This is a genomic window from Streptomyces sp. NPDC006544, from assembly GCF_040611715.1.
Taxonomy (GTDB): Bacteria; Actinomycetota; Actinomycetes; order Streptomycetales; family Streptomycetaceae; genus Streptomyces.
Window position 1 is genome coordinate 1 of the sequence record NZ_JBEXOV010000016.1, and the last position, 101476, is coordinate 101476.

The window sequence follows — 101476 nt, forward strand, 5'->3', positions numbered from 1 at the left end:
CCGCGGCCACCGCCCCGTGCAGGGCCGCGGCCGCGACGGCGCGGCCGGCGACGGGGCCGGGCTCGTCCAGGGCGTGCGCGGCGGCCCCGGCGACCGGGCCGGCGACGAACGCGCCGGTCGCGGTGAGCACGTCCAGGGTGCGGGCCCGCAGCCAGGTGCCGCGCGGGGTGCCGGGGAAGCGGACGACGGCGGCGGGCCAGCCGGCGGGCAGCAGTGCGCCGGAGAGGTCGAGCAGGACGGCGACCTCCTCGGGCAGCATCTCGGCGGGGCTGAGGACGAGCGTGTCCGTGTCCTGCGGCCGGCCGCCCGGCCCGTCGCCGGGTCCGCGTCCCTGTCCGTCGCCGGGCGGACGGCCCTTCGAGGGCCGGACGGCAGGTGGCGGGTCGGCGGGCCCGCGCACCGGCCGGTGGACGGTGTCGCGCCAGGTCTCGTCGCTGACCACGAAGAGCCCGGCGGACGCGGCGGCCTCGCAGGCCTCCCGCAGCAGCTCGGGCGGCGGCACGGTGGCGGTCGGGTCGTCGGCGACGGAGAGCAGCAGCACACGCGGGTCGCCCCCCTCGGCGCGCACCCGGCGCACGGTCTCCAGGAGGGCGTACGGGTCCGGTACGCCGCCGCACTCGGCGGGGGTGGGCACGTGATAGGCCCGCCGTCCCAGCAGTCGGACCTGTGGAGTCCACCAGGCGGGACAGGGCCGGGGCAGCATCACGTCGCCGCCGTAGGCGCCGAGCAGTGCGAGCAGCAGGGCGGGCGCGCCGGGTCCGGCGGCCACCTGGTCGGGATCGGTCAACAGCCCCCGGCGGCCCCAGTGCCGCGCGGCGGCGGAGCGTACGGGTACGCCCCCGCCCGGGGGCTCGGGCGCGGAACGCCAGGCGGCGGCCGCGAGGACGGCGGTGAGCTCGGGCAGTACGGGCAGGCCGGGCTGCGGGGCGGGCGGACCGTAGCGGACCGGACCGCGGCCCTCGGCCGTCGTGCGCTGGATCCCCGACACCGCGCGCCACCTCTTCCTGCCGTCCCGCGCTCGCCACCCCTGTCTTTATACGATTATTTGTCGCCAGTCGCCCGTTATCGGGATCGGGCGCCCGGACGACGGGCCGGCCCCGGCGACGGCTCAGCCCTTCCTTCCCACCAGGGCGAGCAGCCGCGTCTGCGCGTCCGCCCCGGCCGGCACCTCCAGCGGCGCGTCGTACATGCCGCTCGCGGCCAGCCCCCCGGCGTAGGGCATGACCTCCTTGAGGGAGAACTCGACGAGTCCGTCCGGCAGCCGGTCGTCGGCGCCGATGGCCCGCGCGAGGTCCCAGGCGTGGACGACGCAGTCGGCGGTCAGCTCCGAGCAGTACGCCGATCCGAGCGCGGGCCCGTAGGAGAGCCGGACGGTGCGGTCCAGCGCGCCGGGTATCTCGAAGGCGACGTGCGCGGCGGCCGAGGCCCGGTCCCAGGCCTCGGCCGGGTCCGTGCCGAGGACGTCTCCGGAGAAGGTGCTTCCGATGTCCTCGACGGTGCGGCCGTCCGTGACCATGGGCGGTATCCACAACTGCTCGGCGGTGACGTGGTTGACGAGGTCGCGCACGCTCCATTCGCTACAGGGCGTCGGCGCGTCCCACTGGGCGTCCGAGATGGCGTGCACGTGCTCGCCGAAGAGCTCCAGTGCTTCGGCATGCCGCTCGAGCAGCGGATCCGGCATCGATCTCACCGTCCTTCACCGGGGTCGTCCCTCCCCGGGACTCACTCTCCTCGCACCTGATCCGCTCTGCCACCGACCCTGCCACCCCGCCGCTCAACTCCCTTGGGAGGTGGCGGCCGTGTCCACATGCCAAAACGCATATCTCATATTTCGAACTGATCCCTTACGGTGAGACAAACGCCTCGACAGCACTTCGACGACGAAGGAGCCACGGCCATGAACGCCTCCCACGAGACGGCCGTCTACACCCACGGGCACCACGAGTCCGTCCTGCGCTCGCACCGCTGGCGCACGGCCCGCAACTCCGCCGCCTACCTGATCGCCGCGCTGCGTCCGGGCATGGACGTCCTGGACGTGGGCTGCGGGCCGGGCACGATCACGGCGGACCTGGCGGAGCTGGTGGGGCCGGACGGCCGGGTCACGGCGGTGGACGCGGCGGGCGACGTGCTCGGGCAGGCCGCCGCGCACGCGAAGGAGCGGGGCGTGGCGAACATCGGGTTCGCCACGGCCGACGTCCACGCGCTGGACTTCCCGGACGACTCCTTCGACGTGGTCCACGCCCACCAGGTGCTGCAGCACGTGGGCGACCCGGTCCAGGCGCTGCGCGAGATGCGCCGCGTGTGCCGGCCGGGCGGGATCGTGGCCGCTCGGGACGCCGACTACGCGGCGATGACCTGGTACCCGCGGACGCCGGGTCTGGAGGAATGGCTGGACCTGTACCGGCGGGTGGCCCGCGCCAACGGCGGCGAGCCCGACGCCGGGCGCCGGCTGCGCGCGTGGGCCCGCGAGGCGGGCTTCACGGAGGTGACCTGCACCGCGACCTCGTGGTGTTACGCGACCGAGGACGAGGCCGCGTGGTGGTCCGCGCTGTGGGCGGACCGCACGACGGACTCGGCGTACGCCGGCATCGCCACCGGCGGCGGACACGCGACGGAGCCCGAGCTGAGGGCGATCGCGGACGCGTGGCACGCCTGGGGGGTGTCCCCGGACGCCTGGTTCTCGGTCCTGCACGGCGAGATCATCGCCCGCGCCTGAACCACCGCGCCGAAGCCCTGGCCCCGGATCCGGCACCGGCCGCCCCTGGACCCGTACGGCCGCGACCTGCCGGCCCGCAGGCCGCGGCCGTACGGGGCTACCCGCCCACGGGCCCGCGTACGGGAAGCAGTTCGGGCCGCTTCGCGGTGCGCCCGTCGCCCGAGGAGCGCCCGCGCAGCCGCCGGCCGATCCAGGGCCCGGCGAACCCGACGGCCCACCGCAGTTCCGCGGCGGCCCCCCGCAGGCCCGCCGGAGCCAGGGGCGGCGGCCCCGGCAGCGGGCGGGTCCACGCGTCGTCACTGCCGGGCAGTTCCAGGGCGTGCGCGACGCCGGCGGCGATCATCGCGTGGCCGAGCGGCCCCGCGTGGAGCCGGTCCGCGCTCCACATCCGGGGGTCGGTGCACGCCTCGTACCGGGCGAAGTCGGCGACGGCCACCCCGTGCCGTCCGGCCGCCTGCCGTATCCGCTCGTTGAGCGCGTGGACGCGTGGGGCCGCGCCCCTGGCGAGCGGGACGAGCTTCGCGATGTCGGGGAAGGTGACGGTGGCGACGCGCGCGCCCTGAGCGGTGAGCGCGGCGAACATCGCCTCCAGGTGCCCGGCGACCTCGTCGGCGTCGAACGCGGGCCGCAGCACGTCGTTGACCCCGGCGACGACGGTGGCCAGGTCGGGACGGAGCGCGAGGGCGGGCTCGAGCTGCCCCTCGCGCACCCCCGCCGCGAGCCGGCCCCGCACGGCGAGATTGGCGTAGCGGACGTCGGGCTCGTGCACCGCGATCAGCTCGGCGAGCCGGTCGGCGCACCCGCGCAGCCCGGTGCGGTCGTCCCCGTCGCCGACGCCCTCGCTCTGGCTGTCGCCGAGGGCGACGTAACGCAAGGGGTGACGCCCCGGACCCAGGGGGTCACGCCGTTCATCGCTCGGCACGGTCGGCCCGCCTCTCGCTCAGGATCTTCGTGGTGCGCTCGTACCAGGCCCCGTTGGCCCGCTCGAATTCCAGGCCGCGCAGACAGGTGAGGTAGGGGCCGATCCGTGCGCCGTGGCGCAGGAACTCCTCCTCGGTGCGCTCGCCTCGCATCTTGCGCAGCAGCGCTTCGAACAGCTCGGCCTTGGCCCGCGCGAAGGTGATCCGCTGCGCGAGCTGCGCGATCAGCGCCTGCGTGTCGACGATCTCGGCGGCCTGGACCTTCACGAGCAGGTCGTCGCGGATCGCCGAGGGCTTGGTGGCGGTGGCCGTGAAGCGTTCCAGCTCGGCCAGCCCGGCGGCGGTGACCTGGAAGAGGCGCTTGTTGGGCCGGGTGTCCTGAACCACCTCCCGGCCGGCGATCAGCCCGCCCGCCTCCAGCTTGGCCAGCTCGGCGTAGACCTGCTGCGGCAGGGCGTGCCAGAAGTTGGCCACCCCCGTGTCGAAGGACTTGGCCAGCTGGTAGCCGCTCAGCTCCTCGTCGAGCAGCGCCGCCAGTACGGCATGGCGCAAAGCCATCGGTCCGCCTCCTCGGGGGTCTGTTCACGAACGCCCGGCCCATGATAGTCAAGAAAATGACTAATCACATCGGTGACTATCGAGGAGACGCCATGAGCACGGACACGGGCAGGGACACGGGCAGGGACACGAGCGCAGGCACGACCACCCACCCGACGGCCGCCGACCGGTTCCGCGCCGCCGTAGCCGCCCAGGACCTGGCCGCCCTCGAGGCCCTGTTCACCGAGGACGTCCGGCTCAACAGCCCGGTGAAGTCGAAGCCCTTCGAGGGCAAGCCGGCGGTCATGGCCCTCTTCCGCGTACTCCTGCGCACGTTCGAGGGCTTCCACTACGTCGGCCACTTCGACGGCAGCGCCGAATCCGGCCCCGAGGGCACGGAGGGCCCGGCCACCGTCCTGCCCTTCCGCACGGTCGTGAACGGCCGCCAGGTGCACGGCATCGACATGCTGCACCTCGCCCCCGGCGGCCTGATCAACGAGATCACGGTGATGATCCGCCCCCAGACGGCGGTCATGGCCGTGGGCGAAGCGGTCCTCGCCGGCCTGATCGCGGACGGCATCCTCCCGGCCCCGCCGACCGAGGCCGCCGCCCCTTAGTCCCCCGGCGGCCGCATCCGGAAGTTGTACTGCGCCGGCAGTGGGCGGTTCGTCAGGGCTGACCAGACCTCCGAGAGGATCTCCTCGCCCTCCCGGAGGTCGGCCAGCTCGAAGCCCTCCTCGAAGACCCGTCGGGCCGCCACGACATGGCCCTCCGCCGCCAGCAGCCGGGCCGCCGCCAGGCGGAAGCGGCCCTCGTCGCGCAGGGCGGGCCGGAGCCGGTCCCAGACCGAGCGGGCCCGCGCCGGGTGGCCGGCCGCCAGGAGGGCCTCCATCGCCTCGCGGCCCAGCGCCGACTCGGCGGCCAGCCAGCCCGCCCCGCCCCGGCTCTCCTGGACCAGGTCCTCGAAGGCCTCGGCGTACCGGCGGGCCGCCCGCTCGGGATCCCCGGCCATGCCGTCCGCCACCGCCATGCACCTCAGCAGCGGCCACTGCGAGGGCGCCAGCGCCAGCCCGCGCTCCCAGCTGCGCACCGCCTGGGCGATGTCCCCCGCGTGCCACTGCGCGACCCCGAGGTGGTACTCGGTCAGCGGGTCCGCCCGCGCCGTCTCCAGCATGTCCCGCCAGTGCGGGGCGACCAGGCTCGGGCCGGGCGGCGCCACCCGGCGCGGAGGGGGGAAGACCCCGGTGCGCCACAGCTCCAGCCAGGGTTCCTGCTCCTCGCCGAGCGTGTCCTCGGCGAACGGGGTACCGGGCAGCTCGTGGCCCCCGCACACCACCTCCAGCGCGCCCCAGCCGGAGCCGGCCGCCAGCCGCTCCCCCGGCTCGGTGTCGGCGCACGCGCGCCACGCCTCGTAGGCCGCGTCCACGGCCGCCCCGGGCAGCGCCGACTCCAGCGCCGTCCCTGCCGCGCCGCGCGCCGCCGCCCAGTCCTCGCCGTGCACGGCCGCCGGATCCGCGGACAGCGCCCCGTAGGCCTCCAGCCAGCTGCACTCCGACCCGGCCTCCAGCCGTACGTGCTCCAGCTGGGTCCGGGCCAGCCCGGCCTGGATCTCCGCGTACCCGCCCGTGCCCGGCTCGGTCAGCCACTCCTGCCAGCGCCTGCCGCCCTCGCCCGCACCCCAGACGAAGAGCTTGCGGCCGCGCAGCCTGGCCGTCGACGTCTGTACGAGGCCCTGCCCGTCCGCGTCGAGGGAGGCGATCCAGGGCCTGTGCCCCTCCTGGACCTCGTAGAAGAAGTCGGCCGGGTAGGTGCTGTTCAGCGGGTACGTGCGGTCCGCGCCCTCCCAGGCGGGCACGGGGACGGTCCGCAGGGACCGCTCGTACCCGAAGTGCCAGGCCTCGTCGGCCGGAGCCAGGACGCGCGTGCGCGGGCCTTCGGGTACGGCGATGTTGGACCACCAGTACACGGGCGCGGGGCGCTCGTGCGGATTGCGCACGCGGACGCCGACGTAGAGGAACTCCGAGTCCTCGGGCAGCCAGAGGTCCACCTGGAACGGCAGGTCGCGCAGCCGCTCCCACTCCCACAGCCGCACCATCGCTCCCCCGTCGGGCGCCGGTACGAGGGCCGCGTGCAGCGGGGCGCAGGACAGGGTGGTGTGGCCGGTGGCGCCGAGGTTCCACTCGATGCCACCCGAGAACCAGGCGCCGTTGAGGGCGAAGTTCGCGGGCTGGAACACCGGGTTGCGGTAGAGCAGTTCGCGTCCGGTGGGGACGTGGACGAGCGAGTGGATCCGGCCGCCGAGTCCGGGCAGGACGGTGACGCGCAGGTGCTCGTTCTCGATGACGACGGTCTCGAAGTCCCGCTCCGACCGCTCCCGCCGGTACCCGTCCCGGATCCGGACGGGCAGCAGCGAGCGCAGGGGCTCGTACCCGATCTGACGGGCCATGTCGCGCGGCAGGCCCGCGCGCGAACGCGCGTCGAGCACGTGCACGCCGTCCGGCGCGCGGAGGGCGGGCAGCGGGTTCTCGGGTCCCAACGGGGCTGCGGGCAGGGTCAGTACGGAGCGGCTGACGGTGGTGGCCATGGAGAAAGGGAACACGCCACGGCGGCCGGTGCACAGGGATTCGGCGGATCACCACCGGTCAGGATTACGCAAAGCCCGTCGTGGCGCGGGCCGGTGGCCGACCATGGAGGGCATGGAGGCCATGAACAGCGTGAGCAGAAGAGGCGAGTTCTTCGAAGGGGACGGGTCCGCGAGCCGGTTCACCGGACCTGCGACGGGCGACGAGCGGCACATGCTCACCGGCATGCTGGACGCCCAGCGCGCGACGCTGAGGCTCAAGTGCGCGGGTGTGGAGCGGGAGTTGGCCGAGCGGTCGGTGCCGCCGTCCACGCTGTCGCTGCTGGGGCTGGTCCGGCACCTCGCGGACGTGGAGCGCCGCTGGTTCCGGCAGGTGCTGGCAGGGCAGGAGGCGCCGGCCCTGTTCTCGTCCGCCGCCGACCCCGACGGAGACTTCGACGGTGCGGTGTCCGCGCCCGAGGTGGTCGCCCGGTCGTGGGAGGCCTGGCGGACGGAGGTGGAGTTCGCGCAGTCGTTCACGGCGCGGGCGCCCGACCTGGAGGTGTCCGGCAAGGACGCGTGGCGGGGCGAGGTCTCGCTGCGCTGGGTGCTGATCCACATGATCGAGGAGTACGCCCGGCACAACGGCCACGCGGACCTCCTGCGCGAGCGCATCGACGGCGCGATCGGCCTCTGAGGCGGGGCGCTGCCGGGGGTGGGAGGAGAAGCCCGGTCCGGGCGACCACCCGGGGGGCGCCGGGTCGGGCGCGATCCCGCTCCCGGTCCACCCCGCGCGCCACCCCGCCCGCGCATCACCCGCCCCGCGTACCAGCCCCGGCAGAGCGCTCCTACGCGAACGCCCCGGCCACCAGATCCGCGAGCAGGGCTCCCGCCCGCCCCTCCGGGTCCAGATCCGGGTCGTAGGTGGTGATGTCGAGGCCCACGCAGCGCGGCGAGCTCAGCAAGACGCCCAGCAGTTCGGCGAGTTCGTCCGGGATCAGCCCACCGGGGTCCGGACTGTCGACGGCCGGCATCACCGACGGGTCCAGGGCGTCGGCGTCCAGGTGGACCCAGAATCCGGCGGTGGCCGGTGGCTGCAGCCCGGTCAGGGCGGTGCGGGCCACCGGCCCGGCGCCCCGGTCGCGGATCGCGCCGACGGTCGCGGCGAAGATCCCGGCGGCGCGCAGCTCGACGAGGTCCCGGTCCCCGTCGCGCAGGCCGAAGAGCCGTACGTCCTCGTCGCGCACGTACGGTGCGAGCCCCTCCATATTCGCCAGAGCGGCCTGGCCGCGCCCCGTGGCGAGGGCCAGTCCCTCGCCGCCGACCGCCCCTGCGGGCCCGTTGACGGCTTCGTTGCCGGGGTGGCGGAAGGCGGCGGAGCCGTCGATCGCGGCGATCCCGTAGCGCCCGAGGCGGCGCATGGCGAGCGCGGCGCCCAGCTGGACGGAGCAGTCGCCTCCGAGTACGACGGGGAACTCCCCGTCCCTCAGGTGGCGTTCGATGCGGTCGGCGAGGGCGGCGGTGTACGCGGCGAGGGGTCCGGCGTGGAACGCGCCCGCCCCCTCCTTCCAGTGGCCCGGGTCGTAGCGCGGCGGGACGACGACTCCGCCCTCGCGCGCACCGAGCCGGGCGAGGAGGCCCTGTTCCCGCAGGGCGCCGGCCAGTTTGTAGACGCCCGGTACGGAGCCCGGTGCGGGCGGCCGGAGCCCGAGGTTGGACGGCGCGTCGAGGAGCACGAGGGTTCGCATGGTCTCATCCTGTGCGATGCCGGGCCCCGGGACGAGGCATTTCGGCCGTGATCGCCCAGCGTTCGTGGTCCCGCCAGGCCCCGTCGACGTGGAGGAAGTCGGGCGAGAGCCCCTCGAGGCGGAAACCGCGCCCGCGTACGAGGGCGCTCGAGGAGGTGTTCGCGGGCTGGATGTTGGCCTCGAGCCGGTGCAGGTCCAGCCCGTCCGCGGCGAAGGCGTGGCCGATGACCAGATCGAGTCCCTCGCCGAGCAGCCCGCGCCCCGCCGCGTGCGCGAAGGCCCCGTACCCGAGGGTTCCGCACCGGAAGGCGCCGCGCACGATGTCGTTGACGTTGACGAACCCGGCGATGGCCCCGCTGTTGCGCTCGCAGACCAGGAACCCGGCCCGGCGGCCGTCGGCCTCCTGTGCGAGCCGGGCCGCGTAGGGCTCGTACTCCTGGATCGTGGCGGGCGGGAACAGCCACGGCCGGTGCAGGGCGCGGCTCTCGTGGACCCGGGCGGTGAACTCGGGTCCGTCGGCGGTCCGGAAGGGGCGCAGTCCGACCCTCTCCCCTTCCGCGAGGTACGTGGGATAAGACATCGCCCCAGGCTAGGACCTGTGGCAGGATCCCCGGGTGATCATCACCCCGAACATCGAAGAACTCCTCCTCGCGGCCGCGCACAACAACGCCGCGTGGTGCGCCGCGGTCAGCCGCGACGGCGAGTTCACCGCAGAGGCGTGGGTCAGCGCGCGCCGGACCCCGCTCTACTACCCGGACGCCGTGACCCTCACCAGGGACACCGACGCGGCCGCGCTCGTCGGCGGGATGGACACCGCCTCGCCGGGCGCCTCGGTCAAGGACAGCTTCGCCGCGCTCGATCTGGCTCCGGCCGGCTTCGAGGTGCTCTTCGGCGCCCAGTGGATCCACCGCCCGGCGGGCGCTCCCTCCGCGGCCCCGGTCCTGGAGTGGGCGCCCGTGGCCGGTCCCGCCGAGCTGGACGCGTGGGAGAGGGCCTGGGACGGCGAGAAGAGCACCGGCCTGTTCCACCCGGGCCTCCTGACCGACCACGACGGGGACATCGTCTTCCTCGCGGGCCGTGACGCCGAGGGACGGATCCTCGCCGGGGCCGCCGTCAACCGCACCGGGGAGGTCGTCGGCGTCTCCAACGTGTTCTCCGTCGACGGGACCCCGGACGAGGAGGCGTGGGCGGGCGCGCTGGCCCTGGTCTCCTCGCTCTGGCCCGGCCTCACGGTCGTCGGCTACGAGTCCGGCGACGACCTCGACACGGCGCTGCGCCAGGGCTTCGCCGCCATCGGCCCGCTCCGCGTCTGGGTCCACACCGGCTGAGCGGTCACGGCTCCAGGGGGAGCAGCGGCACGTCGGTACGCTCGAACCCGAACACCTGGGCGTACAGCGACAGCTCCGCTTCCAGCGCCCGGACCATGGTGTCCGCGCGCCGGAAGCCGTGCCCCTCTCCCTCGAAGGCCACGTAGGCGTGCGGTACCGACCGGCCGCGCATCGCGGCGAGCAGCCGCTGCGCCTGCGCCGGCGGGCAGACCGGGTCGTCCAGGCCCTGGAGCAGGACGAACGGGGCGGTGATGCGGTCGGCGCGGGCCACCGGGGAGCGCTCACGGCTGCGCAGCGCCAGGGTCTGCGGCGGTCCGGCGAGGCCGTCGACGTAGCGGGACTCCAGGTCGTGGGTCTCCTCGGCGAAGCCGAGCAGTTCCAGCACCGGGTAGATGACCGCGGCGCAGGCGTAGAGGTCGGTGGCGGCCAGTGAGGCCGCCGCCGTCCAGCCGCCGGCGCTGGCGCCGCGGATCGCGAGCCGGTCCCGGTCGGCGGTGCCCTCGGCGGCCAGTCCGCGCGCCACGGCCGCGCAGTCCTCGACGTCGACGACGCCCCACTGTTCGCGGAGCCGCTCCCGGTAGGCGCGTCCGTAGCCGGTGGAGCCGCCGTAGTTGACCTCCACGACGCCGATGCCGCGCGAGGTGAAGTAGGCGATGTTCAGGTCGAGTACGGGGGGCACGTGGTCGGTGGGACCGCCGTGCGCCCACACCACGTACGGGGGGAGCTCGTCGGCCCGTGCCCGCAGGACGGGGTGGTGCGGCGGGTAGACGTGGGCGTGGATCAGGCGGCCGCCCTGACCCTGGAAGGTCCTGCTCTGCGGCTCGGGGTAGTAGGCCGGGTCGGCCCGCTCGACGCGGTCCGTCCGGCTCGCGCCGTCCGCACGATCCGTCCCGTCCGCACGATCCGTCCCGGCCTCCCCCGAGGGGCCGCGGCCGCCCACCGGCCGGGCGTGTCCGGTGACCGTGTCGAGTTCCACCACCTCGTAGGCGCTGCGGGGGCTGGCCGCGACCCCGTAGACCCGGCTGCCGATGACGGCGAGCGTGGGCTGCCAGGCCGTCCACGGCCCGGCGGCGTCCACCAGGTCCCCGCTCTCCGGGTCGAGCACGCCGAGCACCGAGGAGCCCTGGCCGTGCAGGACGGCGACGAGCCCTCCCCCGGACCCCCCGGACCCGCCGGACCCGCCGGCCCGCGAGGCGTCCCCGGGGAGCGCGGCGATCCACCGCAGTCCGGGCTTCCAGAGCGGCCCGCCGAACTCCTCTTCCCGGGGGCACAGGTTGACGGCCCAGCCGGTCCGCGGGTCCACCTGGTACGGGTTCCACCAGCCACCCCGGTCGCTCACGGCGAGGAGGTTCCCCTCGGAGGTCCACTCGACCTGCGCGACGGCCTCGTCGGGTCCACCGAGTACGGTCCGCGGCCGCACGAGCAGGCCGTCCTCGGTGACGTCGGCGAGCCTGAGCTCCGTTCCGTCCCACGGCATCCGCGGGTGGTCCCACACCAGCCAGGCCGCCTGCCGTCCGTCCGGGGAGAGCCGGGGGCCGGTGGTGAAGCGGTACCGGTCGTCGGTCAGCTCCCGCACCCGCGACCGGTCCTCGGCGGCGGACCCGTCCAGGGGTACGGCGGCCAGGACGCGGCGCACATCGGTCGGTGCGGGGCCGGTGAACTCCTCTAGCACGCACCAGACTTCGTCGCCGCGCAGCACCGGGTCGGCCCAGCGCAGCCCGCCGCCGACCGCCGAGACGGGCGTCAGCGGCCGGGGGACCGGGCGGCCCGGTCCGCCGTGGCCCTCCGGTCCGCCCTGCCGGGCCGCCCCCTCAGGCGCGTCCGGCTCGTAGGCGTACAGCCGCTGGTCCGCGAAGTGGACGAACACCACCAGCGGTCCCCCGGCCGGCCGGCCGCTGCCCGCCCAGGGCAGGCCGCCGTACTCGGTGACCCGGCTGCGGACGTTCCAGGGCGCGGGCAGCACGGAGGTGACGGGTCCGCCGTCCGCCGGCCGGCGGACCAGGGTGCGGCGGCCGCCTTCGGCGGGCCGGGGCTCGGTCCACCACACCTCGGGGCCGACCGCGCCCACGTACTCGGGCCGCCCGTCGAGGGAAGCGGCGAGCGCGGCGTCGATGGGCGAGGGCCAGCTGCCGTAGGGGGCCGTCCGGACCTCCATCACAGGGTGCGCAGCGCGTGGTCGAGGACGCGGACGCCGAAGTGCAGGGCGTCGACGGGGACCCGCTCGTCCACGCCGTGGAAGAGGGACCAGTAGTCGAAGCCGGGCGGCAGTCTGAGCGGGGAGAACCCGTATCCGGTGATGCCGAGGCGGGAGAACTGCTTGGCGTCGGTGCCGCCCGCCATGCAGAAGGGGACCACGTGCCCGTCCGGGTCGAACCTCTCGACGGACTCGCGCAGGATCGCGTACGTCCGCCCGTCCACGGGGGCTTCGAGGGCCACCTCGCGGTGGCGGAACTCCCACCGCACGTCGGGGCCGGTGAGCGCGTCGAGGGTGGCGGTGAACTCCTCCTCGCCGCCGGGCAGGATGCGACCGTCCACATGTGCGGTGGCGGTTCCGGGGACGACGTTGAGCTTGTAACCGGCGCTGAGCATGGTCGGGTTGGCGCTGTTGCGGACGGTCGCCTCGACGAGGGCGGCCGCCGGGCCGAGCGAGCGCAGGACCGCGTCGAGGTCGAAGCCGGGAGCGCGGGGGTCCACCGACATCCCCTGGAGGGCGGCCAGTTCGGTGATGCAGGCGGCGACGGTGTCGGTGAGGCGGACCGGCCACCGGTGCTCGCCGATCCGGGCCACGGCGGCCGCGAGCCGGCTGACGGCGTTGGCCCGGTTGGGCTTGGAGCCGTGTCCGGCGGTGCCGGTCGCCGTCAACTTCAGCCAGGCGGTGCCGCGTTCACCGGCGGCGATGGGGTAGAGGGACCGGTCCGGCCCCGTGTGCACGGTGAAGGCTCCGGACTCGCCGATGCCTTCGGTACAGCCTTCGAAGAGGTGCGGATGGTGGTCGGCGAGGAAGCCGGCCCCGTCGACCGCGCTGTCCTCCTCGTCGGCGGTGTAGGCGATGACGATGTCCCGGCGCGGTCGCACGCCGGCCCGCGCCCAGGCCCGTACGACGGCCAGCACCATCGCGTCCGTGTTCTTCATGTCGACGGCGCCGCGGCCCCAGACCACGCCGTCCCGGATCTCGCCCGAGAAGGGGTGCACGGTCCAGTCGGCCGCCTCGGCGGGGACCACGTCGAGGTGGCCGTGGACCAGGAGGGCGGGTGCGGCGGGGTCGGTGCCCGCGATCCGGGCCACCACGTTGGTGCGGCCCGGCGTCCGCTCCAGCAGCTCCGGTTCCAGGCCGGCGGCCGCCAGCCGTTCGGCGACGTACTCGGCGGCGGGCCGCTCCCGGCAGTCGCCGCCGCCCCGGTTGGTGGTGTCGATCCGGATCAGCCCGGAGGTGAACTCGACGACCTCCTCGAGCGCCGTCGGGTCGACCGGGGACTCCAGGACCGCGCCGGGACTGGGGTCGGACATGTCATCCATACTGTTCCTCCACCGCTGCCGAGACGATCGTCGTGACCGCCTTGAAGGTCCGGATCCCCTCGTACATCGTCGCGCTGGTGTACGCGACCTTGCGCTCGCCCGACGGGGTGACGCCGGGAACCACCGTGGCGGCCATCGCCAGGTGTGCGGCGTCGAACTCCACCTCCAGCGTGAACGGCCCGGCGCGCAACGGCTCGTGGCGGACCGCGAGCCGCGTGGCGGCCGTGGCGGCGGCCCGGATGTCCGCGGCCGTCCGGGCGGGGGTGCGGCACACGGCGGCGTAGCGCGAGACGTGGTCCTTGACGGCGACGGTCATCGCGTGCGGGGCGTAGCCTGTGGCGTCGACGCAGGTCAGGTCGTCTCCGGTGACGAGGACGACCGGGACCCCGTACTCGGCGACCACGTGGGCGTTGAGGACTCCCTCGCTCGCCCGGGTCCCGTTCAGCCAGACCCCGGTGATGGAGTTGGCGAGGTAGGTGTGGGCGAGGACCCCTTCCGCGCCGGCGCCCGTGTGGTAGCCGACGAAGGCGATGCCGTCGACGTCTCCGTGCTGGACGCCTTCGACCATGGAGAGGGACTTGTGCCGGCCGGTGAGCATCTCGACGCGCTCGTCGAGATGCTCCAGCAGCAGGTTGCGCATGGTCCAGTGGGCCTCGTTGACGAGGACCTGGTCGGCGCCGCCGTCGTAGAAGCCGAGTACGGCGGCGTTCACGTCGGAGGTGAACATCGTCCGGCAGCGTTCCCACTGCGGCGTCCCGGGCAGCACGTCGGCGGGCCAGGTGACGCCGGTGGCGCCTTCCATGTCGGCGGAGATGAGGATCTTCATCGGGCCCCCGGGCGGTAGGTAGCGCTCAGGCCTCCACACTAACCGCCCGGACCCCACGGGTCCCGGGGCCACGCCAGAGCGCGCCGCCGCCGCGCCCGGCCGAGTCCACGACCCGCCCCGTCCCGGTTCGACCCCGCCGCGGGTCTCCGGCACGGCCTCGGCGGCGCGGGTCGCCCAGTTCACCCGATCCGGTGAGGCCGCGTCCCGGCCCCACCGGCAACGCCCTTGCTCAGCGCTTGACTTCGGCGGCCAGGTTGGCGAGCAGGGTGTCGTAGATGCGCGCCAGGCCCTTGGGCGCGAAGGTGCGCTCGAAGAAGCCGCCGATGCCGCCCGCGCCGTTCCACACGGTGGTGACGACGGCCTTGGACCTGCCCTCACCGGCCGGGGTGACCGTCCAGGTGGTGACCATGGAGGAGTTGCGGTCCTTCTCCACGAGCTGGCCGTCGGTCGGCTCGCTGACCTCGAGCAGGCAGTCGCGGACCCGCTTGCTGGTGGCCTGGAGCTTCCAGTGGACGAGGGTGCCCTCGCCGTCGCCGCCCTCGCGCACCTCGTACTCGCTGAAGTGCTCGGGCAGCAGCTTTCCCCGGGTGCCGGCGTAGTCGGCCAGCGCGTCGAACACGGTCTCCGCGTCGGCCTCGATGATCCGCTCCGTGGTGGCCTCGACCTGCGCCATGGCTGTTCCTCCAGCAGTTGTGTCCGTCGTCGCGGCAAGCCAACCACCTCCGGGGCGGGGGCCCAAATCCGGGCCGGACGCGGCAGCGGACGCCGACGCCGACGAGGAGGGGTGCGGTCCGTCAGTGCCGCGCCGTAGGCCGCCGCGCTCGCGGGCCTCGCCGTCGCCGACGGGGTGTGCGGACCGGCGCCGGGGCCGTCGCGGGCTCCGCACGGGGGCGGCCCCTCTCCTCGCGCCACCGGCCCTCGAGGTCCCGTAGCCCGCGCCGCCTGACCGGCACGTTCCGCGCGGCGCACGATCATGGGAACGTTTGTTCTATTCTCGGGGAGAGCGAGCGAGGGAGGCGCACCATGCGCTGGGACCATCTGAGCGACGGAGCAGACGGAGCAGACGGAACGGACGGAACGGACGGAACGGACGGAGCCGGCACGGCGAAGGGCGACGGACGCGGGCGCGGGCGCGGCGGCAGCGGACCCACGGGTCCGGCCGCGCTCTTCGGGACCGGCGCCGTCGTGACCCGCACGTTCGACACCCCCGAATTCCGGGGGATCACCTTCCACGAGGTCCGCGCCCGCTCGATCCTCAACCGGGTCCCCGGCGCCTCGCGGATGCCGTTCGAGTGGACCGTGAACCCCTACCGGGGCTGCAGCCACGCCTGCGTCTACTGCTTCGCGCGCAAGACGCACAGCTACCTCGATCTCGACACCGGCATCGGCTTCGACTCGCAGATCGTCGTCAAGACCAACGCCCCCGAGCTGCTGCGCCACGAGCTCGGCTCACCCCGCTGGGCCGGCGCGCACGTCGCCATGGGCACCAACGTCGACTGCTACCAGCGCGCCGAGGGCCGCTACCGCCTCATGCCCGGGATCATCGGGGCGCTGCGTGAACGCGCCAACCCCTTCTCCATCCTCACCAAGGGCACCCTGATCCTGCGCGACCTCCCCCTCCTCCAGGAGGCCGCCGCCGTCGCCGACGTCGGGATCTCGGTCTCCGTCGGCTTCACCGACACCGCCCTGTGGCGCACCGTCGAACCCGGCACCCCCTCCCCCGCCGCCCGGCTGCACGCCGTGCGCACCCTCACCGACGCCGGCATCGAGTGCGGGGTGCTGATGGCTCCGGTGATCCCCTTCCTCGGCGACTCCCCGGAGCAGCTGCGGGACACCGTCCGGGCCGTCGCCGCCTCGGGCGCGACCTCCGTGACGCCCCTGGTGCTCCATCTGCGGCCCGGCGCCCGCGAGTGGTTCACGGCCTGGCTGGGCGAGCACCACCCCCACCTGGTCGAGCGGTACGAGCGGATGTACGCGGGCGGCTCGTACGCGCCCACCTGGTACCAGCGCGCGATCACCCGCCAAGTCCACGAACTCGCCGCCGAATTCGGCATCGGCCCCGGGGGACGCGGACCCGCGCGCCGGGTCGTCGCCCCGGAGCGGCCGGCCGGACCCGCGTCCGCCGGGCCGACCCAGCTGAGCCTGCTCTGAGTCCGCTCTGAGCCCGCTCTGAGTCCGGTCCGGGGCTGCTCAGAGCCCGCTCCGGGCCAGCTCCGGGCCTCCCGGAGCCCTCCGTTCGACCGTACGACCGACTGAAAGGTCATCACATCGGGCCAATCGGCCGCCCAATCCCCCCTTCCGAGCGCAGGTTCCGGGACGATTCCGCCCAGAACCCTCGGCTGGGAGGCCCCATGAGCGCCACGATCCGTCCACCCCTGAAGAAGCGCGCCGCCGTCCTGCTGGCGGTCACCACCGTGGCCGCCGCGCTCGCGAGCCCGGTCACGGCCGCCGCGCCGTCCGCCGCCGCCCCCGCACCCCCGCGGTGGTCGAACTGCGCGACCTCCCGCTACCCGACGCTCCAGTGCGCCTCGCTCAAGGTCCCCCTCGACCACGACCGCCCCGACGGCCGGCAGATCGCACTCGCCCTGACCCGGGTCCCCCACACGGCCGCCCGCTCCCAGGGCCCGCTGCTCGTCAACCCGGGCGGCCCCGGCGGCAGCGGCCGCACCCTGGCCGGGTACATCGCCGCCGCGCTGCCCAAGGACGTGGCCGCCCAGTACGACGTGATCGGCTTCGACCCCCGGGGCGTCGGCAAGAGCGAGCCCGTCCTGGACTGCGGCGCCGGGCACTTCACGCCCGTGCGGCCCGATTCCGTACCGCTGGACGCGCAGACCGAGCGGGCCAACCTGGAGCGGGTGAAGTCCTTCGCCGAGTCCTGCCAGACCAAGCACGCGGACGTGCTGCCGTACATCGGCACGGTCTCGGCCGCCCGCGACCTCGAGGTGCTGCGCGCCGCCCTGCGCGCGGACAAGCTCAGCTACCTCGGCTATTCCTACGGCACCTACCTGGGTGCCGTGTACGCCAAGCTGCACCCCGAACGGATCCACCGCCTGGTCCTCGACTCGGTCGTCGACCCGGCCGGGGTCTGGTACGAGGACAACCTCGCGCAGGACCAGGCCTTCGACGCCCGCCACAAGTCCTTCCTCGCCTGGGTGGCCCAGTACGACTCCACGTACCACCTCGGCACCGATCCCTCCGCGGTCGAGACCCGCTGGTACGCGATGCGCTCCGCGCTGCGCGCGACCCCCGCCGGCGCCAAGGTCGGTCCCGCCGAGCTGGAGGACACCTTCATGCCGGGCGGCTATTTCAACGGCTACTGGCCCCACCTCGCCGCGGCCTTCTCCGCGTACGCCGTGAAGGGCGATGCGAAGCCGCTGGTCGCCGCGTACGAGAAGTTCGGCGCGGTGGAGCCGTCGGCCGGCAACAGCTACAGCGTGTACACGGCGGTGCAGTGCCGGGACTCGGCGTGGCCGAAGGACTGGAACCGGTGGCGCGCGGACATGTGGCGCACGCACGCCAAGGCGCCTTTCATGACCTGGAACAACGCCTGGTACAACGCTCCGTGCGCGTTCTGGCCGGCCGAGTCGCTCGAGGCCCCGGACGTCACGAACACCGCCCTCCCGCAGGCGCTCCTCTTCCAGGCGACGGAGGACGCGGCGACCCCGTACGAGGGCGCGGTGAGCATGCGGCGCAAGCTCGCGGGATCGGCGCTGGTGGTCGAGGAGGGCGGCGGCAACCACGGCATCGCGCTCAGCGGCAACAAGTGCCTGGACGAGAAGCTCGCTTCGTACCTGCTGACGGGCAAGGCCGCGGACGCCGCCTGCCCCGCCCAGCCGGCCCCCAAGCCCCTTCCGGCGACGCGCGCGGTCCCGGCGTCCGCGGGCGGCGCGGCGCTGCACGGCCTGCTGGGCTTCCGCGGATAGGTGCTCCGGGAAGCGGTTCCCCGGGGAGCAGTTCCATGGGAGCGGTTCCCGGGGGCCGTTCCCAGGGTCGGTTCCCAGGGGGCGGGCGGTGGCCGCCGCTCCGGGCCGGGCACAATCGCGGCCATGACAGCCAACAGCCACCTCACCCGGATCCCCGCTCCCGAGGGCGTCGCCGCCGGTACCGGATACAGCCACGTCGTCTGGGGCACCGGCCGGTTCGTCGCCGTGTCCGGGCAGTGCGCCTTCGACGAGAAGGGCGAGGTGGTCGGCGCGGGCGACGCCGCCGCCCAGGCCCGGCAGGTCTTCGAGAACCTGCGGCGGTGCCTGGCGGCGGCCGGGGCGACCTTCGACGACGTGGTCAAGCTGACCTACTTCGTCACGGACGTGGCCGATCTGCCGGCGGTACGCGAGGCCCGCGACGCGGTGATCGCCCCCGACCGGCTGCCGGCCTCCTCGGCCGTCCAGGTGGCGGCGCTGTTCCGGCCCGAACTGCTCGTGGAGATCGAGGCGTTCGCCGTGGTTCCGACGTAGCCCGGCGCCTGGTCGCGGGGAGCGGTCCGGCCGGGCCCGGTTGCCCCGTGGACGGCCGCGGCCCTAGCCGGGTTCCAGCCCCCGCAGGGCCGCCGTCGCCGCCACCGCGAGCCGGGGGTGGGACTGCGCCCGGGTCAGGACCTCCCGGGCGCGCCGGTCCCCCAGCGCGCCCAGCCCCTCCACGCACGCCAGTGCCACCCGCCAGTACGGGTCGTTCGGCGCGAGCAGCCTCGCCAGGGTGCGGATCAGGGCCGGCGCCGACTCCGGGGCGCGCAGCGCCGTCAGCAGCCGGACGGGGTGCAGCGCGTAGGCCGTGCGCAGTTCGTTGGTCGCGAGCGCCGCCGCCGCGCGGGCGGTACGCGGGTCCCCGAGGACGGCCAGCGCCTGCGCGGCGGCCTCGCAGCGCGGCGGGTCCCGGTGGTTGAGGAGCAGGACGAGCGATTCGAAGGCCCGCCGGTCGCCGGCCAGGCCGAGCCGGTAGGCGGCCAGCTCGCGGGCCCACAGGGGCCGTCCGGACTCGGTCAGGGAGGCCGCCAGGCCGTCCGGGCCGGCCGCGAGCAGCGCCTCGTACTCCGGCGCCCGCGAGGCCTCCGCCCGCAGGCGCTCCAACACGTCGTTCACGCGGCCACCCTAGGGTGCGGCGGCGGCCGCCGCGCCGGGTTCCGGCACAGCGGTTGATCGATGATCGATGATCGGTACATTTGGGCGGTACAGGTCACATCTCCGCGCTCTGGCGGACCAGTTACCGACGGGTTACTGTCGCTACAACACGTACGAGGGCGGCCTGGTGACGCAGCCCCCTCGTGCCAGTCGGTTCTGCACGACCCGCACCGTCTTCACGGCGTGACCCCGGGACAGGGCTCCGCCGTTCTCGCCCTCCGGGCCTTCCCACGGGCTGCTGCCCGCGGGCATCGGCCGTCGGGCTTCTTCCCCGCGGGCTCTTTTCCCACGGGCTCCGGGTTCCCTCCCTCAGGGGTCCCGGGCATCTCCGCACGGCTTTCCGTACGGCATCCGCGCGCGCCGTGCGCCGCGCGCTCCCCCAGTCGTCACCCTCTTCCACTGGAGTCCCGCGATGGACCTTCCGTCCACGTCCAGTCAGTCCTCCCCCTCCCGGCCCGCCCTGCAGACCATCGCCGTCGTCGGCCTCGGCACCATGGGCACCGGCATCGCCGAGGTGCTCGCCCGCGCCGGCCGCGAGGTCGTCGGCATCGACATCAGTGACGCCGCCGCCCGCCGCGCCACCGCGGCCCTGGCCGCCTCCACCGCCCGCTCCGTGGTCAAGGGGCAGCTCACCGAGCAGGAGCGCGAGGGCGTGCTCGCCCGGTTCCGGACCTTCTCCGAGCTGGGCGCCGCCGCCGAGGCCGATCTCGTCATCGAGGTCGTTCCCGAGTCCTACGAGCTCAAGCAGCGCGTCTTCCGCGAGCTGGACGCGATCGTGCGGCCCGGCACGATCCTGGCCACCGGCACCAACGCCCTGTCGGTCACGCGGATGGCCGCCGAGTCGCGGCGCCCGGAGCGCGTGGTCGGCCTGCACTTCTTCAACCCGGTCCCGGCGATGAAGCTGGTCGAGGTCGTCTCCAGCGTGCTGACGGCCCCGCCGGCCGTCGAGGCGGTCACCGAGCTCGCCCGCCAGCTCGGCAAGGAGCCCGTCGCGGTCGGCGACCGGCCCGGCTTCGTCGCCGACGGCCTGCTGTTCGGCTACCTCAACCAGGCCGCCGCCATGTACGAGGCGAAGTACGCCTCCCGCGAGGACATCGACGCGGCCATGCGGCTGGGCTGCGGTCTGCCGATGGGCCCGCTCGCGCTGCTCGACCTGATCGGCGTGGACACCGCCCGCACCGTCCTGGAGGCCATGTACACGGCTTCCGGTGACCGGCTGCACGCTCCGGCCCCGATCCTCGGCCACCTCGCCGAGGCGGGCCTGACCGGTCAGAAGTCCGGGCGCGGCTTCTACACGTACGAGGCCCCGGGCAGCCAGGTCATCGTCCGCGACCTGCAGACCCCGCCGGACGGCGACCTGGTCCGCGCGAGCCGTCCGGTGAACTCGGTCGGCGTGGCCGGTTCGGGCACCATGGCGAGCGGCATCGCCCAGGTCTTCGCCCAGGCCGGCTTCCCCGTGGTGCTCGCGGCCCGGAGCCAGCAGAAGGCGGACGCGGCGAAGGCCGCGATCGGCAAGTCCCTGTCCCGTGCGGTGGACCGGGGCCGGCTGACGGAGCAGGCCGCCGCGGCCACGCTGGGCCGGATCACGGCGGCGGGTTCGCTGGAGGCGTTCTCCGAGGTGGACCTGGCCGTCGAGGCCGTCGCCGAGGACCTGGCGGTGAAGCAGGAGCTCTTCCAGGCCCTGGACAAGGTCTGCAAGCCCGGCGCGGTGCTGGCCACCACGACCTCCTCGCTGCCGGTGATCGCGATCGCCCGCGCGACCTCGCGTCCGCAGGACGTGATCGGCATGCACTTCTTCAACCCCGCTCCGGCGATGAAGCTGGTCGAGGTGGTCCGCACGGTCCTGACCTCCGACGACGTGCACGCCACGGTCCGCGGGATCTGCGCCAAGGTGCGCAAGCACGCGGTGGACTGCGGGGACCGCGCGGGCTTCATCGTGAACGCGCTGCTGTTCCCGTACCTCAACAACGCGATCAAGATGGTCGAGCAGCACTACGCCGGCATCGACGACATCGACGCGGCGATGAAGCTGGGCGGCGGTTACCCGATGGGGCCCTTCGAGCTCCTCGACGTGGTCGGCCTGGACGTGTCGCTGGCCATCGAGCAGGTCCTGCACAAGGAGTTCCGCGACCCGGGTCTGGCCCCGTCCCCGCTGCTGGAGCACCTCGTGGCGGCGGGCTGCCTGGGCCGGAAGACCGGCCGCGGATTCCGTGAGTACGCCCCCCGCCGGTAACCGACGGCGGGCCACCGAGCCGGATGCGTGGGGAGGGCTGCTCGGGTCTGCCGGACCCTCACGGCAGGCCGTACCTTCCGAGCCCAGTGCGGGCTCTCCCCCGCATCCACCCCGGCCCCACCACCCTCGGGAACGCTCTCCCGCACAAATGAAGTACTTTCGCTCTATGTCCCAGCCCGCCAAGTCCTCGACCCGCGCCTCCTCGGCCTCCGACGCCACGGAGAGCCCGGCCGGCACCAAGGCGGCCGCGCAGCGGCTCAAGATGCGCCGCGAGCTGGCGGCGGCCGCTATGGAGCTGTTCGCGACCAAGGGGTACGAGGCGACGACGGTCGACGAGATCGCCGCGACGGCCGGGGTGGCGCGCCGGACCTTCTTCCGGCACTTCCGGTCCAAGGAAGAGGCGATCTTCCCGGACCACGACGACACCCTGACCCGCGCCGAGGCCGTCCTCGAGGTGGCCCCGGCCCACGAGCACCCGCTCGACACGGTGTGCCGGGGGATCAAGGAAGTCATGAAGATGTACGCCGCCTCGCCGGCGGTGTCGGTGGAGCGTTACCGGCTCACCCGCGAGGTGCCCGCGCTGCGGGAGCGGGAGATCGCTTCGGTCGCGCGCTACGAGCGGCTGTTCACCCGCTATCTGCTCGCGCACTTCGACGAGCAGGACCACCACGACGGCAACGACGACCCGCTGCTGGCCGAAGTGGCCGCCTCGGCGGTGGTCACGGCCCACAACCACGTGCTGCGGCGCTGGCTCCGGGCGGGCGGCCAGGGGGACGTCGAGGCGCAGCTGGACCACGCCTTCTCGATCGTGCGCAAGACCTTCGGCTCCGGGATCGGCGCCGGGCGCACGCTGGGCTCGGGCACGGCGGGACACGCCGCCGCTCCGGTCCAGGGATCCACCGGGGCCTCGACGCCGGCGCCGGCCGCGGTGCGCACCCAGGGCGAGGTACTGGTGGCGGTGGCCCGCACCGACGCCCCGCTGGACGAGGTCATGCGGACCATCGAGGAAGCACTCCGGCACACGTCGTAGCGACCTGCCCTTCCCGCGCGTACGACTCGCGCATCACTCGCGCACCACTCGCGCACAGCTCTTGTGTAGCTCGCGTCACAGCGGCCGCTCCCGTAACGGGGGCGGCCGCTTTCGTTTGTCCGGGTTGCCCCTACTCGCCGGTAACTCTGATCGATCATCGCTCATCCGTGCAGGTCAATCGGCAAATGAGAGAAAGTTTTGGCACGCGGTGCCTTGCTGAGTGACACGGGGTGCCATACGTTAAATCTTGTCCGGATGTCCCCGCGGCCCAGCCCACTCGGCACGGAACGCGCCCCGGATGCCTGCGTCACCAGGCCCCCGCAACGCCCCACCACAGGCAACGCGCAGCAGTACCCCAGCCGAATCGACGGCGCCCCGAAAACCCCACCGCTCCACCGCTCCACGCAACCCGTTTCCCTCAGCGCACCCTCATCAGCGCACGGCCGGAGGCAACACCGTGAAGGACATCCTGGACGCGATCCAGTCGCAGAGCGCTTCGTCCGCCGACTTCGCAGCCCTGCCGCTCCCCGACTCGTACCGCGCGGTCACCGTGCACAAGGACGAGGCGGAGATGTTCGCCGGGCTCACCACCCGCGAGAAGGACCCGCGCAAGTCCCTGCACCTGGACCAGGTCCCGGTGCCGGAGCTCGGCCCGGGCGAGGCCCTGGTGGCCGTCATGGCCTCCTCGGTCAACTACAACTCGGTGTGGACCTCGATCTTCGAGCCGGTGTCCACCTTCAGCTTCCTGGAGCGCTACGGACGCCTCTCGGAGCTCACCAAGCGCCACGACCTCCCGTACCACGTCATCGGTTCCGACCTCGCGGGCGTCGTCCTGCGCACCGGTCCCGGCGTGAACGCCTGGAAGCCCGGCGACGAGGTCGTCGCGCACTGCCTCTCGGTCGAGCTGGAATCCTCCGACGGCCACAACGACACGATGCTCGACCCCGAGCAGCGCATCTGGGGCTTCGAGACCAACTTCGGCGGCCTGGCGGAGATCGCACTCGTCAAGTCCAACCAGCTGATGCCCAAGCCCGACCACCTCAGCTGGGAGGAGGCCGCCTCCCCCGGCCTGGTCAACTCCACCGCCTACCGCCAGCTGGTCTCCCGCAACGGCGCCGGCATGAAGCAGGGCGACAACGTCCTGATCTGGGGCGCCAGCGGCGGGCTCGGCTCCTACGCCACCCAGTTCGCGCTGGCCGGCGGCGCCAACCCGATCTGCGTCGTCTCCAGCGCGCAGAAGGCGGACATCTGCCGGGCGATGGGCGCGACCGCGATCATCGACCGCAGCGCCGAGGGCTACAAGTTCTGGAAGGACGAGCACACCCAGGACCCCAAGGAGTGGAAGCGCTTCGGCAAGCGCATCCGCGAGCTGACCGGCGGCGAGGACATCGACATCGTCTTCGAGCACCCCGGCCGCGAGACCTTCGGCGCGAGCGTCTACGTCACCCGCAAGGGCGGCACCATCACCACCTGCGCCTCGACCTCGGGCTACATGCACGAGTACGACAACCGCTACCTGTGGATGTCGCTCAAGCGCATCATCGGCTCGCACTTCGCGAACTACCGCGAGGCGTGGGAGGCCAACCGCCTGATCTCGAAGGGCAAGATCCACCCCACCCTCTCGAAGGTCTACTCCCTGGAGGAGACCGGCCAGGCCGCCTACGACGTCCACCGCAACCTCCACCAGGGCAAGGTCGGCGTCCTCGCGCTGGCCCCCGAGGAGGGCCTGGGCGTCCGGGACCACGAGATGCGCGCGACGCACCTCGAGGCGATCAACCGTTTCCGGAACGTCTGAGACCGTTCAAGGGCCAAAGGGACAGCCTGAGATGACAGAGCGCCAGAAAGACCGTCCGTGGCTCATGCGGACGTACGCCGGCCACTCCACGGCCGAGGCGTCCAACGAGCTGTACCGCCGCAACCTCGCCAAGGGCCAGACCGGTCTGTCGGTCGCCTTCGACCTGCCGACGCAGACCGGCTACGACCCGGACCACATCCTCGCCCGCGGCGAGGTCGGCCGGGTCGGGGTTCCGGTCTCCCACCTGGGCGACATGCGGCGGCTGTTCCAGGACATCCCCCTGGAACAGATGAACACCTCGATGACGATCAACGCCACCGCCATGTGGCTGCTGGCGCTCTACCAGGTGGCCGCCGAGGAGCAGGGCGCGGACATCGCCCAGCTCCAGGGCACCACGCAGAACGACATCGTCAAGGAGTACCTCTCGCGCGGGACGCACGTCTTCCCGCCCGGGCCCTCGCTCCGCCTGACGACGGACATGATCGCGTACACGGTCAACCACATCCCGAAGTGGAACCCGATCAACATCTGCAGCTACCACCTGCAGGAGGCCGGGGCCACGCCCGTCCAGGAGATCTCGTACGCGATGTCCACGGCCATCGCCGTACTGGACTCCGTGCGCGACTCGGGCCAGGTCCCCCCGGAGCGGTTCGGCGAGGTCGTCGCCCGCATCTCCTTCTTCGTGAACGCGGGCGTCCGCTTCATCGAGGAGATGTGCAAGATGCGCGCGTTCGGCCGCATCTGGGACCAGATCACCCGCGAGCGCTACGGCATCGAGAACGACAAGCAGCGCCGCTTCCGCTACGGCGTCCAGGTCAACTCCCTGGGCCTGACCGAGGCGCAGCCGGAGAACAACGTCCAGCGCATCGTGCTGGAGATGCTCGCGGTCACCCTCTCCAAGGACGCCCGCGCCCGCGCCGTTCAGCTGCCGGCCTGGAACGAGGCGCTGGGTCTGCCCCGGCCCTGGGACCAGCAGTGGTCGCTGCGCATCCAGCAGGTCCTGGCCCACGAGAGCGATCTGCTGGAGTACGAGGACATCTTCGCCGGCTCCCACGTCATCGAGGCCAAGGTCGAGTCCCTGGTGGCCGAGTGCCTGGCGGAGATCGACCGGATCCAGGAGATGGGCGGCGCGATGGCGGCCGTCGAGTCCGGATACCTCAAGGGCGAGCTCGTCTCCTCGCACGCCGAGCGGCGGGCCCGGATCGAGGAGGGCAAGGACAAGATCGTCGGCGTCAACTGCTTCCAGCAGACCGAGGAGAACCCGCTCACCGCGGACCTCGACGGCGCCATCATGACGGTGGACGGAGCCCTGGAGGCGCAGACCGTCGAGCGCATCGGCCGCTGGCGGTCCGAGCGCCAGGAGTCCTCGGACCGGCAGGGCGAGGGCGACCCGTTCGTCTTCCCGACGGTCATGCAGGCCCTGGACCGGCTGAAGGAGGCCGCCGCCGGGACCGAGAACCTGATGGAAGCCACCCTGGAGTGCGCCCGCGCCGGTGTCACCACCGGCGAGTGGTCGAGCGCGCTGCGCGAGGTGTTCGGGGAGTTCCGGGCGCCGACGGGGGTCTCCTCGGCCCCGGTGGCCGTGACCGCCGAGGAGGGGACCCCCATGGCCCTCGTCCGCGCGAAGGTCTCCCGCACCGCCGAGGATCTGGGCTCCGGCCGGCTGCGCCTGCTGGTCGGCAAGCCCGGCCTGGACGGGCACTCCAACGGGGCCGAGCAGATCGCCGTACGCGCCCGCGACGCCGGTTTCGAGGTGGTCTACCAGGGCATCCGGCTGACCCCCGAGGAGATCTCCTCGGCGGCGCTGGCCGAGGACGTGCACTGCGTGGGACTGTCCATCCTGTCCGGCTCGCACAGCGCGCTCGTGCCGGACGTGCTGGAACGGCTGCGTGCGGCGGGGGCGGGTGACATCCCCGTCGTCCTCGGAGGCATCATTCCGAATGCCGACGCCGTGGCCCTCAAGGCCGCCGGGGTGGCCGCCGTCTTCACCCCGAAGGACTTCGGCATCACGGAGATCATCGGCCGTATCGTCGACGAGATCCGCAAGGCGAACAAGCTCGACCCGCTCGGCGACGCCGACGACAGCCCCACCAACGACGCCATCGACACAGCTGCAAGCACGGAGGTCCCCGCATGACCACGCCCTCTTCCCCGGTCAACCGGCTGCGGCCGCGCCGCTCCTGCCTCGCGGTGCCGGGTTCCAACCCCCGGTTCCTGGAGAAGGCTCAGGGCCTGCCGGCCGACCAGGTCTTCCTCGACCTGGAGGACGCCTGCGCCCCGCTCGCCAAGGAAGGTGCCCGCCACACGATCGTGGAGGCGCTGAACCAGGGCGACTGGACCGGCAAGACCCGTGTGGTGCGCGTCAACGACTGGACCACGCACTGGACGTACCGCGACGTGATCACGGTCGTCGAGGGCGCCGGCCAGAACCTCGACTGCATCATGCTGCCGAAGGTGCAGGACGCCCAGCAGGTGGTGGCCCTCGACCTGCTGCTGACGCAGATCGAGAAGACCATGGGCTTCGAGGTCGGCAAGATCGGCATCGAGGCGCAGATCGAGAACGCCAAGGGCCTGGTCAACGTCGACGCGATCGCCGCCGCCTCGCCGCGGCTGGAGACGATCATCTTCGGGCCGGCCGACTTCATGGCCTCGATCAACATGAAGTCCCTGGTCGTGGGCATGCAGCCGCCCGGCTACGGCGCGGACGCCTACCACTACATCCTGATGCGGATCCTGATGGCGGCCCGCATGCACGACCTGCAGGCGATCGACGGCCCCTTCCTCCAGATCAAGAACGTCGACGGCTACCGCGAGGTCGCCGGGCGCGCGGCCGCGCTCGGCTTCGACGGCAAGTGGGTGCTGCACCCCGGTCAGGTCGACGCGGCCAACGAGGTCTTCTCCCCCTCCCAGGAGGACTACGACCACGCCGAGCTGATCCTCGACGCGTACGACTGGTGCACCTCGGAGGCCGGCGGCAAGAAGGGCTCGGCGATGCTCGGCGACGAGATGATCGACGAGGCCAGCCGCAAGATGGCCCTGGTCATCTCGGGCAAGGGCCGCGCCGCGGGCATGCAGCGCACCACCAAGTTCGAGATCCCGGAGGCCTAGGACCATGCAGTTCGGACGCACTTACGAAGAGTTCGAGATCGGCGCGGTCTACAAGCACTGGCCCGGAAAGACGGTCACCGAGTACGACGACCACCTCTTCTGCCTGCTGACCATGAACCACCACCCGCTCCACATGGACAGCAACTTCGCGGAGAACACCACCGACTTCGGCAAGAACGTCGTCGTGGGCAACTACATCTACTCGCTGCTGCTGGGCATGTCCGTGCCGGACGTCTCGGGCAAGGCGATCGCCAACCTGGAGATCGAGTCGCTGCGGCACGTGGCGCCGACCTTCCACGGCGACACCCTCTACGGCGAGACCACGGTCCTCGACAAGACCCCGTCGAAGTCGAAGAACGACCGCGGCATCGTCTACGTGGAGACCAAGGGCTACAAGCAGGACGGCACCCTCGTCTGCGTCTTCCGGCGCAAGGTGATGGTCCCGACCGAGACGTACATCAAGGAGCGCGGCGGCGAGCAGCCCGGCCGCCCCACGCTGAAGGAACAGGGGAAGTAGAACCATGAGCCGACTTGCCCAGACCGCCGGCCTGACGGACGACCAGAGGGACATCCTCAAGACCGTCCGGGAGTTCGTCGACAAGGAGATCATTCCGGTCGCGACCGAGCTGGAGCACCGCGACGAGTACCCGCAGCAGATCGTCGACGGCCTCAAGGAACTCGGCCTCTTCGGCCTGATGATCCCGGAGGAGTACGGCGGCCTGGGTGAGTCGCTGCTCACCTACGCGCTGTGCGTCGAGGAGATCGCGCGTGGCTGGATGTCCGTCTCGGGCATCATCAACACGCACTTCATCGTGGCGTACATGCTCAAGCAGCACGGCACGCAGGAGCAGAAGGAGTACTTCCTCCCGCGCATGGCGCTGGGCGAGGTGCGCGGCGCGTTCTCCATGTCCGAGCCTGCGCTCGGCTCCGACGTGTCGGCCATCACGTCCAAGGCGGTGAAGGACGGCGACGAGTACGTCCTGAACGGCCAGAAGATGTGGCTGACGAACGGCGGGACGTCCACGCTGGTGGCCGTCCTGGTCCGAAGTGACGAAGGACACCCCGAGGGCACCGCCGCCCACAAGTCGATGACGACCTTCCTGGTGGAGAAGGAGGCCGGGTTCGGTGAGGTCCGTCCCGGCCTGACCATTCCCGGCAAGATCGACAAGATGGGCTACAAGGGGGTCGACACCACCGAGCTGATCATGGACGGACTGCGCATTCCGGCCAATCGGGTGCTCGGAGGCCAGACCGGCCGAGGGTTTTACCAAATGATGGACGGGGTCGAGGTCGGCCGCGTCAACGTGGCGGCGCGTGGCTGTGGCGTAGCGCAGCGTGCGTTTGAGCTGGGTGTCTCGTATGCCCAGCAACGTCACACTTTCGGCAAGGCCATCGCCGAGCACCAGGCCATCCAGTTCAAGCTGGCCGAGATGGCTACCAAGGTCGAAGCCGCCCATGCGATGATGGTCAATGCAGCACGCAAAAAGGACTCCGGGGAACGAAACGACCTCGAAGCAGGGATGGCGAAGTACCTCGCCTCCGAGTACTGCAAGGAGGTGGTGGAAGACGCGTTCCGCATCCACGGCGGCTACGGCTTCTCGAAGGAGTACGAGATCGAGCGTCTCTACCGAGAGGCGCCGATGCTGCTCATCGGCGAAGGTACCGCCGAAATCCAGAAAATGATCATCGGGCGACGCCTGCTCGAGGAGTACCGGATCCAGGGCTGAAAGTCGCTTTTGCGCCAGATCATCCTGTGGTTTTGCGCAAAAGAGTCACTGCCAGTCACTGGCCGACGGCCACCGACTCGGCTTCTGGCTTGCCCAGTTGTTGCGCGCAACCGATAGCATTCCAGTAAAGCCGCCGTCCCGTCCCCCTGTTTGCGGCGCGGCATCACCCGCTACGAAGGTCATCCATGCCCCACAGCCAAACCTCTGCACCTCGCGTCGGCCTCCTCGGTGGACGCCTCGCGCGCGGAGCATCGCCGTGGCTTCTGCCGACCGTCGCCACCGCCGCTCTCAGCCTCACCCGCGCCCGGAAGTCCGGACGCTGGGCGGCAGTGGCCGTGCCCACCACCGCGCTCGCGGCGGGCATGCTGTGGTTCTTCCGCGACCCCGAGCGTGAGATCACGCAGGGCCGGGTCATCTCGCCCGCCGACGGTGTGGTGCAGAGCATCATGCCGTGGAAGGACGGGCGGACCCGGGTCGCGATCTTCATGAGCCCGCTGAACGTCCACGTCAACCGTGCGCCCCTCGCGGGCACGGTGACGTCCGTGGAACACGTCCCCGGTGGATTCGTTCCGGCGTTCAACAAGGAGAGCGAGAACAACGAGCGCGTCGTCTGGCACTTCGACACCGAGCTCGGCGACATCGAGATGGTGCAGATCGCCGGCGCCGTCGCGCGTCGCATCGTCCCGTACCTGCCGGCCGGCACCAAGGTGGAGCAGGGCGAACGCATCGGTCTGATCCGCTTCGGCTCCCGCGTCGACATCTACCTCCCCGAGGGCGTCGAGGTCGCGGTCGAGGTCGGGCAGGCCACCACCGCGGGGGTGACCCGAATTGACCGTGACTGACCCAGAGACTCCGGCCACCGGCTGGGTGCCGGAGGCGTCCACGTCCGAGGAGGAGTCCGCCGAGGACGACATGCCGCTGTCACTGCGGCTGTCGATAGCGGACACCCTCACCCTCGGCAACGCGACCTGCGGATTCATGGCGGTGTACTTCACCACCACCGGGATCCTCATCCCGCACCTCACCGGCAGCGGCGAGTCGGGCATGGCCCGCAGCAGCGCCGCGACGGCCGTGATACTGATGCTGCTCGCCGCGGTCTTCGACCTCTTCGACGGCATCGTGGCCCGCAAGCTGCGCAGCTCGCCGATGGGCGCGGAACTGGACAACCTGTCCGACCTGATCAGCTTCGGGCTGGCGCCCGCGTACTTCGTCCTCGTCTACGGCATGGTCGCCGACGACGCGGTCCAGAAGATGTCGGCGCTGGCGGCGATCGTGGTGCTGCTGGCCGTGGTACTGCGGCTGGCGAGATTCAGCTGCGTGACGATGAAGGACGGCATGTTCCAGGGCATGCCGAGCCCCTTCGGCGCGCTGACGGTCGTCTCGATCGTGCTGCTGGAGCTGCCGTTCGTGCCGACCCTGCTGGCGATCGTCGGGGTGGCGTGGCTGATGGTGAGCCGGGTCGAGTACCCCAAGCCGCGGGGCGTCCTCGCGGTGGCGATGCTGTGCTGGATCGTCGGGGCGATGGGGCTGCTGGCGGCCTGGGCGTTCGACGCCCCGGGCGGCGGGCTGCTGCTCCAGACGGGCTGCGCGCTGCAGATCGCCCTGGCGGCGACCATCCCGCTGTTCGCGACGACTCGCCGGGCGAACACGTTCCGCCACAACCGTCGTGAGGCGAGGGCCACGCAGGCCCCGTGACCACGGCTGTACGCGTACGGAAGGGCCCCCGGCCGCCACCAGGCGACCGGGGGCCCTTCCGCTTCCTCCGCTTCCGCAGGGCCCTCGGCGGCCGCCGCACGGGGCTGGAGGGGCGCGAGGGCGGGGCGGCGGGAGCACGGCGCCCCACATAGCCTTGATGTCGGAAAACCGCCAGCCCCGGCATCGGCCCGCCGGGAGGATGGAGCCATGTACACCGACACCGAGCGCTGCGTGCGGGCCGTCCAGTCCAAGGACGCTCGCTTCGACGGCTGGTTCTTCACCGCCGTCCGGACCACCGGGATCTACTGCCGCCCCAGCTGCCCCGCCGTGCCGCCCAAGGTCGAGAACATGACCTTCCTGCCCAGCGCCGCGGCCTGCCAGCAGAGCGGTTACCGCGCCTGCAAGCGGTGCCGCCCCGACACCTCCCCCGGCTCCCCGGAGTGGAACGCCCGCGCCGACGCCGTCGCCCGCGCCATGCGGCTCATCCAGGACGGCGTCGTGGACCGGGAGGGCGTCCCCGGGCTGGCCGCCAAGCTGGGGTACTCCGCCCGCCAGGTGGAGCGCCAGCTCAACGCCGAGCTCGGCGCCGGGCCCCTCGCCCTGGCCCGCGCCCAGCGCGCGCAGACCGCCCGGCTGCTGATCGAGACCTCCGAGCTCCCCATGGGCGACATCGCCTTCGCCGCCGGGTTCTCCTCGATCCGGACCTTCAACGACACGGTCCGCGAGGTCTTCGCCCTCGCCCCCAGCGAGCTGCGCACCCGGGCCGAGAAGGGACCCAAGCAGGCCCAGGTGCCCGGCACGATCAGCCTGCGGCTCCCGTTCCGGACCCCGCTCAACCCCGACAACCTCTTCGGCCACCTCGCCGCCACCGCCGTCCCCGGCGTCGAGGAATGGCGCGCCGGCGCGTACCGCCGCACGCTGCGGCTGCCGTACGGCACCGGCGTCGTCGCGCTGTCCCCGCAGCCCGACCACATCGGCTGCCAGCTCGCCCTCACCGACCTGCGCGACCTCACCATCGCCATCAGCCGCTGCCGGCGGCTCCTGGACCTCGACGCCGACCCCGAGGCCGTCGACGAGCAGCTGAGCGCCGACCCGCTGCTGGCGCCCCTCGTGGCCAAGGCCCCCGGGCGCCGGGTGCCCCGCACGGTCGACGCGGAGGAGTTCGCCGTACGGGCCGTCCTCGGACAGCAGGTGTCCACCGCGGCCGCCCGCACGCACGCCGCCCGGCTGGTGACGGCGCACGGCGAGCGGGTCGGCGACCCCGACCCCGAGGGCGGCCTGACGCACCTGTTCCCGTCCTCGCAGGCGCTGGCCGAGCTCGACCCGCAGGCCCTCGCCCTGCCGCGCAGCCGCCGGTCCACCCTCACCACGCTCGTCGCGGCGCTCGCCGACGGATCCCTCCCCCTCGGCATCGACAGCGACTGGGACACGGCACGCGCCGGGCTGGCCGCGCTGCCCGGATTCGGGCCGTGGACCACCGAGATCATCGCCATGCGGGCGCTGGGCGACCCGGACGCCTTCATCCCCGCCGACCTGGGGATCCGGCGGGCCGCGAAGGGGCTCGGCCTGCCGTCCACCCCGGCGGCGCTCACGGCCCGCGCGGCGCACTGGCGGCCCTGGCGCGCGTACGCGGTCCAGTACCTGTGGGCCACCGAGGACCACGCCATCAACGTCCTGCCCGCCTGAACGGCGTGCACCGCCCGATCCGCCGAGGAGCACGACCACCATGTCCATGTCCATGTCCATGTCCAGCATCAGCCGGAAGCGGCACACCGTCGTCGAAAGCCCGTACGGTCCGCTGACGCTCGTCGCCACCGGCGGCTTCCTCAGCGGCCTCTACATGACCGGTCAGCGCCACCGCCCCGCCGAGGAGTCCTTCGGCGAGCGGGTCGCGGCCGGTGAGGAGCCCTTCCCGGAGGTGGTGCGGCAGCTGGCCGCCTACTTCGCCGGGGAACTCACCGCTTTCGACCTCCCCGTCCGGCTGGAGGGCACCGAGTTCCAGCGCAGCGTGTGGGAGCAGCTCGTACGCATTCCCTACGGGCAGACCTGGTCGTACGGGGAACTGGCGGCCCGGCTCGGCAAGCCGAACGCCTCGCGCGCGGTGGGCCTGGCCAACGGGAAGAACCCGGTCGGCATCATCGTGCCGTGCCACCGCGTCATCGGGTCGTCCGGCTCGATGACCGGTTACGGCGGCGGCATCGACCGCAAGGTGCGGCTGCTCGCCTTCGAATCCGGGGCCGGGCGGCTCTAGGTGTGCTGCCCGGGGCGCTCCGTCGCGGGACCCGCCTCAGATCACCAGGAGCGGGACCAGCAGGGCGAACGCGGCTCCGGCCTCGACCGCGTAGCCGTACAGGGACGGGTGCTGCACGGGGGCGGCCAGCAGCACCACGCTCTGCTGGGCCGCGGCCGCGTCCACCCACTCGGCGTCGGCCCCGAGGCTCCCCTGGTACCAGCCCTCGCAGGAGCCGGGGCCGGTGACGGCGAGGACGTCGTCCTCGCGGCGGTAGTAGGCCTGCCAGTCGGCGGCCGGCACGGACCAGGCCTCGAAGTCGGTGAACTGGGCCCAGCCGCCCTCGCGGATCGCGGTGTCGAACATCCAGACCCGCACCCCCTCGGGGGTGACCTCGCCACCGGCCTGCTGGTCGGTGGTGAAGTGGACCATGGGCAGGGCGTCGGGCCCGTCGGCGGTGCTGGGCCAGGCGTACATCGTGATCATCTGCTGAATTCTGTCCTGCTCGGTGTAGGCACGAAATAACGAGCGGGACGGGCTACGAAGCCTGCGGCCGGAGCCCGTTCTCGAGCTCGGCGGTACCCTCGCCCGACTGCAGGATCCGGTAGGCCTCCTGCGTGCGCGGCCCCGTCGGTCCCGGCAGGTAGGCCGTCAGCTCGGCCGGCTCGACCAGCCGCCACGAGATCAGCTCTTCCTCCTGGAGCTTGATCGAGGCGAGCTGCTCCGCGTCGAGCACACCGCCGTCGAAGAGGTACGCGACCAGCGGGGGCCGGTCCGTACCGAGGCTCCAGTCGACGGTGAGCAGACGGCCGAGCGGGACGTCGATGCCGATCTCCTCGGCACTCTCGCGGCGGGCCGCGGTGCGCGGGGACTCGCCCCGATCGGACTCGATGGTCCCGCCCGGCAGGGCCCAGCCCTCCCGGTAGTTGGGCTCGACGAGCAGCACCCGGCCCTCCGCGTCCCGGTAGAGGGCGGCCGCACCGGCCAGCACCCGGGGCAGGCTCGCGATGTAGGTGGCGTAGTCATCCGTGGTGGTCACGCCGCCACCCTAGCCAACCGCCCCGCGGGCGCGGCGGTCACGTCTCGGAACCGCCCCCGCCCGGACCGCCGCCGCTGCCGCCCGTCCCCGCACCCGTGCCGCCCGCACCGCCTTCGTCCCGGTCGCGGTTCCTCGCATCGGCCACGCGGCGCAGGCGCGGGTGGCAGGCCGGCCCCTGTTCGGTCAGGGCGTCGCCGACCATGGCCTTGACCGCGTCGCGCACGCCGTGCAGGGGGTGGTGGCGGACGGGGCCCGCGCCCGGGTCCTCCCGCAGCTCCTTCACCAGGGCCCAGCAGAGCAGCAGCATCACGACCACGAAGGGCAGGGCTACCAGGATGGTGGCCGTCTGGAGGGACTTCAGGCCGCCCGCGACGAGGAGTACGGCGGCCACCGCGGCCATCAGCACGCCCCAGGTGACGACCAGCCAGGTCGGCGGGTCGAGCGAGCCGCGGCTCGTGAGCGAGCCCATGACGAGGGAGGCGGAGTCGGCGCTGGTGACGAAGTACGTCATCACCAGCAGCATCGCGATCCACGAGGTGACCGTCCCGAGCGGAAGAGCGTCGAGCATCGCCAACAGCGAGGCCTCTGTGCCCTCCTTGACCTTGGAGGCCATGTCGGCGACGCCGGTGGAGTCGAGCCGGATCGCCGTGCCTCCCATGACGCAGAACCAGACGACGGTGGCGCCGCTGGGGACCAGCAGCACGCCGACGAGGAACTCGCGGATGGTGCGGCCGTGCGAGATGCGGGCGATGAAGGTGCCGACGAACGGCGCCCAGGAGAGCCACCAGGCCCAGTAGAAGATCGTCCACGCGCCGAGCCAGGCGCTGTCGGTGAAGGCGCCGGTGCGCGTGGCCATCGGGAGCAGCTGGTGCAGGTAGCTGCCGACGCTCGCCGGGATCACGTCGAGGATGTAGACGGTCGGCCCCAGGACGAAGACGAAGAGCATCAGGGCTCCGGCGAGCACGACGTTGGTCGTGCTGAGCCATTTGACGCCCTTGTGCAGGCCGGAGAAGGCGGAGAGCACGAAGGCGCCGGAGAGGGACCCGATGATGACGAGCTCGACGGTGGTCGAGTCCTCGATCCCGGCGGTGATGTCGAGCCCCTTGGCGACCTGGAGCGCGCCGAGGCCGAGGCTGGTGGCGGTGCCGAAGACGGTCGCGAAGACCGCGAGCAGGTCGATGGCCTTGCCCGGCCGGCCGTTGGCCCGCTCCTCGCCGATGAGCGGGACGAAGACGGAGCTGAGGCGGTTGCCGCGGCCCTTGCGGAAGGTCGCGTAGGCCAGGGCCAGGCCGGCGATCCCGTAGATCGCCCAGGGCGTGAGGGTCCAGTGGAAGAAGGAGTAGTCGAACGAGGCGCGGGCGGCGTCTCCGCTGCCGGGGGCGGCGCCGCTGGAGGGCGGCGGATTCAGGTAGTGGGTGAGCGGCTCCCCCACCCCGTAGAACATGAGGCCGATTCCCATGCCCGCGCTGAACATCATCGCGATCCACGCGAGGTTGGTGAACTCGGGCTCCGAGTCGTCCTCGCCGAGCCGGATCCGGCCGAAGCGGCTGATCGCGAGGACCACGCACATGACCAGGAACACGTCGGCGGCGATCACGAAGAGCCAGGCGAAGTTGTTCAGCACCCAGGCCAGCGCCGTGCTCGACGCCGTGTCGAAGGAACTCTTGCCGAGCGCCGCCCAGGCGACGACGGCGAGCACGGAGATCACTCCGATGGCCACGACAGCACGGTCGGGAGTGCCGTCGTCCGGACCCGTTGGGCCCCCGCCCGGGGAATCCGGACTTGCCTGTTCCAGTGAATCCGTGCGCATGCGGCCACACTATGCAGGCGTATATCCGTATTTAGGAGTATGGCGCGCCGCGTGTGACCCAGGCCACCCATGGGCATAGGAGGATCCTCCGGATAGGCTCAGTGGTGGCGCGACTGCACTGTTCGATAGCAAGGGATCAGAAGTGACGGACGGAGCAGTAACTGAGACCGCGCGCGTGCTCATCGCCGCGGACAAATTCAAGGGCTCGCTCACGGCCGTACAGGTCGCGGAGCGGGTGACGGTCGGCCTTCGCAGGGCCGTGCCGGGCGTGGAGATCGAGACCCTCCCCGTCGCGGACGGCGGCGACGGTACGGTCGCGGCCGCCGTCGCGGCCGGTTTCGAACGCCGGGAAGTCCGGGTCACCGGACCCCTCGGAGACCAGGTCACAGCCGCTTTCGCGGTCCGCGGGGGCACCGCGGTGGTCGAGATGGCGGAGGCCTCCGGCCTCCAGCTGCTGCCGGCGGGTGTCTTCGCCCCGCTGACGGCCACCACCTACGGCTCCGGCGAGCTGCTGAAGGCCGCGCTCGACGCGGGAGCGCGCTCGATCGTCTTCGGTGTGGGCGGCAGCGCCACCACCGACGGCGGCGCGGGCATGCTGGCCGCGCTGGGCGCGGTGTTCCTGGATGCGAACGGTGAACCGGTCGGTCCGGGCGGCGGCGCGCTGGCCACTTTGGCCTCGGCCGACCTGTCGGGCATCGACCCGCGCATCAGGGACGTCGACTTCGTCCTGGCGAGTGACGTGGACAACCCTCTGACGGGTCCGAAGGGCGCTCCGGCGGTCTACGGCCCGCAGAAGGGGGCGTCGCCCGAGGACGTGGCGACGCTGGACGCGGCGCTGGCGCACTTCGCGGCGGTCCTGGAGAAGTCGATCGGCTCCCTGGCCGCGGAGGCGGCGGACTCACCCGGCGCCGGCGGTGCGGGCGGCATCGGCTACGGCGCCCTGCTGCTCGGAGCCTCCTTCCGTCCCGGCATCGAGCTGATGCTCGAGGTGCTGGGCTTCGCGCCGGCCCTGGAGCGGGCGACGCTCGTCATCACGGGTGAGGGCTCGCTGGACGAGCAGACCCTGCACGGCAAGGCTCCGGCCGGTGTCGCGGCGGCGGCCCGCGCGGCGGGCAAGGAGGTCGTCGCGGTCTGCGGCCGCCTGCTGCTCACGCGGGAGGCGCTCCAGGCGGCCGGGATCCGGCGGGCGTACCCGCTCACGGAGATCGAGCCGGACCCGGCGGTGTGCATCGCGAACGCGGGCCCGCTGCTGGAGCGGGTCGCGGCGAACATCGCGGCCGACGTCCTGCGCCCCTGAGTGCGGGAGGCCCGGACCCCCGGCACACGCCGGTGGGGGTCCGGGCCTCCGCCGTTTCCCGGCCGACGGCCGGTCACCACCAGGTTGCCGTCCGGAGTGCGCCGTGCGAGCTCGCCGGTGCGGAAGACGTCGGCCCGGACCGCGGTCCGCCGGCGGAGGGACCGGAGCGGCCGCGGTGGCCCGGGGTCCGCGTCCTACGGGGTGACGCGCGTGCGGGCCGCTTCGACGAGCCGGCCGGTGGTGACGATCCGGGCGAACCCGCCGCCCTGGAGGTTGACGGCGGTGGCGGTGGCGAGCTGGTCGGCCGTCAGTCGCGGCGCGTCCGGGAGGTCTTCAGCGGCCAGGTCGAAGGTGTGGGTGGCGTCGAGGGGGACGAGGACCTCGTAGCCCAGGTTCCCGGCCATCCGGGCGGTGGTCTCGACGCACATGTTGGTCTGGATCCCCGTGACGACGACCTGTGCGGCGTTCTGCCGGGTGAGCCAGTCGGCCAGGTCCGGGGTGCCGTAGAAGGAGGAGTTCACGGACTTGGTGACGTGCAGGGCGGCCCGCCCCGCGCGCTCGGCGACGAAGTCCTTGAGGGCGTACCCGGGCCCGTCCGGCGCGAGTACGGAACCGGCTTGGCGCGAGGCGTGCCGGACGATCACCACCGGCCGCCCGGACCCCTGCCAGGCGTCCATGAGTGCGGCGATGTTGGCCTCGGCGGCCGGATTGTTGCGCGGGCCCCAGAAGTCGGCGTCGTCGAAGCCCTTCTGGACGTCGATGACCAGCAGGACACTGTTCGCGGCGATCTCGATCTCGTTCGTCATGCCTTCATCCTCGGCGGCGCCCGGCCGCCGCAACAGGACCGGCCGGGACCCGGACCGATGGGATCCTGCCAGCCTGGCAGGGTCGCGCGGGAGGCTTCACCGGCCGTCGCCGGAGCCGCCGACCCGGCAGGACGTACGCGCCCCCGCCGGAGCCGGGGCGGCCTCCCGGGCACGTCCCGGCCGGGCCCCACCACACAGCTCCCCGCAAGCCCCCGAAAGCCCGCACCGGCAACTTGCCGGCCTGCGGACGCAATCCCCTCCCGGCGGCCCCCGGGCAGCCTTCCGCGACCTCGGGAGGCCCGAGGAGCGCCCCGAAGGGCTCCCGCAGCCTTCGCATCCCGCCCCGGTAGTCCCCCCGCGTGACCCCCGGGCCGCCGCCCCACGCGCCCTCGGAACCCCCTGGGCGGCGGGAACGGCCGTGGCAGACTCACGTCATGCACCGCGTCGCGATCGTCGTCCAACCCGGCATCCGCGCCTTCGACCTGGCCGTCATCACCGAGGTCTGGGGTCCCGACCGCAGCCCGCTCGGGGTCCCGCCCTTCGAGCTGCGCCGGTGCGCCCTGACCCCCGGTCCGATCCCGCTCCCCGGCGGGCTGGAGCTGACCCCCGACCGGGGGCTCGACTGGCTCTCCAGCGCCGACCTGGTCGTCGTCCCGGCCCTGGCCCAGCCTTGCGATCCCACCCCGGAGCCGGTCCTCGCCGCCCTGCGCGACGCGCACGCCCGGGGCATCGCGACGGCCGCCCTGTGCGCGGGCGCGTTCATCCTCGCCGAGGCCGGCCTGCTGGCGGGCCGCCGGGCCGTGACCCACTGGTCGCTGGCCCCGACGCTGGCCGGCCGCCATCCGGCCGTGCGGGTCGAGGAGGCCCCTCTCTACGTGGAGGACGGCGGGTTGTGGACCTCGGCCGGGGTCGCCTCCGGCATCGACCTCTGCCTCCACCTGGTCCGCCGGGCCCACGGAGCCGAGGCCGCCGCCGCCATCGCCCGCTCGATGGTGACGGGCCCCTTCCGCACCGGCGACCACGCCCAGTACCTCGACCGTCCGACCCCGGCCGCCGACCGGACCGCCGAGGCGCTGGCCTCCGTACGGGAACGGGCGCTGGGGCGCCTCCGGGAGCCGCTGGACGTGGCCACGCTGGCCCGGTGGGCGGGGATGTCGCCGCGCTCCTTCGCCCGGCACTTCGCCGCCGCCACCGGCACCACCCCGCACAAATGGCTTCTCGGCCACCGTCTGGACGAGGCCCGCAAACTGCTGGAGCGGACCGACCACCCGGTCACCGAGGTGGCCCGGCGGACCGGCTTCACCAGCGAGGTCACCTTCCGCCAGCACTTCACGGCGCACGTCGGCACGAGCCCCCGCGCCTACCGGGCGGCGGCTACCGCGTCAGGGCCTCCCCCCAACCCCACGGACAGTGTTAGAAATGGCTCATGACCGGACGAAATGGCTCGCCCCCGGGCCGTGAGGGGACTCCCCAGGACGGACCCCCGTCCGAGCCCCCGTCCGGACCCCCGTCGGAGCCCCCGTCCGAGCCCCCGTCGGAGCCGCCTTCCGGGCCCCCGTCCGAGCCGCCTGCCGGCTTTCCTCCCGGACCGGCCGGGGCCGGGAGCGGGCGCCCCCGGCGCGGTGCCCCGCGCCGCGGTCGCGCAGCCCGGTTCGCGCACTGGTTCGCGCGCCCCTTCTGCAAGCTTTCCGCGGGCCTGTCACTCGGCGCGCGCAGTGTCGCCGGCCAGGTCTTCGCCCTCCAGGCCGCCATCGTGCTGGTGCTGATCACCGCCGCCGCACTGGCCCTCTTCCTCCAGGCCCGCTACGACAGCCAGCGCGACGCCCGCAACCGCTCCCTCGCGGCCGCGGAGGCCTTCGCCCACGCCCCGGGCCTCCCGCTCGCGCTGAAGTCCGCCGATCCCACCTCCGCGCTCCAGTTCCTCGCCGAGGGGGCCCGCCGGGACTCCGGCGTGGACTTCATCGCGGTGCTGGACACCGACGGCACCCGGTACACCGACTCCCGCCCCGAGCTGATCGGCCGCCGCTCCACGGGAGACTTCTCCCGGGCCCTGGCCGGGCACGCCTTCACCGAGACCTTCAAGGGGCAGCCGAGCGACGTGGTCCGCGCGGTCGTACCCGTGGAGGACGCCTCCGGCACGGTCGTCGGCCTGGTCTCCACCGGCATCGAGGTCGCCAACGTCGGCGACGTCGTCGAGGGACAGCTACCCCTGCTCGTCGGCGCGGCGGGCGGCGCGCTGCTCCTCGGGACCGGCGGCGCCGCCCTGGTCAGCCGCAGGCTGCGGCGCCAGACCCGGGGCCTCGGCGAGGCCGAGATGATCCGGATGAACGAACACCACGAGGCCGTGCTGCACGCCGTCCGCGAGGGCGTCCTCATCATCGACGCCGACGGCCTGCTCGTCCTCGCCAACGACGAGGCCCGCCGCCTGCTCGGCCTGCCGGCCGACGCCGAACAGCGGCACGTCGGCGACCTCGGCCTCGACCCGCGGACCGCCGCGCTGCTCGCCTCGGGGCGGGTCGCCACCGACGAGGTGCACCTGTCGGGTGACCGGCTCATCGCCGTCAACGTACGGCCGACCAAGACCTTCGGCGGCCGCCCCTCGGGCACCGTCATGACCCTGCGCGATTCCACCGAGCTCGCCGCGCTCTCCGGCCGGGCCACGGTGGCCCGTGACCGCCTGCAGCTGCTCTACGACGCGGGCGTGCGCATCGGGACCACCCTCGACGTGGTGCGCACCGCCGAGGAGCTGTCCGAGGTGGCCGTCCCGCGCTTCGCCGACTTCGTCACCGTGGAGCTGCTCGATCCCGTCCTGCGGGGCGAGGAGCCCACCCTCGGCTCCCACGTCGAGATGCGCAGGGCCGCGATGAGCGGGGTCCGCGGCGACCAGCCGCTGCAGCCCGTCGGCGACACCATCCGTTTCGTGGTGCCGACCGCGCCGATGGCGGCGGCCCTGGACGCGGGGCGGGCGGTCCTCGCCGCCGATCTGAGCGCGGCCTTCGGCTGGCGGGCCCAGGACCACGACGGGACCCGGGTGGCCCTCGACTACGGCCTGCACTCGTTGATCGCCGTGCCGCTCCAGGCGCGCGGCGTGGTCCTCGGCATGGCCAATTTCTGGCGCGCCGACACCCCCGAGCCCTTCGACGAGGAGGACCTGTCCTTCGCCGAGGAGCTGGCGGCGCGGGCCGCCGTCTCCATCGACAACGCCCGCCGCTTCACCCGCGAGCACGCGGTGGCGGTGACCCTCCAGCAGAGCCTGCTGCCCCGGGCCCTGCCGGAACTGAGCGCCGTGGACGTCGCGTTCCGGTACCTGCCCGCGAAGGCGGGGGTGGGCGGGGACTGGTTCGACGTGATCCCGCTGGCCGGGGCCCGGGTCGCCCTGGTCGTCGGGGACGTGGTCGGGCACGGAGTGCACGCGGCCGCGACCATGGGCAGGCTGCGGACCGCCGTCCACAACTTCTCCACCCTCGACCTGCCGCCCGACGAGCTGCTCGGGCACCTGGACGAGCTCATCGACCGGATCGACCAGGACGAGTCCGCCGGCGGCGCGGGCCCCGGCCGGGGCGACGTGGCGGGCGAGGCGTCGGGCGTCACGGGCGCCACCTGCCTCTACGCGGTCTACGACCCGGTGTCCGGCCGCTGCGCCATGGCCAGCGCCGGGCACCCCGGCCCCGCCCTGGTCCGCCCGGACGGGCGGGTGGAGTACCCCGAGCTGCCGATCGGGCTGCCGCTGGGCGTCGGCGGGATGCCCTTCGAGGCCGTCGAGCTGGACCTGCCCGAGGCGAGCCGGCTGGTGCTGTTCACCGACGGGCTGCTGGAGGACCGCGAGCGCGACTTCGACACCGGCCTGGGCCTGCTGACCGAGACCTTGTCCCGGCCGGACCGCAGCCCCGAGCAGGCCTGCGCCGACGTACTGGCCGCGCTGCTGTTCCCGGCGCCGAGCGACGACATCGCCCTGCTCGTCGCGGACACCCGGCGGCTGCCGGCCGAGCGGATCGCGGAGTGGGCGGTGCGCCCCGACCCCTCCGACGTCTCCCGGGTGCGCAGGGCGGGTGCGGCCCAGCTCGCCGCGTGGGGCCTGGAGGGCGTCTCCTTCACGGCCGAGCTCATCCTCAGCGAGCTGATCACCAACGCCATCCGCTACGGGACCGCGCCGATCCGGGTCCGGCTGCTCCGCGACCGCGCCCTGATCTGCGAGGTCTCCGACGGCAGCAGCACCTCTCCGCACCTGAGGTACGCGGCCACCACCGACGAGGGCGGCCGCGGCCTGTTCCTCGTCGCCCAGTACGCGGAACGCTGGGGCACCCGCTACACGGAGCGCGGCAAGGTCATCTGGGCCCAGCTCCCCCTGAAGGACGCGGCGGAGCCGACGCCCCCGGCCTTCCCGGACCTGGACTCCCTCGAGGACCTGGCCTGGTAGCCGCCCGCGGGGACCCGCACCGCCCTCCCGTACGGCGGGCCGCACGGGCCCGACCCGTCTTCGCGACCTGCCGCACCGGTGCGGCCCGTGCTTCGCCACGGCCGCCCTCCATCCCTCTCGAAAGGGGTTGGCCGCCGCATTGATCTCGGAAGCGGTCCGGTCCCGGCCGGGCCCGTCTGCGATGGGCCACCCGCCGCCGCCCGGGCCGTCAGAGCCGGGCGGCCAGACGCGCCTTCGCCTCGGGCCATTCGTCAGCCAGCAGGGAGAAGTACACGGAGTCGCGCCACGTGCCGTCCGGACGCCGGCGGTGGCGGCGCAGGACGCCCTCGCGCCGGGCGCCGAGGCGGGCGATGGCGGCCTGGGAACGGGTGTTGAGGTGATCGGTCTTCAACTGGACGCGGCCCATGCCGAGATCCTCGAAGGCGTGGGTGAGCAGGAGCAGCTTCGCCTCGCTGTTGACCGCGCTGCGCCAGTACGCGCGCCCGTACCAGGTCCAGCCGATCTCGAGCCGCTCGTTGGCCGGGCTGATGTCCAGGTACGTGGTCCAGCCGATGGCCCGGCCGCTCTCGAGGTGGATCACGGCGAAGGGGAGGTAGTCCCCGGCCAGCACCTCGTCGAGCGTGGCGCCCAGCTCCGCCTCGGTCCTCGGAGCCGGGCCGCCCTGCCACCTCCACACCTCCTCGTCGCCGCCTCCGGCCAGGTAGAGGTCGGGGAGGTGGCTCCTGCTGAGGGGTTCCAGGCGGACGTGGCGGCCGGTGAGGGTGATGGGCGACGGCGACTTGGCCGAGGGCGCAGGCATGACGGACATGACGCAGACGATATCCGGCCATTGCACTAGACGCAATCCCTCTTTGCCCTAGGGCAATTCCAGGGTGCGGGCCAGCAGGACCGCCACGTCGTCCTGCGGGGCGGCCGGGAGGAGCCGGGCCAGGATGTCGTCGCACAGGGCCTCCAGCGGCTCCCCCGCGCCGTTCAGGGCGGCCGCCAGGCCCGCCATGCCCTCGTCCAGGTCCCGGTCCCGCGACTCGATCAGCCCGTCCGTGTAGAGCACCAGCAGGCTCCCCGGGGGCAGCAGCACCTCCTCGGTGCGGAACTCCCGGCCGCCCGTGCCGAGCGGGGCTCCGGGCGAACCGTCGAGGAAGCGCACGGCTCCGGCCGCCGTGACCACGGCCGGCGGCGGATGGCCCGCGCGGGCGATGACGCACACGCCCGTCCCCGGGTCGTGGACGGCGTAGACGCAGGTGGCCATCTCGTCCTCGCCCAGGTCGGCCACCACCGCGTCGAGCGAGCGGAGCATCTGCTCCGGTTCCACGGCGTGGCGCGCCAGCGTCCTGACCGCGGTGCGCAGCTGGCCCATGACCGCGGCCGCGTGGACGCCGTGGCCCATCACGTCGCCGATCACCAGCCCGGTCCGGCCGTCCGCGAGCTCGATCACGTCGAACCAGTCGCCGCCCACGTCCTGGTCGCTGGCGGGCAGGTAGCGGCCGGTCAGTTCGAGGCCGGCGACCTCGGGCAGCGCGTTGTTGGTGAGGCTGCGCTGCAGCATCAGGGCGGCCGCCCGCTGGGTGGTGTACATCCGGGCGTTGTCGATGTTCAGGGCCGCCCGCGCGACCACCTCGTCGATGAGCACGCAGTCCTCGTGGTCGAAGACCTCCCGTCCGCGCACCCGGGTCACCACCACCACGCCGAGCACCCGGCCGCGGGCCACCAGGGGGACCATCCGGGCGCAGCCGAGGGTGGCCAGGTAGGCCCGCAGCGCGGCCGCGCGCGGATCCCTGATCAGGGCCGGGATGTCGGCCGTGTACAGGTTCATGGCCTGGCCCTCGGTGATGACCTGCTCGTAGGCGGTGCCCACCGGGATCTGGAAGGTCTGGCCGGCGACCAGCTTGGCGGTGGGCGCCGCCGAGTCCGGGAAGGCGGCGGCCAGCCGCCGGAGCACGCCCCTGGTCGAGGCGGCGGCCTCGTCGGGCTCCAGCACCGCTTCCAGGAGCTGTACGTCGGCCGAGTCCGTGAGCTGCGGTACCAGCACCTCCACGATCTCCTGGGCCGTCTGGCTCAGGTCCAGCGTGGTGCCGATGCGGGTGCCGGCCTCGGCGAGCAGGGCGAACCGGCTCCGGGCCCGCTCGGCCTCGGCCTGGGCGCGCTGCCCCTCGGTGATGTCGATGAGGGAGGCGATCACGCCGAGCGGCCGCCCGGAGCCGTCCCGCAGCGGGGCGTACGAACAGGACCAGGTGTGGTCGTGGTCGGGGTCGGCCGAGGTGCGGCCGGTGCGGCGCACGTCCACGACGGCGGTACCGCGCGTCAGCACCTGCCGCATGAGGCGCTCGAGGACGGCGGCGTTGACCCCGGGCACGACCTCGCTGAGCCGTTTGCCGACGTGCTCGGCGGCCGACATGCCGTTCATCCGGGCGAGGGCGTCGTTGACGCGCACGAAGCGCAGGTCGGTGCCGAGGGTGCCGAGGCCGATGGGCGACTGGGTGAACAGGCTCTGGAGGGCGGCGAGCGAGTCGCGCATCCGCAGGACCTGGGAGGTCTCCACGGCGATGAGCATGGCCCCCGTGCGCCCCTGCGGATCGGGGGCGGGCACGATCCACATCTCCATCGGGACCCGGTGGCCGTCGCGGTGGCGCACGGGCAGGGTGCCGACGACGGTCTCCCCGGCCTGGACCCGGCGGGTCAGCTGGGCGGCGAGCTCGTGGTTGGCGTCGGGGACGAGCACGGAGGAGCCGAACCGGCCCAGGATGTCCTCGGGCCGGTGGCCGAGCAGGTCCTGGGCGGCCAGGGACCACTCGACGACGCGCCCGTCGGCGTCCTCCCGCCACAGGGCGATCGGCAGCAGCTCGCTCAGCACGCCGGCGTACCCGACAGCAGCCACCGGCTGGTCCGGTACCCCGCTCGTCTCCTGGTACGTGTCCACTGTGCCGACCTCACCCCGGGGGGCCCGATTCCTACCGAATCACACTAACCGAGGGTGCGGGGAGCGGCGCTGTGTCGGGCCCGGGACGGCCCTGGCCCACGGGGCCGCCCGGGCGCCGGCCCGCGCCCCGCCCCGCGGCGCTAAGCGCCCACCGCCGCCTCGAACGCCTCGAACGCCCGCTCGTCGAACAGCACGAAACGCACCTCCTCCACCGCGGTCGGAGTCGCCCGTACGGTCTCCACCGCGATCCGTGCCCCGTCGTCCATGGGCCACCCGTAGATGCCCGTGGAGATCGCAGGGAAGGCGAGGCTGCGGGCCCCCAGCTCGTCCGCGACGCGCAGCGACTCCCGGTAGCAGGAGGCCAGCAGCTCCGAGCGGTCCTCGTCCCGCGACCAGACCGGCCCGACGGTATGGATCACGTGCGCGGCGGGGAGCCTGCCGGCCGTGGTGGCGACCGCCCGGCCCGTCGCCAGGCCCTTGCCGTAGTGGGAGCGGCGCAGGTCCTCGCAGGCGGCGAGGATCTCCGGGCCGCCGCGCCGGTGGATGGCCCCGTCGACCCCGCCGCCGCCGAGCAGCGAGGAGTTCGCCGCGTTGACCACGGCGTCCGTCGTCTCCGCGGTGATGTCGCCGCGGACGAGCGTGATGCGGGGCATCAGGATCCCTCTCGAAGGTGGCGCCAGACGGCCTTGGCCGCGTTGTGGCCCGACATGCCGTGCACTCCGGGGCCCGGCGGGGTCGCCGAGGAGCAGAGGAAGACGGCCGGATGGCTGGTCGAGTACGGGGACAGCGAGAGCCTGGGCCGCAGCAGGAGCTGGAGCCCGGTGGCGGCGCCGCAGGCGATGTCCCCGCCGACGTAGTTGGGGTTGCGGGCGGCGAGCTGCGGCGGGCCGGCCGTGGCGCGGGCGAGCACCAGGTCGCGGAACCCGGGGGCGAAGCGCTCGAGCTGGCGTTCGACGGCGTCGGTGAGGTCACCGCCCCAGCCCGCCGGGACGTGCCCGTAGACCCAGAAGGTGTGCTTCCCCTCGGGCGCCCGGCCGGCGTCGACGAGGCTGGGCTGCGCGGCGATGAGGAAGGGCGTGCGCGGCGCCCGCCCGCTGGAGGCCAGCTGCAGGGCGGCGTCGATGTCACGGGTGCGCGGGCCGATCTGTACGGTGCCGGCCCGGCGCGCCTCTTCGGCGGTCCAGGGGACGGGCCCGTCCAGGGCGTAGTCCAGCTTGAACACGGACGCGCCGTACCGGTAGCCGTCGTACACCCGTCCCAGGCGCGCGATGCGGGCCAGCGCGGTCGGCGAGGTGTCGAAGACGTACGCCCGGGCCGGCGGGAGGTCGTCGAGGCGCTTGACCTCGAAGCCGGTGTGGACGGCGCCGCCGAGATCGCGCAGGTACCCGGCGAGGGCGTCCGAGATGGCCTGCGAGCCGCCGCGCGGCATGGGCCAGCCGCCCGCGTGCGCGGCGAGGGCGAACACCAGGCCGACGGCGCTGGTGCCGATCCCGCCGAGCGGGGCGATGACGTGCGCGACGAGCCCGGCGAACAGGGCGCGGGCCCGGTCGTCGCGGAAACGGCTCAGCAGCCAGGTGGAGGGCGGCAGGCCGACGAGCCCGAAGCGGGCGAGGGTGACGGGGTCGCGGGGCAGGGCGGTGCCCGGCAGGGACATGAAGTCCCGGGCCAGGGTGTCCCATCGGCCCAGGAACGGCTTCACCAGCCGCCGGTACGTGCCCGCGTCGCGCGCCCCGAAGGACGCGGCCGTCTCCGCGACGGAGCGGGAGAGCACGGCCGCGGTGCCGTCGTCGAAGGGGTGCGCCATGGGCAGGGGGGCGTGCAGCCATTCCAGCCCGTACCGCTTCAGGGGCAGGGTGGCGAAGACGGGTGAGCCGGCCCCGAGCGGGTGCACCGCCGAGCAGGGGTCGTGCCGGAAGCCGGGGAGGGTGAGCTCCTCGGTCCGGGCTCCGCCGCCGACGGTGTCAGCGGCCTCGAAGACGGCCACCGAGAAGCCGCGGCGGGCCAGTTCGACGGCGGCCGTCAGCCCGTTGGGCCCCGCCCCCACCACGACCGCATCGAGAATCGACGGCACTTGCGACTCCTTCGTCCGGCGGCGCCACCGCCCCCAGGGTATTGCGCCTGTCTATACGCGAATTCCGTGGGGTGTGCGAGGTCTGCGAACTCCACGGGTTCCAAGTGCTGGGTCGATCAGGCCGGTTCCCCGCTTCGCACACCCTCCTGCGGTCATGGCCTCACTCTCCTCTGAGCAGCTCGCGGATGCGTACCGCCGTGGCTTCGTCCCGGCCCACCGCGAAGGGCAGCGCGTTGTCCCGGTCCACCCGGAAGGGGACCCGGTCGACGGTGCTCTGCGCGCCGCCCGCCTCCGCGACCAGGAGCAGCCCGGCCGCGTGGTCCCAGGCCGACGGCCAGCTGAAGGCCAGGCCGTCCATCTCGCCCCGGGCCACCCGCAGGTACTCCAGTCCGGCCGAACCGCACGGGCGGGCGGCCACTCCCGGCACGTCCAGGCGCGCCAGCGACCGCCGCTCGTCCTCGGAGGTGTAGAGCGGGTGGGCGGTGGCCACGCGCAGTTCGGCGCCCCGCTCCGGCGAACCGCTGTGGATGCGCACGCCGTTGACGTACGCTCCCCGCCCGCGCACGGCGGTGGCCATCTCCTCGAGCGCCGGGGCGAAGGTCCAGGACGCGAGTATCTCCCCGCGGTGCGCGAGCGCGACGAGGGTGCAGAACGCCGGGTCGCCGTGCACGAACTGCCGGGTGCCGTCGACCGGGTCCACGATCCACACCGGGGCGTCCGCGCGCAGCGCCTCGTACACCGTCGGGTCGATGTGCACCGCTTCCTCGCCGACCACCGCGGAGCCGGGCAGCAGCCGCGTCAGCTCGGCCGTGAGGTACTCCTCGGCCTTGCGGTCGGCGTCGGTCACCAGGTCGTGCGGGCCGCTCTTCTGGTCCACCTCGTGGTCGGCGAGCTGGCGGAACCTCGGCATGATCTCGATCGCCGCCGCCTTGCGGACGGCCTCGTCGACGGCTGACAGGTCTCGGGCGAGGAATTCTTCGATCATGTCTCCAGCAAAGCACGGCCGGCTGACAATCCCCACCGGCAGAGCCGTCGGGCCGCCGGACCCCGGGTGGACCGCGGGTGAACGCGCCGCCCGGCGCGACCCGCGGGACCGGCCGGTCCGGCGCCCCCCGAAGGCCCGGCGCCGCGCGGCGGGCCTGTTCGCCACCGCGGCCGCGTTCCTTCTCGCCGCTCCGGCCGTGCCCGTGGGCGCCGCGTCCGTACCGCCTTCGCTGCCCGCGCCGAACGCCGCCGGGCTGACCTTGCGGAGCCGGTCGGTCGCCGCGGGCCGGAGCGAGCGCACGGGCGACGCCAGCCGCCGGCCACCCGGCCCTGCCGGGCCGGACGGCCGGACGCGCCGTCCTCGGGCTACCGGGCGTCCTGAAGGTGGTCGGGGCCCGCCTGGTCCTGCGGGGCCAGGTGCTCGGACCGGCCGTCGACGAGGCCCTGCGGCGCGACGCTGCTGTGGTTGTCCGCGAGGGCCGGGGCCGCGCCCAGGGCGGTCAGGGCGAAGGCGGCGGTGGCGGCTACGGCTGCGGCTCTGATGTTCACGGTGGTCCCCCCGGGTCCGGCCGGCCCTCGGGCGGACCGGCTCCGGAACCAGGCTGTCAGGACCGGGCGCCGTCCTGCAACAGCGTCGGGAGGATCTCCTCCCGCGGACCGCACCGGTCCGCCGCTCCCGTCAGGGATCGATCCCCCTGAGGACGGCCCGGCCCGCCGCGCGGTGCCCGGCGGCCGCGGCCGGGTCGGTCGCGTCGAGCACGGTCGCGATCCCCTCGTGGGCCAGCGCCTCCTCGTGCCGGTTCCCCAGCCTCGGGGCCAGCTCCAGGGCATCCCGGTGGAGCCGCAGGGCCTCCTCGGGCAGGCCCGCCAGGCGGCAGGTCTCGGCGTACCCGTTGAGGAAACGGATCTTCCAGTGCTCCTCGAACAGCTCGTCCAGCAGCGCGAACGCCTCCCGGTGGCAGGCCAGCGCCTCCTCGAAACGGCCCATCCGGCGCAGCGCGACACCCTGACAGTTGAGGCACCACGCCTCGTTGTTCATGTGCCCGTCCTCGCGGGCCAGTTCCAGCGCCCGGCGCAGGTGGTCCAGCGCCTCCTCGGGAGCCTCGGCGGCGAGGGCCACGCCGAGGGTGATCCGGGCCGTCAGCGTGGGCGGCCACGCGGGATCCGCGTGCGGGACGGCCAGCACCTCCCGGGCCCGCCGCGCCGCCCGGTCGCCCTCTCCGAGCTGCAGCAGCGCCCAGGCCTCCGACGCGGCGGCGTGCGCCGCGCCCGTCGGACAGCCGATCCGCTCGTAGGACTCCCGGGCCCACCCGAAGAGTTCGAGCGCCCCCTCGACGCTCCCCTCCTCCCACGTCACATAGCCTCGCCGCATGGCGAGTTCGGCCTCGGACAGCGAACCGCCCGTCTCCGGCATCCCGCGTCGGGCCGCTTCGTACGCCGCGCCCGCCTCCGCCATCCGGCCCGCGTTGTAGCGCGCGAATCCCAGATCGCTGTGCGCCTCGGCCAGTTGCAGCGGATCACCGATGCGCTCCGCGGCCGTCAGTGACCGCTCGAAGAGGAAGTTGAGGTGCGTGGTACCGCACCGCCGCGCGAAGTACGCCCGGAGGAAGCGCGGCAGCTCGCACACGTGCGCGTCCGCCCCGACGGCGACCGCCGTCTCGAAGGCCGCGATCATCGCCTCGTACTCGTCGGTGAGCCAGGCCAGGGCCGCGTGCTTGTCCGCGAACCGCGGCAGCTCGGCCGGCGGCCGGCCCGCGGTGACCGCCCGGCCGGGCGAGAGGACCGGCATCGCGGCGTCGGCGGCGGCCGCCGCGTGCACGTAGAAGTCGAGGAAACGCCCCAGCGCCCGGCCCCGCTCGGCCTGCGAGTCCTGCTGCTCGCAGGCCCGCCGCGCGTGCTGGTGCACCAGGTCGTGCAGCCGGTAGCGGCCCGCCGTCGGCTGCTGGACCAGGTGCGCGTCGAGCAGGTCCTCGAGCATCGCCCGGGCACTGCGGAGCGGCACGTCCGCCAGGGCGGCGGCCGCGTACGCGTCGAAGGAGGTACCGGGCAGCAGGCCCAGCATCCGGAACAGCCGGGCCTGGGCCCGGTCCAGTTGCTTCACGGACATGGCGAACGCGGTGTCGAACTCGCTCGCGCCCTCCGCCAGCCGCTCGACGAGGATGCCCGCGGTCCAGCCCGGCCGGTGCCTCAGCCGTGCCGCGGCGAGCCTGAGCGCCAGCGGCAGGTGCCCGCACAGCCGCAGCACCTCGGCGGCGGACTCCGGATCGCGGCCCAGCCTGCTCCCGGGGCCGGCCGGATCGCCGCTCGCGCGGGACAGCAGCTCCGCGCTCTCCTCGGGGCTCAGGACGTCCAGCGACACCGGGGGCACGTCGTCGAGGCCCAGCAGCCGGTTGCGGCTCGTGATCAGCACCACGGAGGGCCCGGCGCCGGGCAGCAGCGGGCGGACCTGGTCGGCGTCGGCGGCGTTGTCGAACACCACGACGGCCCGCCGCCCGGCCAGCTCCGCCCGCCAGCAGGCGGCCAGCTGCTCGATGCCCTCCTGCGGGACCTTCTCCGACGGTACGTCCAGCGCGCCGAGCAGCATCCGCAGGGCGGAACCGGGGTCGAGCGGCTCCCGTCCCTCGGTGAACCCGTGCAGGTCCACGTAGAGCTGCGCGTCCGGGTAGTCGGCGGCGAGCCGGTGCGCGGCGTGCACGGCCAGGCAGGTCTTGCCGACGCCCGCCATCCCGTCGACGGCGACCATCTGATGACTCTGCAACGCGGCTGTCAGCGCATCCAGCTGCTCGGTCCTGCCCGTGAAATCGGCGACGTCGCGCGGCAGTTCGTTACGAGGTCTCGGCTGGACCTGCCGACTGGCCTTCGGGGGCGCCGGCAACGGGTTCGCGGACCGCTCCCACAGGGGCCGCAGGGGCCGGGGGTCGCGCTTCACGATCCGGCACAGGGCGATCACCGCGGGCCAGGGCGGCACGGTCTGCCCGCCGAGGTAGCGCGAGAGCGACGAGGAACTGAGCCCGGTGTCCCTGGCGAGGGCCCGTACGCCGAGGCCGGACAGCTCCCGCAGCGACCTGAGCCGGGCCGCCAACTCCGCTTGTGGGTCATCGCTCGCCGTCCGCTGTTCCACGTCCACCGCTTCCCCCGTACCCCTGTCCCGCTGTGCCAGAAGTATTCGGGCCCGTGTCTGCGCTGGTCAAGGACGGTGCGCCTGTCCCGGGCCGTCCCACGGCCGTCGTCACGTCGCGCCGCGGCGGCTGTCATGGAGTCACACCCCGGGGAGAACGGGGCACGGTGGACCGACAAGAGGAGCAGACCGCGATGCAGGCTCGTATGCAGAATCCCGCCGTCGTACTGTCCGACGCGATGCGCCCCGTCCAGGAGATCTTCAAGGCGGTCCACTCCGGTGGTGTGGACGGCCAGGTCCTCGAGCTGGTGCACCTGCGGGTCAGCCAGATCAACGGGTGCAGCGCCTGCGTCGACGGCGGCACCCGGACGGCCCGCAAGGCCGGCGTGAGCGACGAGCGCCTGGCCACGGTCGTCGCCTGGCGCGAGGCCCCGTACTTCACCGACGAGGAGCGCGCCGCCCTCGACCTGGCCGAGGCCGCGACGCGCATGGCCGATCGCCCCGACCCGGTGAGCGACGAGGTCTGGGACACGGCCGCGACGTACTTCGACGAGAAGCAGCTCGCCGCGATCGTCCTGATGGTCGGCGTCACGAACATGTTCAACCGCCTCAACGCCACGACCCGTCAGATCGCGGGGGCCTGGGGCTGAGTCCCCACACCCCGCACACGGCGACCCGTACACGACCGACCGATCCGAATCCCGGGAGGGAACCCGCCATGACCGCCCCGCAGAAGAGCACCGCCGAGACGACCACCACGACGACCCGGACGTACGAGGGGTTCACGGACGACGAGCGGGAGGCGATGAAGGAGCGCGCCAAGGAGCTGAAGCTGTCCGCCCGCACCGGCTCGCGCGCCGCCAAGGCGGCTCAGGAGGAGGCGGCGGTCCTGGCGAAGATCGCCGAGATGCAGGACTCCGACCGTGCCATGGCCGAACGCGTCCACGCGATCGTCAGGGCGAGCGCCCCCGCCCTCGCGCCGAAGCTCTGGTACGGCATGCCCTCGTACGCCAGGGACGGCAAGGTCGTCTGCTTCTTCCAGAGCGCCGAGAAGTTCAAGGCCCGCTACGCGACCCTCGGCTTCAGCGACCAGGCGCACCTCGACGAGGGCGCGATGTGGGCCACGTCCTTCGCCCTGAGGGAACTGACCCCGGCCGACGAGACCCGTATCGCAGCCCTGATCGGGACGGCGGCGCGCTGAGCTCCGGCCGGTGGCCCACCCGCGGGGCCGGGGGGCGGGGCGCCCCATCGGATCGGCGCGGTCGGTTGACCGCGCCGATCCGGGGTACGAGCGAGGCCTCGGACGTCGACCCCCAGGGAGGGCACCATGGCAGGATTGCTCGCCAGGCTCAAGGAGTTCAGTCGCAGCCCGCAGGGGCGGCGGACCATCGAGTCGGCCCGCCGGGCGGCCGCCGATCCGCGGAGGCGCGCTCAGGCCCGCGGCCTCCTCGCCCGGCTGCGCGGACGGCACTGAGACCACCTCGGCTGAACCGGCCCGGCCGGTTCAGCCGTTCAGCCGTTCAGCCGTTCAGCCGTTCAGCGCTGGGATGATCTGCCGGCCGTAGGTGTCGATCACAGCCTCCCGCGCGTCGTGCATCGCGTAGAGCGCGAACTGGTCCACGCCCAGGTCGCGCAGGGCGCGGAGCTTCTCGATGTGCGCCTCGGCCGGGCCCAGCAGGCAGAAGCGGTCGACGATCTCGTCCGGGACGAAGTCGGTGGACGGGTTTCCGGCTCGGCCGTGGTGGCTGTAGTCGTAGCCCTGGCGGGACTTGACGTACTCGGTGAGCTCGTCCGGGACCATCGAGGAGTGCTCGCCGTAGCGGGAGACCAGGTCGGCGACATGGTTGCCGACCATGCCGCCGAACCAGCGGCACTGGTCCCGGGCGTGCGCGAGGTCGTCGCCGACGTACGCGGGCGCCGCCACGCAGATGGTGATCGAGCCAGGGTCTCGGCCTGCCTCCGCGGCGGCCTCGCGGACCGCCTTGATCATCCACTCGGTGAGGTAGGGGTCCGCGAGTTGCAGGATGAACCCGTCGGCCTTCTGCCCGGCGAGCGCGAGGGCCCTGGGCCCGTACGCGGCCATCCAGACCGGGAGCTTCCCGTCCGTGATCCAGGGGATCCGGATCGGATTGCCGTCCACCCGGGCCTCGCGGCCCTCCGCCAGGTCGCGGATGACGCCCATGGCCTCGCCGAGGCGGGCCAGGGTGTTCGGTGCGCGGCCGGCGACGCGCATCGCGGAGTCGCCGCGGCCGATCCCGCAGACCGTGCGGTTGCCGTACATGTCGTTGAGGGTGGCGAAGGTGGAGGCGGTCACCTCCCAGGTGCGCGTCCCCGGATTGGTGACCATCGGACCCACGTGCATGCGCTGGGTGTTGGCCAGGATCTGGCTGTAGATGACGAAGGGTTCCTGCCAGAGGACTGCCGAGTCGAAGGTCCAGCCGTAGCGGAAGCCGTTGCGTTCGGCGCGCTTCATGAGGCTGACGACCTGGGAGGCGGGCGGGTCGGTCTGGAGGACGAGGCCGAAGTCCATGTACTGGCTGCTCCTTGCTGCGTGCCGCGCAGTGCGGTGCGTGCGGTGCGGTGTACTTACAGGTACTGGCAGTTGGAGCGCGGGATGAAGGCTCCGTGGCCGGCCCGGCCGGTGTACTCGCGCCGGTCGATGACGAGTTCGCCGCGCGAGAGGACCGTGTCGACGCGTCCGGTGATCCGCTTGCCCTCGTACGCCGAGTAGTCCACGTTCATGTGGTGCGTCTCGGCGGAGATGACCTGCTCGGCGTGCGGATCGTAGAGGACGATGTCGGCGTCGGATCCCGGCGCGATGGTGCCCTTCTGCGGGTAGAGGCCGAACATCCGGGCCGGGCCGGCGCACGCGATCTCGATCCAGCGGCGGCGGCTGATGTGCCCGTCCAGGACGGCCTGGTGGAGGAGGTCCATGCGGTTCTCGACCCCCGGCAGGCCGTTCGGGATCTTCGAGAAGTCGCCCCGGCCCAGCTCCTTCTGGCCGCGGAAGCAGAAGGGGCAGTGGTCGGTGGAGACCACCTGGAGGTCGTTCGTGCGCAGGCCGCGCCAGAGGGCCGCCTGGTGCTCGCGGGGGCGCAGGGGGGTGGAGCAGACGTACTTGGCGCCCTGGAAATCGGGCTCTTCGAGGTTGTCGGTGGACAGGAAGAGGTACTGGGGACAGGTCTCGCCGAAGACCGGCAGTCCCTTGTCGCGCGCGGCCGCCAGCTCGGCCACCGCCTCCTGCGCCGAGACGTGGACCACGTAGAGGGGGGAGCCGGCCACGCGTGCCAGCTGGATGGCACGGTGCGTGGCCTCCGCCTCCAGCAGCACCTTGCGGACCTCGCCGTGGTGGCGCGGGTCCGTCTCCCCGCGTGCCAGGGCCTGTTCGACGAGGACGTCGATCGCGATGCCGTTCTCGGCGTGCATCATGATCAACCCGCCGTTGCCGGAGGCCCGTTGCATGGCGCGCAGGATCTGCCCGTCGTCGCTGTAGAAGACGCCCGGGTAGGCCATGAACAGCTTGAAGGAGGTGACCCCCTCCCCCACCAGGTGGTCCATCTCCTTCAGGGTCCGCTCGTTGACGTCCGAGAGGATCATGTGGAAGGCGTAGTCGACGGCGCACTGGCCGTCGGCCTTGGCGTACCAGGTGTCGAGGCCCTCGCGCAGGGAGTGGCCCGGCGTCTGGACGGCGAAGTCCACGATGGTGGTGGTGCCGCCCCAGGCGGCGGCGCGTGTGCCGGTCTCGAAGGTGTCGGAGGCCGCGGTGCCGCCGAAGGGCAGCTCCATGTGGGTGTGGGCGTCGACGCCGCCGGGGATGACGTACTTCCCGCTCGCGTCGATCGTCCGGTCGGCCGTCCAGGCCTCGGCCGCCGCCGAGCCGTGTGCGGCGAGGGCGGCGACCCGGCCGTCCTCGATGAGGACGTCGGCGTGGAGTTCGTCGGCGGCCGTGATGACGAGACCGCCGGTGATCAGGGTGCGGATGCTCATGTACGTCTCCCTCGTGGCTAGTTGAGGCTGCGCAGGGCCTCGGCGAGGATGTCGGCGCCCTCTTCCGCCTCGGCGACGGTGAGGGAGAGCGGTGGCGCGATGCGCAGGACGCTCGTGTTGTACCCGCCGCCCTTGCCGAGCAGCAGGCCTCCGGCGCGGGCGGCCTCCAGTACGGCGGCAGCCGCGTCCGGGTCGGCCTGGTCGGTACCGGGCCTGGTGAGCTCCAGCCCGGCCATCAGGCCCCTGCCGCGTACCTCCCGGACGGCGGGCACGGTCGCTGCGATCGCGCGCAGCCGCTCCAGCAGCAGGCCGCCCACGCGGCGGGCGTTGCCCTGGAGGTCGTGCTCGAGCAGGTACGCGAGGTTCGCGACGCCGGCCGCCATGGTGACGGGCGAGCCGCCGAAGGTGGAGATGGAGTTGGAGTCGAGGCAGTTCATCACCTCGGCGCGGGCCACGACCCCGCCGATGGACATGCCGTTGCCGATGCCCTTGGCGAAGGTCAGGATGTCCGGCGGGCCGTTCTGGGCGTGGGCCTGCCAGCCCCAGAAGTGCTCGCCCGTGCGACCCCAGCCGGTCTGCACCTCGTCGCTGATCCACAGGATGCCGTGGCGGTCGAGGACCTCGCGGAAGGCCCCGTAGAGCCCGTCGGGCGGGGAGGTGAAGCCGCCGACGCCCTGGATCGGCTCGGCGATGAGCGCGGCGAGGCCGCCGCGGGCCTGGCCGAGGACGTCTTCGAGGTCGGCGACGCAGGCCGCGGTGAAATCGGCGTCGTTCAGGTGCGCGAAGGGGCCGCGGGAGCGGACGCCGCCGTGCACGTAGTACGTCTGGAGCGGCGAGAGGCTGGTCGGGGACCAGCCGCGGTTGCCGGTGATCGATACGGTGGAGAAGGACCGGCCGTGGTAGCTGTTGCGCATCGCCAGGATCTGGTTGGAGCGGCGGTACGTCGTGGCGAGCAGCAGGGCGGTGTCGTTGGCCTCGGTGCCGGAGGTGGTGAAGAAGACCCGGGCGTCCGGGATCGAGGACAACGCGGCGACGCGCTCGGCCAGTTCGATCATCGGCCGGTTCAGGTACAGGGTCGACGAGTGGATGATCCGGCCGGCCTGTTCGGAGACGGCCTTGGTGACCTCGGGCAGGGCGTGGGCGGTCATCGTGGTGAGGATGCCGCCGAAGAAGTCCAGGTAGCGGTTGCCGTCGGCGTCCCAGACGTGGCGGCCTTCGCCGTGGGTGAGCTCGATGGGGCGGTCGTAGTAGAGCGCGAGCCAGTCGGGCAGTACGGTGCGGTGCCGGCTGTGCAGGGGGATCGGGTTGGTCACGGGTGAACGAGCCCTCCGTAGGCGTCGGGGCGACGGTCGCGGTAGAAGGCCCACTGGTCGCGGACCTCCTTGATCAGGTCGAAGTCGAGGTCGCGGACGAGGAGTTCCTCTTCCTTGTCGCTGGCGACCTCCCCGACGAACTGGCCGCGCGGGTCGACGAAGTAGCTGGTGCCGTAGAAGTCGTTGTCGCCGTACTCCTCTTGGCCGACGCGGTTGATCGCGGCGATGAAGTACTCGTTGGCGACGGCGGAGGCGGGCTGCTCCAGCTGCCACAGGTACGCGGACAGGCCTCGGGAGGTGGCGGACGGGTTGTAGACCAACTGAGCGCCCGCGAGGCCGAGTTGGCGCCACCCCTCGGGGAAGTGGCGGTCGTAGCAGATGTTGACGCCGACCCGTCCGACGGCGGTGTCGAAGACGGGCCAGCCGAGGTTGCCCGGGCGGAAGTAGTACTTCTCCCAGAATCCCTTGACCTGGGGGATGTGGTGCTTGCGGTACTTGCCGAGGTAGCTGCCGTCGGCGTCGATGACGGCGGCGGTGTTGTAGTAGAAGCCCTCGGACTCCAGCTCGAAGACCGGTACGACGATCACCATGCCGGTCTCGCGGGCCAGCGCCGTCATCCGCTGGACGGTAGGACCGTCGGGGACGGCCTCGGCCCATCGGTAGTGCTCGGGCTCCTGGACCTGACAGAAGTACGGGGCGTTGAAGACTTCCTGGAAGCCGATGATCTTCGCGCCCTGAGCAGCGGCCCGGCGGGCGTGCTCCTCGTGTTTCGCGATCATCGACTCGGTGTCCCCGGTCCAGGTGGCCTGGACCAGTGCGGCGCGGACGACTTGGGCCATGAGCTGCTCCTCGCGACGGGTACGCCGGCTTCCACGCACGTAGAGGGGTGCACGGCCGCGCGTAGGGAGTTGAAGGTAGGCCTCGCTACAGCGCGGGGCAAGACCGCCGTGCGCGGTTGGAGTAGTCGATCAAGATTCGCCCGGGATGGCGGCCGATACGCCGGTGATGCGGTGCGGATACGCCGGCACGTGATCATTTGCGGTCAGGGGCGGGCGGCTTCGCGACGCGCGCTCCGCAGTCGGCCGGCCCGAGCGCGGCGGCGGCCGCCGCGAACCCGGCGGTCGGCAGCGAGGCCGTCTCCCGGAGCGGGGTGGCCCGGTCGGCCCCGGCCCGGTCGGCCCCGGCCCACCCCGACTCCCACCCGGGCAGGGGACCTCACCCGTGGTACGGGCGGGCTACGGGCGTCTCAGGGCTGGACGGCAGACGGGGCGAACGCGACCTCGATCGCGGTGTGCGGCCGCTTGCCCCGGCGGAACACGGCGGCCGGTACGTCGACCATCCAGAACTGCCACGTGTACTTGCGCGACATGAGCCCGCGTACCCGCCTCAGCCCCGCCTCGTCCAGCAGCCGCGCCTCGCCCTCCCTCGGCTCGGCACCCTCGGCCACCCGGCCGCGCACGTCACACGCGACCACCGTCACCCGCCCGTCGTTGCGGATGCGCTTGACCTTCCACGAGTCGCTGCGCGTCCACACGTACAGCTCACCGCCGTCCGCCACCGCCCACACCGGCGTAGCCACCGGTGTCCCGTCCTTGCGGAAGGTGGTGAGACTGACGTACCGCGCCTTGCCCAGCTCCTCGAGCGTCATGCGCCAACCCTATGCGGAACGAACCGTCCGCTCCCCGCCGGCCGCGATCATCAGCCGTGCGTGCCGGAGCCGGGTGCGGCCGGCGACGACGCCCGGGGGGCGGAGGACCAGTCCTCCTCGGACTCGGCGCGGGCCCGGCCTTCGGGGGCGGCGCATGCCGCGAGCAGCAGGCCGCCCGCGAGGAGGGCGCCGACGACGCCGAGACCGAGTCGCTCGGATGCGGATGCGTTGATGTCTGGCACGGGTTCACGCTTGCCCCGCGCGCTGCCCTCCCCACCGCCGATTGAGCCGTTCGGACGCCGCGCCCGCCCGAACGGCGAGGCTGCGGAGGCCGATCGGCCGAGGCGGCCGTGTCAGACCGGCACGAAGGCGCAGCGCCGCAGCACTTCGTCCAGCGAGAGCCCCAGCGCCCCGGCGAGGGCCGCCACCGTGAAGAAGGCGGGCGTCGGAGCCCGCCCGGTCTCGATCTTTCGGAGCGTCTCCGCGGAGAGCCCGGCGCTGGCCGCGACCTCGACCATGCTGCGGCCGCCGCGGGCCGCGCGCAACAGCGCGCCCAGGCGCTCGCCGCGCTCGCGTTCTTCGGGGGTGAGGGGGGTTCGGACCATGGCTCCATCCTACCTCGGAGACCAATAACTATCCCGTTACAGTTATACCGGTATAGTTATTGGCATGGTGGAACTGAAGACAGACCGATCGATCGACGAGATGCGCGCCGCCGGCCGCGTCGTCGCGCACGCCCTCGCGGCCGCCCGGGACCGGGCGGACGTCGGCGTATCCCTACTGGAGCTCGACCGGGTGGCCCGCGAGGTGCTGAGGGAGGCGGGCGCCAGCTCGCCCTTCCTCGGATACCGGCCGCGGTTCGCGCCCGTGCCCTTCCCCGCGGTCCTCTGCGTCTCCGTCAACGACGCCATCGTCCACGGCATCCCCGACGGTTACCTGCTGCGCGACGGCGACCTGGTCAGCGTCGACTGCGGGGCGAAGCTGGGCGGCTGGGTCGGCGACGCGGCCGTCAGCTTCACCGTCGGCCGGGCCCGCCCCGCCGACCTGCGGCTCATCGAGACCGCCGAGGCCGCCCTCGCGGCGGGGATCGCCGCCGCACGCCCCGGCAACCGCGTCGGGGACATCGCGCACGCCATCGGCACGCTCTGCCGCGCCGCCGGCTACGGCATCCCCGACGGATTCGGCGGCCACGGCGTCGGGCGCTCCATGCACGAGGAGCCGGGCGTGCCCAACGAGGGCCCCGCCGGGCGGGGTACGAAGCTGCGCGCCGGCATGGTGATCGCCATCGAGCCGATGCTGATCGCGGGCGGCACGGACGACTACGCCTGCGACGCGGACGGCTGGACCCTGCGGACCGTCGACGGCAGCCGCGCCGCGCACGCGGAGCACACGGTCGCGATCACCGAGGCCGGCCCCCGGATCCTCACCGCTCCGTAGCCGCGGCCGGGCGGGCGGCCAGGCGCGCGGGCGCGCGGGCCGCAATCACCGCACGGGCCGACCGGAGCCACCCGCACGGCCCCCGCCACGGCGCCGACCCCTGCCGCCCTGCGCCCTCGCCCCGGGGCCCGTTACGGCTTCCCGTGCGGGTGCACGACCATCGCCGCCCCGCCTCCGCGGCGGGTCGTCTCGGCGGCCGCCAGCCAGCGCCCGTCGGGCAGCCGCTGGACGCCGGTGGCCGCCCCGATCTCCGGGTTCTGCCGGAAGCCCTGGCCGAGGGCCTCCAACTCGGCGCGGACCGGGCTGTCCCACAGGCCCGGCTCCAGCTCCGTGGTGGTCTGGTTGCGCTGGCTGGCCCGCGGCGCGGCGATGGCGTCGACGAGCGGCAGGCCGCGGTCCAGGTGTCCGGTCAGCGTCTGGAGCACGGTGGTGATGATGGTCGCACCGCCCGGGGAGCCCACGGCCAGCACCGGCCGGCCGTCCTCCAGCACGATGGTCGGGGACATCGAGGAGCGCGGCCGCTTGCCGGGGCCGGGCAGGTTCGGGTCCGGGACGCCGGGGGCGGCCGGGGCGAAGGAGAAGTCGGTCAGCTCGTTGTTGAGCAGGAAGCCCCGGCCCGGGACGGTGATGGCGCTGCCACCGGTCGACTCGATGGTCAGGGTGTAGGAGACCACGTTGCCCCAGCGGTCGGCGACCGTCAGGTGCGTGGTGTTCTCACCCTCGTACGTGGTCGGGGCGGCCTTCCCGCCCGCGCCGCAGGCGACCGGGTGGCGAGGATCGCCCGGAGCGACCGGGCTCGTCAGCGCCTTGCCCGGGTCGATGAGGCAGCCGCGCGTGTCGGCGTACCGCTGCGAGAGCAGCTCCCGCGTCGGCACGTCCTCGGCGGCCGGGTCGCCGACCCAGCGCCCGCGGTCGGCGAAGGAGATCCGGGAGGCCTCGATGAAGCGGTGCAGGTACTGGGCTTCGGAGAGCTTCCCGAGGTCGCTGCGCTCCAGGATGTTCAGCGCCTCGCCGACGGTGGTGCCGCCGGAGGACGACGGGGCCATGCTGTAGACGTCCAGGCCGCGGTAGCCGACCCGGGTCGGTTCCTGCCGTTTGGTCCCGTAGGCCCGCAGGTCGGCGGTGGTCAGGTCGCCGGAGCGCACCACGCGGGTGGCCGCGGGGTCCACCGGGGGCGTACGGACGGCGCGCACGATGTCCTCGGCCAGCGGGCCGCGGTAGAGCGCGCCCGCGCCCTTGCGGCCGAGCTCGGCGTAGGTGTCCGCGAGGTCGGGGTTCTTGAAGGTGGAGCCGACCACGGGGAGGGCGCCGCCGGGCAGGAAGAGCTTCTTGGTGTCCGGGAAGTCCTTGAAGCGGTCCTGGTTCTGCTCCGTCTGCGCCCGGAAGGTGGCGTCGACGCCGAAGCCGTCGCGGGCCAGTTTCTCGGCGGGCGCGAGCAGTTGGGCCAGCGGCCGGGTGCCCCAGGACTCCAGCGCGCTCTGCCAGGTCGCCGGGGTGCCCGGGACTCCGACACCGCGACCGCTGGTCTGGCCCTCGGCGAAGGGGATGGGGACGCCGTTCTCCTGGAACAGCGTCGCCGTGGCGGTCGCCGGGGCGGTCTCGCGGCCGTCGATGGTCCGCACGCGGCCGGACCGGGCGTCGTAGTAGACGAAGTAGCCGCCCCCGCCGATCCCCGCGGAGTACGGCTCGGTGACGCCGAGCGCGGCGGCCGTGGCGACGGCGGCGTCCACGGCGTTGCCACCGGAGCGCAGGACGGCGATGCCGGCCGCGCTGGCGTCGGCGTCGACGCTGGCGACGGCTCCGCCGTAGCCGGTGGCCACCGGCACCTTGGCCGGCGTCCGGGCGGCTGCCTCCTGCGACGGCGGGGCGGCGGCGCCGGTGGAGACGAGCGCCCCGGCGAGTGCGACGAGGACTAACTGACGTGCGGCGGGACGACGCATCCGTACCTCCAGTAGACGGCCTGTCAGACCCCCTGGCCCAGGCCTAGGCTCGGCACTTTAACTTCACCGCACCCCCCGCGTCATGACGGCGCCGCGCGGGTTAACATCCGCGCCATGAACGACGACGTGCGCAACATCGTGCTGGGTGTGGTGGCCACCGCCGTCAGCGGTGGCTTCGGCTGGTTCGCCCGCACCTACCTGTGGCGCCGCGCACTGCGCCGCAAGCAGGCCTTCTTCGGGCTCCCGAACGGCTCCGACTGCCTGTTCGTGGTCAACCGGCAGATGGGCGGCACGGAGGGGTCGGTGCACCGCAACGACGCCTTCGCGCTCCTGGAGATATCCGCGCTGATCAAGGACTGCGGGGCGAACCTGCAGATCGTCTCGCACGACGGGGTCCGTCAGGGCTTCGGTGAGCGGGCCGAGTTCTGCGTCGGGGGGCCCGTCTCGAACGCGCGGACGGCGGCCCACCTCGCGTCCATGCTGCCGGGCGTCGCGGTGGACATCAGCACCGAGCCCGGTCCGGACCGGGGAGCGATCAAGGTCGGCGGGGAGTCGTACCGCTGGCAGCGCGGACAGGTGGAGTACGTGGTGCTCGCCCGGCTGACCACAGGCCGGGGGACCCGGCCGGTGTTCCTGATCTCGGGGCAGACCGCGATCAGCAACCAGGCCGGCGCCCGCTTCCTGGCCCGCCACCACGTGGAGATGGCCCGCCGGTACCGCACGGCGTCCTTCTGCGTGCTGCTGAAGGTGACCAACTCCGACGCCTACGGACCGGACGTGGCCGAGCTGCTGGTGGACGTCACGGAGGCGGCCCGGACACCCGTAGCGGCAGCCGTGTGACGCCGTTGATGAAGTTCGAGACCAACCGGCGCGGCGGGCCCGTCAGTTCGGGGGCGGGCATGAGGTCGCGCCACTCCTCGTAGAGGACGCGCAGCTGGAGCCGGGCGAAATGGGCGCCGAGGCAGACGTGCGGCCCGTCCCCGAAGGAGACGTGCGGGTTGGGGTCGCGGCCGAGGTCGAGGCGCCCCGGGCCGGCGAAGACGCGTTCGTCGTGGTTGGCGGAGGCGTGGAAGACCACCACCTTGTCCCCTGCCCGGATCCGCTGCCCGGCGAGCTCCGTGTCGGCGGCGGCGGTGCGCCGGAAGCTGAGCACCGGCGGGTGCACGCGCAGGAGTTCCTCGACGGCCCGGCCCGCCGGGACCCGCCCGTCCGCGAGTCCGGCGTACGCGCGGGGGTCCCCGGCCAGGGCCAGCAGTCCGCCGGGGGCCGCGCTGCGTACGGTGTCGTTGCCCGCGACGGTCAGCAGGAAGAAGAACATCTCCAGTTCCGCGTCCTCCAGCCCGGCGAGCGCGAGGGCGGTCATCACGTCGTCGGCGGGGCGCGCCCGCTTGGAGGCGGCCAGTTCGCGGGCGTACCCGAACATCTCGCCCAGCAGCGCCGGGGAGCGCGGGTTCAGCGGCTTCCCGTCCGGGCCGAGCGGCGGTGCGGGCGCGTCCTGCGGATCCTGGTAGCCGATGATCCGCACCGTCCACTCCAGGAGCAGACCCCGGTCGGCGGCCGGGACCCCCAGCAGGTCGGTGAGGTTCAGCAGCGCGTACTCGTCGGTGACCGCGCGCACCACGTCGGCGCTGCCGTCCTCGGCGCCGTCCCGGGCGGCGCGCAGCAGCGTACGGGCACGGTCGCGGACCCGGGAGGCGAAGGCGTCGACGCGGGCCGGAGTGAAGGCGCGGGCGACGGTCCGGCGCAGTTTCCCGTGCTCGGGGGGATCCTGGTTGAGCATGGTGCGCCGCAGGAAGGGCAGGTCGGCCGGGTCGGGGTCGCGGATCTGGGTGGCGCCCAGGCGGGAGGAGTACGTGGCGTGGTCGCGCAGGACCCGGACCACGTCGGCGTGCCGGGTGACGGCCCAGAATCCGGGGCCGGCGGGCCACCCGAGGACCTCCGGCTCGCGCTGCCAGGCCACCGGACGGTGGTCGCGCAGGAGGCGGTAGCGGTCGTGCGGGACGCCCTCGGCGTAGACGCGCGGGTCGAAGACGTCGGGGACGTCCCCCGGTCGCTCCCGGGTGACGGCGGGTCCTGGATGATCCATGGGCCCCACGGTGGCGGGACGCGGGCCCGGACCGCAAGGGGGCCGCGCGGTGCCCTCAGCTCCCGGCCTCGCAGGCGGTCTGTTCCTCCTTGCCGTCGGTGCCGGCGAGGAGGATCCGCGGAGCGGGGTCGATGTGCGCGGTCGCCCGGGCCGTGCACGCCAGCTGGCGGCGGGCGAGGCCGGACAGCGGTTCGACCGGGAACGGCAGGACGACCTTGAGGCTCTTGCCGTTGTCCTGGGCCGTGATGCCCGTCGCGACGTACTCCTTGGTGTCCGGCACCGGGATCTCCGTGGTCAGGCCCGCGTCCCGCGCGGTGGTGCCCGGTCCGGCCAGCAGCATCCTGAGCACGACGCTGGGCGTCAGCCTGACCTGGTCGGAGACCGTGACCGGGACGAGTCCGCCGTCGGGCGAGACGAAGTACAGCAGGTCCGGATACGGCAGGGTGGCGAGGCTCACGGTGCCGGCGCTGCCGCTCTCGACCACCCCCGTGGTGGCGATGCTGCCGCAGCCGGTGGCGAGCAGGACCGGACCGGTCAGCGCGGCCGCCACGGCCAGGGCCCTGCGGACGGGGGTCATACCTGGGCCTCCAGCGGCATGTCGAGGACGAAGAGCGCTCCGCCCGCGGGGCCGTTGGCCGCGTGCAGGGTGCCGCCGTGCAGGCGGACGTTCTCCTGGGTGATGGCCAGGCCCAGGCCGCTGCCCGTGGAGCGGGTGCGGGCCGCGTCGGCCTTGAAGAACCGGTCGAAGATGTGCGGCAGCACCTCGGGGGCTATGCCGGGCCCGCTGTCGGCTACCTCGATCAGGAGCCGGTCGCCCTCGGGTCCGGACGCGGTACGGACGCTGACGCCGACCGGGGCTCCGCCGTGTTTGAGGGCGTTGCCGACGAGGTTGGCGAGGACCACGTCGAAGCGGCGGGGGTCGAGGCGTGCGCGGACGTCCGGCGGCAGGTCGGTGCGGACCCGGCCGTCGGTCCAGTGGCGGCGTTCCAGCGTCTTCGTGACCGCCTCGGCCACGTCCACGTCGTCGAGGTTGAGCTCGGCGGCGCGGGCGTCGAAGCGGGATATCTCCATGAGGTCCTCGACGAGCACGGCGAGCTTGCCGGTCTCGGCGCTGACGAGGCGCAGCGCCTTGGCGGTGTCGGGGTCGAGGTCCTCGGCGCCCTCGTCCAGGACCTCGGTGACGGCGAGCATCCCGGCGAGCGGGGTGCGCAGTTCGTGCGAGACGTCGGCGGCGAAGCGGCGGGCGCGGGCCTCGGCGTCGCGGAGCTCGCTGACCGACTGTTCGAGGGCGCGGGCCGTCTCGTTGAAGGTGCGGGCGAGCCCGGCGAGTTCGTCGGCGCCGCGGACCTCGATGCGGGTGTCGAGCCGGCCGCGCCCCAGACGCTGGGCGGCCTTGCGCATGTCCCGTACGGGCCGCAGGACGCTGCGCGCCGCGAGCAGGGCGGGAATGACGGCGATCGCCAGGCCCGGGACGGCGCCCTGTTTGGCGGCGTCGACCATGGCGTCCACGGTGGTCTGCTCGGTGTCCAGGGACACCACGGCGTAGAAGACGGCGCCGGTGGCCTCGCGGCCGCCGTTGTGCTTGAAGACGGCCGGCATGCCGACGACGAGGTAGAGGTTGCCGAGGCGGTCCCTCGTGCGCTCGAAGGCCCCGTGGGGGTTGGCGCTCACCTGGCGGCGGATCCGTTCGCTGATGACGGTGGACGTGGTCGCGCCCTGGTTGGAGGAGGCGCGCAGCTTTCCGTACTCGCCGTACACCGTCCAGGGGTGCGGCTGGCCGCGTTTGCCCAGCTCGCCGACGAGGCGCTGGAGTTCCTGCTGCGGCATGGGCAGCTGGGTGGTCTGGGCCTCGACCAGGTCGCGCAGGGTGCTGACGGCGGTGTCCTGACTCTGCTTGAGGATCGCGTTGCGGGCCTGCTGGTAGGTGAGCGCGGCCGTGGTCCCCGCGCAGAGGGCGGCCACCAGGAGGAAGGCGGCGATCAGCCGGGTGCGCAGGCCGAGCGGTGCGAAACGTCTCACCCGGCGCGCCTACAGCGGGCCGAAGCGGTAGCCGAAGCCGCGCACGGTCTGGATGTAGCGGGGGGCCGCCTCGGGGTCCTCGACCTTGTGGCGCAGGCGCCGTACGCAGGCGTCCACCAGGCGGGCGTCGGCGTGGTAGCTGTGGTCCCACACGTACTCGAGGAGCTGCTGGCGGGAGAAGACCTGCTCGGGCGAGGCCGACAGGTGCAGCAGGAGCTTGATCTCGCTGGGGGCGAGGGGGACGCGCTCGCCGTTCTTGGCGACGGTGAGGCCCGCGCGGTCGACGGCCAGTTCGCCGTGGAACTCCACGCCCGGGCGCCCGCCGGCGGGCTCGCTGAGGCGGCGCAGTACGGCCTTGATGCGGGCTTCGATGACCTCGGTGCGGGCGGGTTTGACGATGTAGTCGTCGGCGCCGGCTTCCAGACCGACGACTATGTCGAAGTCGTCTCCGCGCGCGGTGAGCATGATGATCGGCACCTGGCTGGTCTCGCGGATGCGGCGGCAGACCTGGACGCCGTTGATGCCGGGCAGCATGAGGTCGAGCAGGACGAGTTCGGGGTGGAAGCTCGCCATGAGGAGCAGGCCGGCCTCGCCGGTCTCGGCGGCGCTCACGTCATGGCCCCTGCGGCGCAGGCCCAGGCCCACGCCCTCCCGTATGGAAGGGTCGTCCTCGATCAGCAGTACGCGTGGCATCGGGTCAGTATTCCAGGGTCCTCGATCGTTGCCCTCCCCGCTCTCGGCCGAGGGCGGCGAGCGGGGCCGGCCGGGGCGCTAGCGGCCGCGGACTGCGCTGAGCTTGCGGCGCGCGGAGTCGAGCAGGTCGGTGATCTCCGTCAGCCGCAGCGGCCTCGCGAGGAGGACGACGACGAGAACGACCGCCGCGGTTCCCGCCGCCACCGCCGCGAAGTTCCCGGAGCGGTCGACGGCGCGCGCGGCGCCGTACCCGGCGGCCGCCGCGGGGGCGCAGGCCATCAGCAGCCGGAGGTGGGTCCGTACGGCGGTGTTCCGGCGTTCGGTACGGGTGCCCGCGCGCGGGCCGAGCCGGCGGGCGAGGACGTACGCGGTGCCGGCGGCGCCCGCGGTGAAGGCGATCGAGCAGGCCGCGGCCATGCCCGTGACGGCCCATCGGGGCGGCAGCAGGAGGTACGCGGCGGCGGAGAGCCCGGCGTTGAGGGCCGCGATGACGAGGTTGAGGAAGAAGGGGGTCCGGGTGTCGGACAGGGCGTAGAAGCCGCGGGAGAGCACGTACTGCGCGGAGTAGGCGACCAGGCCGGGCGCGAAGGCCGCGAGCATGCCGGCCATGACGGCCACGTCGGCCGCGCCCGTGCGCCCGTACTCGAAGACGCTGCCGATCACCCACGGCGCGAGGGCCGCGAAGACCGCGGCGGCCGGGACGACGAGGGCGGCGCTGGAACGCAGCGCGTAGGAGACGTCCCGGCGCACCCCGGCGAGGTCTCCGTCGGTGGCGGCGGCGCTCATCCGGGGCATCAGGGCCGTGACGAGGGACACGGTGACGATGCCCTGCGGGACCATCCACAGCAGGTAGGCGTTGCTGTAGGCGGTGTAGCCCGCGCCGCCGGCGAGGCCCGCTTCGACGGCGTGGCGGCCGGTGGTGGTGGAGAGCCGGGTCACGACCCAGTAGGCGAGCTGGTTGGTCAGGACGAGCATGACGAGCCAGCCCGCGTTGCGCAGCGGACGGGCGAGGCCGCTGCCGCGCCAGTCGAAGCGGGGGCGCCAGCGGAAGCGGGCGGCGCGCAGCGAGGGGACCAGGCCGAGGGCCTGGACGACGATGCCGGCGGTGGTGCCGATGCCCAGCAGCCGGGTCTCGGCGGCGCTGAGGCCGTCGGCGCTCCCGTGACCGCCGTGGGAGAGGTACAGGAAGAGTCCGAAGACGGCGATGACGACGAGGTTGTTGAGGACCGGGGTCCACATCATCGCGCCGAACCGGCCGCGGGCGCCCAGTACCTGCCCGAGCAGGGTGAACAGCCCGTAGAAGAGGATCTGCGGGAGGCAGTACCGGGCCAGGGCGACGGTGGTGGACTCCTGGCCGCCGCTGTATCCGGTGTACGCCGAGACGATCAGCGGGGCCGCCAGCACGGCGGCGGCGGTGAGGACGAGCAGCGCGGCCGTGCAGACGGTGAGCAGCCGGTCGGTGTACGCGGCGCCGCCGTCCTCGTGCTCCTTGGCGGCGCGGACCAGCTCGGGGACGAAGACCGCGTTGAGGGCGCCGCCGATGAGCAGGACGTACAGGATGTTCGGGACGGTGTTGGCGACCGCGTAGCCGTCGCCGAGGAGTTCGGTGCCGAGGGCGGCGACGATGACGGCGGAGCGGACGAAACCGGTGGCGCGGGAGACGATCGAGCCGGCCGCCATGAGCGCGCCGCTGCGCAGCACCGAGGTCTTCCCCGGTGCCGCGTGGCCGGTGCCGGCGGTCACGGCGCCGGCGGTCCCGGTGGCGGGGGCGGTCCCGGTGGCGGGGGCGGACTCGGGGTCCGTGCCCGCGTCCGGGCCGGCGCCGGAGGCACGGGTGGCGGCGACGGTCACCGGTGGGCCATGTACGCCTGGAACGCCCTGTAGAGGGCCGCGTTGACGCGTCCGTCCATCGAGATCTCCCACTCACCGAGGGTTTCGACGACCTGTCCGCCGGTGCCGAGCTTCCAGCGCAGCAGTCCGAAGGAGCGGTCGTCGGGGTCGAGGGTGGAGGGTACCCCGCGCATGTCGTACACGTCCGCTCCGAGCGCATGTGCGTCACACAGCATGCGCCACTGCAGGGCGTTGCTGGGGCGGACCTCGCGGCGGTGGTCGGCCGAGGCGCCGGTCTGGTACCAGACCCGGCCGCCGGCCACGATCATGGTGTGCGCGGCGAGGATCTCACCCTGGTGGACACCCAGGTAGAGCCGCATGCGGCCCGGGTCTTCGGCGTTCAGGGCCTCGTACTGCCGCTGGTAGTACGCGAGCGAGCGGCCGAGGGCGAAGCCGTCGCGTTCCTCGGTGACGTGCAGCAGCCGGTAGAACTCGGGCAGGTCCGCGGCGGTGCCGACGACCGTTTCGACGCCGGCCTTGCGGGCCTTGCGCACGTTGCGCCGCCACTCCTGGTTCAGTCCCGACCACAGGTCGTCGACGGAGCGTCCGGCCAGCGGGACGCGGAAGACGTGGCGCGGCTGGGCGTCGCCGTCGTCCTCGCCACCGCAGCGCTTCCAGCCGCGGGTGCGCAGCCGGTCGGCGAGCGCGGCGCCGACGGGGTCGACCTCGGTGGCGAGCACGTCGGACATCTGCCGGCCGGGGCCCGCGTGGGCCTTGACGGTGGCGGCGTCCCAGCGCCGGTAGGCGGGGGTGGGGCCGATGCGGACCGCGAAGGCCCCGGACTTCCTCAGGTGGTCCTTGAGGGGGGTGAGCCAGCGGTCCACGTCCGGGGCCGCCCAGTCCGCGACGGGCCCCTCGGGAAGGTACGCGAAGTATTTCCGGGTTCCCGGGAATTGACGGTAGAGAACGAGACCGGCACCCTGCATTTCCCCGCCGGGGTAGTGCCATCCGACCCTTTCCGAGTGCCAAAGGTCCTTTACCCGGGCCCAGGACGGGTACTGCAGAAAACTCGCCCGGCCGTGCCGGGAAAGGAATCCCTGATATTCCTGGACGGACAGGGAGCGCACGGTGAGCGCCCGCCTCTCGCGCGGGCCCGCGGGCCGGCCCTCACGCCCTCCCTCACGCTGTTCCCGGCTCCGGTCCGTCGCCCGGCCCCTCACACGGTCCCCCACCTGGTCCTGCCGCTGGGCCTGGCGCCGCTCCGGGCGTGGGGGCTGCTGCTGGAGCTGCAGTCGAGCGGGGTTCACGAGCAGTGCGCACACGGCTGACCGGCCTTCCTGTACGTCCCCATAGGGCTGTGCACAGGACTCTCACAGGTGTCCATGACGGGATGGCGCGGCGATTGTGACCGCACGATGACCATCCTGCTGCGGTGTACGTCACAACCCGGATTCCTGATCTTTTCCCCATCCCGGGCAACCTAGAGTCGTGCCGTCCGCATCTCTTTTTGCGACGATCATTACTTCGGAGGGGTTTCGTTGAGCCGCACACGCCGGGTCATTCGGGTACGCAGTCGCCATGCCGCGATGGCGGGCGCCGCATTGCTGGCCGCCGCGCTGACCGCCTGCGGCGGTGGTGACGGCGGCGGCGCCGCGGGCGCCTCGGCCGCGTCGGACATGAAGCAGAAGCCGGACATGGCGGTCTCGGTGAACCTCACCGGCGACCAGGTCAAGGCCGGCGAGCCGGTGAGCGTGACGATCGCCGACGGCAAGCTCGCCTCGGTGAAGGTGACGGACGCCAAGGGCGGGGAGCTGGCCGGAAAGATATCCGCCGACGGCAAGACCTGGACGTCGGAGCGCAACGCCTCCGCGGGCGCCGAGTACAAGGTCGAGGCGCAGAACACCGAGAGTCAGAGCGCGACGACCACGTTCAAGACGACGGCCGCCGACAAGGTGAACAAGGTCGCGATCAACATCTCCAAGGGCAGCACCGTGGGTGTGGGCCTGCCGGTCTCGATCGTCTTCGACAACCCCGTGAAGAACAGGGCCGAGGTCGAGAAGCAGCTGAAGGTCACCACCTCGAACGACACCGAGGGTTCCTGGGGCTGGATCAAGGACTACTCGGGCAAGGACCGGGTGGACTGGCGGCCCAAGGAGTACTGGAAGTCCGGCACCGACGTGAAGGTCCAGATGGACCTGAACGGCGTCGACTCCGGCCCCGGCGGCGGGATGTTCGTCAAGGACTACAACACCGAGTTCAAGATCGGCAAGGACCGCCGGATGCACGTGGACCTCGACACGAAGAAGATGTCGGTCTCCGAGAACGGCCAGAACGTCGACACCATCCCGGTCTCGGCCGGTACCCCCGGGGGCCAGAAGGCCTCCTGGAGCGGGAAGATGGTGCTGATGATGAAGGAGGGCACGATCCGGATGAACTCCGAGACCGTGGGCCTCGGCGACGCCTACGACAAGGACGTCGACTCCTCGATCCGGCTGACCTGGTCGGGCATGTACGTGCACGCCGCCCCGTGGAACAGCGCCCATTTCGGCCGCGCCAACGTCAGTTCGGGCTGCGTCGGCATGAGCGACGCCAACGCCGGGAGGTTCTTCGCGCAGTCCCAGGTCGGCGACCCCTTCGAGGTGACCGGTGACGGTTCGAAGGGCAACGCGGACGTCGGCAACGGCTACGGCGAGTGGAACCTGTCGTGGGAGAAGTGGCAGTCCATGAGCGCGCTGGCCGGAACCCCGCAGGGCGGCTGACCCGCCGCCTCCTGCCGGACCGAGCCGTACTGAACAAAATTCAATCGTTACCACCGCGTAACTTACCCATGGGTTACTTCCGGTAAGCCCCTCCCGTTACCGTCGGGTCACTTTCACGACACCCGGCGCACGCGAGGAGCGAGCGATGGTCCGCACCATCCGCACCACCAGCACTGCGGCTGCCCTGGCAGCCGTACTGGCGGCAGCCGCCCTGGGCCTGTCCCCCCATCAGGCCCAGGCGGCGCCCGCCACCCCCTCCACCACCCCGTCCGCCACCCCGTCCGCCGCCGTCTCCGACGCCTCTTCGGAACTGCGCTTCTACGACATCCCCGGCTCCGGCGGCATCACCCTCAAGGGCAACGTCTTCACCCCGGCGGGCGCCAGGGCAGGCGCGAAGTACCCGCTGATCGTGCTCCCCACCAGCTGGGGCCTGCCGCAGATCGAATACGTCGCCCAGGCCAAGAAGCTCGCCGACTCCGGTTACGTGGTGGTCAGTTACACCTCCCGCGGCTTCTGGCTCTCGGGCGGCGAGATCGAGACCGCCGGTCCGGCCGACACCGCCGACGTCTCCGCCGTCATCGACTGGGCGCTCGCGACCACCCCCGCGGACGCCGAGCACATCGGCCTGGGCGGGGTCTCCTACGGCGCCGGCATCAGCCTGCTCGCCTCCGCGCGCGATCCGCGCGTCAAGGCGGTGGTCGCGCTCAGCGGCTGGGCCGACCTCATCGAGTCCATCTACTCCGGCCGCACCCAGCACCTCCAGGCGGCCGGACTGCTCGGCGCCGCCGGCTACCTCACCGGCCGCCCCGGCCCCGAACTCCAGCAGATCCTCGGCGACTTCCTCGGCTCGAAGCTCGACAGGGAACCGCAGATGATCGAGTGGGGCAAGAAGCGCTCCGCCGTCGAGCAGCTCGACCGGATCAACGCGAACGGCGCCGCGATCATGCTCGGCAATGCCTGGGGCGACACCGTCTTCCCGCCCAACCAGTACGCCGCCTTCTTCGAGAAGCTGACCGGCCCCAAGCGCCTGGAGTTCCGCCCCGGCGACCACGCCACCGCCGAGGGCACGGGCCTCCTCGGCCTGCCCAACGACACCTGGACCAACGCCCACCGGTGGTTCGACCGCTACCTCAAGGGCGAGCGCAACGGCGTGGACACCGAGGCCCCCGTCCAGATCAAGTCCCGCAGCAACAGCGGCTACGAGGGCTACGCCGACTGGAAGTCGGTCGGCTCCGGGGGCACCGAGAAGCTGATGCTCGCCGACAGCGAGCACCTCTTCACGGGTGTCGACTCCGGCGCCGACGGCGGGATCGTCCTCCTGTCCAGCGTCCTCGACCAGTTCGCCCAGGCACCCCCGATCGCCTCGATCCCGCTGCTCCCCCGCGCCTTCGCCGCCGTCTGGCAGTCGCCGCGCCACGACGAGGAGCGGCGCGTGCGCGGCACGGTCAGGCTGCACACCACGCTCACGCCCACGAAGTCGGACGGCACCTTCGTCGCGTACCTCTACGACGTCGGCCCGCTCGGCATCGGCAAGCTGGTCACCAACGCCCCGTACACCTTCCACGGCAGGCCCGCGGGCCAGTCGTTCGGCGTGGACCTCGACCTCTTCTCCACCGCCTACGACGTCCCCGCCGGCCACCGCCTGGCGGTGGTGGTCGACACCGTCGACCCGCTGTACATCGAGCACAACCCGACCGGCGCGCAGCTGACCTTCTCCTCGCCCCGCACCGATCCCAGTTACGTCTCGGTACCGCTGCGCGAGCAGTGATCCACGGCTGACCGCCGGGCCGGGTGTGACTCTCGGGGGCTCTCGCCCAGGGGATCAGACCCGGCCGTCCAGCACCGATCCCGGCTCGGCCGGGGGGATCCGCACCGCGTCGGTCTTGGGGCTGCGCCGCTCGCGCCGGGCGACCCAGGTGGCGAACCAGGACAGCAGCATGCACATCCCGATGTAGATCGGCGAGATGATCATCACCACGGGGATGAACGGCAGGTCGTAGTCGAGGTTGGAGGCGATCAGCTTGCCCGCGTGCAGGAACTCCTCGTAGGTGATCAGGAAGCCGAGCGAGGTGTCCTTCAGGGCTACCACCAGCTGGCTGATGATCGCGGGCAGCATCGCCCGCACCGCCTGCGGGGCCAGTACGTACGACATCACCTGGGTCTTGCGCATGCCCAGCGCGTACGCGGCCTCGCGCTGGCCCCGCTCCACCGCGTCGACGCCCGTACGGAAGACCTCGGCCAGCACCGAGCCGTTGTAGAGGGTCAGTCCGGCGACCAGCGCGGGCAGCGGCTGGACCTTGAGCGCGACGAAGATGAAGAAGATCATCACCAGCACGGGCATGGCCCGGAAGAACTCCACGCACAGGGTGCACAGCCAGCGCACCGGCCGGTGCCGCGAGAGCCGGCCCGTGGCGAGCACGGCGCCGAGCAGGAGCGAGAGCACCGAGGCATAGGCGAAGGCCTTGAGGGTGTTCCCCAGCCCCCTGAGCAGCAGTTTCTGGATGCCCTCGTACGTGAACGGACTCCACTTGGCGGCGGTGAACTGGTCGGTGTCGAAGAGCAGGTAGAGCAGCCATCCGAGCAGCCCGAGGATGATCACCGTCGAGGCGGCCCCGTAGAGGAGGTGGCGGCGCCGGGCCCGCGGTCCGGGCAGGTCGTAGAGGGCGGTGGACTCCAGGTCCCCGTGGAGCGCGTGCGCGGTCATCGGGCGACTCCCAGGCGCTTCTCCAGCACGTGGAAGAGCGCGCTGATGGACAGGGTGATGATCAGATAGCCGACCGCGATCCAGACGAAGGTCCAGATGATGTTGTAGCCCAGCTCGTTGAGGGTCTTGTACGTGCCCAGGAGCTCGGTGACGCTGAAGGCCCCGGCGATCGCGGAGTTCTTGGCGAGCGCGATCAGCGTGGAGCCGATGGGCGGGATGACGGAGCGGAAGGCCTGCGGGAGCACGACGGTGCCCAGGGTCTGCCCGAAGGACATGCCGAGACTGCGGGCCGCCTCGCCCTGGCCCTTGGGGACGGTGTTGATGCCGGAGCGCAGGACCTCGCAGATGAAGGCGGAGGTGTAGCAGCCCAGCGCGAGGACGGCGAAGACCTGGAACGGCAGGACGATGCCGAAGCGCGGCAGGCCGAGCAGGACGGCGAAGAAGAGCAGGGTGAGCGGGGTGTTGCGCAGGATGGTCACCCACACGGTTCCGAAGACCCGGAAGGAGCCGACGGGGGCGACGCGGAAGGCGGCCATCAGGAAGCCGAGGACCAGGGCGAGGAGCGAGGCGTAGACCGTGAGCTCGACGGTGCCGAGGAACCCCTGCCAGTAGATCGAGAAGTTGTCGGTGAGTACGTCCATGGCGGTGTGCTCTCCCTTCAGCTCGCCGGGTAGCGGTCGATGGCGGGCGGTTTCGGGGCGGGCGCGCCGGACAGCCCGAGGGTGGCCTCGTAGGCCTTCTTCCAGTTGCCGTCCTTCTCGTTGGCGGCGAGGGCGTCGTCGAGGGCGAAGCGCAGGGCGTTGTCGGAGCGCGGGACCCCGATGCCGTAGGGCTCCTCCGAGAAGGGCTTGCCCACCACCTTGAGCTCCTCGGGGACCTTGGCCGCGTAGCCGAGCAGGATGGAGTCGTCCGTGGAGACGGCGTCGACCTGGTAGGTGAGCAGGTTGTCCACGCAGACCGAGTACGTGTCGTAGGCGACGAGCACGGCGCGGGGGAACTCCTTCTGGAGCCGCTGGTACGGGGTGGAGCCGGCGGCCGAGCAGACCTTCTTGCCGGCGAGGTCCTCGGGGCCCTTGATCCGCGTCTCGTCCTTGCGCACGAGCAGCGACTGGCCCGCGAGGTAGTAGGGGCCGGCGAAGCCGACCTGCTTCTTGCGGTTGGCGTTGATCGTGTAGGTGCCGACGTAGTAGTCGATCTGGCCGTTCTGCAGGGCCGTCTCGCGGTTGGCGGAGGCGATCGTCTTGAACTCGACGGTCTTGGGGTCGAAGCCGAGCGAGGCGGCCATCATCTTGGCGATCTCGATGTCGAAGCCGGAGTAGCGGCCGCTCGCGGGGTCCTTCTCCCCCATGTACGGCTGGTCCTCCTTGGCGCCGACGACGAGATGGCCGCGCCGCTTGGCCTTCTCCCAGGTCGGGGAGGCGGGCAGCTGGAAGCCGGTCGCGACCCGGTACACCGGCAGGTCCTCGGGCTGCGGCCCCTTGACCGGAGGGCTGCCGGACTTGCCGCAGCCGGCGACCGCTGCCAGGAGCGCGAGGGCCAGCGCCCAGGTGGCCGGGGACGAGGCGCGCAGATGTCTCATCGGGCCGCCCCTCAGTGCTTGAGGATCTTGGAGAGGAAGTCCTTGGCCCGGTCGCTCTCGGGGGCGGTGAAGAAGGCCTCCGGGGTCCGGTCCTCGACGATCCTTCCGTCGGCCATGAACACGACGCGGTTGGCGGCGGAGCGGGCGAAGCCCATCTCGTGGGTCACCACGACCATCGTCATGCCCTCGGCGGCGAGCTGCTGCATGACCTCCAGCACCTCGTTGATCATCTCGGGGTCGAGCGCGGAGGTGGGCTCGTCGAAGAGCAGGGCCTTGGGGCTCATGGCGAGCGCGCGGGCGATGGCCACGCGCTGCTGCTGGCCTCCGGAGAGCTGGGCCGGGAACTTCTGGGCCTGGTTCGCGAGGCCGACCCGTTCCAGCAGCTCCCGGGAGCGCTTGTCGGCCTCGTCCTTCTTGCGCCTGCGCACCTTGACCTGGGCGAGCGAGACGTTGGCGAGGACCGTCTTGTGCGCGAAGAGGTTGAAGGACTGGAACACCATGCCCACGTCCGCGCGGAGCGCGGCGAGCTCCTTGCCCTCGGCCGGCAGCGGCTTCCCGTCGAGCGTGATCGTGCCCGACTCGATGGTCTCCAGCCGGTTGATCGCGCGGCACAGGGTGGACTTCCCGGAGCCGGAGGGGCCGATGACCACCACCACCTCCCCGCGGCCGACGGTGAGGTTGATGTCCTGGAGGACGTGCAGTTGTCCGAAGTGCTTGTTGACGTCCCGCAGCTCGATCAACGGATCGACGGCCATACGCTGCCCTGCCCACTTGTCGGTGTCGAGGTCAGCGCAAACTATCCAGCCGGGGAAGGGCACTTCGCCTCGACACGCCTAAACGGTACATAAAGGCCCGCGAGGTCAGCCTTCCGAGGCTTCGGCGTACGCCTGGCTGAGCTCGGGGGAACCGGTCATCGCCCAGGAGATGCCCGATTCGACCACGTTCAGCTCGCGGCCGGACGCCAGCCGGATCACGGGCTGGCCGTTGGGCCACACCTGCCAGCCGGCGCCCGGGATGGTCCGGATGATCACGGTCCCGAGGTAGAATCCCGCGTCGTTGCCCAGCCACGGGGTGATCTCCGGATCCCGGCGCCAGCGCGGCATCAGCTGGTCGAGCTCCTCCAACGAGCCCGGGCTCTCGTCGAGTTCGAGCGCGGCCGACCGGGCGTGCGCGCGCAGCATCTCGCATTCCGCGAACATCTCGTTGACGCCCTCGGAATCCTCCACGAGGACAGCGGCAAGTCTTCCCGCACCCGGTTCCGTATCGTGCCGGCTGCGCCAGTTGGCCAGGAAGGGGATGTTCATTGCCCCAGCCTGACACCAGGATCCCCGGCGGGCGACAGGGCGCGCCTGCACTGTGACAGATCGAGAGCTCTCTACAGCTTGAGGTCGACGACCACCGGCGCGTGGTCGGAGGCGCCCTTGCCCTTGCGCTCCTCGCGGTCCACGTAGGCGTCGGTGACCGCCTCGGCGAACGCCGCGTTCCCGTAGACCAGGTCGATGCGCATGCCCCGGTTCTTCGGGAACGCGAGCATCCGGTAGTCCCAGAAGGTGTACGGCCGGTCGTACTTGAGGGGGCGCGGGACGACGTCGGAGAGCCCGACGGCCCGCAGCGCCTCCAGGGCGGCCCGCTCCGCGGGGGTGACGTGGGTGGCGCCCTCGAAGACGGACGGGTCGTAGACGTCCTCGTCGGTGGGGGCCACGTTGAAGTCGCCGAGCACCGCGAACGGGCGCTCCCCCGCCGCGTCCCCGGCGACGGCCGCGGCCAGGGCGCGGAACCAGTCCAGCTTGTAGCCGTAGTGGTCGTGCGCGACCTCGCGGCCGTTGGGCACGTACACCGACCAGACGCGCACCCCGCCGCAGGTGGCGGAGATGGCGCGGGGTTCCTGGACGCCCTCGTAGTCGGGGCCCTCGGACAGGCCGAGGACCACGTCCTCCAGGCCCACCTTGGAGATCAGGGCCACGCCGTTCCACCGGCCGGTGGCGTTGACGGCCGCCTCGTAGCCCAGCTCGCGCAGCTCGGCGTGCGGGAACTGCTCGGCGGAGCACTTGGTCTCCTGGATGCACACGACGTCGGTGCCGGAGCTCTCCAGCCAGGCCAGCAGACGCGGCATCCGGGCGGTGATCGAGTTGACGTTGTAGGTGGCGATACGCATGCGCCCCAACCTACCGCCCGGCACCGACAGTCACAGGTCGACGGTGTCCCCGGCGGTGAGTCGTGTGTGCGGGGAGCCCGCGAGCGCCTCCAGGACGGCGTCGTAGACCGGCCGGGCGAGGTCCGCGAGGTAGGCGTCGTGGATGTCGACGGCCACGCGGGGCCTGACCGCGCGGACGTAGTCGACGACCTCGCCGATCTTGTTCCAGGGCGCGTGGACCGGGAGCATCAGGGTGTCGACGGGAGCGCCGGGCACCGTCAGCGCGTCCCCGGGGTGGAAGAGCGACCCCTCCACGAGGTAGCCGACGTTCGTGACGCGCGGCAGGTCCGGGTGGATCTCGGCGTGCAGCTCGCCGTGGACCTGGACGTCGAATCCGGCGGCGCTGAAGGTGTCGCCGTGGCCGACGGTGTGGACGCGCCCCGGATAGGCCGGGGCCAGCTTCTCGGCGACGCTGCGCAGGGTCCACAGCCGGGCGGCGGGGTTGGCGTCGAGGGCGGCGCGCAGCCGGCCCTCCTCGAAGTGGTCGGGGTGCTCGTGGGTGACGAGCAGGACGTCCGCGCCGAGGCCCGCGTCCGGTTCGCTGAACGCGCCCGGGTCGATGACGAGCGTGTGCCCGTCCTTCTCCAGCTGGACGCAGGAGTGCAGCCGCTTGGTGAGCTTCATGATCCAAGGCTAGCGCCGGCGCCCCCGTGACACGGCGGGAAGGCGGAACCGGCCGGATTCGAACCGGCGTCCTCGCGATGTTGGAGACCGCGCGCGACGACCTCTGCGCTACGGCTCCGCCCCCGCCCGCACCCTACGCCGCCTACGGCACGGCCGTGGAGACCACGTACACCTTGGGATGCGTCGGCTTGGTCAGGTCCACGGTGATGTCCCGGGTCGGCCGCGGGTCCGGGGCGTCGAGGGTGACCCCGTACCAGTCGTGCTCGGGGCTCCAGCTCCAGCCCGCGACCCTGGCGTCCTCCGGGGAGATGGAGACCCCCGGGGTCAGCGCGTCGCGGCCGGTGCCGGCATCGGCCAGGAACTCGTCGAGCTGCTTCGGGGTGACCGCGAACTGCGTGTACAGGCGGCTGGTGTGCCAGTTGTTGGTCTCCAGGTACCCGACCCGCGAGGCCAGCATCGGGATCGGGACCTCGTAGACGCTGCGCTGCACCTTGGAGGGCCAGGCCGTGCGCACCTTGGCGGCGCCGACCTTGGAGGCCTTGTCGCGGCCGCTCTGGCGGCTCTGCTGCGCGGAGACGGCGAGGTAGCCCGCGGGGACGCCGACCAGCAGCAGGATGATGATCGCGGTGATCCAGCGGCGCCGGACCACGTGCTTGCGGTCCTCGGCGGGGGTCGGCGCGCCGGCACCTTCGTCGGGTGACGGGGCCTGGCGGGGCAGAGTCGGCGGTGTCACTGCTTGTCCTGGTCCTCGGGGCCGGTGGCGTCGCGCCGGCCGAACTGCGCGTAGCGCTCGTACCGCTCGACGCGCCGGCGCGTGGCGCGGCGGAAGCGCCGGGCGACGAGCCGGGAGAGGTCCGCGGCGCCCACCATGCCGGCCTCGGGGCCGAGCTGCGCCTTGGCGATGCGGGCCTCCGGGCGGTAGCCGCGTCCCGTGAGGTGGCGGCGGAAGGCGTCGCGGGCGGGGCCGATCAGCAGGTCGTCGGCCGCGCTGACGCCTCCGCCGATGACGAAGCAGGAGGGGTCCAGGGCGGCGGCGAGGTTGGCGATGCCGACGCCGAGCCACTGGCCGATGTCCTGGAGGAGCTCGACGCACATGGCGTCGCCCTCGCGGGCCAGCTCGGTGATGAGCGGCCCGGTGATCTCCTGGACGTTGCCGCCGACCCGGGCGATGAGGTTGTGCGCGACCGGGGAGTCGGCAGCGGCGAGCTCGCGCGCCTCGCGGACGAGGGCGTTGCCGGAGCTGTACTGCTCCCAGCAGCCGCGGTTGCCGCAGGGGCAGCGGTGTCCGCCGGGGACCACCTGCATGTGGCCGAACTCGCCGGCGACCCCGTAGCGGCCGCGTTTGACCTGGCCGCCTTCGAGGATGGCCCCGCCGATGCCGGTGCCGAGCGTGATCATGACCAGGTGGTCCTCGCCGCGTCCGGCGCCGAAGCGCCATTCGGCCCAGGCGGCGGTGTTGGCGTCGTTGTCGACCATGACCGGGACGGCGAGCCGGGACTGGAGGGCGTCGCGCAGCGGTTCGTCGCGCCAGGCGAGGTGCGGGGCGAACAGGACCCGGGAGCGGTCGGCGTCGACCCAGCCGGCCGCGCCGATGCCCACCGCGTGCACGTCGTGCCGGTCGGAGAGGTCGAGGACCAGCTCGACGATGGTGTCCTCGACGACCTTGGGGCTCTTGGACTTGTCGGGGGTCTCGGCCCGGATCTTCTCCAGGATGACCCCGTCGGCGTCGACCACGCCGGCCATCACCTTGGTGCCGCCGATGTCGATGCCGACGGTCGGGACGCGCGGCGCGGTCAGGTGCGACCTGCGCTCCCGGGTCCCGATGGTCCGCAGGACGGTGCCTCGCGCCGCCCCCCGGTGGGCGAGCGTGAAGTCCCGGTACGTGCTCATCGAGTCCTGTCGTCCCTCATGGTGCGGTGGTGCCCGCAGTGGGGCCGGAAGCGCTGTCGGGTCCTGATTCTGCCACTCGCTCCAGTTCGTGGCTCAGTTCGTCGAGCTCGGACCCGCCCGCCATCTGCCGCGTGAGCTCGTCCAGCGTGATCGAGTCGCGGGTGTGGCTGCCGGCCATGGTGCCGCGCTTGAGCAGCACGAACCGGTCCCCGACCAGGTAGGCGTGGTGCGGGTTGTGGGTGATCAGGACGACTCCGAGGCCCGCGTCGCGGGCGGCGGCGACGTACTTGAGGACCACGCCGGACTGCTTGACGCCGAGGGCGGCCGTCGGCTCGTCCAGTACGAGGACCTTCGCGCCGAAGTGCACGGCGCGGGCGATGGCCACGCACTGGCGTTCGCCGCCGGACAGGGTGCCGATGGGCTGGTCCACGTCGCGCAGGTCGATGCCCATGCGCAGGAGCTCGGCGCGGGTGGTGGCGCGCATGAGGTCCACGTCGAGGCGGCGCAAGGGGCCGCGCCCCTTGGTGGGCTCGGAGCCGAGGAAGAAGTTCCGCCAGACGGGCATGAGCGGGACGACCGCGAGGTCCTGGTAGACGGTGGCGATGCCGTGGTCGAGGGCGGCGCGCGGGTTGGCGAGCACGGTCGGTTCGCCCTCGATCTCGAAGGTGCCGGCGTCGTGCCGGTGCAGCCCCGCGATGATCTTGATGAGGGTGGACTTGCCAGCGCCGTTGTCGCCCAGGACGCAGGTGATCTCGCCGGCCGAGACCTCCAGGGAGACGCCCTGGAGGGCGCGGATGTTGCCGTAGTACTTGCTGACGCCGGTCAGCTTCACCAGGGCGCCCGCCCCGGCCCCGGTCTCCTCGGTCCCTGTCATGGTCACTTCGCCTCCGCCCGCTTGCGGACCCATGCGTTGAGCAGCGTGGCCAGCAGCAGCATCGCGCCCAGGAAGAACTTGAACCAGTCCGGGTTCCACTGCGCGTACACGATGCCGTTGCTGGTCATGCCGAAGATGAAGGCGCCCACGGCGGAGCCGATGGCCGAGCCGTAGCCGCCGGTCATCAGACAGCCGCCGATGACGGCCGCGATGATGTACAGGAACTCGTTGCCGACGCCCTCGCCCGACTGGACCACGTCGAACGAGAAGAGGATGTGCTGTCCGGAGATCCAGGCGCACAGCGCGACGCCCATGTACAGGCCGATACGGGTCTTCACGACGGGGACGCCGGTCGCCCGGGCCGCGTCCGCCCCGCCGCCGACGGCGAAGATCCAGTTGCCGGCGCGGGTGCGCAGCAGGATCCAGGTGGCGACGGCGACCAGGGCCAGCCACCACAGGACGGTGACCTTGAGGGTGACCGCGCCGATGGTCCACTGCGAGGCGAAGAGGGCGCGGGCCGAGTCGAAGCCCTGCATGTCGGCGATGGTCTTGGTGGACACCGAGCCGCTGATCAGCTTGGTGAAGCCGAGGTTCATGCCGGTCAGCATCAGGAAGGTGCCGAGCGTGATGATGAAGCTCGGCAGTTTCGTACGGGTCAGCATGAACCCGTTGAAGAACCCGATCGCCAGGGTGAACAGCAGCGACACGAGGACGCCGACCCAGACGTTCGCGGTCATCTGGTAGCTGAACATCGAGCTGCACAGCGCCGAGCTGGTGACCATGACGCCGGCGGACAGGTCGAACTCGCCGCCGATCATGAGCAGGGCCACCGGGACGGCCATGATGCCGATGGTGGAGGCCGAGTACAGGATCGTGCTCAGGCTCGAGGCCTGGAGGAAGCTGTCGGCGGCGAAGGAGAAGAAGACGAAGACGGCGGCCGCTCCGACGACCGCGCCCAGTTCGGGGCGGCCGAGCAGGCGGCGCAGCAGCGAGGTGTGCGCGAGCCGCTCGTCCAGGGCGGCCGGGCCGGCCGGCGCGGGGGCCGGAGCCGGGGCGGGGAGCTTCATCGGCTGCCCCGCTTGATGAACTCCTCCAGCTTGGCGGCCTCGGCGGCCGTGACGATCTGCGGCCCGGTGAGCACCGGGCGGCCGCCGCCGAGCACGTCGGCGTTGTAGCGGTAGAGCCAGAGCAGGTCGACCGCCTCGTAGCCCTGGAGGTACGGCTGCTGGTCGACGGCGAACCCGAGGGCGCCGGACTTCAGGTCGCGGGCAACGGACTCGTTCAGGTCGAAGGTGTCGACCTCGGCCTTGCTGCCCGCCGCGTCCTTCGCCTTGACGGCGGTGGGGGCGAAGGGCGCCCCGAGGGTGAGGATCGCGTCGATGGAGGGATCGGCCTGCAGCTTGGCCTGGAGGGCGGCCTGGACGGACGGCATGTTGGTGCCCTCCACGTACAGGTTCTCCAGGGTGCCGCCGAAGGTCTTCTTCGCTCCGGCGCAGCGCTGTTCGTGGCCGACGTTGCCCTGCTCGTGCAGGACGCAGACGGCCTTCTTCCTGCCGCGCCCGGTCAGCTCGGTGCCGACCGCCTCGCCGGCGATCTCCTCGTCCTGGCCGATGTGGGTGAGCGCCCCGTACGCGGCGGACTGGGCGGATCCGGAGTTGACCGTGATCACCGGGATGCCCGCCTTGACGGCCTTGGCGAGGACGTCCTTGAGGGCCTCGGGCTTGGCGAGCGAGACGATCAGCCCGTCGACCTTCTGGTCGATGGCGTTCTGGACGAACTGCGCCTGCTGCTGGGCCTGGTCGTCGTGCGCGTAGACGAAGTTGATGTTGTCCTTCGCCGCGGCCTCCTTGGCGCCCTTCTGCACGATGTCCCAGAAGGTGTCGCCATCGCCCGCGTGGGTGACCATCGCGACGGTCCAGCGCGGGGTGGACACGGCGGGCCGGCCCGCGGCCTCGGCCTTCGCCCGATCCTCGGCGCGCTTGCCGCCCGTACTGCTGCAGCCCACGAGGGAGGCACCCAGTACCGCCGCGAGCAACGCGCCCGTGACGCGCACCCCTGTCCGAACCCTAGCCACGTCTGCCGTGCCTTTCGCTTGTCCTGCCGCCGCTGTCGTGCCGCCGCTGTTCCACAGCCGCCCAGTATCCGTCACAGTGCACCACGCAAGGTCATCGGGGCCATGTCGGACCCAATGGGACACAGCCGGGCAGATTGACAGCTCCCCCGGACGGGGTCAGGTTGAGTGCATGCGCATCGGGCTCATCGGAACGGGCCGGATCGGTTCGTTCCACGCGGCAGCGCTGGCCCGCAGGCCGGACGCGGGCTCGCTGCTGCTCGCCGACGCCGAGCCCGGACGGGCCGCCCGGCTCGCCGAGCGGCTCGGGGCCACGGCCGCGCCCGGCGTCGACCAGGTCTTCAGCTGGGGCGTGGACGCGCTGGTCGTGACCTGCTCCACCGAGGGACACGCGGAGCTCGTCGTACGCGCGGTCCGCGGCGGACTGCCCGTGTTCTGCGAGAAGCCGCTCGCCCCGGACCTCCAGCGCGGCCTGGCGGTGCTGCGCGAGGTGGCGGCGGTCGGCGGGGTGCTCCAGGTGGGCTTCATGCGCCGGTTCGACGCGGGCTACGGCACGGCGCGCGAGCTGGTCCGCTCGGGCGCGCTGGGCCGGCTGCACACCGTACGCACCGTGACCGCCGATCCGGCGCCGCCGAGCGCCGCGTACCTGGCGACCTCGGGCGGGCTGTACCGGGACTGCCTCGTGCACGACTTCGACGCGGTCCGCTGGGTGACCGGGCACGAGGTGCGCGAGGTGTACGCGACCGGGTCGGACGCCGGGCCGCCCCGCTTCCGGGAGACGGGCGACGTGGACACCGCCGCGGCCGTCCTCACCCTGGACGACGGAACGCTGGTCACGTGCAGCGGCACGCGGTGCAACGGCGCCGGGTACGACGTGCGGATGGAGGTGTCCGGGGAGCTGGACCAGATCTCCACCGGGCTGGACGACCGTACGCCGATCGCCTCGGCCGAGCCGCACGGCCCGCCGCCGGCGACCAAGCCGTGGCCGGGGTTCCTGGAGCGGTTCGCCCCCGCCTACGAGGCGGAGCTGGCGGCCTTCGTCCGGCTGGTGCGCGGCGAGGGCCCCAACGCGTGCGACGGCCGCGAGGCGCTCGCGGCGTTCCGGGTCGCGGAGGCGTGCGAGCGCTCGCGGCGCGAGCGGCGCCCGGTCCTGATGGAGGAGCTCCCGGACCTGTGAGCCGCCCGGCGGCCCCGTGCTGAGGTCCAGATCTGGCATGTGGTCACCCTAGACCGGGAGTTGACCTTGGGGCCGAGCTGGTTTCGGCCAATCGGTCAGGCTGCGGCGCGCCGGCCCCAGGCGGTGCCGGCGAGTACCAGGACCACGCCCGCGAGTCCGGCCGGCCCGAGGTGCTCGCCGCCGATGGCCATGCCCGCGGCGGCCGCCCACAGGGGTTCGGTGCCGAGCAGCAGGCTGACGCGGGAGGGCGAGGTGCGGCGCACGGCCCACATCTGCGCGAAGAAGGCGAAGAGGGTGCAGAAGACGGAGAGGAAGGCCAGTCCGGCCCACTGCGCGGCCCCGAACCCGGCGGCGGCCGCCCAGGGACTCGCGCCCGTGCCGGGCAGGACGGCCAGTACGGCGAACACGGCGACGGCGCTGCCGAGCTGCACGGTGGTGAGGGAGAGCGAGTCGGCCTCCTGCACGGCCTCGATCCGGGCCATGAGCAGCACGTGCAGGGTCCGGGCGAGCGCGGCGCCGAGGATGAGCAGGTCACCGGCGCTCGGCGTGGTGAAGCCGGCCCCCTGGGTCAGCAGCACGACGCCGCCGACGGAGACGGCCGCGGCGCCCAGGAAGGCCGCCGAGGGGGCCCTGCGCCGGACGGCGGCCTCGGCGAGCGGGGTGAAGATCATGGTCAGGCTGATGATCAGCCCGGCGTTGGTGGCGGAGGTGTGGACGACCCCGTAGGTCTCCAGCAGGAAGATCCCGCCGAGTACGAGGCCCAGCACCCCGGCGCCGCGCAGCTGGGCGGGGGTCAGCGCGCGCAGCCGCGCCCACCCGGCGACGACGAGCACGGGCAGCACCAGCGCGAAGCGCAGCACCAGTACCGCGATGACGGTGTGGGTGGTGGTGATCCCCTTGGCCGCGAGGTAGCTGCCGCCCCAGACGACGGCGACGAGCAGCACCGGCAGATCGGCGAGCCAGGCCCGGCGGGGGGCGGAGAGGGGCGCGGCAGTGACGGCGGGGGCGGGAGCAGTGGACACCAGGTCTCCAGCGACACGAGGCGGGTGAGGCGGGTGGAGACTTCGGCGGCTCGCACGGGGCGGGCCCACGCTACCCGAGCGGGATCGCCCGGTCGAGGGGTGTCCCGTCTCCGCCCCGCCCCTCGTTTCCCCTGCTCAGACGGTTCGGAAGGGAGGCAGAAGGTAGTCGGAAAGCAGTCAGAAGGTCCCGAAGGTGGCGCGGCCCGCCGGGCGGTAGGTGTGGATGGCCGTGCCGCTGCCGGTGGTGCGCGAGGCGAGGAGCTCGTACGCCGTGGGCAGCGCCCCGGTCGGGAACAGCCGGCGGCCGGCGCCGAGGAAGACCGGGAAGACCAGCAGGTTGAGCTCGTCGACCAGATCCCGGGCCAGCAGCCACTGGGCCAGCTGCCCACTGCCGTGCACCTGGAGCTCCTTGCCCTCCTCCAGTCCGTCCTCGACCCGGACGATCTCGCTCTGCAGGTGCTCCCCGTCGATCACGGTGGCGGGCCCCCAGGCGGGCTCCTTGAGCGTCGTCGAGGCCACGTACTTCGGCAGCCGGTTCAGCTTGCCCGCGATCGGATTGGCGGGGTCGTCGTGCTCAGGCCAGTACGCGGCGAAGATGTCGTAGGTCTTGCGCCCGAGCAGGAAGCCCCCGGCCCGCTCGAACACCCCGTCCATGAACTCCCCCATCCCCTCGTCGGCGAACGGCACCAGCCACCCCCCGTACTCGAACCCACCGCTCGGGTCCTCCTCGGGCCCCCCGGGCGCCTGCATCACGCCGTCGAGGCTCAGAAAGGTGGTCAGGGTCAGCTTCCCCATGGCTCCGCGCTCCTTGCTCGTCCGTCCTTACGAGGATCCAGACTCCCGCCCCGCCCCGAACTCGTCGCCGCGGCGCGCGGGAACCTCAGGGAAGCCAGCGGCCCCGCTGCATCAGGTCGCGGCCCGCGATCTCGTCGGCCTCGCGCCAGGCCTGGATCCAGACGGGGGTCACACGGAAGTACGGGTACGGCGTCTTGAGGCTGCTCGGGTCGAAGCCGGAGTGGGCCGCGAAGGCCTCGATCTCGGCGGGGGGCAGGTCCGCCGCCTCCAGGCGGGTCGCGGTGCCCTCCACCAGGACCACGTCGCGGGTCGCGCCGAAGGCCAGCCGGACGCGGCCGGTGGCGGCGAGGTTGCGGCCGGTGGGCAGGGTGCGGCCGGTCGACATCAGGAACGTCTCGCCGTCCCAGCGGAACGAGAGGGGCACGAGGCACGGGACGCCCTCGGCGTCCGCCGTCGCCACCCAGACGTCGACGTCGTTCTCGAACCGGGCCAATGTGTCCTCGCGGCGCTGCTGCGTGGTGCGCGGTGCGTCGGCAGTCGCCGTCATCGTCCGTCCCCCTGGGTGTCCGCAGTGGTCGGTCTCAGGCTAACCGGGGGGCGGATACACCGCGGGGGCGCACCCCGAGTGGCGCGCCCCTGCGGGCTGGTGAACGCGCCCGGAGGTGTCGGCCCCCGGCGCGGTCGGCGTGGTGCGGAAGCGGGTGGCGCAGCAGCCGCCCGGTTCCCGGTGGTACGGAGGCGGGTGGCGTCAGCCGCCCAGCTCCTGGTGACGGGCGGCGTGCGCGGCCGCGCCGGCCTCCGTCAGGGCGCCGTACAGGCGCAGGCGGGAGAAACCGCCGTCCGGGAAGATGTCGATGCGCACGTGCGTGCCGACCGCCGGGGTGTCGAGCACGAAGCGGTGGTTGGTGTCGGGCTGCAGGCGGGTGCGGGGCAGGAACTCCGCCCACTCGCCGTCCTCGCCGGTCTTGACGGAGAGGGAGGCCCAGCCGGCCGAGTTGCCCTTGAGGTACGCGGTGTCGATCTCGACGGCGCGGATCTCGGATTCGGCGACGAGCTGGTAGCGGATCCAGTCGTTGCCGTTGTCGCGGCGGCGGGCGGTCTCCCAGCCGTCGTCCATCTTGCGGGAGCGGCCCGGGTTGATGGTGTTGGTCGGCGGGGAGTAGAAGCGGTTGGACGCGTCCTGCACCGAGCCGCCGTTCTCCAGCGCGACCACGTCGAAGGAGCCGAGCGCGGCGAGCCACTTCGGGTCCGGGACGACCTCGCCGTACACGCGCAGGCGGGCGATGCCGCCGTCCGGGTGCTGGTTGACGCGCAGGTGCGTGAAGCGCTGCTCGGCGGTGACCTCGAAGCCGTTGGCCGCGTGGCCGCCGACCGCGGTGCGCGGGACGAGCACGGTCCACTTGACGCTCCCGTCGAGGAGCTCCTCCGGGGTCGGCGCGAGGGCGCCTTCCCAGTTGGTGCCCTCGATGGAGACGGCCTGCGGCATGTTGCCGCGGAAGTGGGCGGTGTCGACGACGATGCCGCGGATCACGCCGGGGGCGCCGAGGCGGACCAGGGCGTAGTCGTGGTCCTCGGGGGTCGGCCAGGGCTGGGTGGCGGAGACGCCACGGCGGCGGCGGGTCTCCCAGCCGTCCATGATCTTGCCCTTGTGGCCGAAGTGCTCGGGGTCGAAGTGCGCGGCCTCGGCGATGAGGAGGTTCTCGCGCTGGGCGAAGAACTCGTCGTTGGCGAACGTGACACCGGCGCCCAGTTCACGGGCGGCGAGGTTCGCGTACTGGGTGAACGGGAAGTCCGCGGTGCGGTAGTCCGCGTACGGGTCGCCGCCCGCGTACGGGTTCGCGTTACCGGTGAAGGAAGGAATCGGCACGTCAGTTCTGCCTTTCGAGGAGGAGGCCCGTGGGCTCGGTCGGGGTGCCGTGGTCGGCGATCTGCGTACCGCGCAGCCAGGTGGACCTCACGACGCCGTGCAGGGTCTTGCCCGCGTACGCCGTGACCTGGTTGCGGTGGTGGAGGTGGGCCGGGTCCACGGTGAACGTTTCTTCGGGGGCCAGGACGGCGAAGTCGGCGTCGCGGCCGGCCTCGATCGCGCCCTTCTGGGCCAGGCCGGCGAGGGCCGCCGGGGCGGCGGACATCCAGCGGACGACGTCCTCGAGGGTGCGGCCGCGCCTCTTCGCCTCGGTCCAGATCGCCGGGAGCCCCAGCTGGAGGGAGGAGATGCCGCCCCAGGCGGTGGCGAAGTCGCCGGTCTTGAGGTCCGCGGTGGAGGGCGAGTGGTCGGAGACGATGCAGTCGATGGTGCCGTCGGCGAGCGCGTCCCACAGGAGGTCCTGGTTGGCGGCCTCACGGATGGGCGGGCAGCACTTGAACTCGGTGGCGCCGTCCGGGACTTCCTCGGCCGTGAGGGTCAGGAAGTGCGGGCAGGACTCGACGGTGATCCGGACGCCCTCGGCCTTGGCGGCGCCGATGAGCGGCAGCGCGTCGCAGGAGGACAGGTGCAGTACGTGGACGCGTGCGTCCAGCCGCCTCGCCTGGTCGATCAGGTTCCGGATCGCGGCGTTCTCGGCGTCCTTGGGGCGGGAGGCCAGGAAGTCGGCGTACTTGGGGCCGGGGTTCTGCGGCGCGGACTCCAGCTGGTGCGGGTCCTCGGCGTGCACGATCATCAGGCCGCCGAAGCCGGTGATCTCGGCGAGCGAGGCGGCCAGCCGCTCCTGGTCGAGCTCCGGGAACTCCTCCACGCCGGAGGGCGACAGGAAGCACTTGAAGCCGAAGACGCCCGCGTCGTGCAGCGGGCGCAGGTCCTTGACGTTGTCGGGCAGGGCGCCGCCCCAGAAGCCGACGTCCACGTGCGCCTTGGTCCGCGCGACCTCCTGCTTGACCACCAGGTTGGCGGTCGTGGTGGTCGGCGGCAGCGAGTTGAGCGGCATGTCGAGGAGGGTGGTGATGCCGCCGGCCGCGGCGGCCCGGGTGGCCGTCCAGAAGCCTTCCCACTCGGTGCGGCCGGGGTCGTTCACGTGCACGTGGGTGTCGACCAGGCCGGGGAGGAGCACGTCGTCGCCGAAGTCCTCCAGCCGGGCACCGGCCGGTACGCCGGCCTCGTACGGCAGCACGGCCGCGATCTTCCCGCCGGCGACGGCCACCGAAGCGGCGCGCGTCCCCTCGGGGGTGATGACGCGCGTCGAGCGCAGTACCAGTTCCACAGCCGGCTCGGACACCGGAACCTCCCCATCTACTTCCACAGAGCGAAATTCAACGTTCTGTTGACGGAGTCTTCACGTCGATCCGGGGCCAGTCAAGAGTGACCGGACGGACCACTGACACGTGCGGGGCGCAATTGGATGTTTCCACAAGATGGAATTAAGATTTCGCTATGCAGAATGGATCTACCACCACCGGATGCCGGGCCGGTAACTTCCCGGGGACGTCCGCCACCAGGACATACCGCCTCTGACCGGCGGGGACGGCATTGCCCCGGCTCTAGGGCCGACGCCGACCGACCGGTAGGCTGCTTCCTTGCCTGCCAGCACCGAAAGGACCGCGCCGTGCCGACGTCCAGCGCCAGCACCACCGACGCCTCCACCAAGCCCACCGCCGCCAGCGGTGGCGTCCAGTCCCTCGAGCGCGCCTTCGATCTGCTCGAACGCATGGCCGACGCGGGGGGCGAAGTCGGCCTGAGCGAGCTCTCCGCAGCCAGCGGTCTGCCGCTGCCCACCATCCATCGCCTCATGCGCACCCTCGTGGCCTGCGGCTACGTACGACAGCAGACCAATCGACGGTACTCCCTCGGCCCCCGGCTGATCCGCCTCGGCGAGTCCGCGTCGCGGCTGTTGGGCACGTGGGCCCGCCCCTACCTCGCGCGTCTCGTGGAGGAGACCGGGGAGACGGCGAACATGGCCCTGCTCGACGGCGACGAGATCGTCTACGTCGCCCAGGTGCCGTCCAAGCACTCCATGCGCATGTTCACCGAGGTCGGCCGCCGCGTACTGCCGCACTCCACCGGCGTGGGCAAGGCGCTGCTCGCGCACACCCCCGCGGAGGAGGTGCGCGCCCTGCTGGCGCGCACCGGGATGCCGGCCGCGACCGAGAGGACCATCACCACGCCCGAGGGCTTCCTGGAGGCCCTGGAGCAGGTCCGCAAGGCGGGCTACGCCGTCGACGACAACGAACAGGAAATAGGAGTCCGCTGCCTCGCGGTCTCCGTCCCGAACTCGCCGACCGCCGCCGCCATCTCCATCTCCGGCCCCGCGGGCCGGGTGACCGAGGCGGTGGCCGAGTCCTTCGTGCCGATCCTGCAGGGCGTCGCCGCCGAGCTGTCGGTGGCCCTGCAGAGCCAGAACCCCGCGTAACGACCCCGCGTAACGACCCCGCGTACGCGAAAGGCCCCGGCCGCCCCCTCTCGTGAGTCCGAGGGGAGCGGCCGGGGCCTTTCGCGTACGTCGGTACGGCGGCGGCAGGGGTCCTTTGCCGTCGGACCGCGGCCGGAGGCTACGCGGCCGGTACGACGGCCTGCGTGAGGCGGCCGTCCGTCATCGTCGCGGTGCGGTCCATGTGCTCCAGGTGCGCGTGGTCGTGGGTGACCACGACGGTCGCGGTGGACCGCTCCCGGGTGAGCGTGACCAGCAGGTCGAGGACGGCGGCGCCGCGCTCGTGGTCCAGGGCGCTGGTCGGCTCGTCCACGAGCAGCAGGGCCGGCTCGTTCATCAGGGCGCGGGCGATGTTGATCCGCTGGCGCTGGCCCCCGGAGAGCTGGTGCGGGCGCCTGTCCGCCTTGTCGGCCAGCCCGACGGCGTCCAGCAGCTCCAGGGCCCGGCGGCGCAGGGCGCGCGCGGGCCGGCCGGAGACGTGTGCCATGACCTGGAGCTGCTCGGCGGCGGTGAGCGAGGCCAGCAGGTTCGGCTGCTGGAAGACGATCCCGATCTTCTCGCGGCGCAGCGCCGACTTCTCCGCGGCCCCGAGCGACGTGGTGTCCTGCCCCGCGACGACGACCCTTCCCGCGTCGGGGGTCACGAGGGTGGCCGCGACCGCGAGCAGGCTGGACTTGCCGGAGCCGGAGGGGCCTATGACGGCCGTCAGGGTGCCCGCGGGGACGTCCAGGCGGACCGCGTCGAGTGCGGTGAGGCGGGTGTCGCCGTCGGGGTAGGTGAGCGTGACGTCGTGGACGAGCAGGGTCATCGGGCGCTCCCGAGGGCGGTCAGGGGGTCTACGGCGGTGATCCGCCGGATGGACAGGGCCGCGCCCAGCGCGCCGAGCGCGATCATGACGGCGGCCGGCACCAGCACGGTCGCGGGCTCGAGGACGAAGGGAACGGCTCCCCCGCTGATCAGGGCGCCGATCCCGGCGGCGAGGGCGGTGCCCGCCCCCGTACCGATCGCCAGCATGACCACGGCCTGTCCGAGCGCGTCCTTCAGGAGGTACGGGGTGGAGGCACCCAGTGCCTTCAGGACGGCGATGTCCCCGCTGCGCTGGATCGTCCACACGGTGAAGAAGGCCCCGATGACGAGGGCGGAGATGGCGAAGAGGAACCCTCGCATCAGCTGCAGCGAGCCGTTCTCGGAGGTGTACGAGCCGATGGCGCTCAGCGCGTCGTCGACGGTCCGGGCCTCGGTGCCGGCGGCCTCGTCGCCGGCCGCCCAGTCGACCCCGCCCTTTCCGTCGAGGGCGACGACGGTGGCGAGGGGGTCGGGGGAGGTGCCGGGGTTGCCGACGCGCTGCCAGTCGCCCAGGTCCATCCAGACGACCGGGGTGTGGCTGTGGGCGGCGGTGCCGGAGACGGCGGCCACGGTCACCTCGACCGGGCCGATCGTCAGTCTGGAGCCCGGGCGGAGGCCGCCGAGTTCCTTGGCGGCCTTCTCGGTGAGGACCACCTGCCCCTGGGTAAGCCCGCTCCCGGCGGGGGCGAGGGGACCCGCCGGGTCCACGCCGAAGACGGACACGGCGGCCGTGCGGTCACCCGAGACGGCGTTGGTGGTGCGGATGCCCAGCGGCTGCGCCGAGGTCACCCCCGGCTGGTCGCGCCAGGCCAGCCAGGTCTTCTCGGGCACCTGTGAGTTGGTGAAGGAGACCTTCTGGTCCCCGGTGGGCGCCGCGAACGCGACGCGGGTGGTGGCGGGCAGACCGGTGAGGGCCGAGATGTTCTCCCGGGCCAGGCCGGCGGTGAGCCCGGACAGCAAGCCGACCAACAGCGTGATCAGCAGGACGACCGAGCCCATCAGGGCGAAGCGGCCCTTGGCGAACCGTAGATCTCTCCATGCGACGAACATGGTCCCCACCCTGGTCTTCCGCGCGGGCCCGGGGCATCGCGCCGCGGGAGGGATCCTGGTATCGAAGGGCGCACGGAGACATCAATCCTTTGGTTGACCGGGGCCACCGGACGCGGACTTACGCTGGTCAGGTCATGACTGCTCCCCCCGCACCGAACCCGGCACCGCCCCCCACGCCGAACCCGGACGTCTTCACGGACGCCCCCGCACCCGCCGCACCCGCCGCCGCCGCGGACGCCCGCGACCGGCCCCTCACACCCGTCTCGCGCGTGCTGCGGCTGTGCCTGCACGCGCTGCTCTTCGGGCTGCTCGCGCTCGCCGCCGGGCGGGCCGTCACCGGCTCCGCGCCGCGCGCGGGCTGGGTGGTCGCCGCCTGCGCCGTACTGGCCGCCGTGTACCTCGCGGGCGTCCTGGCGCCGGTGGTGCACCGCTCGCCGCGCGCCGGGGCGATGTGGCTGGCCGCGGTCTGCGCGGCCTGGGCGGGGCTGCTCGTGGTCTCCCCGGACGGGCTGTGGATCGCGTTCCCGCTGTACTTCCTGGAGCTGCACCTGCTGCGGCTGCGCTGGGGGGTGGCGGCGGTCGCGCTGACGGCCTGCGCGGCGATCTCCGGATTCCTCGCGCACAGCGGCGCGGTGACGCCCGGGGCGTTCCTCGGGCCGCTCCTGGGAGGGGCCGTGGCGGTGGCGACCGTACTGGGCTACCAGGCCCTCTACCGGGAGAGCGAGCGGCGGCGCGAGCTGATCGAGGAGCTCATCACCACCCGGGCCGAGCTGGCGGCGGCCGAGCGCGGGGCCGGGATCCTCGCGGAGCGCGAGCGTCTGGCCCGGGAGATCCACGACACCCTGGCACAGGGACTCTCCTCCATCCAGCTGCTGCTGCGGGCGGCGGAGCGGACGCTCTCCGAGGGGGTGCCGACGGGGACGACGGGCGCCGCCGGCCCCTCGGAGGAGGGCCCTCGCGCGGATCCCGCGGATCCCGTGGATCCCGCGGCGGTGGCGGCCGCGCTGGCCCACATCGCCCGGGCCCGTGAGGCCGCGCAGGAGAACCTCGCCGAGGCACGGCGCTTCGTACGGGCCCTGACGCCTCCGGATCTGGAGCACGGCTCGCTCCCGGCCGCGCTGGAACGGCTCTGCGCGGCGGTTCCGGGCCCCCGGGTCCGCTTCTCCCTGAGCGGCACGGCCCGCCCCCTCCCGACGCCCTACGAGGTGGCCCTGCTGCGGATCGCGCAGTCGGCGCTGGCCAATGTGGTGCGGCACGCGCGGGCGGGGCGCGCCGAGATCACCCTGACCTTCATGGACACCTCGGTGACGCTGGACATCGTCGACGACGGCCTCGGCTTCGACCCCCTGTCCGCGCCCTCGGGCGACGGCGGCTTCGGCCTGCCGGCGATGCGCTCGCGGGCCGAGACGCTGAGCGGCCTGTTCACCGTCGAATCCTCCCCCGGCCAGGGCACCGCCGTGGCCGTCACCCTGCCCTTGCCCGCGGAGGCGCTGTCATGACGATCCGGCTGCTCCTGGCCGACGACCACCCGGTGGTCCGAGCCGGACTCCGCGCCGTGCTGGACACCGAGCCGGACTTCGAGGTGGTGGCGGAGGCGGCGACGGCGGAACGGGCGGTGGAGCTGGCCGCCGCTGCCGGGGTGGACGTGGTCCTGATGGACCTCCAGTTCGGCCCCGGCCCCGGCATGCACGGTTCGGCTGCCACGGCCCTGATCACGGCCACGCCCTCGGCTCCCCGGGTGCTGGTCCTGACCACGTACGACACGGACGCGGACATCCTGGCGGCGGTGGAGGCGGGCGCCTCGGGCTACCTGCTCAAGGACGCCCCGCCGGAGGAGCTCGCGGCGGCCGTCCGCACGGCGGCGGCGGGCCAGTCGGCGCTGGCCCCGGCGGTGGCGCTGCGCCTGATGGACCGCATGCGGACGCCCGCGGAGGCGCTGACCAAGCGCGAGCTGGAGGTGCTGCAGCTGGTCGCGGACGGCCTGTCGAACCAGCAGATCTCCAAGCAGCTCTTCCTGAGCCAGGCCACGGTCAAGTCCCACCTGGTCCACATCTACGCCAAACTCGGCGTCGACTCCCGGACCTCGGCGGTGGCGGCGGCCGCCACACGCCGCCTGATCCGCACCCCGTAGCTCCTCGCCCGCGGACCGCCCGCACCGCGCACGGGGGACGGCCCCCGTGCCACCCCGCCCTACGCCACCCAGTACGGCCGTTCGACCGCCGAAGGCAGCGGGACGCCGTCGTGGAAGGCCTCCGCCAGCCTCCGTACGCCCTCGTCCAGCCGGTCCGCCGGCAGGGTGTACGGGATCCGCAACCGGTGTTCGAAGGTTCCGGGGTCCACCCCGAACCGCGCGCCCCGGCCGATGTGCACCCCGGCCGCCGCCGCCCGCTCCGCGAGGGCCGAGCTGACCGGTTCCCCCAGGTCCACCCACAGCGACAGCCCGCCGGGCGGCAGCCGCCAGGTCCACTCGGGCGTGTGCCGCTCCAGCGAGTCGACCAGCGCCGCCCGCCGCGACCGCAGCTGTGCCAGCCGCTCCGGCAGCGACCGCTCCATTCCCTCCAGCAGCGGCAGTGCCACCAGCTGGTCGAGCACCGATCCGGTCATGTCGGCCGCCACCCGTACCGAGGTCAGCTCCGCGATCATCTTGGTGGTGGCCCGGATCCACCCGACCCGCAGGCCGCCCCAGTGCGTCTTGCTCAGCGAACCGATGGTCACCACGTGGTCGGCCCCGCCCCGGGGCGCCAGCGCGGCCGTCGGGGCGGGCGCGGGCACGTCGAGCGCGATGTCCGCGATCGTCTCGTCGACCACCAGCCAGGTCCCGGTCCGCCGCGTCGCCGCGAGCAGCCGCAGCCGCTGCTCCTGCGGCATCAGCGCGCCCGTCGGGTTGTGGAAGTCGGGGATGACGTAGGCGAGCCTCGGCACGGTCTGGCGCAGCGTGGACTCGGCGATCTCCAGGTCCCAGCCCGCGTCGGAGACGGCGATCGACCCGGTCCGCAGCCGCGCGTGCCGGAGCGCTTCCAGCGCGTTGGCGTACGTCGGGTTCTCGGTCATCACCCGGTCACCGGGGCGGCACAGCAGGCTCACGACCAGCGCGAACGCCTGCTGCGCGCCCGCCGTGACGAGGATCTGCTCCGGCCGGGTCGCGAGCCCGCGCCGGGTGAAGCGGTCCGCGACGGCGGTGCGCAGGTCGGGCAGCCCGAAGGGGTGGTAGCCGGGGTGGCGGGCGAATTCCGCGACCCTGGGCACCGCCCGGGCCACCGCGTCGGCGAAGGTGCCTTCGGGGGCGCCCATGGCGGCGATGGCGAGGTCGATGCCGGGCTCGCCGTCGGCCCGGTACCCGCCGGCGCCGACGATGCTGTGCGAGCCGACGGGGCGGTGGCCTTCGGGAAGCTCGGTCCAGGTGCCGGAGCCGCGCCGGCTGCGGACGTAGCCGCTCTCGCGCAGCAGGTCGTAGGCGCCGGTGACGGTGGCGCGGCTGGCTCCGACCGCCTCGGCGAGCTCGCGTTCGGCGGGCAGCCGCACGTGCAGGGCGATCCGGCCGTCGAGGATCAGGGTGCGGACGGCGTCGGCGAGGGCCCGGTAGCCGGGACGGGCCAGTACCCCTGCCGGGAGCAGCGCGGCGAGCTGACGGCTCCCGATCGTCCTGTCCGCCGTCTGGACCACTCGCCCGTTTGCCATGCCAACCTCCCCTGATTGGCTCTGCCTGCCAGGCCAATCGGGGTCCAGACTCGCTGCATTGGCCCCCGATTGGCAAGGAGACTCCGCTGTGCTCACCGACCGTGACGAACGTGCCCTGCTGGCTGCCGCCGAGAACCGCATCGCCGACCCGGTGCGCGTCAGGGACGCGCTGGCCGCCGTACGGCGTCTTCTGCGGCGCGAGCGAGAATCGATGACATGGCAGCCCACGGCAACGCACGGCAGGACCCCGAGCGGCACGAGCGGCACGGGGACGTCCCGCACCACCCGGCGGCCGGCCGCACCGCTCCCCCGGCCCCGGTGATCGCGGGCCTGCTCCTCGCCGCCGGTGGCGGGCGGCGGCTGGGCGGCCGGCCGAAGGCCCTGCTGCCCTACCGGGGCCGCCCGCTGGTGGAGAACGCCGTACGGGTGCTGCGGGAGGCGGGCTGCGGCCCGCTGCACGTGGTGCTCGGCGCGTCGGCGGCCGAGGTGCGCGAGCGCGCGGACCTGAGCGGGTGCGTGGTGAGCGACAACCCGGACTGGGCCGAGGGCATGGGCTCGTCCCTGCGGGTCGGCCTCGCCTCGCTGGCCGGTACGGGCGCCGACGCGGCCCTGGTGTCCCTGGTGGACCAGCCGGGCATCGGGCCGGAAGCGGTGGCCCGGGTCCGGCTGGCCTACCGCTCCCCCGCGAGCCTGGTGGCCGCGGCCTACGACGGGGAGCGCGGGCACCCGGTGCTGTTCGGTTCGGACCGGTGGCCGGACATCATGGCGACGGCCACCGGCGACAAGGGCGCACGGGTGCACGTGGCGGCGCACGCGGGGGAGCTCACGCTGATCGAGTGCGGGGACGTCGCGGAGGCGTTCGACATCGACACCCCGCCCGACCTGGCACGACTTGCCTGAGAGGGACCGGAGTGCGAGGTGAGCGCGCAGTGACGAAGATGGCACTGAGGGCCACCGACCGGTGGAATCTGTCGAACCGGAGAATCTCGATATCAACAAACCATTGAACTTCCACCATGAGGAAATTACTATCCACTGGTCAGAAGCGCCCTGAACCCCCAGACGGCGCCCGCGACCGTATCCGGAACTCTCCACACCCGACGGCACTGCGTGCCGTCCAGCGCGAGCATTCCCCCGCGGCCGCCAGGCACCGCCGCTGAAGGAGTGACAGATATGTCCGCACCAGCGCCGTCCTCGCTGGCCATCGTCGACGCCGAACCCCTGCCCCGGCAGGACGAGGTCCTCACCGAAGCGGCTCTCGCCTTCGTGGCCGAGCTCCACCGGCGGTTCGCCCCGCGTCGCGCCGAGCTCCTCGCCCTGCGCGGCGAGCGCCGCGCCGAGATCGCCCGCACGTCCACCCTCGACTTCCTCCCGGACACCGCACAGGTCCGCGAGGGCGACTGGAAGGTGGCGCCCGCCCCGGCCGCGCTGAACGACCGCCGTGTGGAGATCACCGGCCCGACGGACCGCAAGATGACCATCAACGCCCTGAACTCGGGCGCCAAGGTCTGGCTGGCCGACTTCGAGGACGCCTCGGCTCCCACCTGGGAGAACGTCGTCCTCGGCCAGCTCAACCTGATCGACGCCTACGAGCGCCGCATCGACTTCACCGACGCGCGCACGGGCAAGACGTACGCGCTGAAGCCGGCGCAGGAGCTCGCCACCGTCGTCATGCGGCCCCGCGGCTGGCACCTCCAGGAGCGCCACCTCCAGTTCGAGGGCGGCCCGGCCTCCGGCTCGCTCGTCGACTTCGGGCTGTACTTCTTCCACAACGCCAAGCGCCTGATCGCGCTCGGCAAGGGCCCGTACTTCTACCTGCCGAAGACCGAGTCGCACCTCGAGGCGCGCCTGTGGAACGAGATCTTCGTCTTCGCCCAGGACTACGTCGGCATCCCGCAGGGCACGGTCCGCGCGACCGTCCTGATCGAGACCATCACGGCCGCGTACGAGATGGAGGAGATCCTCTTCGAGCTCCGCGACCACGCGGCGGGCCTGAACGCCGGCCGCTGGGACTACCTCTTCTCCATCGTCAAGAACTTCCGTGACGGCGGCGAGAAGTTCGTCCTGCCCGACCGCAACGCCGTGACGATGACCGCCCCGTTCATGCGCGCCTACACCGAGCTGCTGGTCAGGACCTGCCACAAGCGCGGCGCCCACGCCATCGGCGGCATGGCGGCCTTCATCCCGTCCCGCAAGGACGCCGAGATCAACAAGATCGCCTTCGAGAAGGTCAAGGCCGACAAGGACCGCGAGGCGGGCGACGGCTTCGACGGCTCCTGGGTCGCCCACCCCGACCTCGTCCCGATCGCGATGGCCTCCTTCGACGCGGTCCTCGGCGAGAAGCCGAACCAGAAGGACCGCCTGCGCGAGGACGTCTCGGTGGCCCCCGGCGAGCTCATCGCGATCGACTCCCTGGACGCCAAGCCCACCTACGAGGGGCTGCGCAACGCCGTCCAGGTCGGCATCCGCTACATCGAGGCCTGGCTGCGCGGTCTCGGCGCCGTCGGCATCTTCGGCCTCATGGAGGACGCGGCCACCGCCGAGATCTCGCGCTCGCAGATCTGGCAGTGGATCAACGCCGGCGTCGTCTTCGAGAACGGCGAGCTCGCCACCGCCGACCTCGCCCGCGAGGTCGCCGCCACCGAACTCGCCGCGATCCGTGCGGAGGTCGGCGAGGAGGCCTTCGCCTCGGGCAAGTGGCAGCAGGCCCACGACCTGCTCCTGAAGGTCTCCCTGGACGCGGACTACGCGGACTTCCTCACCCTCCCGGCGTACGACCAGCTCGTCGACTGACCGCCTCGACCGGCACCCCCTCGACCGGCACCGCCTTCGGCTGAAACGCACAGCGGCCGAACATCCCGACAGCGCCCCCGCAGCCCTCCGGCTCCGGGGGCGCTGTCGTTCGCGCGCACTCCGGGAGCCGGGCCGGGCCGGCGAGAACACCCCCCGGGCCGAACGACCGATCGGTTGTTACTTGTTCGTAACTTACCTGTACCTAGCGGTAACAACGCGCGGCATGGCACGTTTCCGGTTGCCACCGGCCGGAGGTAACCCCCACTTACCCAGCCATGCACCGGAGTTGTTCCTGGCTTCCGCATGGCCGACCGCAGGAGTTCCGCAGTGATCGGATTCCGCAACGACCGCACGAACCGGACCGCCCCCAGTCGAGTGCGACGACTGGCCGGGATCACCATGGCACTTCCGCTCGCCGCCGGGGCTCTCGTGGCCGGAGGGGCCGGAACGGCCGCCGCCGGGCCTGCGAACGGACCGGGGACCGGGCCGACCGCCGTGGTCTCCATCGGCGACAGCTACATCTCCGGCGAAGCCGGTCGCTGGAAGGGCAACAGCCTCACCAACAGCGGGAGCCGGACCGGCACCGACCGGGCCTGGGTCAGCGGCAGCAGCTACGACCCCGGCAAGGTGTACGGCGCCACCGCCGGCGGCTGCCACCGGTCCGACTCCGCCGAGGTGAGGAGCGCGGGAGCCGTCGCCGACGTGGCCGTCAACCTCGCCTGTTCCGGAGCGGTCTCGCAGAACGTGTTCCGGGCCTCGAACGGCGGCGTCGCCTTCAAGGGCGAGGCCCCGCAGGCCGACCAGCTCGCCGCCGTGGCCGCGAGCAACAACGTCAAGGTCATCGCGCTGTCCATCGGCGGGAACGATCTCGGCTTCGCCGACATCATCAAGGACTGTGCGCTCGACTTCGTCCTCTGGAACTCCTACTGCTACGACGACCAGCAGGAGGGCGTGAACGAGAAGATGGACGCCGTCATGGCGGACGTCGGCAAGTCCGTGGACGAGGTGCGGGCCGTCATGCGCACCGCCGGCTACGGCGACTCCTCGTACCGGATCGTGCTGCAGTCCTACCCCTCGCCGATCCCGCGCGGTGCGGAGAACCGGTACACGCAGAGCGACTGGAGCCGGCTCAACACCGGCGGCTGTCCGTTCTGGAACAAGGACTCCGACTGGGCGCGCGACTCGCTCGTGCCGCAGATCGCGAACCGCCTCAAGGGGGTGGCCGCCGCCAAGGGCGCGCAGTTCCTCGACCTGCGGGACATGATGCAGGGACGCGAGGTCTGCGCGAAGGCCAGCAAGCAGGTGACCACCTCGGCGCCGGCCTCGGCGAAGACGAGCGAGTGGGCGCGCTGGATCGACAGCAGCGAGACGCAGGGTCTGATCCAGGAATCCATGCACCCGAACTACTTCGGCCAGCTGGCGGCCGGCCGCTGCCTGGCGCTGGTGGTGGCCCAGCCGGCGACGAGCGGCTTCAGCTGCAAGAACACCGCCGGGGCCGACCAGAGCGGGATGTACCTGACCCCCGCCTCCTGACGGCCGGGGCGCCCTCCCGGCCCCGCCGCCCGTGAATCCGGTGGTCCGGTCCGGTGCGGGCTGACATGCTCTCGGGCATGTCAGCCCGCACTCCACGCGCCAACCTCTACCTCTCCGTCGACGTCGAGGCGGACGGCCCCGTCCCCGGGCCCTACTCGATGATCAGCTTCGGCGCCTGTGTGGCCGGCCGCCAGGACGGCGCTGCGTACACGGCTGCCGATCCCGAACAGGACACCTTCTATCGGGAGTTGCGCCCGATCAGCGAGCAGTTCGTGCCCGGGGCGCTCGCCGTCAGCGGGCTGGACCGGGACCGGCTGGTCCGCGAGGGCGCCGAACCGGCCGCCGCCATGGCGGAGTTCCGCGCGTGGGTACGGGAGGTCTGCGCCGGCGCGCAGCCGGTGATGTGCGCGTACCCGGCCTCCTTCGACTGGATGTTCCTGTACTGGTACCTGATGAGCTTCGGCGGCGACAGCCCCTTCGGCCACTCCGGCTGCCTGGACATGAAGACCCTCTACGCGGCCAAGGCCCGGGTCCCGCTCCGCGCCGCCGTGAAGCGCCTGATGCCCGCCGAACTCCTCTCGCGCCGCCCGCACACCCACCACGCGCTGGACGACGCGATCGAGCAGGCCGAGCTGATGAGCAGCCTCATGCTCTGGGTTCCGGAGCCGTTCCCCCACGCCGTCCCGGAGGCCTGAGGAGACAGCCGGGAGCCCCGCCGGACGCCGGTGCGGCCGCGCGGACCACCGCGCCCGGGCGCCGGGGCGGCGGCTCCGACCGTCCCCCCTCAGCTCCCGACGCAGCTCACCCAGGAGCGGGCCCACGGGTCGGCGGGGGCGTCGGGCGGGCCGTCCCCGGCCGGGACCGACGCCGGGTCGGTGTGGGCCGCGGCCATGCCCCGCAGCCCGTACGCGCGCACGCGACCGCGGCGGTGCGGACGTCACACATAGACACGTTTCATGGCAGCAAGGCCTGCCCCCGGGCTTTCCGGGATATTCCCGCTGTATCTGGAGGAACAACCATGACCACCTTCG

The 101476-nt window shown here is 72.8% G+C and carries 93 protein-coding genes and 1 tRNA gene; 36 read left to right on the forward strand and 58 right to left on the reverse strand.

The window, feature by feature from the left end:
- Both ABZY44_RS10520 and ABZY44_RS10525 read right to left on the reverse strand, forming a co-directional pair.
- Nucleotides 1-979 (reverse strand): aminotransferase class I/II-fold pyridoxal phosphate-dependent enzyme (locus ABZY44_RS10520; RefSeq protein ID WP_356652196.1); only part of this gene is annotated, 979 nt, incomplete at its 3' end.
- Nucleotides 980-1108: 129 nt separating this feature from the next.
- On the reverse strand, nt 1109-1681 hold the full coding sequence (locus tag ABZY44_RS10525) for a TIGR03086 family metal-binding protein (protein ID WP_356652028.1): 573 nt from the start codon (nt 1679-1681) through the stop codon (nt 1109-1111).
- Nucleotides 1682-1897: 216 nt separating this feature from the next.
- Here ABZY44_RS10525 and ABZY44_RS10530 point away from each other — a divergent pair, with 216 nt between their 5' ends.
- Nucleotides 1898-2716, forward strand: coding sequence for a methyltransferase domain-containing protein (locus ABZY44_RS10530; protein ID WP_356652030.1), 819 nt, complete (start codon nt 1898-1900; stop codon nt 2714-2716).
- Nucleotides 2717-2813: 97 nt separating this feature from the next.
- Here the strand turns inward: ABZY44_RS10530 and ABZY44_RS10535 are convergent, their stop codons facing one another.
- Both ABZY44_RS10535 and ABZY44_RS10540 read right to left on the reverse strand, forming a co-directional pair.
- Nucleotides 2814-3590 (reverse strand): SGNH/GDSL hydrolase family protein, encoded by a 777-nt coding sequence (locus ABZY44_RS10535; RefSeq protein ID WP_356652032.1) that lies wholly within the window; start codon nt 3588-3590, stop codon nt 2814-2816.
- Between the two features lie 34 nt (nt 3591-3624).
- Nucleotides 3625-4194: a PadR family transcriptional regulator gene (locus tag ABZY44_RS10540; protein WP_356652034.1), complete on the reverse strand. Its 570-nt coding sequence runs from the start codon at nt 4192-4194 to the stop codon at nt 3625-3627.
- A gap of 92 nt (nt 4195-4286) precedes the next feature.
- On the opposite strand from ABZY44_RS10540, the gene ABZY44_RS10545 reads away from it, so the two are divergent.
- Complete coding sequence (locus tag ABZY44_RS10545; protein ID WP_356652036.1) at nt 4287-4790, forward strand: nuclear transport factor 2 family protein; 504 nt, start codon at nt 4287-4289, stop codon at nt 4788-4790.
- Here the strand turns inward: ABZY44_RS10545 and ABZY44_RS10550 are convergent.
- Entirely contained in the window at nt 4787-6757 is a 1971-nt protein-coding gene (locus tag ABZY44_RS10550) for a DUF5107 domain-containing protein (RefSeq protein WP_356652038.1), read from the reverse strand. The genes ABZY44_RS10545 and ABZY44_RS10550 overlap by 4 nt on opposite strands.
- A gap of 211 nt (nt 6758-6968) precedes the next feature.
- On the opposite strand from ABZY44_RS10550, the gene ABZY44_RS10555 reads away from it, so the two are divergent.
- Complete coding sequence (locus ABZY44_RS10555; protein ID WP_356652198.1) at nt 6969-7430, forward strand: DinB family protein; 462 nt, start codon at nt 6969-6971, stop codon at nt 7428-7430.
- Nucleotides 7431-7581: 151 nt separating this feature from the next.
- Here ABZY44_RS10555 and ABZY44_RS10560 read toward each other — a convergent pair whose 3' ends face one another.
- Both ABZY44_RS10560 and ABZY44_RS10565 read right to left on the reverse strand, forming a co-directional pair.
- Entirely contained in the window at nt 7582-8481 is a 900-nt protein-coding gene (locus ABZY44_RS10560) for an arginase family protein (protein WP_356652040.1), read from the reverse strand.
- A 4-nt stretch (nt 8482-8485) separates the two neighbouring features.
- Nucleotides 8486-9061: a GNAT family protein gene (locus ABZY44_RS10565; RefSeq protein WP_356652042.1), complete on the reverse strand. Its 576-nt coding sequence runs from the start codon at nt 9059-9061 to the stop codon at nt 8486-8488.
- A gap of 34 nt (nt 9062-9095) precedes the next feature.
- Here ABZY44_RS10565 and ABZY44_RS10570 point away from each other — a divergent pair, with 34 nt between their 5' ends.
- Nucleotides 9096-9809, forward strand: coding sequence for a hypothetical protein (locus tag ABZY44_RS10570; protein WP_356652044.1), 714 nt, complete (start codon nt 9096-9098; stop codon nt 9807-9809).
- A gap of 4 nt (nt 9810-9813) precedes the next feature.
- On the opposite strand, the gene ABZY44_RS10575 is transcribed toward ABZY44_RS10570, so the two are convergent.
- From ABZY44_RS10575 to ABZY44_RS10590, 4 genes are all read right to left on the reverse strand, one after another.
- Nucleotides 9814-11964, reverse strand: a complete 2151-nt coding sequence (locus ABZY44_RS10575; RefSeq protein WP_356652046.1) for a prolyl oligopeptidase family serine peptidase — start codon at nt 11962-11964, stop codon at nt 9814-9816.
- Complete coding sequence (locus ABZY44_RS10580) at nt 11964-13316, reverse strand: M20/M25/M40 family metallo-hydrolase (RefSeq protein WP_356652048.1); 1353 nt, start codon at nt 13314-13316, stop codon at nt 11964-11966. The genes ABZY44_RS10575 and ABZY44_RS10580 overlap by 1 nt, the downstream gene beginning before the upstream one ends.
- Before the next feature lies 1 nt (nt 13317).
- Entirely contained in the window at nt 13318-14151 is an 834-nt protein-coding gene (locus ABZY44_RS10585; protein WP_356652050.1) for a M55 family metallopeptidase, read from the reverse strand.
- Between the two features lie 229 nt (nt 14152-14380).
- Nucleotides 14381-14824, reverse strand: coding sequence for an SRPBCC family protein (locus ABZY44_RS10590; RefSeq protein WP_356652052.1), 444 nt, complete (start codon nt 14822-14824; stop codon nt 14381-14383).
- Between the two features lie 350 nt (nt 14825-15174).
- Here ABZY44_RS10590 and ABZY44_RS10595 point away from each other — a divergent pair, with 350 nt between their 5' ends.
- The 3 genes from ABZY44_RS10595 (at nt 15175) to ABZY44_RS10605 (ending at nt 18605) form a co-directional block, all read left to right on the forward strand.
- Entirely contained in the window at nt 15175-16302 is a 1128-nt protein-coding gene (locus tag ABZY44_RS10595) for an Rv2578c family radical SAM protein (RefSeq protein ID WP_356652054.1), read from the forward strand.
- Nucleotides 16303-16502: 200 nt separating this feature from the next.
- Nucleotides 16503-18074 carry an alpha/beta hydrolase gene (locus ABZY44_RS10600; RefSeq protein ID WP_356652056.1) on the forward strand — a complete coding sequence of 524 codons (1572 nt, stop codon included), beginning with the start codon at nt 16503-16505 and terminating at the stop codon, nt 18072-18074.
- A gap of 123 nt (nt 18075-18197) precedes the next feature.
- Nucleotides 18198-18605 (forward strand): RidA family protein, encoded by a 408-nt coding sequence (locus tag ABZY44_RS10605; protein ID WP_356652058.1) that lies wholly within the window; start codon nt 18198-18200, stop codon nt 18603-18605.
- A gap of 63 nt (nt 18606-18668) precedes the next feature.
- On the opposite strand, the gene ABZY44_RS10610 is transcribed toward ABZY44_RS10605, so the two are convergent.
- Nucleotides 18669-19226: an adenylosuccinate lyase gene (locus tag ABZY44_RS10610; RefSeq protein WP_356652060.1), complete on the reverse strand. Its 558-nt coding sequence runs from the start codon at nt 19224-19226 to the stop codon at nt 18669-18671.
- 451 nt (nt 19227-19677) lie between these two features.
- Between ABZY44_RS10610 and ABZY44_RS10615 the strand changes: the two genes are divergently transcribed.
- The 11 genes from ABZY44_RS10615 to ABZY44_RS10665 all read left to right on the forward strand — a co-directional run bounded on the left by ABZY44_RS10615 (nt 19678) and on the right by ABZY44_RS10665 (nt 33104).
- Nucleotides 19678-21498 (forward strand): 3-hydroxybutyryl-CoA dehydrogenase, encoded by a 1821-nt coding sequence (locus ABZY44_RS10615; RefSeq protein ID WP_356652062.1) that lies wholly within the window; start codon nt 19678-19680, stop codon nt 21496-21498.
- A gap of 166 nt (nt 21499-21664) precedes the next feature.
- Nucleotides 21665-22528, forward strand: coding sequence for a TetR family transcriptional regulator (locus tag ABZY44_RS10620; protein ID WP_356652064.1), 864 nt, complete (start codon nt 21665-21667; stop codon nt 22526-22528).
- A 457-nt stretch (nt 22529-22985) separates the two neighbouring features.
- On the forward strand, nt 22986-24323 hold the full coding sequence (gene ccrA, locus ABZY44_RS10625) for a crotonyl-CoA carboxylase/reductase (RefSeq protein ID WP_356652066.1): 1338 nt from the start codon (nt 22986-22988) through the stop codon (nt 24321-24323).
- 31 nt (nt 24324-24354) lie between these two features.
- Nucleotides 24355-26460, forward strand: coding sequence for a protein meaA (locus tag ABZY44_RS10630; RefSeq protein ID WP_356652068.1), 2106 nt, complete (start codon nt 24355-24357; stop codon nt 26458-26460).
- Nucleotides 26457-27431, forward strand: coding sequence for a CoA ester lyase (locus tag ABZY44_RS10635; RefSeq protein ID WP_327256009.1), 975 nt, complete (start codon nt 26457-26459; stop codon nt 27429-27431). The genes ABZY44_RS10630 and ABZY44_RS10635 overlap by 4 nt, the downstream gene beginning before the upstream one ends.
- A gap of 4 nt (nt 27432-27435) precedes the next feature.
- A complete protein-coding gene (locus ABZY44_RS10640) occupies nt 27436-27948 on the forward strand; it encodes a MaoC family dehydratase (protein ID WP_356652070.1) in 513 nt (170 codons plus the stop codon).
- A 4-nt stretch (nt 27949-27952) separates the two neighbouring features.
- Entirely contained in the window at nt 27953-29158 is a 1206-nt protein-coding gene (locus tag ABZY44_RS10645; protein WP_356652072.1) for an acyl-CoA dehydrogenase family protein, read from the forward strand.
- Between the two features lie 185 nt (nt 29159-29343).
- On the forward strand, nt 29344-30000 hold the full coding sequence (locus ABZY44_RS10650; protein ID WP_328301641.1) for a phosphatidylserine decarboxylase: 657 nt from the start codon (nt 29344-29346) through the stop codon (nt 29998-30000).
- Nucleotides 29993-30853: a CDP-diacylglycerol--serine O-phosphatidyltransferase gene (pssA, locus tag ABZY44_RS10655; protein WP_356652075.1), complete on the forward strand. Its 861-nt coding sequence runs from the start codon at nt 29993-29995 to the stop codon at nt 30851-30853. Before ABZY44_RS10650 ends, pssA begins: the two co-directional genes overlap by 8 nt.
- A 207-nt stretch (nt 30854-31060) precedes the next feature.
- Complete coding sequence (locus tag ABZY44_RS10660) at nt 31061-32539, forward strand: AlkA N-terminal domain-containing protein (RefSeq protein WP_356652077.1); 1479 nt, start codon at nt 31061-31063, stop codon at nt 32537-32539.
- A gap of 46 nt (nt 32540-32585) precedes the next feature.
- Nucleotides 32586-33104: a methylated-DNA--[protein]-cysteine S-methyltransferase gene (locus ABZY44_RS10665; protein WP_356652200.1), complete on the forward strand. Its 519-nt coding sequence runs from the start codon at nt 32586-32588 to the stop codon at nt 33102-33104.
- 36 nt (nt 33105-33140) lie between these two features.
- On the opposite strand, the gene ABZY44_RS10670 is transcribed toward ABZY44_RS10665, so the two are convergent.
- The 3 genes from ABZY44_RS10670 to ABZY44_RS10680 are packed head-to-tail and all read right to left on the reverse strand — an operon-like array spanning nt 33141 to nt 35932.
- Nucleotides 33141-33569: a hypothetical protein gene (locus ABZY44_RS10670; RefSeq protein ID WP_356652079.1), complete on the reverse strand. Its 429-nt coding sequence runs from the start codon at nt 33567-33569 to the stop codon at nt 33141-33143.
- A 52-nt stretch (nt 33570-33621) separates the two neighbouring features.
- Nucleotides 33622-34122 carry an NUDIX hydrolase gene (locus ABZY44_RS10675; protein ID WP_356652081.1) on the reverse strand — a complete coding sequence of 167 codons (501 nt, stop codon included), beginning with the start codon at nt 34120-34122 and terminating at the stop codon, nt 33622-33624.
- A gap of 37 nt (nt 34123-34159) precedes the next feature.
- Nucleotides 34160-35932 (reverse strand): BCCT family transporter, encoded by a 1773-nt coding sequence (locus ABZY44_RS10680; protein ID WP_356652083.1) that lies wholly within the window; start codon nt 35930-35932, stop codon nt 34160-34162.
- A gap of 142 nt (nt 35933-36074) precedes the next feature.
- On the opposite strand from ABZY44_RS10680, the gene ABZY44_RS10685 reads away from it, so the two are divergent.
- The gene (locus tag ABZY44_RS10685; protein WP_356652085.1) at nt 36075-37229 is read left to right on the forward strand and encodes a glycerate kinase; all 1155 of its coding nucleotides are present in this window, start codon (nt 36075-36077) and stop codon (nt 37227-37229) included.
- A gap of 194 nt (nt 37230-37423) precedes the next feature.
- On the opposite strand, the gene ABZY44_RS10690 is transcribed toward ABZY44_RS10685, so the two are convergent.
- Entirely contained in the window at nt 37424-38035 is a 612-nt protein-coding gene (locus ABZY44_RS10690; protein WP_356652087.1) for a cysteine hydrolase family protein, read from the reverse strand.
- 434 nt (nt 38036-38469) lie between these two features.
- Between ABZY44_RS10690 and ABZY44_RS10695 the strand changes: the two genes are divergently transcribed.
- Nucleotides 38470-39465 carry a helix-turn-helix domain-containing protein gene (locus ABZY44_RS10695; protein WP_356652089.1) on the forward strand — a complete coding sequence of 332 codons (996 nt, stop codon included), beginning with the start codon at nt 38470-38472 and terminating at the stop codon, nt 39463-39465.
- Nucleotides 39466-39731: 266 nt separating this feature from the next.
- Nucleotides 39732-42452: a SpoIIE family protein phosphatase gene (locus ABZY44_RS10700; RefSeq protein WP_356652202.1), complete on the forward strand. Its 2721-nt coding sequence runs from the start codon at nt 39732-39734 to the stop codon at nt 42450-42452.
- 208 nt (nt 42453-42660) lie between these two features.
- Here ABZY44_RS10700 and ABZY44_RS10705 read toward each other — a convergent pair whose 3' ends face one another.
- The 7 genes from ABZY44_RS10705 to ABZY44_RS10735 all read right to left on the reverse strand — a co-directional run bounded on the left by ABZY44_RS10705 (nt 42661) and on the right by ABZY44_RS10735 (nt 51545).
- Nucleotides 42661-43251 carry a GNAT family protein gene (locus tag ABZY44_RS10705; protein WP_356652205.1) on the reverse strand — a complete coding sequence of 197 codons (591 nt, stop codon included), beginning with the start codon at nt 43249-43251 and terminating at the stop codon, nt 42661-42663.
- Nucleotides 43252-43308: 57 nt separating this feature from the next.
- The gene (locus ABZY44_RS10710; protein WP_356652091.1) at nt 43309-45369 is read right to left on the reverse strand and encodes a SpoIIE family protein phosphatase; all 2061 of its coding nucleotides are present in this window, start codon (nt 45367-45369) and stop codon (nt 43309-43311) included.
- Nucleotides 45370-45509: 140 nt separating this feature from the next.
- A complete protein-coding gene (locus ABZY44_RS10715) occupies nt 45510-46022 on the reverse strand; it encodes an O-acetyl-ADP-ribose deacetylase (RefSeq protein ID WP_356652093.1) in 513 nt (170 codons plus the stop codon).
- Nucleotides 46022-47440, reverse strand: a complete 1419-nt coding sequence (locus ABZY44_RS10720; protein WP_356652095.1) for an NAD(P)/FAD-dependent oxidoreductase — start codon at nt 47438-47440, stop codon at nt 46022-46024. The genes ABZY44_RS10715 and ABZY44_RS10720 overlap by 1 nt, the downstream gene beginning before the upstream one ends.
- 160 nt (nt 47441-47600) lie before the next feature.
- On the reverse strand, nt 47601-48425 hold the full coding sequence (locus ABZY44_RS10725; protein ID WP_356652097.1) for an inositol monophosphatase family protein: 825 nt from the start codon (nt 48423-48425) through the stop codon (nt 47601-47603).
- A 365-nt stretch (nt 48426-48790) separates the two neighbouring features.
- Nucleotides 48791-48973, reverse strand: coding sequence for a hypothetical protein (locus tag ABZY44_RS10730; RefSeq protein WP_356652099.1), 183 nt, complete (start codon nt 48971-48973; stop codon nt 48791-48793).
- A 130-nt stretch (nt 48974-49103) separates the two neighbouring features.
- Nucleotides 49104-51545, reverse strand: a complete 2442-nt coding sequence (locus ABZY44_RS10735; protein ID WP_356652101.1) for a tetratricopeptide repeat protein — start codon at nt 51543-51545, stop codon at nt 49104-49106.
- A gap of 191 nt (nt 51546-51736) precedes the next feature.
- On the opposite strand from ABZY44_RS10735, the gene ABZY44_RS10740 reads away from it, so the two are divergent.
- From ABZY44_RS10740 to ABZY44_RS10750, 3 genes are all read left to right on the forward strand, one after another.
- Nucleotides 51737-52192, forward strand: a complete 456-nt coding sequence (locus ABZY44_RS10740) for a carboxymuconolactone decarboxylase family protein (RefSeq protein WP_356652207.1) — start codon at nt 51737-51739, stop codon at nt 52190-52192.
- A gap of 68 nt (nt 52193-52260) precedes the next feature.
- The gene (locus ABZY44_RS10745) at nt 52261-52743 is read left to right on the forward strand and encodes a DUF1801 domain-containing protein (protein WP_356652103.1); all 483 of its coding nucleotides are present in this window, start codon (nt 52261-52263) and stop codon (nt 52741-52743) included.
- A 126-nt stretch (nt 52744-52869) separates the two neighbouring features.
- Nucleotides 52870-53016 carry a hypothetical protein gene (locus ABZY44_RS10750; RefSeq protein ID WP_356652105.1) on the forward strand — a complete coding sequence of 49 codons (147 nt, stop codon included), beginning with the start codon at nt 52870-52872 and terminating at the stop codon, nt 53014-53016.
- Between the two features lie 54 nt (nt 53017-53070).
- On the opposite strand, the gene ABZY44_RS10755 is transcribed toward ABZY44_RS10750, so the two are convergent.
- From ABZY44_RS10755 to ABZY44_RS10785, 7 genes are all read right to left on the reverse strand, one after another.
- On the reverse strand, nt 53071-54072 hold the full coding sequence (locus tag ABZY44_RS10755; RefSeq protein ID WP_356652107.1) for a TIGR03842 family LLM class F420-dependent oxidoreductase: 1002 nt from the start codon (nt 54070-54072) through the stop codon (nt 53071-53073).
- A 56-nt stretch (nt 54073-54128) separates the two neighbouring features.
- Nucleotides 54129-55529: a dihydropyrimidinase gene (hydA, locus tag ABZY44_RS10760; RefSeq protein ID WP_356652109.1), complete on the reverse strand. Its 1401-nt coding sequence runs from the start codon at nt 55527-55529 to the stop codon at nt 54129-54131.
- A 17-nt stretch (nt 55530-55546) separates the two neighbouring features.
- Nucleotides 55547-56842 (reverse strand): aspartate aminotransferase family protein, encoded by a 1296-nt coding sequence (locus ABZY44_RS10765; RefSeq protein WP_356652111.1) that lies wholly within the window; start codon nt 56840-56842, stop codon nt 55547-55549.
- Nucleotides 56839-57681, reverse strand: coding sequence for a nitrilase-related carbon-nitrogen hydrolase (locus ABZY44_RS10770; RefSeq protein ID WP_356652113.1), 843 nt, complete (start codon nt 57679-57681; stop codon nt 56839-56841). Before ABZY44_RS10770 ends, ABZY44_RS10765 begins: the two co-directional genes overlap by 4 nt.
- A gap of 407 nt (nt 57682-58088) precedes the next feature.
- Complete coding sequence (locus tag ABZY44_RS10775) at nt 58089-58490, reverse strand: PPOX class F420-dependent oxidoreductase (protein ID WP_356652115.1); 402 nt, start codon at nt 58488-58490, stop codon at nt 58089-58091.
- 50 nt (nt 58491-58540) lie between these two features.
- Nucleotides 58541-58732: a hypothetical protein gene (locus ABZY44_RS10780; RefSeq protein WP_356652117.1), complete on the reverse strand. Its 192-nt coding sequence runs from the start codon at nt 58730-58732 to the stop codon at nt 58541-58543.
- Nucleotides 58733-58843: 111 nt separating this feature from the next.
- The gene (locus tag ABZY44_RS10785) at nt 58844-59095 is read right to left on the reverse strand and encodes a helix-turn-helix transcriptional regulator (RefSeq protein ID WP_356652119.1); all 252 of its coding nucleotides are present in this window, start codon (nt 59093-59095) and stop codon (nt 58844-58846) included.
- Nucleotides 59096-59159: 64 nt separating this feature from the next.
- On the opposite strand from ABZY44_RS10785, the gene map reads away from it, so the two are divergent.
- On the forward strand, nt 59160-59927 hold the full coding sequence (gene map, locus ABZY44_RS10790; RefSeq protein ID WP_356652121.1) for a type I methionyl aminopeptidase: 768 nt from the start codon (nt 59160-59162) through the stop codon (nt 59925-59927).
- 131 nt (nt 59928-60058) lie between these two features.
- Here map and ggt read toward each other — a convergent pair whose 3' ends face one another.
- Nucleotides 60059-61867: a gamma-glutamyltransferase gene (gene ggt / locus ABZY44_RS10795; protein ID WP_356652123.1), complete on the reverse strand. Its 1809-nt coding sequence runs from the start codon at nt 61865-61867 to the stop codon at nt 60059-60061.
- Between the two features lie 114 nt (nt 61868-61981).
- Here ggt and ABZY44_RS10800 point away from each other — a divergent pair, with 114 nt between their 5' ends.
- Nucleotides 61982-62707 (forward strand): hypothetical protein, encoded by a 726-nt coding sequence (locus ABZY44_RS10800; protein WP_356652124.1) that lies wholly within the window; start codon nt 61982-61984, stop codon nt 62705-62707.
- On the opposite strand, the gene ABZY44_RS10805 is transcribed toward ABZY44_RS10800, so the two are convergent.
- From ABZY44_RS10805 to ABZY44_RS10830, 6 genes are all read right to left on the reverse strand, one after another.
- The gene (locus tag ABZY44_RS10805) at nt 62667-63953 is read right to left on the reverse strand and encodes a cytochrome P450 (RefSeq protein WP_356652126.1); all 1287 of its coding nucleotides are present in this window, start codon (nt 63951-63953) and stop codon (nt 62667-62669) included. The two genes, ABZY44_RS10800 and ABZY44_RS10805, sit on opposite strands and share 41 nt — an antisense overlap.
- 55 nt (nt 63954-64008) lie before the next feature.
- A complete protein-coding gene (locus ABZY44_RS10810) occupies nt 64009-64530 on the reverse strand; it encodes a hypothetical protein (RefSeq protein WP_356652128.1) in 522 nt (173 codons plus the stop codon).
- Nucleotides 64527-65972 (reverse strand): HAMP domain-containing sensor histidine kinase, encoded by a 1446-nt coding sequence (locus tag ABZY44_RS10815; RefSeq protein ID WP_356652130.1) that lies wholly within the window; start codon nt 65970-65972, stop codon nt 64527-64529. The genes ABZY44_RS10810 and ABZY44_RS10815 overlap by 4 nt, the downstream gene beginning before the upstream one ends.
- Nucleotides 65973-65981: 9 nt before the next feature.
- The gene (locus tag ABZY44_RS10820; protein WP_356652132.1) at nt 65982-66665 is read right to left on the reverse strand and encodes a response regulator transcription factor; all 684 of its coding nucleotides are present in this window, start codon (nt 66663-66665) and stop codon (nt 65982-65984) included.
- A 78-nt stretch (nt 66666-66743) separates the two neighbouring features.
- Nucleotides 66744-68408: a murein biosynthesis integral membrane protein MurJ gene (gene murJ, locus ABZY44_RS10825; RefSeq protein WP_356652209.1), complete on the reverse strand. Its 1665-nt coding sequence runs from the start codon at nt 68406-68408 to the stop codon at nt 66744-66746.
- A gap of 104 nt (nt 68409-68512) precedes the next feature.
- Entirely contained in the window at nt 68513-69622 is a 1110-nt protein-coding gene (locus ABZY44_RS10830; protein WP_356652134.1) for a peptidoglycan bridge formation glycyltransferase FemA/FemB family protein, read from the reverse strand.
- 459 nt (nt 69623-70081) lie between these two features.
- On the opposite strand from ABZY44_RS10830, the gene ABZY44_RS10835 reads away from it, so the two are divergent.
- Nucleotides 70082-71254 carry an Ig-like domain-containing protein gene (locus ABZY44_RS10835; protein ID WP_356652136.1) on the forward strand — a complete coding sequence of 391 codons (1173 nt, stop codon included), beginning with the start codon at nt 70082-70084 and terminating at the stop codon, nt 71252-71254.
- 145 nt (nt 71255-71399) lie between these two features.
- Nucleotides 71400-73022: a CocE/NonD family hydrolase gene (locus tag ABZY44_RS10840; protein WP_356652138.1), complete on the forward strand. Its 1623-nt coding sequence runs from the start codon at nt 71400-71402 to the stop codon at nt 73020-73022.
- A 54-nt stretch (nt 73023-73076) separates the two neighbouring features.
- Here the strand turns inward: ABZY44_RS10840 and ABZY44_RS10845 are convergent, their stop codons facing one another.
- From ABZY44_RS10845 to ABZY44_RS10905, 13 genes are all read right to left on the reverse strand, one after another.
- On the reverse strand, nt 73077-73958 hold the full coding sequence (locus ABZY44_RS10845) for an amino acid ABC transporter permease (protein WP_356652140.1): 882 nt from the start codon (nt 73956-73958) through the stop codon (nt 73077-73079).
- Complete coding sequence (locus ABZY44_RS10850; protein WP_356652142.1) at nt 73955-74599, reverse strand: amino acid ABC transporter permease; 645 nt, start codon at nt 74597-74599, stop codon at nt 73955-73957. The genes ABZY44_RS10845 and ABZY44_RS10850 overlap by 4 nt, the downstream gene beginning before the upstream one ends.
- A gap of 17 nt (nt 74600-74616) precedes the next feature.
- Nucleotides 74617-75537, reverse strand: coding sequence for a glutamate ABC transporter substrate-binding protein (locus ABZY44_RS10855; RefSeq protein ID WP_356652144.1), 921 nt, complete (start codon nt 75535-75537; stop codon nt 74617-74619).
- An 11-nt stretch (nt 75538-75548) separates the two neighbouring features.
- Nucleotides 75549-76292 (reverse strand): amino acid ABC transporter ATP-binding protein, encoded by a 744-nt coding sequence (locus ABZY44_RS10860; protein ID WP_356652146.1) that lies wholly within the window; start codon nt 76290-76292, stop codon nt 75549-75551.
- Nucleotides 76293-76397: 105 nt separating this feature from the next.
- Nucleotides 76398-76841 (reverse strand): DUF6278 family protein, encoded by a 444-nt coding sequence (locus ABZY44_RS10865; RefSeq protein WP_356652148.1) that lies wholly within the window; start codon nt 76839-76841, stop codon nt 76398-76400.
- 71 nt (nt 76842-76912) lie between these two features.
- Nucleotides 76913-77692, reverse strand: a complete 780-nt coding sequence (locus tag ABZY44_RS10870) for an exodeoxyribonuclease III (protein WP_356652150.1) — start codon at nt 77690-77692, stop codon at nt 76913-76915.
- Nucleotides 77693-77722: 30 nt separating this feature from the next.
- The gene (locus ABZY44_RS10875; protein ID WP_356652152.1) at nt 77723-78355 is read right to left on the reverse strand and encodes an MBL fold metallo-hydrolase; all 633 of its coding nucleotides are present in this window, start codon (nt 78353-78355) and stop codon (nt 77723-77725) included.
- A gap of 43 nt (nt 78356-78398) precedes the next feature.
- Nucleotides 78399-78473, reverse strand: a tRNA-Trp gene (locus ABZY44_RS10880).
- Between the two features lie 24 nt (nt 78474-78497).
- On the reverse strand, nt 78498-79088 hold the full coding sequence (locus tag ABZY44_RS10885) for a hypothetical protein (protein ID WP_356652154.1): 591 nt from the start codon (nt 79086-79088) through the stop codon (nt 78498-78500).
- Complete coding sequence (locus ABZY44_RS10890) at nt 79085-80245, reverse strand: ROK family glucokinase (protein WP_356652156.1); 1161 nt, start codon at nt 80243-80245, stop codon at nt 79085-79087. Before ABZY44_RS10890 ends, ABZY44_RS10885 begins: the two co-directional genes overlap by 4 nt.
- Nucleotides 80246-80261: 16 nt before the next feature.
- Entirely contained in the window at nt 80262-81119 is an 858-nt protein-coding gene (locus tag ABZY44_RS10895; protein ID WP_356652158.1) for an ATP-binding cassette domain-containing protein, read from the reverse strand.
- Nucleotides 81120-81121: 2 nt separating this feature from the next.
- Complete coding sequence (locus tag ABZY44_RS10900; RefSeq protein WP_356652160.1) at nt 81122-82186, reverse strand: ABC transporter permease; 1065 nt, start codon at nt 82184-82186, stop codon at nt 81122-81124.
- A complete protein-coding gene (locus ABZY44_RS10905) occupies nt 82183-83193 on the reverse strand; it encodes a sugar ABC transporter substrate-binding protein (protein WP_356652162.1) in 1011 nt (336 codons plus the stop codon). Before ABZY44_RS10905 ends, ABZY44_RS10900 begins: the two co-directional genes overlap by 4 nt.
- Nucleotides 83194-83362: 169 nt before the next feature.
- On the opposite strand from ABZY44_RS10905, the gene ABZY44_RS10910 reads away from it, so the two are divergent.
- Entirely contained in the window at nt 83363-84367 is a 1005-nt protein-coding gene (locus ABZY44_RS10910) for a Gfo/Idh/MocA family oxidoreductase (RefSeq protein ID WP_356652164.1), read from the forward strand.
- A gap of 95 nt (nt 84368-84462) precedes the next feature.
- Here the strand turns inward: ABZY44_RS10910 and ABZY44_RS10915 are convergent, their stop codons facing one another.
- The 5 genes from ABZY44_RS10915 to allB all read right to left on the reverse strand — a co-directional run bounded on the left by ABZY44_RS10915 (nt 84463) and on the right by allB (nt 89396).
- Nucleotides 84463-85389, reverse strand: a complete 927-nt coding sequence (locus ABZY44_RS10915; RefSeq protein ID WP_356652166.1) for a DMT family transporter — start codon at nt 85387-85389, stop codon at nt 84463-84465.
- A 177-nt stretch (nt 85390-85566) separates the two neighbouring features.
- Nucleotides 85567-86184 (reverse strand): dihydrofolate reductase family protein, encoded by a 618-nt coding sequence (locus ABZY44_RS10920; protein WP_356652168.1) that lies wholly within the window; start codon nt 86182-86184, stop codon nt 85567-85569.
- An 85-nt stretch (nt 86185-86269) separates the two neighbouring features.
- Nucleotides 86270-86731 (reverse strand): pyridoxamine 5'-phosphate oxidase family protein, encoded by a 462-nt coding sequence (locus ABZY44_RS10925; protein WP_356652170.1) that lies wholly within the window; start codon nt 86729-86731, stop codon nt 86270-86272.
- A 201-nt stretch (nt 86732-86932) separates the two neighbouring features.
- Nucleotides 86933-88051 (reverse strand): allantoicase, encoded by a 1119-nt coding sequence (alc, locus tag ABZY44_RS10930; protein WP_356652172.1) that lies wholly within the window; start codon nt 88049-88051, stop codon nt 86933-86935.
- A gap of 1 nt (nt 88052) precedes the next feature.
- A complete protein-coding gene (gene allB / locus ABZY44_RS10935) occupies nt 88053-89396 on the reverse strand; it encodes an allantoinase AllB (protein WP_356652174.1) in 1344 nt (447 codons plus the stop codon).
- A 327-nt stretch (nt 89397-89723) separates the two neighbouring features.
- Here allB and ABZY44_RS10940 point away from each other — a divergent pair, with 327 nt between their 5' ends.
- A complete protein-coding gene (locus ABZY44_RS10940; RefSeq protein WP_356652176.1) occupies nt 89724-90527 on the forward strand; it encodes an IclR family transcriptional regulator in 804 nt (267 codons plus the stop codon).
- A 139-nt stretch (nt 90528-90666) separates the two neighbouring features.
- Here the strand turns inward: ABZY44_RS10940 and ABZY44_RS10945 are convergent, their stop codons facing one another.
- Nucleotides 90667-91353, reverse strand: a complete 687-nt coding sequence (locus ABZY44_RS10945; protein WP_356652178.1) for an ABC transporter ATP-binding protein — start codon at nt 91351-91353, stop codon at nt 90667-90669.
- Nucleotides 91350-92441 carry an ABC transporter permease gene (locus tag ABZY44_RS10950; RefSeq protein ID WP_356652180.1) on the reverse strand — a complete coding sequence of 364 codons (1092 nt, stop codon included), beginning with the start codon at nt 92439-92441 and terminating at the stop codon, nt 91350-91352. The genes ABZY44_RS10945 and ABZY44_RS10950 overlap by 4 nt, the downstream gene beginning before the upstream one ends.
- A 134-nt stretch (nt 92442-92575) precedes the next feature.
- Here ABZY44_RS10950 and ABZY44_RS10955 point away from each other — a divergent pair, with 134 nt between their 5' ends.
- The gene (locus tag ABZY44_RS10955; protein ID WP_356652182.1) at nt 92576-93940 is read left to right on the forward strand and encodes a sensor histidine kinase; all 1365 of its coding nucleotides are present in this window, start codon (nt 92576-92578) and stop codon (nt 93938-93940) included.
- Nucleotides 93937-94572 (forward strand): response regulator transcription factor, encoded by a 636-nt coding sequence (locus ABZY44_RS10960; protein WP_356652184.1) that lies wholly within the window; start codon nt 93937-93939, stop codon nt 94570-94572. The genes ABZY44_RS10955 and ABZY44_RS10960 overlap by 4 nt, the downstream gene beginning before the upstream one ends.
- A gap of 59 nt (nt 94573-94631) precedes the next feature.
- Here the strand turns inward: ABZY44_RS10960 and ABZY44_RS10965 are convergent, their stop codons facing one another.
- Complete coding sequence (locus tag ABZY44_RS10965) at nt 94632-96119, reverse strand: PLP-dependent aminotransferase family protein (RefSeq protein WP_356652186.1); 1488 nt, start codon at nt 96117-96119, stop codon at nt 94632-94634.
- 216 nt (nt 96120-96335) lie between these two features.
- Here ABZY44_RS10965 and ABZY44_RS10970 point away from each other — a divergent pair, with 216 nt between their 5' ends.
- The 4 genes from ABZY44_RS10970 to ABZY44_RS10985 all read left to right on the forward strand — a co-directional run bounded on the left by ABZY44_RS10970 (nt 96336) and on the right by ABZY44_RS10985 (nt 101140).
- A complete protein-coding gene (locus ABZY44_RS10970) occupies nt 96336-97019 on the forward strand; it encodes a nucleotidyltransferase family protein (RefSeq protein ID WP_356652188.1) in 684 nt (227 codons plus the stop codon).
- Between the two features lie 273 nt (nt 97020-97292).
- Nucleotides 97293-98912 (forward strand): malate synthase A, encoded by a 1620-nt coding sequence (gene aceB, locus ABZY44_RS10975; protein WP_356652190.1) that lies wholly within the window; start codon nt 97293-97295, stop codon nt 98910-98912.
- A 327-nt stretch (nt 98913-99239) separates the two neighbouring features.
- Nucleotides 99240-100445, forward strand: a complete 1206-nt coding sequence (locus ABZY44_RS10980) for a hypothetical protein (protein ID WP_356652192.1) — start codon at nt 99240-99242, stop codon at nt 100443-100445.
- 77 nt (nt 100446-100522) lie between these two features.
- Entirely contained in the window at nt 100523-101140 is a 618-nt protein-coding gene (locus ABZY44_RS10985; RefSeq protein ID WP_356652194.1) for a 3'-5' exoribonuclease, read from the forward strand.
- Nucleotides 101141-101476: the final 336 nt, after the last annotated feature.

Bases quoted from the DNA above. Each gene is read 5' to 3' on its own strand.
- ABZY44_RS10525 (WP_356652028.1), bottom strand. From the start codon at position 1,681: ATGCCGGATCCGCTGCTCGAGCGGCATGCCGAAGCACTGGAGCTCTTC.
- ABZY44_RS10530 (WP_356652030.1), top strand. From the start codon at position 1,898: ATGAACGCCTCCCACGAGACGGCCGTCTACACCCACGGGCACCACGAG.
- ABZY44_RS10540 (WP_356652034.1), bottom strand. From the start codon at position 4,194: ATGGCTTTGCGCCATGCCGTACTGGCGGCGCTGCTCGACGAGGAGCTG.
- ABZY44_RS10545 (WP_356652036.1), top strand. From the start codon at position 4,287: ATGAGCACGGACACGGGCAGGGACACGGGCAGGGACACGAGCGCAGGC.
- ABZY44_RS10550 (WP_356652038.1), bottom strand. From the start codon at position 6,757: ATGGCCACCACCGTCAGCCGCTCCGTACTGACCCTGCCCGCAGCCCCG.
- ABZY44_RS10555 (WP_356652198.1), top strand. From the start codon at position 6,969: ATGCTCACCGGCATGCTGGACGCCCAGCGCGCGACGCTGAGGCTCAAG.
- ABZY44_RS10560 (WP_356652040.1), bottom strand. From the start codon at position 8,481: ATGCGAACCCTCGTGCTCCTCGACGCGCCGTCCAACCTCGGGCTCCGG.
- ABZY44_RS10565 (WP_356652042.1), bottom strand. From the start codon at position 9,061: ATGTCTTATCCCACGTACCTCGCGGAAGGGGAGAGGGTCGGACTGCGC.
- ABZY44_RS10575 (WP_356652046.1), bottom strand. From the start codon at position 11,964: ATGGAGGTCCGGACGGCCCCCTACGGCAGCTGGCCCTCGCCCATCGAC.
- ABZY44_RS10580 (WP_356652048.1), bottom strand. From the start codon at position 13,316: ATGTCCGACCCCAGTCCCGGCGCGGTCCTGGAGTCCCCGGTCGACCCG.
- ABZY44_RS10585 (WP_356652050.1), bottom strand. From the start codon at position 14,151: ATGAAGATCCTCATCTCCGCCGACATGGAAGGCGCCACCGGCGTCACC.
- ABZY44_RS10590 (WP_356652052.1), bottom strand. From the start codon at position 14,824: ATGGCGCAGGTCGAGGCCACCACGGAGCGGATCATCGAGGCCGACGCG.
- ABZY44_RS10595 (WP_356652054.1), top strand. From the start codon at position 15,175: ATGCGCTGGGACCATCTGAGCGACGGAGCAGACGGAGCAGACGGAACG.
- ABZY44_RS10600 (WP_356652056.1), top strand. From the start codon at position 16,503: ATGAGCGCCACGATCCGTCCACCCCTGAAGAAGCGCGCCGCCGTCCTG.
- ABZY44_RS10605 (WP_356652058.1), top strand. From the start codon at position 18,198: ATGACAGCCAACAGCCACCTCACCCGGATCCCCGCTCCCGAGGGCGTC.
- ABZY44_RS10615 (WP_356652062.1), top strand. From the start codon at position 19,678: ATGGACCTTCCGTCCACGTCCAGTCAGTCCTCCCCCTCCCGGCCCGCC.
- ABZY44_RS10620 (WP_356652064.1), top strand. From the start codon at position 21,665: ATGTCCCAGCCCGCCAAGTCCTCGACCCGCGCCTCCTCGGCCTCCGAC.
- ABZY44_RS10630 (WP_356652068.1), top strand. From the start codon at position 24,355: ATGACAGAGCGCCAGAAAGACCGTCCGTGGCTCATGCGGACGTACGCC.
- ABZY44_RS10635 (WP_327256009.1), top strand. From the start codon at position 26,457: ATGACCACGCCCTCTTCCCCGGTCAACCGGCTGCGGCCGCGCCGCTCC.
- ABZY44_RS10640 (WP_356652070.1), top strand. From the start codon at position 27,436: ATGCAGTTCGGACGCACTTACGAAGAGTTCGAGATCGGCGCGGTCTAC.
- ABZY44_RS10645 (WP_356652072.1), top strand. From the start codon at position 27,953: ATGAGCCGACTTGCCCAGACCGCCGGCCTGACGGACGACCAGAGGGAC.
- ABZY44_RS10650 (WP_328301641.1), top strand. From the start codon at position 29,344: ATGCCCCACAGCCAAACCTCTGCACCTCGCGTCGGCCTCCTCGGTGGA.
- ABZY44_RS10660 (WP_356652077.1), top strand. From the start codon at position 31,061: ATGTACACCGACACCGAGCGCTGCGTGCGGGCCGTCCAGTCCAAGGAC.
- ABZY44_RS10665 (WP_356652200.1), top strand. From the start codon at position 32,586: ATGTCCATGTCCATGTCCAGCATCAGCCGGAAGCGGCACACCGTCGTC.
- ABZY44_RS10670 (WP_356652079.1), bottom strand. From the start codon at position 33,569: ATGATCACGATGTACGCCTGGCCCAGCACCGCCGACGGGCCCGACGCC.
- ABZY44_RS10680 (WP_356652083.1), bottom strand. From the start codon at position 35,932: ATGCGCACGGATTCACTGGAACAGGCAAGTCCGGATTCCCCGGGCGGG.
- ABZY44_RS10690 (WP_356652087.1), bottom strand. From the start codon at position 38,035: ATGACGAACGAGATCGAGATCGCCGCGAACAGTGTCCTGCTGGTCATC.
- ABZY44_RS10695 (WP_356652089.1), top strand. From the start codon at position 38,470: ATGCACCGCGTCGCGATCGTCGTCCAACCCGGCATCCGCGCCTTCGAC.
- ABZY44_RS10705 (WP_356652205.1), bottom strand. From the start codon at position 43,251: ATGCCTGCGCCCTCGGCCAAGTCGCCGTCGCCCATCACCCTCACCGGC.
- ABZY44_RS10715 (WP_356652093.1), bottom strand. From the start codon at position 46,022: ATGCCCCGCATCACGCTCGTCCGCGGCGACATCACCGCGGAGACGACG.
- ABZY44_RS10725 (WP_356652097.1), bottom strand. From the start codon at position 48,425: ATGATCGAAGAATTCCTCGCCCGAGACCTGTCAGCCGTCGACGAGGCC.
- ABZY44_RS10740 (WP_356652207.1), top strand. From the start codon at position 51,737: ATGCAGGCTCGTATGCAGAATCCCGCCGTCGTACTGTCCGACGCGATG.
- ABZY44_RS10745 (WP_356652103.1), top strand. From the start codon at position 52,261: ATGACCGCCCCGCAGAAGAGCACCGCCGAGACGACCACCACGACGACC.
- ABZY44_RS10750 (WP_356652105.1), top strand. From the start codon at position 52,870: ATGGCAGGATTGCTCGCCAGGCTCAAGGAGTTCAGTCGCAGCCCGCAG.
- ABZY44_RS10755 (WP_356652107.1), bottom strand. From the start codon at position 54,072: ATGGACTTCGGCCTCGTCCTCCAGACCGACCCGCCCGCCTCCCAGGTC.
- hydA (WP_356652109.1), bottom strand. From the start codon at position 55,529: ATGAGCATCCGCACCCTGATCACCGGCGGTCTCGTCATCACGGCCGCC.
- ABZY44_RS10770 (WP_356652113.1), bottom strand. From the start codon at position 57,681: ATGGCCCAAGTCGTCCGCGCCGCACTGGTCCAGGCCACCTGGACCGGG.
- ABZY44_RS10775 (WP_356652115.1), bottom strand. From the start codon at position 58,490: ATGACGCTCGAGGAGCTGGGCAAGGCGCGGTACGTCAGTCTCACCACC.
- ABZY44_RS10785 (WP_356652119.1), bottom strand. From the start codon at position 59,095: ATGGTCCGAACCCCCCTCACCCCCGAAGAACGCGAGCGCGGCGAGCGC.
- map (WP_356652121.1), top strand. From the start codon at position 59,160: ATGGTGGAACTGAAGACAGACCGATCGATCGACGAGATGCGCGCCGCC.
- ggt (WP_356652123.1), bottom strand. From the start codon at position 61,867: ATGCGTCGTCCCGCCGCACGTCAGTTAGTCCTCGTCGCACTCGCCGGG.
- ABZY44_RS10800 (WP_356652124.1), top strand. From the start codon at position 61,982: ATGAACGACGACGTGCGCAACATCGTGCTGGGTGTGGTGGCCACCGCC.
- ABZY44_RS10805 (WP_356652126.1), bottom strand. From the start codon at position 63,953: ATGGATCATCCAGGACCCGCCGTCACCCGGGAGCGACCGGGGGACGTC.
- ABZY44_RS10810 (WP_356652128.1), bottom strand. From the start codon at position 64,530: ATGACCCCCGTCCGCAGGGCCCTGGCCGTGGCGGCCGCGCTGACCGGT.
- ABZY44_RS10820 (WP_356652132.1), bottom strand. From the start codon at position 66,665: ATGCCACGCGTACTGCTGATCGAGGACGACCCTTCCATACGGGAGGGC.
- ABZY44_RS10835 (WP_356652136.1), top strand. From the start codon at position 70,082: ATGGCGGGCGCCGCATTGCTGGCCGCCGCGCTGACCGCCTGCGGCGGT.
- ABZY44_RS10840 (WP_356652138.1), top strand. From the start codon at position 71,400: ATGGTCCGCACCATCCGCACCACCAGCACTGCGGCTGCCCTGGCAGCC.
- ABZY44_RS10845 (WP_356652140.1), bottom strand. From the start codon at position 73,958: ATGACCGCGCACGCGCTCCACGGGGACCTGGAGTCCACCGCCCTCTAC.
- ABZY44_RS10850 (WP_356652142.1), bottom strand. From the start codon at position 74,599: ATGGACGTACTCACCGACAACTTCTCGATCTACTGGCAGGGGTTCCTC.
- ABZY44_RS10855 (WP_356652144.1), bottom strand. From the start codon at position 75,537: ATGAGACATCTGCGCGCCTCGTCCCCGGCCACCTGGGCGCTGGCCCTC.
- ABZY44_RS10860 (WP_356652146.1), bottom strand. From the start codon at position 76,292: ATGGCCGTCGATCCGTTGATCGAGCTGCGGGACGTCAACAAGCACTTC.
- ABZY44_RS10865 (WP_356652148.1), bottom strand. From the start codon at position 76,841: ATGAACATCCCCTTCCTGGCCAACTGGCGCAGCCGGCACGATACGGAA.
- ABZY44_RS10870 (WP_356652150.1), bottom strand. From the start codon at position 77,692: ATGCGTATCGCCACCTACAACGTCAACTCGATCACCGCCCGGATGCCG.
- ABZY44_RS10875 (WP_356652152.1), bottom strand. From the start codon at position 78,355: ATGAAGCTCACCAAGCGGCTGCACTCCTGCGTCCAGCTGGAGAAGGAC.
- ABZY44_RS10890 (WP_356652156.1), bottom strand. From the start codon at position 80,245: ATGAGCACGTACCGGGACTTCACGCTCGCCCACCGGGGGGCGGCGCGA.
- ABZY44_RS10895 (WP_356652158.1), bottom strand. From the start codon at position 81,119: ATGACAGGGACCGAGGAGACCGGGGCCGGGGCGGGCGCCCTGGTGAAG.
- ABZY44_RS10900 (WP_356652160.1), bottom strand. From the start codon at position 82,186: ATGAAGCTCCCCGCCCCGGCTCCGGCCCCCGCGCCGGCCGGCCCGGCC.
- ABZY44_RS10910 (WP_356652164.1), top strand. From the start codon at position 83,363: ATGCGCATCGGGCTCATCGGAACGGGCCGGATCGGTTCGTTCCACGCG.
- ABZY44_RS10920 (WP_356652168.1), bottom strand. From the start codon at position 86,184: ATGGGGAAGCTGACCCTGACCACCTTTCTGAGCCTCGACGGCGTGATG.
- ABZY44_RS10925 (WP_356652170.1), bottom strand. From the start codon at position 86,731: ATGACGGCGACTGCCGACGCACCGCGCACCACGCAGCAGCGCCGCGAG.
- ABZY44_RS10945 (WP_356652178.1), bottom strand. From the start codon at position 91,353: ATGACCCTGCTCGTCCACGACGTCACGCTCACCTACCCCGACGGCGAC.
- ABZY44_RS10950 (WP_356652180.1), bottom strand. From the start codon at position 92,441: ATGTTCGTCGCATGGAGAGATCTACGGTTCGCCAAGGGCCGCTTCGCC.
- ABZY44_RS10955 (WP_356652182.1), top strand. From the start codon at position 92,576: ATGACTGCTCCCCCCGCACCGAACCCGGCACCGCCCCCCACGCCGAAC.
- ABZY44_RS10960 (WP_356652184.1), top strand. From the start codon at position 93,937: ATGACGATCCGGCTGCTCCTGGCCGACGACCACCCGGTGGTCCGAGCC.
- ABZY44_RS10965 (WP_356652186.1), bottom strand. From the start codon at position 96,119: ATGGCAAACGGGCGAGTGGTCCAGACGGCGGACAGGACGATCGGGAGC.
- ABZY44_RS10970 (WP_356652188.1), top strand. From the start codon at position 96,336: ATGGCAGCCCACGGCAACGCACGGCAGGACCCCGAGCGGCACGAGCGG.
- aceB (WP_356652190.1), top strand. From the start codon at position 97,293: ATGTCCGCACCAGCGCCGTCCTCGCTGGCCATCGTCGACGCCGAACCC.
- ABZY44_RS10985 (WP_356652194.1), top strand. From the start codon at position 100,523: ATGTCAGCCCGCACTCCACGCGCCAACCTCTACCTCTCCGTCGACGTC.